At 41.6% G+C, this 103,233-nt stretch carries 118 protein-coding genes and 2 pseudogenes; 106 read left to right on the forward strand and 14 right to left on the reverse strand.

All coding sequences use genetic code 11. From position 1 onward, the window contains the following. The 5 genes from A3I3_RS0103180 to sdaAB all read right to left on the reverse strand — a co-directional run. On the reverse strand, positions 1–216 hold a 216-nt coding region (locus A3I3_RS0103180; protein WP_018371293.1), incomplete at its 3' end, for a helix-turn-helix domain-containing protein. A gap of 95 nt (positions 217–311) precedes the next feature. Continuing rightward, positions 312–944: an HAD hydrolase-like protein gene (locus tag A3I3_RS0103185; RefSeq protein ID WP_018371294.1), complete on the reverse strand. Its 633-nt coding sequence runs from the start codon at positions 942–944 to the stop codon at positions 312–314. Next, positions 941–1,516 carry a histidine phosphatase family protein gene (locus A3I3_RS0103190; protein WP_018371295.1) on the reverse strand — a complete coding sequence of 192 codons (576 nt, stop codon included), beginning with the start codon at positions 1,514–1,516 and terminating at the stop codon, positions 941–943. The genes A3I3_RS0103185 and A3I3_RS0103190 overlap by 4 nt, the downstream gene beginning before the upstream one ends. 1 nt (position 1,517) lies before the next feature. Next, a complete protein-coding gene (gene sdaAA / locus A3I3_RS0103195; RefSeq protein WP_018371296.1) occupies positions 1,518–2,390 on the reverse strand; it encodes an L-serine ammonia-lyase, iron-sulfur-dependent, subunit alpha in 873 nt (290 codons plus the stop codon). Positions 2,391–2,398: 8 nt separating this feature from the next. Further along, positions 2,399–3,070 (reverse strand): L-serine ammonia-lyase, iron-sulfur-dependent subunit beta, encoded by a 672-nt coding sequence (gene sdaAB / locus A3I3_RS0103200; RefSeq protein ID WP_018371297.1) that lies wholly within the window; start codon positions 3,068–3,070, stop codon positions 2,399–2,401. A 228-nt stretch (positions 3,071–3,298) separates the two neighbouring features. Between sdaAB and apf the strand changes: the two genes are divergently transcribed. The 16 genes and pseudogenes from apf (at position 3,299) to rpsD (ending at position 18,479) form a co-directional block, all read left to right on the forward strand. Next, positions 3,299–3,844, forward strand: coding sequence for an aggregation-promoting factor (apf, locus tag A3I3_RS0103205; RefSeq protein ID WP_018371298.1), 546 nt, complete (start codon positions 3,299–3,301; stop codon positions 3,842–3,844). A 221-nt stretch (positions 3,845–4,065) separates the two neighbouring features. Then, positions 4,066–5,187, forward strand: a complete 1,122-nt coding sequence (gene mnmA, locus A3I3_RS0103210) for a tRNA 2-thiouridine(34) synthase MnmA (RefSeq protein ID WP_018371299.1) — start codon at positions 4,066–4,068, stop codon at positions 5,185–5,187. Between the two features lie 129 nt (positions 5,188–5,316). Next, on the forward strand, positions 5,317–5,775 hold the full coding sequence (locus tag A3I3_RS0103215) for an NUDIX hydrolase (protein ID WP_018371300.1): 459 nt from the start codon (positions 5,317–5,319) through the stop codon (positions 5,773–5,775). A gap of 47 nt (positions 5,776–5,822) precedes the next feature. Next, positions 5,823–7,736, forward strand: a complete 1,914-nt coding sequence (gene mnmG, locus A3I3_RS0103220; protein WP_018371301.1) for a tRNA uridine-5-carboxymethylaminomethyl(34) synthesis enzyme MnmG — start codon at positions 5,823–5,825, stop codon at positions 7,734–7,736. 271 nt (positions 7,737–8,007) lie between these two features. Beyond that, positions 8,008–9,984 (forward strand): DHH family phosphoesterase, encoded by a 1,977-nt coding sequence (locus tag A3I3_RS0103225; RefSeq protein WP_018371302.1) that lies wholly within the window; start codon positions 8,008–8,010, stop codon positions 9,982–9,984. Next, complete coding sequence (gene rplI / locus A3I3_RS0103230; RefSeq protein ID WP_018371303.1) at positions 9,981–10,433, forward strand: 50S ribosomal protein L9; 453 nt, start codon at positions 9,981–9,983, stop codon at positions 10,431–10,433. The genes A3I3_RS0103225 and rplI overlap by 4 nt, the downstream gene beginning before the upstream one ends. Positions 10,434–10,456: 23 nt before the next feature. Next, a complete protein-coding gene (dnaB, locus tag A3I3_RS0103235) occupies positions 10,457–11,809 on the forward strand; it encodes a replicative DNA helicase (protein ID WP_018371304.1) in 1,353 nt (450 codons plus the stop codon). A gap of 3 nt (positions 11,810–11,812) precedes the next feature. Then, positions 11,813–12,112 (forward strand): Veg family protein, encoded by a 300-nt coding sequence (locus A3I3_RS0103240; RefSeq protein ID WP_018371305.1) that lies wholly within the window; start codon positions 11,813–11,815, stop codon positions 12,110–12,112. A 240-nt stretch (positions 12,113–12,352) separates the two neighbouring features. Continuing rightward, positions 12,353–12,643 (forward strand): thiamine-binding protein, encoded by a 291-nt coding sequence (locus A3I3_RS0103245; RefSeq protein WP_018371306.1) that lies wholly within the window; start codon positions 12,353–12,355, stop codon positions 12,641–12,643. Continuing rightward, on the forward strand, positions 12,606–13,364 hold the full coding sequence (locus tag A3I3_RS0103250) for an ABC transporter permease (RefSeq protein ID WP_018371307.1): 759 nt from the start codon (positions 12,606–12,608) through the stop codon (positions 13,362–13,364). The genes A3I3_RS0103245 and A3I3_RS0103250 overlap by 38 nt, the downstream gene beginning before the upstream one ends. A gap of 26 nt (positions 13,365–13,390) precedes the next feature. Further along, positions 13,391–14,395, forward strand: a complete 1,005-nt coding sequence (locus A3I3_RS0103255) for an ABC transporter substrate-binding protein (protein ID WP_018371308.1) — start codon at positions 13,391–13,393, stop codon at positions 14,393–14,395. Next, positions 14,382–15,107, forward strand: coding sequence for an ABC transporter ATP-binding protein (locus tag A3I3_RS0103260; RefSeq protein WP_018371309.1), 726 nt, complete (start codon positions 14,382–14,384; stop codon positions 15,105–15,107). The genes A3I3_RS0103255 and A3I3_RS0103260 overlap by 14 nt, the downstream gene beginning before the upstream one ends. Positions 15,108–15,157: 50 nt before the next feature. Next, positions 15,158–16,030, forward strand: a complete 873-nt coding sequence (locus A3I3_RS0103265) for an Rgg/GadR/MutR family transcriptional regulator (RefSeq protein WP_018371310.1) — start codon at positions 15,158–15,160, stop codon at positions 16,028–16,030. A gap of 283 nt (positions 16,031–16,313) precedes the next feature. After that, positions 16,314–17,552, forward strand: coding sequence for an MFS transporter (locus A3I3_RS0103270; RefSeq protein ID WP_018371311.1), 1,239 nt, complete (start codon positions 16,314–16,316; stop codon positions 17,550–17,552). Between the two features lie 8 nt (positions 17,553–17,560). Next, a pseudogene (locus A3I3_RS10795) lies at positions 17,561–17,689 on the forward strand (ABC transporter ATP-binding protein); the annotation flags it as partial. 178 nt (positions 17,690–17,867) lie between these two features. Next, the gene (rpsD, locus tag A3I3_RS0103275; protein WP_018371312.1) at positions 17,868–18,479 is read left to right on the forward strand and encodes a 30S ribosomal protein S4; all 612 of its coding nucleotides are present in this window, start codon (positions 17,868–17,870) and stop codon (positions 18,477–18,479) included. A gap of 520 nt (positions 18,480–18,999) precedes the next feature. Here the strand turns inward: rpsD and A3I3_RS0103290 are convergent. Then, positions 19,000–19,536: a TetR/AcrR family transcriptional regulator gene (locus tag A3I3_RS0103290; protein ID WP_018371315.1), complete on the reverse strand. Its 537-nt coding sequence runs from the start codon at positions 19,534–19,536 to the stop codon at positions 19,000–19,002. Positions 19,537–19,678: 142 nt separating this feature from the next. On the opposite strand from A3I3_RS0103290, the gene A3I3_RS0103295 reads away from it, so the two are divergent. Beyond that, positions 19,679–22,417, forward strand: a complete 2,739-nt coding sequence (locus A3I3_RS0103295; RefSeq protein ID WP_018371316.1) for a YhgE/Pip domain-containing protein — start codon at positions 19,679–19,681, stop codon at positions 22,415–22,417. A 377-nt stretch (positions 22,418–22,794) separates the two neighbouring features. Here the strand turns inward: A3I3_RS0103295 and A3I3_RS10800 are convergent, their stop codons facing one another. Together A3I3_RS10800 and A3I3_RS0103300 are read right to left on the reverse strand one after the other, a co-directional pair. After that, a complete protein-coding gene (locus A3I3_RS10800; RefSeq protein WP_155978930.1) occupies positions 22,795–22,983 on the reverse strand; it encodes a hypothetical protein in 189 nt (62 codons plus the stop codon). A gap of 44 nt (positions 22,984–23,027) precedes the next feature. Continuing rightward, the gene (locus A3I3_RS0103300) at positions 23,028–23,633 is read right to left on the reverse strand and encodes a helix-turn-helix domain-containing protein (RefSeq protein ID WP_018371317.1); all 606 of its coding nucleotides are present in this window, start codon (positions 23,631–23,633) and stop codon (positions 23,028–23,030) included. Positions 23,634–24,308: 675 nt separating this feature from the next. On the opposite strand from A3I3_RS0103300, the pseudogene A3I3_RS11345 reads away from it, so the two are divergent. The 18 genes and pseudogenes from A3I3_RS11345 to A3I3_RS0103395 all read left to right on the forward strand — a co-directional run. Beyond that, positions 24,309–24,437, forward strand: a pseudogene (locus A3I3_RS11345) (DUF6261 family protein); the annotation flags it as partial. A 227-nt stretch (positions 24,438–24,664) separates the two neighbouring features. Further along, complete coding sequence (locus A3I3_RS0103315; RefSeq protein ID WP_018371320.1) at positions 24,665–25,387, forward strand: polyphosphate polymerase domain-containing protein; 723 nt, start codon at positions 24,665–24,667, stop codon at positions 25,385–25,387. A gap of 91 nt (positions 25,388–25,478) precedes the next feature. Beyond that, positions 25,479–26,156: a DUF4956 domain-containing protein gene (locus A3I3_RS0103320; protein WP_018371321.1), complete on the forward strand. Its 678-nt coding sequence runs from the start codon at positions 25,479–25,481 to the stop codon at positions 26,154–26,156. A 60-nt stretch (positions 26,157–26,216) separates the two neighbouring features. Then, on the forward strand, positions 26,217–27,704 hold the full coding sequence (locus tag A3I3_RS0103325) for a carbohydrate-binding domain-containing protein (RefSeq protein ID WP_018371322.1): 1,488 nt from the start codon (positions 26,217–26,219) through the stop codon (positions 27,702–27,704). A 145-nt stretch (positions 27,705–27,849) separates the two neighbouring features. Then, positions 27,850–29,022, forward strand: coding sequence for a pyridoxal phosphate-dependent aminotransferase (locus A3I3_RS0103330; protein WP_018371323.1), 1,173 nt, complete (start codon positions 27,850–27,852; stop codon positions 29,020–29,022). Further along, the gene (gene recO / locus A3I3_RS0103335; protein ID WP_018371324.1) at positions 29,015–29,806 is read left to right on the forward strand and encodes a DNA repair protein RecO; all 792 of its coding nucleotides are present in this window, start codon (positions 29,015–29,017) and stop codon (positions 29,804–29,806) included. The genes A3I3_RS0103330 and recO overlap by 8 nt, the downstream gene beginning before the upstream one ends. Continuing rightward, on the forward strand, positions 29,787–30,788 hold the full coding sequence (plsX, locus tag A3I3_RS0103340; protein WP_018371325.1) for a phosphate acyltransferase PlsX: 1,002 nt from the start codon (positions 29,787–29,789) through the stop codon (positions 30,786–30,788). The genes recO and plsX overlap by 20 nt, the downstream gene beginning before the upstream one ends. Before the next feature lie 78 nt (positions 30,789–30,866). Next, positions 30,867–31,106: an acyl carrier protein gene (locus tag A3I3_RS0103345; RefSeq protein WP_018371326.1), complete on the forward strand. Its 240-nt coding sequence runs from the start codon at positions 30,867–30,869 to the stop codon at positions 31,104–31,106. Between the two features lie 156 nt (positions 31,107–31,262). After that, positions 31,263–31,970, forward strand: a complete 708-nt coding sequence (gene purC / locus A3I3_RS0103350) for a phosphoribosylaminoimidazolesuccinocarboxamide synthase (protein ID WP_018371327.1) — start codon at positions 31,263–31,265, stop codon at positions 31,968–31,970. 17 nt (positions 31,971–31,987) lie between these two features. Beyond that, on the forward strand, positions 31,988–35,713 hold the full coding sequence (locus A3I3_RS0103355) for a phosphoribosylformylglycinamidine synthase (RefSeq protein WP_018371328.1): 3,726 nt from the start codon (positions 31,988–31,990) through the stop codon (positions 35,711–35,713). Between the two features lie 11 nt (positions 35,714–35,724). Continuing rightward, the gene (purF, locus tag A3I3_RS0103360; protein ID WP_018371329.1) at positions 35,725–37,164 is read left to right on the forward strand and encodes an amidophosphoribosyltransferase; all 1,440 of its coding nucleotides are present in this window, start codon (positions 35,725–35,727) and stop codon (positions 37,162–37,164) included. A gap of 10 nt (positions 37,165–37,174) precedes the next feature. Beyond that, entirely contained in the window at positions 37,175–38,197 is a 1,023-nt protein-coding gene (gene purM, locus A3I3_RS0103365) for a phosphoribosylformylglycinamidine cyclo-ligase (RefSeq protein ID WP_026129841.1), read from the forward strand. Beyond that, positions 38,194–38,760, forward strand: a complete 567-nt coding sequence (purN, locus tag A3I3_RS0103370) for a phosphoribosylglycinamide formyltransferase (protein ID WP_018371331.1) — start codon at positions 38,194–38,196, stop codon at positions 38,758–38,760. The genes purM and purN overlap by 4 nt, the downstream gene beginning before the upstream one ends. A gap of 29 nt (positions 38,761–38,789) precedes the next feature. After that, a complete protein-coding gene (locus A3I3_RS0103375; protein WP_018371332.1) occupies positions 38,790–38,957 on the forward strand; it encodes a hypothetical protein in 168 nt (55 codons plus the stop codon). 15 nt (positions 38,958–38,972) lie between these two features. Further along, complete coding sequence (gene purH / locus A3I3_RS0103380) at positions 38,973–40,520, forward strand: bifunctional phosphoribosylaminoimidazolecarboxamide formyltransferase/IMP cyclohydrolase (protein WP_018371333.1); 1,548 nt, start codon at positions 38,973–38,975, stop codon at positions 40,518–40,520. 568 nt (positions 40,521–41,088) lie between these two features. Further along, positions 41,089–45,015, forward strand: a complete 3,927-nt coding sequence (locus A3I3_RS0103385; protein WP_018371334.1) for a Cna B-type domain-containing protein — start codon at positions 41,089–41,091, stop codon at positions 45,013–45,015. An 11-nt stretch (positions 45,016–45,026) separates the two neighbouring features. Continuing rightward, the gene (locus tag A3I3_RS0103390; protein ID WP_018371335.1) at positions 45,027–46,511 is read left to right on the forward strand and encodes a SpaH/EbpB family LPXTG-anchored major pilin; all 1,485 of its coding nucleotides are present in this window, start codon (positions 45,027–45,029) and stop codon (positions 46,509–46,511) included. 102 nt (positions 46,512–46,613) lie between these two features. Further along, complete coding sequence (locus A3I3_RS0103395; RefSeq protein WP_018371336.1) at positions 46,614–47,549, forward strand: Cna B-type domain-containing protein; 936 nt, start codon at positions 46,614–46,616, stop codon at positions 47,547–47,549. Between the two features lie 4 nt (positions 47,550–47,553). Here A3I3_RS0103395 and A3I3_RS0103400 read toward each other — a convergent pair whose 3' ends face one another. Genes A3I3_RS0103400 through A3I3_RS0103410 form a run of 3 tightly spaced genes read right to left on the reverse strand, consistent with a single transcriptional unit; the run spans position 47,554 to position 50,080 of the window. Continuing rightward, positions 47,554–48,399 carry a class C sortase gene (locus A3I3_RS0103400; RefSeq protein ID WP_018371337.1) on the reverse strand — a complete coding sequence of 282 codons (846 nt, stop codon included), beginning with the start codon at positions 48,397–48,399 and terminating at the stop codon, positions 47,554–47,556. Continuing rightward, entirely contained in the window at positions 48,396–49,250 is an 855-nt protein-coding gene (locus A3I3_RS0103405) for a class C sortase (protein ID WP_018371338.1), read from the reverse strand. The genes A3I3_RS0103400 and A3I3_RS0103405 overlap by 4 nt, the downstream gene beginning before the upstream one ends. An 11-nt stretch (positions 49,251–49,261) precedes the next feature. Continuing rightward, positions 49,262–50,080: a class C sortase gene (locus A3I3_RS0103410; RefSeq protein WP_003029529.1), complete on the reverse strand. Its 819-nt coding sequence runs from the start codon at positions 50,078–50,080 to the stop codon at positions 49,262–49,264. Between the two features lie 187 nt (positions 50,081–50,267). Here A3I3_RS0103410 and A3I3_RS0103415 point away from each other — a divergent pair, with 187 nt between their 5' ends. After that, positions 50,268–50,705, forward strand: a complete 438-nt coding sequence (locus A3I3_RS0103415; RefSeq protein WP_018371339.1) for a CoA-binding protein — start codon at positions 50,268–50,270, stop codon at positions 50,703–50,705. Further along, positions 50,705–51,196 (forward strand): kinase, encoded by a 492-nt coding sequence (locus A3I3_RS0103420; RefSeq protein ID WP_018371340.1) that lies wholly within the window; start codon positions 50,705–50,707, stop codon positions 51,194–51,196. The genes A3I3_RS0103415 and A3I3_RS0103420 overlap by 1 nt, the downstream gene beginning before the upstream one ends. A gap of 182 nt (positions 51,197–51,378) precedes the next feature. Here A3I3_RS0103420 and A3I3_RS0103425 read toward each other — a convergent pair whose 3' ends face one another. Further along, positions 51,379–52,362, reverse strand: coding sequence for a DUF975 family protein (locus tag A3I3_RS0103425; RefSeq protein ID WP_018371341.1), 984 nt, complete (start codon positions 52,360–52,362; stop codon positions 51,379–51,381). A gap of 125 nt (positions 52,363–52,487) precedes the next feature. Here A3I3_RS0103425 and tgt point away from each other — a divergent pair, with 125 nt between their 5' ends. The 59 genes from tgt (at position 52,488) to A3I3_RS0103710 (ending at position 93,806) form a co-directional block, all read left to right on the forward strand. Continuing rightward, a complete protein-coding gene (tgt, locus tag A3I3_RS0103430) occupies positions 52,488–53,630 on the forward strand; it encodes a tRNA guanosine(34) transglycosylase Tgt (protein WP_018371342.1) in 1,143 nt (380 codons plus the stop codon). Positions 53,631–53,657: 27 nt separating this feature from the next. Continuing rightward, positions 53,658–54,299 carry a uridine kinase family protein gene (locus A3I3_RS0103435; protein WP_018371343.1) on the forward strand — a complete coding sequence of 214 codons (642 nt, stop codon included), beginning with the start codon at positions 53,658–53,660 and terminating at the stop codon, positions 54,297–54,299. A gap of 271 nt (positions 54,300–54,570) precedes the next feature. Next, positions 54,571–54,879 carry a 30S ribosomal protein S10 gene (gene rpsJ / locus A3I3_RS0103440; protein ID WP_018371344.1) on the forward strand — a complete coding sequence of 103 codons (309 nt, stop codon included), beginning with the start codon at positions 54,571–54,573 and terminating at the stop codon, positions 54,877–54,879. Positions 54,880–54,947: 68 nt separating this feature from the next. Then, complete coding sequence (gene rplC / locus A3I3_RS0103445) at positions 54,948–55,574, forward strand: 50S ribosomal protein L3 (protein WP_018371345.1); 627 nt, start codon at positions 54,948–54,950, stop codon at positions 55,572–55,574. A 24-nt stretch (positions 55,575–55,598) separates the two neighbouring features. Further along, positions 55,599–56,222 carry a 50S ribosomal protein L4 gene (rplD, locus tag A3I3_RS0103450; protein WP_018371346.1) on the forward strand — a complete coding sequence of 208 codons (624 nt, stop codon included), beginning with the start codon at positions 55,599–55,601 and terminating at the stop codon, positions 56,220–56,222. Next, positions 56,222–56,521: a 50S ribosomal protein L23 gene (locus A3I3_RS0103455; protein WP_018371347.1), complete on the forward strand. Its 300-nt coding sequence runs from the start codon at positions 56,222–56,224 to the stop codon at positions 56,519–56,521. The genes rplD and A3I3_RS0103455 overlap by 1 nt, the downstream gene beginning before the upstream one ends. Positions 56,522–56,538: 17 nt before the next feature. Further along, positions 56,539–57,372 carry a 50S ribosomal protein L2 gene (rplB, locus tag A3I3_RS0103460; RefSeq protein WP_018371348.1) on the forward strand — a complete coding sequence of 278 codons (834 nt, stop codon included), beginning with the start codon at positions 56,539–56,541 and terminating at the stop codon, positions 57,370–57,372. A gap of 87 nt (positions 57,373–57,459) precedes the next feature. After that, positions 57,460–57,738 (forward strand): 30S ribosomal protein S19, encoded by a 279-nt coding sequence (rpsS, locus tag A3I3_RS0103465; protein ID WP_000533765.1) that lies wholly within the window; start codon positions 57,460–57,462, stop codon positions 57,736–57,738. A 14-nt stretch (positions 57,739–57,752) separates the two neighbouring features. After that, positions 57,753–58,097, forward strand: a complete 345-nt coding sequence (gene rplV, locus A3I3_RS0103470; RefSeq protein WP_018371349.1) for a 50S ribosomal protein L22 — start codon at positions 57,753–57,755, stop codon at positions 58,095–58,097. A gap of 12 nt (positions 58,098–58,109) precedes the next feature. After that, complete coding sequence (gene rpsC, locus A3I3_RS0103475; protein WP_018371350.1) at positions 58,110–58,763, forward strand: 30S ribosomal protein S3; 654 nt, start codon at positions 58,110–58,112, stop codon at positions 58,761–58,763. Between the two features lie 3 nt (positions 58,764–58,766). After that, positions 58,767–59,180, forward strand: a complete 414-nt coding sequence (gene rplP, locus A3I3_RS0103480; protein WP_000960948.1) for a 50S ribosomal protein L16 — start codon at positions 58,767–58,769, stop codon at positions 59,178–59,180. Positions 59,181–59,189: 9 nt separating this feature from the next. Next, complete coding sequence (gene rpmC, locus A3I3_RS0103485; RefSeq protein WP_018371351.1) at positions 59,190–59,396, forward strand: 50S ribosomal protein L29; 207 nt, start codon at positions 59,190–59,192, stop codon at positions 59,394–59,396. Between the two features lie 27 nt (positions 59,397–59,423). Next, a complete protein-coding gene (gene rpsQ, locus A3I3_RS0103490) occupies positions 59,424–59,684 on the forward strand; it encodes a 30S ribosomal protein S17 (protein WP_018371352.1) in 261 nt (86 codons plus the stop codon). A gap of 25 nt (positions 59,685–59,709) precedes the next feature. Next, on the forward strand, positions 59,710–60,078 hold the full coding sequence (gene rplN, locus A3I3_RS0103495) for a 50S ribosomal protein L14 (protein WP_018371353.1): 369 nt from the start codon (positions 59,710–59,712) through the stop codon (positions 60,076–60,078). A gap of 96 nt (positions 60,079–60,174) precedes the next feature. After that, positions 60,175–60,480, forward strand: a complete 306-nt coding sequence (gene rplX / locus A3I3_RS0103500) for a 50S ribosomal protein L24 (protein ID WP_018371354.1) — start codon at positions 60,175–60,177, stop codon at positions 60,478–60,480. Between the two features lie 23 nt (positions 60,481–60,503). Continuing rightward, positions 60,504–61,046: a 50S ribosomal protein L5 gene (gene rplE / locus A3I3_RS0103505; protein WP_005591294.1), complete on the forward strand. Its 543-nt coding sequence runs from the start codon at positions 60,504–60,506 to the stop codon at positions 61,044–61,046. Between the two features lie 17 nt (positions 61,047–61,063). Continuing rightward, positions 61,064–61,249, forward strand: a complete 186-nt coding sequence (locus A3I3_RS10440; RefSeq protein WP_001085697.1) for a type Z 30S ribosomal protein S14 — start codon at positions 61,064–61,066, stop codon at positions 61,247–61,249. 305 nt (positions 61,250–61,554) lie between these two features. After that, positions 61,555–61,953 carry a 30S ribosomal protein S8 gene (gene rpsH, locus A3I3_RS0103510; protein WP_018371355.1) on the forward strand — a complete coding sequence of 133 codons (399 nt, stop codon included), beginning with the start codon at positions 61,555–61,557 and terminating at the stop codon, positions 61,951–61,953. A gap of 225 nt (positions 61,954–62,178) precedes the next feature. After that, positions 62,179–62,715: a 50S ribosomal protein L6 gene (gene rplF, locus A3I3_RS0103515; RefSeq protein ID WP_018371356.1), complete on the forward strand. Its 537-nt coding sequence runs from the start codon at positions 62,179–62,181 to the stop codon at positions 62,713–62,715. A gap of 81 nt (positions 62,716–62,796) precedes the next feature. Next, the gene (rplR, locus tag A3I3_RS0103520; protein ID WP_003026531.1) at positions 62,797–63,153 is read left to right on the forward strand and encodes a 50S ribosomal protein L18; all 357 of its coding nucleotides are present in this window, start codon (positions 62,797–62,799) and stop codon (positions 63,151–63,153) included. Positions 63,154–63,171: 18 nt separating this feature from the next. Further along, positions 63,172–63,666, forward strand: a complete 495-nt coding sequence (gene rpsE, locus A3I3_RS0103525; protein ID WP_018371358.1) for a 30S ribosomal protein S5 — start codon at positions 63,172–63,174, stop codon at positions 63,664–63,666. A gap of 14 nt (positions 63,667–63,680) precedes the next feature. Further along, the gene (gene rpmD, locus A3I3_RS0103530) at positions 63,681–63,860 is read left to right on the forward strand and encodes a 50S ribosomal protein L30 (RefSeq protein WP_018371359.1); all 180 of its coding nucleotides are present in this window, start codon (positions 63,681–63,683) and stop codon (positions 63,858–63,860) included. A gap of 142 nt (positions 63,861–64,002) precedes the next feature. After that, positions 64,003–64,443, forward strand: coding sequence for a 50S ribosomal protein L15 (rplO, locus tag A3I3_RS0103535; RefSeq protein ID WP_018371360.1), 441 nt, complete (start codon positions 64,003–64,005; stop codon positions 64,441–64,443). Between the two features lie 13 nt (positions 64,444–64,456). Next, on the forward strand, positions 64,457–65,764 hold the full coding sequence (secY, locus tag A3I3_RS0103540) for a preprotein translocase subunit SecY (RefSeq protein WP_018371361.1): 1,308 nt from the start codon (positions 64,457–64,459) through the stop codon (positions 65,762–65,764). Between the two features lie 110 nt (positions 65,765–65,874). Next, complete coding sequence (locus A3I3_RS0103545; protein ID WP_018371362.1) at positions 65,875–66,516, forward strand: adenylate kinase; 642 nt, start codon at positions 65,875–65,877, stop codon at positions 66,514–66,516. 115 nt (positions 66,517–66,631) lie between these two features. After that, on the forward strand, positions 66,632–66,850 hold the full coding sequence (infA, locus tag A3I3_RS0103550; RefSeq protein WP_001029883.1) for a translation initiation factor IF-1: 219 nt from the start codon (positions 66,632–66,634) through the stop codon (positions 66,848–66,850). A 24-nt stretch (positions 66,851–66,874) separates the two neighbouring features. Further along, complete coding sequence (gene rpmJ, locus A3I3_RS10445; protein ID WP_001808836.1) at positions 66,875–66,991, forward strand: 50S ribosomal protein L36; 117 nt, start codon at positions 66,875–66,877, stop codon at positions 66,989–66,991. An 18-nt stretch (positions 66,992–67,009) separates the two neighbouring features. Then, positions 67,010–67,375 carry a 30S ribosomal protein S13 gene (gene rpsM / locus A3I3_RS0103555; protein ID WP_002262317.1) on the forward strand — a complete coding sequence of 122 codons (366 nt, stop codon included), beginning with the start codon at positions 67,010–67,012 and terminating at the stop codon, positions 67,373–67,375. Between the two features lie 18 nt (positions 67,376–67,393). Continuing rightward, positions 67,394–67,777, forward strand: a complete 384-nt coding sequence (gene rpsK / locus A3I3_RS0103560; protein WP_001118385.1) for a 30S ribosomal protein S11 — start codon at positions 67,394–67,396, stop codon at positions 67,775–67,777. A 45-nt stretch (positions 67,778–67,822) separates the two neighbouring features. Further along, the gene (locus A3I3_RS0103565; RefSeq protein WP_018371363.1) at positions 67,823–68,761 is read left to right on the forward strand and encodes a DNA-directed RNA polymerase subunit alpha; all 939 of its coding nucleotides are present in this window, start codon (positions 67,823–67,825) and stop codon (positions 68,759–68,761) included. A 17-nt stretch (positions 68,762–68,778) separates the two neighbouring features. Beyond that, positions 68,779–69,165, forward strand: coding sequence for a 50S ribosomal protein L17 (rplQ, locus tag A3I3_RS0103570; protein ID WP_018371364.1), 387 nt, complete (start codon positions 68,779–68,781; stop codon positions 69,163–69,165). 293 nt (positions 69,166–69,458) lie between these two features. Beyond that, a complete protein-coding gene (locus tag A3I3_RS0103575) occupies positions 69,459–69,893 on the forward strand; it encodes a CopY/TcrY family copper transport repressor (RefSeq protein ID WP_018371365.1) in 435 nt (144 codons plus the stop codon). 12 nt (positions 69,894–69,905) lie between these two features. Next, positions 69,906–72,149 carry a heavy metal translocating P-type ATPase gene (locus A3I3_RS0103580; RefSeq protein WP_018371366.1) on the forward strand — a complete coding sequence of 748 codons (2,244 nt, stop codon included), beginning with the start codon at positions 69,906–69,908 and terminating at the stop codon, positions 72,147–72,149. A 12-nt stretch (positions 72,150–72,161) separates the two neighbouring features. Next, positions 72,162–72,371, forward strand: coding sequence for a heavy-metal-associated domain-containing protein (locus tag A3I3_RS0103585; protein ID WP_018371367.1), 210 nt, complete (start codon positions 72,162–72,164; stop codon positions 72,369–72,371). 179 nt (positions 72,372–72,550) lie between these two features. Beyond that, entirely contained in the window at positions 72,551–72,913 is a 363-nt protein-coding gene (locus tag A3I3_RS0103590) for a DUF1033 family protein (protein WP_018371368.1), read from the forward strand. Positions 72,914–73,077: 164 nt separating this feature from the next. Further along, the gene (gene comGA / locus A3I3_RS0103595; protein WP_018371369.1) at positions 73,078–74,019 is read left to right on the forward strand and encodes a competence type IV pilus ATPase ComGA; all 942 of its coding nucleotides are present in this window, start codon (positions 73,078–73,080) and stop codon (positions 74,017–74,019) included. Further along, on the forward strand, positions 73,967–74,983 hold the full coding sequence (comGB, locus tag A3I3_RS0103600) for a competence type IV pilus assembly protein ComGB (protein WP_026129840.1): 1,017 nt from the start codon (positions 73,967–73,969) through the stop codon (positions 74,981–74,983). The genes comGA and comGB overlap by 53 nt, the downstream gene beginning before the upstream one ends. Then, positions 74,980–75,309, forward strand: a complete 330-nt coding sequence (comGC, locus tag A3I3_RS0103605; RefSeq protein WP_018371371.1) for a competence type IV pilus major pilin ComGC — start codon at positions 74,980–74,982, stop codon at positions 75,307–75,309. The genes comGB and comGC overlap by 4 nt, the downstream gene beginning before the upstream one ends. After that, positions 75,269–75,694: a competence type IV pilus minor pilin ComGD gene (comGD, locus tag A3I3_RS0103610; protein WP_240366765.1), complete on the forward strand. Its 426-nt coding sequence runs from the start codon at positions 75,269–75,271 to the stop codon at positions 75,692–75,694. The genes comGC and comGD overlap by 41 nt, the downstream gene beginning before the upstream one ends. Beyond that, positions 75,666–75,959 carry a competence type IV pilus minor pilin ComGE gene (gene comGE, locus A3I3_RS0103615; RefSeq protein ID WP_018371373.1) on the forward strand — a complete coding sequence of 98 codons (294 nt, stop codon included), beginning with the start codon at positions 75,666–75,668 and terminating at the stop codon, positions 75,957–75,959. The genes comGD and comGE overlap by 29 nt, the downstream gene beginning before the upstream one ends. Further along, positions 75,943–76,380: a competence type IV pilus minor pilin ComGF gene (gene comGF / locus A3I3_RS0103620; protein ID WP_018371374.1), complete on the forward strand. Its 438-nt coding sequence runs from the start codon at positions 75,943–75,945 to the stop codon at positions 76,378–76,380. Before comGE ends, comGF begins: the two co-directional genes overlap by 17 nt. Next, positions 76,361–76,717, forward strand: a complete 357-nt coding sequence (comGG, locus tag A3I3_RS0103625; RefSeq protein ID WP_019231902.1) for a competence type IV pilus minor pilin ComGG — start codon at positions 76,361–76,363, stop codon at positions 76,715–76,717. The genes comGF and comGG overlap by 20 nt, the downstream gene beginning before the upstream one ends. Before the next feature lie 19 nt (positions 76,718–76,736). Next, positions 76,737–77,681, forward strand: a complete 945-nt coding sequence (locus tag A3I3_RS0103630) for a class I SAM-dependent methyltransferase (protein ID WP_018371376.1) — start codon at positions 76,737–76,739, stop codon at positions 77,679–77,681. 61 nt (positions 77,682–77,742) lie between these two features. After that, positions 77,743–78,933, forward strand: coding sequence for an acetate kinase (locus A3I3_RS0103635; protein ID WP_018371377.1), 1,191 nt, complete (start codon positions 77,743–77,745; stop codon positions 78,931–78,933). 67 nt (positions 78,934–79,000) lie between these two features. Continuing rightward, complete coding sequence (locus A3I3_RS0103640) at positions 79,001–79,657, forward strand: CPBP family intramembrane glutamic endopeptidase (RefSeq protein ID WP_018371378.1); 657 nt, start codon at positions 79,001–79,003, stop codon at positions 79,655–79,657. Between the two features lie 112 nt (positions 79,658–79,769). Next, on the forward strand, positions 79,770–80,729 hold the full coding sequence (folP, locus tag A3I3_RS0103645) for a dihydropteroate synthase (RefSeq protein ID WP_018371379.1): 960 nt from the start codon (positions 79,770–79,772) through the stop codon (positions 80,727–80,729). 1 nt (position 80,730) lies between these two features. Next, a complete protein-coding gene (locus A3I3_RS0103650; protein ID WP_018371380.1) occupies positions 80,731–82,053 on the forward strand; it encodes a bifunctional folylpolyglutamate synthase/dihydrofolate synthase in 1,323 nt (440 codons plus the stop codon). A gap of 2 nt (positions 82,054–82,055) precedes the next feature. After that, entirely contained in the window at positions 82,056–82,610 is a 555-nt protein-coding gene (folE, locus tag A3I3_RS0103655) for a GTP cyclohydrolase I FolE (RefSeq protein ID WP_018371381.1), read from the forward strand. A gap of 21 nt (positions 82,611–82,631) precedes the next feature. Then, positions 82,632–83,453 (forward strand): 2-amino-4-hydroxy-6-hydroxymethyldihydropteridine diphosphokinase, encoded by an 822-nt coding sequence (gene folK, locus A3I3_RS0103660; RefSeq protein WP_018371382.1) that lies wholly within the window; start codon positions 82,632–82,634, stop codon positions 83,451–83,453. A 102-nt stretch (positions 83,454–83,555) separates the two neighbouring features. Then, a complete protein-coding gene (locus A3I3_RS0103665) occupies positions 83,556–86,144 on the forward strand; it encodes a PRD domain-containing protein (protein ID WP_018371383.1) in 2,589 nt (862 codons plus the stop codon). Positions 86,145–86,381: 237 nt separating this feature from the next. Further along, the gene (locus A3I3_RS0103670; protein WP_018371384.1) at positions 86,382–86,699 is read left to right on the forward strand and encodes a PTS sugar transporter subunit IIB; all 318 of its coding nucleotides are present in this window, start codon (positions 86,382–86,384) and stop codon (positions 86,697–86,699) included. A gap of 20 nt (positions 86,700–86,719) precedes the next feature. Then, complete coding sequence (locus tag A3I3_RS0103675; protein WP_018371385.1) at positions 86,720–87,061, forward strand: PTS sugar transporter subunit IIA; 342 nt, start codon at positions 86,720–86,722, stop codon at positions 87,059–87,061. After that, positions 87,048–88,439 (forward strand): glycoside hydrolase family 1 protein, encoded by a 1,392-nt coding sequence (locus A3I3_RS0103680; RefSeq protein WP_018371386.1) that lies wholly within the window; start codon positions 87,048–87,050, stop codon positions 88,437–88,439. The genes A3I3_RS0103675 and A3I3_RS0103680 overlap by 14 nt, the downstream gene beginning before the upstream one ends. Beyond that, entirely contained in the window at positions 88,436–89,737 is a 1,302-nt protein-coding gene (locus A3I3_RS0103685; RefSeq protein WP_018371387.1) for a PTS sugar transporter subunit IIC, read from the forward strand. Before A3I3_RS0103680 ends, A3I3_RS0103685 begins: the two co-directional genes overlap by 4 nt. Before the next feature lie 145 nt (positions 89,738–89,882). Next, positions 89,883–90,596: an ABC transporter ATP-binding protein gene (locus A3I3_RS0103690; protein ID WP_018371388.1), complete on the forward strand. Its 714-nt coding sequence runs from the start codon at positions 89,883–89,885 to the stop codon at positions 90,594–90,596. Then, positions 90,593–91,381: an ABC transporter permease gene (locus A3I3_RS0103695; protein ID WP_018371389.1), complete on the forward strand. Its 789-nt coding sequence runs from the start codon at positions 90,593–90,595 to the stop codon at positions 91,379–91,381. The genes A3I3_RS0103690 and A3I3_RS0103695 overlap by 4 nt, the downstream gene beginning before the upstream one ends. Next, positions 91,378–92,100 carry a lantibiotic ABC transporter permease gene (locus A3I3_RS0103700; RefSeq protein WP_026129838.1) on the forward strand — a complete coding sequence of 241 codons (723 nt, stop codon included), beginning with the start codon at positions 91,378–91,380 and terminating at the stop codon, positions 92,098–92,100. Before A3I3_RS0103695 ends, A3I3_RS0103700 begins: the two co-directional genes overlap by 4 nt. 15 nt (positions 92,101–92,115) lie before the next feature. After that, positions 92,116–92,814 (forward strand): response regulator transcription factor, encoded by a 699-nt coding sequence (locus A3I3_RS0103705; protein ID WP_018371391.1) that lies wholly within the window; start codon positions 92,116–92,118, stop codon positions 92,812–92,814. Further along, entirely contained in the window at positions 92,781–93,806 is a 1,026-nt protein-coding gene (locus A3I3_RS0103710) for a sensor histidine kinase (RefSeq protein ID WP_018371392.1), read from the forward strand. The genes A3I3_RS0103705 and A3I3_RS0103710 overlap by 34 nt, the downstream gene beginning before the upstream one ends. A 24-nt stretch (positions 93,807–93,830) precedes the next feature. On the opposite strand, the gene pepA is transcribed toward A3I3_RS0103710, so the two are convergent. Continuing rightward, entirely contained in the window at positions 93,831–94,898 is a 1,068-nt protein-coding gene (gene pepA / locus A3I3_RS0103715) for a glutamyl aminopeptidase (RefSeq protein ID WP_018371393.1), read from the reverse strand. Between the two features lie 113 nt (positions 94,899–95,011). Here pepA and A3I3_RS0103720 point away from each other — a divergent pair, with 113 nt between their 5' ends. The 10 genes from A3I3_RS0103720 (at position 95,012) to A3I3_RS0103765 (ending at position 102,970) form a co-directional block, all read left to right on the forward strand. Continuing rightward, positions 95,012–95,302, forward strand: a complete 291-nt coding sequence (locus A3I3_RS0103720) for a DUF4651 domain-containing protein (RefSeq protein ID WP_018371394.1) — start codon at positions 95,012–95,014, stop codon at positions 95,300–95,302. After that, entirely contained in the window at positions 95,299–95,616 is a 318-nt protein-coding gene (locus A3I3_RS0103725; RefSeq protein WP_018371395.1) for a thioredoxin family protein, read from the forward strand. The genes A3I3_RS0103720 and A3I3_RS0103725 overlap by 4 nt, the downstream gene beginning before the upstream one ends. 8 nt (positions 95,617–95,624) lie before the next feature. Next, a complete protein-coding gene (ytpR, locus tag A3I3_RS0103730; RefSeq protein ID WP_018371396.1) occupies positions 95,625–96,251 on the forward strand; it encodes a YtpR family tRNA-binding protein in 627 nt (208 codons plus the stop codon). Between the two features lie 107 nt (positions 96,252–96,358). After that, on the forward strand, positions 96,359–97,096 hold the full coding sequence (locus A3I3_RS0103735) for a MerR family transcriptional regulator (protein WP_018371397.1): 738 nt from the start codon (positions 96,359–96,361) through the stop codon (positions 97,094–97,096). A 60-nt stretch (positions 97,097–97,156) separates the two neighbouring features. Continuing rightward, positions 97,157–97,552 carry a single-stranded DNA-binding protein gene (locus A3I3_RS0103740; protein ID WP_018371398.1) on the forward strand — a complete coding sequence of 132 codons (396 nt, stop codon included), beginning with the start codon at positions 97,157–97,159 and terminating at the stop codon, positions 97,550–97,552. A 359-nt stretch (positions 97,553–97,911) separates the two neighbouring features. Then, on the forward strand, positions 97,912–98,706 hold the full coding sequence (locus tag A3I3_RS0103745; protein WP_018371399.1) for a Cof-type HAD-IIB family hydrolase: 795 nt from the start codon (positions 97,912–97,914) through the stop codon (positions 98,704–98,706). Then, complete coding sequence (locus A3I3_RS0103750; RefSeq protein WP_018371400.1) at positions 98,706–99,668, forward strand: substrate-binding domain-containing protein; 963 nt, start codon at positions 98,706–98,708, stop codon at positions 99,666–99,668. The genes A3I3_RS0103745 and A3I3_RS0103750 overlap by 1 nt, the downstream gene beginning before the upstream one ends. Continuing rightward, on the forward strand, positions 99,668–100,972 hold the full coding sequence (locus A3I3_RS0103755) for a sensor histidine kinase (protein ID WP_018371401.1): 1,305 nt from the start codon (positions 99,668–99,670) through the stop codon (positions 100,970–100,972). Before A3I3_RS0103750 ends, A3I3_RS0103755 begins: the two co-directional genes overlap by 1 nt. Positions 100,973–101,000: 28 nt before the next feature. Then, positions 101,001–101,684, forward strand: a complete 684-nt coding sequence (locus A3I3_RS0103760) for a response regulator transcription factor (protein ID WP_018371402.1) — start codon at positions 101,001–101,003, stop codon at positions 101,682–101,684. Continuing rightward, complete coding sequence (locus A3I3_RS0103765; RefSeq protein WP_018371403.1) at positions 101,681–102,970, forward strand: ABC transporter substrate-binding protein; 1,290 nt, start codon at positions 101,681–101,683, stop codon at positions 102,968–102,970. The genes A3I3_RS0103760 and A3I3_RS0103765 overlap by 4 nt, the downstream gene beginning before the upstream one ends. Positions 102,971–103,021: 51 nt before the next feature. Here the strand turns inward: A3I3_RS0103765 and A3I3_RS0103770 are convergent. Continuing rightward, a partial coding sequence (locus A3I3_RS0103770) for a transposase (protein WP_018371404.1) occupies positions 103,022–103,233 on the reverse strand: 212 nt, incomplete at its 5' end.

Genomic DNA, 103,233 nt, shown 5'->3' on the forward strand with positions numbered 1-103,233 from the left:
ACGACCTGAGCTCTTGGAACCTCGTAAGTCTCGCTTGAGTAAGGTTGGATTTTCTCTATATTTCCTCGTCCAATTCCGAACTTGACTATCTGATTTTAAGCCATATTTTTTCACGATAGAGGACATCCCTCCACTTTGTCCGCTGAGGTAGTCTTCCACTACCTGTAACTTAAACTCAGGTGAATACCTTGTAAAGCGACTCCCTTTTTTAGCCATAACAAAAGAACCTCCTTATAGAACAGTAGCATACATGTTTTATACTGTCCATTATAAGCGGTTCTTTTCACCTTGGGGTCGTTTTTTTCTTGTCCTTAAAAATGTTGGAGAAGGGAGAATACTTCCTGTGGCGTTCTGGCAAGGAAGTCTGCCCCATTTTCAATCAAATCTGCTTTCTTACCAAAGCCCCAGAGAGCTCCCAGTGTTTTGATACCGACTGTTTTTCCACCAATCATATCAAACTTGGTGTCACCGATGATGACAACTTGGCTCAAGTCGGCCTGGCTTTCTTTAATGGCTCGCTTGATGACATCAGCCTTGTGGTAAGAATGAGGCAGTGAGCCCAAAATACCTGCAAAATAATCGTTAATCTGTAGATTTTCAGCCATTTGCAGAGCAGTTGGCTCGTTTTTGCTGGTGGTGATATACAGGCTATAACCTGCTTGTTTCAGACTTTCTAGAAGTTCTGGGATACCCTTGTATAGCTCAACTTCGTAAATCCCCTCTTCCTTGTAGTATTGCCTGTAATAATCAATAGCGCTTGAGACATCCTCTGGCTTGACAACCGTTGCAAAGCTAACTTCAAGCGGCGGCCCAATAAAACTATCAATGACGCTCTCGTCAGGTATCTCTTGTCCCAGGCTTTGAAAAGTATGGGCGAAGGACGCTTTAATTCCCTTTGAGCTATCAACGAGCGTACCGTCTAAATCGAAAAAAATGTATTTCATAAGGGAACTCCTATTTCTGTGTAAGAAGTGATTGACAAGTTTGTCAAGTTATCAAATTCCATTTTAACTATCCAAGGAAAGACCTGTTTGATTTCTTGAAAATTCTCATAACCAAAACTAGTTTGATAGTAGTTGACAATGGTTGACAGAGCTGTTCCATGTGAGGCAATCAGTATCGTTTGTTCATTTTTCAGTAGTAAGTGCTCTAGAGCTTCGATATTTCTTTTTTGAACTTGAGCCAGCGATTCCCCATTTTCTAGTTTGTAGGAAAAATCTGCCCATTGCTTTTCTGAAAAAGTTTCAAAATCCTCAATCCAACCATTGTCAATTTTACGTTCACAAAAGTTGTCAACTAAAACAATCTCTTTCTGACGAACTTGAGCTAGTGGTTGAATGGTATCTACAGCACGTTTATAAGGACTCGAGTAAAAACCGTCAATCGAAATATTTGAAAAGAAGTTTACAAGTTTCTGAGCATCTTGTAAACCTCTGCTTGACAGCTCGCGCTGAATAGCATCATGGTTGTTATAGTTTGGCTCTGCATGACGAACAAAATAAACAGTCGTTCCCATTTTATTCTCCAAAAATTTCTGCTTGTAAACGACGACCAGTAGGAGTTGTGGCAAGACCTCCTTCAGCCGTTTCACGAAAGGCTGCTGGTAGGCTAGATCCGACTTGGTACATGGCGTCAATGACCTCGTCAACGGGGATTTTAGACTCTATACCGGCGAGTGCCATATCTGCCGCGATAAAGGCGTAACTAGCCCCCATAGCATTGCGTTTGACACAAGGTACCTCAACCAAACCTGCGACAGGGTCACAAATCAGTCCCAGCATATTTTTGATAACAAAGCAGATTGCCTGACTAGCCTGATAAGGGCTTCCGCCAGCCGCCAAAACTAGAGCAGCTGCACTCATGGCTGAGGCAGAACCGACTTCAGCTTGACAACCACCTTCAGCTCCAGAGATAGAGGCATTGTTGGCGATGACTAAGCCGAAAGCTCCAGCAGCTAATAAGAAGTTTAATTGTTCACTTTCTGACAGCCCAAGTTTTTCAATGGCTGAGGTGAGAACAGCAGGCAGGCAGCCAGCACTTCCAGCCGTTGGTGTGGCACAAACTAAGCCCATTTTCGCATTGTGCTCGTTGACAGCAATAGCGTTTCTAGCAGCAGTCAAGACAGTGTAATCGGACAAGGCTTTGCCTGTCTGGATATAGCGGTGTAGTTTAGCAGCATCGCCGCCCGTCAAGCCGCTGCGAGATTTGCTCTCGTCCAAACCCAGTTCAACAGAGGCTTTCATAACTTCCAAATTTCGCTTCATTAGCCGCAAAACTTCGTCTCGCTCACGACCAGTTAGTTCGTGTTCGGTAGCAATCATGAGCTCCGCTACGTTTCCTTGAAAATCTAGGCTAGCTTGTTCCACCAATTCTTTAATCGAATAAAACATATTTCCTCCTATTTGAAGAAATTCACATTGTGAAGATGAGGGATTTTTCGGATTTTTTCAATTGCTTCTTCACAATTTCTGGAATCCACTTCAATAATCATAATCGCTTTTTCTCCAGCTTTTTCCCGTGTTACATTCATCTGAGCGATGTTGATATCGTAGTGAGATAGCTCGTCTGTTACTCGGGCAATCATACCAGGTACATCTTGGTGGACGATGATAATAGTTGGAGTGTTCATGCTTAGTGAAACTGCAAAGCCATTCAATTCTGTGACTTGGATATTTCCTCCACCGATAGAAATTCCTGTCACGCTAATGGTTTTATGGTCATTTTTGATAGTTATCTTAGTCGTGTTTGGGTGAGGAGCATTGCTCTCCTTTTGAATGGTCCAGACAATCTTGATTCCCCTTTTGTGAGCAATTTCTAGGCTATTAGGAATGTCTGGGTCATCCGTATCCATGCCGAGTATTCCTGCCACTAGAGCCAAGTCTGTTCCATGCCCACGATAAGTTTTCGCAAAGGAGTTGAAAAGCTGAAATTCTACTTCTGTCGGTTCATCATCAAAAATAGAAGAAACGATTTTACCAATACGAACGGCTCCTGCCGTATGGCTGCTAGAAGGACCGATCATCACAGGTCCGATAATATCAAAAACGGATTGGAATCTTAAAGATTTCATAGCTACTCCTTGTATATAGTCTTTCTTTATTATAACAGAGTTAGGAGACATGATGTAGTTTTTTTGATCTCAATTGTTAATTTTTCTTATAATACTCTTAAAACAAATATAAATATGCTGTCTTTTATTCTCTTTTCAATCTGACTGTAATATTCTTAATTAAATTCATAATTATTTGCAACAAAAGGAAGGTAAGATAGACACATCACAAAAAAGGAGAAAATAACAATGAATGTGAAACAAATAAAAAAATCAAGAAAAATAACTTTAGCAGGTTTAGCTGTGGTAGCAGCTTTCTTAGCACCAAAACTAGTTAGTGCTGACAGCTATACGGTTCAATCAGGCGATACCCTGTCTGAAATTGCGAAAACCCATGGAACTACTGTAGAGAAGATTGCTGAGATTAATAAGATTGATAATATTCATTTTATTTCAGTTGGTCAAATTTTGGAACTGGATCAGGCTAAAGAAAATAACACACAAACATCATCGGCAGAAACGACTTCAGCTTCAGCCGCAACAGAAGTGAATACAACATCAGGTCTCAGTACAGCAGATGCTGAAGCAAAAGAATGGATTGCTCAGAAGGAGTCGAGTGGTAGTTACACCGCACAAAATGGTCAATATTATGGCCGTTATCAACTGACAATTTCTTATTTGAATGGTGATTTATCGCCAGAAAATCAAGAAAAAGTCGCAGATGCTTATGTAGCGGGTCGCTATGGTTCATGGTCGGCTGCTAAAAACTTCTGGTTGGCTAACGGCTGGTACTAAAAATAGAAAGTTTCCGATAAGACAAAAGAACCTTGGCTTAGCCAAGGTTTTTATAGTTTACAGAAGTGTAAATAAGATTGACAATCTCTAATTTTAATCATTGTTATTTGTCCTATTTTCTCAATCGTGCTATAATAGAGCTTGCTTCAGCCGACCTTCAAATCGTTGAAAGCAAAAAACACGACCTTCAATCGTGAATAACGAAAAGATGGGAGAACACTATGAGTGAACACTCTAAAACACGTGTCGTTGTTGGTATGAGTGGTGGTGTCGATTCATCAGTGACTGCTCTGCTATTGAAAGAGCAAGGTTATGATGTAATCGGCATTTTCATGAAAAACTGGGACGATACAGACGAATTCGGCGTTTGTACAGCGACCGAAGATTATAAAGATGTGGCAGCTGTTGCTGACCAGATTGGCATTCCTTACTATTCTGTCAATTTTGAAAAGGAGTACTGGGACAGGGTTTTCGAGTACTTCCTAGCTGAATACCGAGCAGGCCGTACTCCAAATCCAGATGTCATGTGTAATAAGGAAATTAAATTTAAGGCTTTTCTGGATTATGCTATGACTTTAGGAGCCGAGTACGTAGCGACTGGTCATTATGCGCAAGTGGAGCGTGATGAAAATGGTATTGTCCATATGCTTCGTGGCCTTGATAATAACAAAGACCAGACTTATTTCCTCAGTCAGTTGTCGCAAGAACAGTTGCAAAAAGTGATGTTTCCGTTGGGGCATTTAGAAAAGTCTCAAGTGCGAGAAATTGCTGAAAAAGCAGGACTAGCAACCGCTAAGAAAAAGGATTCAACCGGTATTTGCTTTATCGGTGAGAAAAACTTCAAAGAATTTTTGAGCAATTATCTGCCAGCCCAACCAGGTCGTATGATGACTATGGAGGGGCGTGATATGGGACAGCACGCTGGACTGATGTATTACACCATTGGTCAACGTGGGGGGCTTGGTATTGGCGGACAGCATGGTGGCGACAATGAGCCTTGGTTCGTTGTTGGGAAAGACCTTAGCAAAAATATTTTGTATGTTGGCCAAGGTTTCTATCATGACAATCTCATGTCAACTAGCCTTGACGCTAGTCAGGTTCATTTTACAAATCAAGTTCCAGAAGAATTCACTTTGGAATGTACAGCTAAGTTCCGCTATCGTCAGCCTGATGCTAAAGTGACAGTTACTGTAAAGGGTGACAAGGCGACTGTCAACTTCTCAGAACCACAAAGGGCTATTACTCCAGGACAAGCGGTAGTCTTTTATAAGGGCTCAGAATGTCTTGGTGGTGGTCTGATTGACAATGCCTATAAGAATGGCAAGGTTTTGCAGTACATTTAGATTGACAAATTTTTTGATTTTGCTACAATAACATTAGCGAAACTTGTGATGGTCAAAGCTCATGAGAGTTGCAGGTTTTTTTGTCCTGCACTCTTGAGGTTTGACTTTTTTTGTGGAATAGAGGAAAAAGTGGTACAAGATTTCCGAACTAGAGTAGATAACCAAGTCTTTGGAGTCAGAGCGACAGCCTTGATTGTGAAAGATAATCAGATTTTGCTGACCAAAGATGATAAAAATAAATATTATACCATTGGTGGAGCAATCCAAGTTGGCGAAAAGACAGAAGACGCTGTCAAACGTGAAGTGAGAGAAGAGCTAGGAATTGAAGTGGAAATTAAGCAGCTTGCTTTTATTGTTGAAAATCAGTTCTGTCAAGATAGTGTCAATTTCCATAATATTGAGTTTCACTACTTGGTAAGTCCAATAACGGAGCCTCCTTTGAAAATGAAAGGAGATGAGAAAGAGCAAATTTGTGAGTGGCTTGAGCTTGATAGATTGACAGACTATGATGTTGTTCCAGATTGTTTAAAGCAAAAATTACCAATTTTTTCAGGAGAATTGCTACATATCATCCCCAAAAATGATTGACAAAGTTGTGAACAAAATTGACAAAATGATAGAAGAAAGGAAGAAAAATGACACATCAGTTTACAGAAGAATATGATATTATCGTTATTGGAGCAGGACATGCTGGGGTTGAGGCCTCACTTGCAGCTAGTCGTATGGGCTGTAAAGTTCTACTAGCAACCATTAACATAGAAATGCTGGCTTTTATGCCTTGTAATCCGTCAATCGGTGGCTCGGCAAAGGGAATTGTCGTCCGTGAAGTGGATGCTTTGGGCGGCGAAATGGCTAAAAATATTGACAAAACTTATATCCAAATGAAAATGCTCAATACTGGTAAAGGTCCTGCTGTCCGTGCCCTTCGAGCTCAGGCTGACAAGGAACTTTATTCTAGAGCCATGCGTAAAACGGTCGAAAATCAAGAAAACCTGACCCTGCGTCAAACTATGATTGACGAAATTTTGGTAGAAGAGGGCAAGGTAGTTGGAGTGAGGACAGCTACTCAGCAGAAATATGCGGCAAAGGCTGTCATTGTAACGACAGGGACAGCTCTGCGTGGGGAGATTATCATTGGTGACTTGAAATATTCATCAGGGCCTAACCATAGTTTAGCTTCTATTCCTCTGGCGGATAATTTGCGTGATTTGGGCTTGGAAATCGGTCGTTTCAAGACGGGAACGCCACCACGGGTCAGGGCCTCGTCTATCAATTATGAGGTGACGGAAATTCAGCCGGGCGATGAGAAAGCCAATCATTTTTCTTATACCTCGCGTGATGAAGACTATGTCAAAGACCAAGTGCCTTGTTGGTTGACCTACACAAACGAAACCAGCCATGAAATTATTCAAAACAATCTGCACCGTGCGCCCATGTTTTCAGGAGTGGTCAAGGGAGTAGGCCCGCGCTATTGCCCCTCTATTGAGGATAAAATCGTTCGTTTTTCGGATAAGGAGCGGCACCAGCTTTTCCTAGAGCCTGAAGGGCGTGACACCGAGGAAGTTTATATTCAGGGCTTGTCAACCAGCTTGCCTGAAGACGTACAAAAAGACTTGGTTCATTCCATTAAAGGCTTGGAAAATGCTGAAATGATGCGGACGGGTTATGCTATTGAGTACGATATGATTTTGCCACATCAGCTGCGGGCAACGCTTGAAACCAAGAAAATATCTGGTCTCTTTACAGCCGGGCAGACCAACGGTACGTCTGGCTATGAAGAGGCTGCAGGTCAAGGGATTATCGCAGGCATCAATGCGGCTTTGAAATTGCAAGGGAAAGCAGAGCTGATTTTGAAGCGGAGTGACGGCTATATCGGGGTGATGATTGATGACTTGGTGACCAAGGGGACGATTGAACCGTATCGTTTGCTGACTAGCCGAGCGGAGTATCGCTTGATTCTTCGTCATGACAATGCGGATATGCGCTTGACAGAAATGGGTCGCGCCATTGGCTTGGTGGATGATGAGCGTTGGCAACGTTTTGAAATCAAGAAAAATCAATACCTAACAGAAATGAAGCGCTTGGAGTCTATCAAGTTAAAGCCTGTAGCAGAGACCAATGCTAGGGTGGTAGAACTTGGTTTCAAACCTTTGACGGATGCTGTGACTGCTAAAGAATTCATGCGTCGGCCAGAAGTGACCTATGCAGATGTAGTGAAATTTATTGGCCCAGCGGCAGAAGAATTGGACGAAAAAATCATTGAACTGATTGAAACGGAAATCAAGTACGAGGGCTATATTTCTAAGGCTATGGATCAAGTTGAAAAGATGAAGCGAATGGAAGAAAAGCGCATTCCAGCTAGCATTGACTGGGATGATATTGACTCGATTGCGACTGAGGCACGGCAGAAGTTCAAAAAAATCAATCCTGAAACGATTGGACAAGCTAGTCGTATCTCAGGTGTCAATCCAGCAGACATCTCTATTTTAATGGTCTACTTAGAAGGGAAATCGCGCAGCATTTCAAAAAATCAAGCAAAAAATAGATAGTAAAAGAGCCAATTAGGCCCTTTTATTATTTTTAGATATGAAGTTACACAACTCATTTGAAATGAATGGAAAAAATAGAATATTGACACTTTTGTAAAGCTGTGTTTACAAAAAAAGAAACACTTGTAAACGTGCTGTAAATAATTATTCTTTTAGTTTAAGAAGATTTTTAACTAAAAGCATCATTTTCTATTTTGTTATTATACTAAAAGGCAGTTGCTACTCGCTTTTTTTGCCACTTTATGGTAAAATGGCGTCCAAGAGGTTTATGATGAAAAAAATTCGTTTAGCTCCGATTCACTTTATAATTTTGGGTTTGATCTCTTTTGGAATATTAGCCCTTGTGGAAAGATTATCTGACGATGGGATGGCTGTTCTTTGGGCTGCTCTTCTTATTTTGACAGGTTTAATAGTGCTCTTCATTTATCAACAACAGCTCTACCAGATCAATGAAGTCGAGCATATTCAATATATCAATGATCAAGCTGAAGACAGTTTAACCTCACTTCTTGACAAAATGCCGGTAGGTGTTTTCAAGGTAAGTGAAAAAACTGGCGAGGTTGAATGGTTTAACCCTTATGCAGAATTAATTTTGACGACGGATGATGGGGATTTTGATCAGGATATTATCAAAAAACTCCTTCAATCATCATTCGAGGAAACGGGTCACTATGTAACGATTGGTCAGCAACGCTATGCGGTATATTTGGATCAGGCGTCTCATGTTGTCTATTTTTTCAATGTTTCAAATGAGTATGAAGCAACTGTTGGTTTGGCGACGACTCGACCTGTTATTGGGGTTGTTTCGGTTGATAATTATGATGACTTGGAAGATGCAGTATCGGACTCTGATATTAGTCAGATTAACAGTTTTATAGCAAATTTTATTTCTGAATTTGCGGAACGCTATCAGATTTTTTACCGTCGTGTTGGAGTAGATCGTTTTTATCTTTTTACAGACTACACTGTTTTGCAACAGCTTATGGACGATAAGTTTGCTATTATTGACCAATTTCGTTCAGAAGCGAAAGAACGCGAACTGCCATTGACACTTAGTATGGGCTTTTCTTATGGTGATGGAAAGCACGATGAAATTGGTCGTGTGGCTCTTTTGAATCTCAACATGGCAGAGGTACGTGGAGGAGATCAGGCTGTTGTCAAGGAAAATGATGAAAGCAAAAACGCTGTTTATTTCGGTGGGGGTACTGCTTCCGCTGTTAAACGGACTAGAACGCGAACGCGAGCGATGATGACAGCCATATCGGATAAAATTAGAAGTGTGGATCAGGTTTTTATTGTCGGTCATAAAAATCTAGACATGGACGCCTTGGGATCGGCTGTGGGGATGCAGGTTTTCGCTGGGAATGTTATTGATCGAACTTATGCCGTTTATGATCCTGAGCAGATGGCTCCAGATATTGAGCGAGCAGTTAACAAACTAATCGCAGATGGGGTGACAAGTCTTCTGCCGGTTCAAGAGGCAATGGCTATGGTAACCAAGCGTTCACTCCTCATAATGGTAGATCATTCTAAAACACACTTAACCCTATCAAGAGAGTTTTATTCCCTTTTTAGTCAGACAATTGTGATTGATCATCATAGGCGGGATGAAGATTTTCCAGATAATGCTCTTATCACCTATATTGAGAGTGGGGCAAGTTCAGCTTGTGAATTAGTGACGGAATTAATCCAATTTCAAAAGGCGAAAGCAAATCGCCTAAGCAAGATTCAGGCTAGTGTCCTCATGGCTGGAATGATGTTAGATACTAAAAACTTTACTTCACGTGTGACCAGTCGGACTTTTGATGTGGCTAGCTATTTACGCACACGCGGTAGTGATAGTGTTCTGATACAAGATATTGCTGCAACGGACTTTAATGAGTATAAAGCTGTTAATGAACTTATTCTCAAGGGTGAGAAGATTATGCCAGATATTTTGGTGGCTAAGGCAGATGAGGATAAAGTTTACTCAACGGTGACTATCAGTAAAGCAGCTGATAGTATGTTAGCTATGTCGGGGATTGAGGCGAGCTTTGTGATTAGTCGAACAAGTGAGGGAAATGTGTCTGTGTCCGCTCGTAGTCGTAGCAAGGTGAATGTTCAGCGGATTATGGAGGAAATGGGCGGCGGTGGTCACTTTAATTTGGCAGCTGCGCAGATTGAAGGTAGAACCATCGACGATATTGCTCGGGAATTAACAGAATTAATTGTCAGTGAAGTAACAAAAGATAAGGAGACCCCAGAATGAAGGTTATTTTTCTAGTGGATGTTAAAGGTAAAGGGAAAAAGGGTGAGATTAAGGAGGTACCAACTGGTTACGCTCAAAATTTCTTGATTAAGAAAAATCTTGCTAAAGAAGCGACAGCTCAAGCGATTGCCGAGTTGCGCGGTAAACAAAAATCGCAAGAAAAAGCTCATGCAGAAATGGTTGCAGAGGCACAAGCAATTAAGGCCAAATTGGAAGAAGAAGCGACGGTTGTCGAATTTACCGAAAAAGTGGGACCAGACGGTCGGACTTTCGGCTCAATTACCAGCAAGAAAATTGCTGAGGAATTACAGAAGCAATTTGGAATTAAAATTGATAAGCGAAATATTCAAGTAGATCATCCAATTCGGGCGATTGGTTTGATTGATGTTCCAGTTAAAATTTATCAAGATGTAACAGGAGTCATCAATCTTAGCGTTAAGGAAGGATAGTTTATCAGGATTAAGGAGAGGCTATGGCAGAGATAGAAGAATTGCGGCTGCAGCCGCAAGATATTTTGGCGGAGCAGTCTGTGCTAGGCGCTATCTTTTTGGATGAGAGTAAGTTGGTCTTTGTGCGAGAGTATATCGAACCAACAGACTTCTTTAAATATGCTAACCGCTTGATTTTTAAGGCCATGATTGACTTGGCGGATCGTGGAGATGCCATTGATGCAACGACGGTCAGAAATATTTTAGACAGCCAAGATGATTTGCAAAATATCGGCGGTTTGACTTACTTAGTTGAAGTAGTTAATGCAGTACCGACCAGCGCCAATGCAGAATACTATGCTAAAATTGTTGCAGAAAAGGCGACCTTGCGTCGCCTGATTTCGCGTTTGACAGAGTCTGTCAATCAGGCTTATGAAGCAGCAAATTCGGCGGATGAAATCATTGCGAGTGCCGAAAAAGCATTGATTGATGTTAGCGAGAATGCCAACCGCAGTGGTTTCAGAAATATAAAGGATATTCTTAATCTAAATTTTGAGAGCCTTGAAGTGCGTTCGCAACAGTCATCTAGCATTACAGGAATTGCGACGGGTTATCCAGAATTGGATCGTATGACGACTGGTTTGCATGAAGAAGAACTGATTATTTTGGCAGCTCGTCCCGCTGTGGGGAAGACAGCCTTTGCCCTCAACATTGCTCAGAATATCGGAACTAAGTTAAATAAATCAGTGGCGATTTTTTCTTTAGAGATGGGGGCTGAAAGTCTGGTCGATCGGATGCTGGCATCTGAAGGTTTGATTGAGTCGCACTCCATTCGGACGGGACAATTAACCGAGGAAGAATGGCAGAAGTATACTATTGCTCAGGGAAATTTGGCTGGCGCAGGGATTTATATTGATGATACACCGGGGATTCGGATTACCGAGATTCGTTCGCGGGCGCGTAAGCTGGCTCAAGAAACAGGGGATCTGGGTTTGATTTTGATTGACTATTTGCAGTTGATTACAGGAACTGGGCGGGAAAATCGTCAGCAGGAAGTTTCTGAAATTTCGCGTCAATTAAAGATTTTAGCTAAGGAATTAAAAGTTCCTGTGCTTGCTCTCAGTCAGCTCTCGCGTGGTGTGGAGCAACGTCAGGATAAGCGCCCCGTGCTGTCAGATATTCGTGAGTCGGGCTCAATTGAGCAGGATGCGGACATCGTTGCCTTTCTCTATCGTGATGATTATTACGAGCGGAACGGTGGAGACGAAAATGCTATTCCCAACAACAAGGTTGAAGTCATCATTGAGAAAAACCGGAGTGGGGCGCGTGGGACAGTCGAGTTAATTTTCCAGAAAGAGTATAATAAATTTTCAAGTATTTCCAAAAGGGAGGGCTAAAGTATGAGTGATGCATTCACAGATGTTGCAAAAATGAAAAAAATCAAAGAGGATATTAAAAATCATGAGGGTGGACTTGTGTCCATGACTCTAGAGAATGGCCGTAAGCGCCAAAAGGATAAAATTGGCCGTTTAACAGAGGTTTATCCATCCCTTTTTATCGTGGAATATACTCAAGATGGGTCCATCCCTGTTGAAGGCTCAACGACCTACGTGGAATCTTATACGTATTCAGATATTTTGACGGAAAAGAATCTGATCCGCTATCTGACTGATGAAGAAGCAGCTGAATTGAAAGGATAGCTATCCTAAGCAAAACGGTTGACATTTAGTCATGTTTGCGCTATCATGAATATACAATATATGGGAGTCTGTGTACAGTCTGAGAGGAAGTGTAAGCTTCGACCGCACCTGATCTGGGTAATGCCAGCGTAGGGAAATAAAAGATTTGATGCTAAAACTTAGTATCATCTATTTTGATGAGGTAATCATGCGACGCGATTTTCATAGGAAAGTCGCGTTTTTGTTATAGGAGAAAATGAAATGAAGGCGAGCATTGCTTTACAAATTTTACCTTTGACGGCAGGCGAAAGTCGCTTGGCTGTGATTGACAAGGTCATTGATTTTTTAAATCAACAACAAGTGAAAACGGTTGTCACACCCTTTGAAACTGTTCTAGAAGGAGAGTGGGAAGAGCTGATCCATATTCTCCAACAAGCTATAGAACTGGCAGGAGAAGAAGCGGACAATATCTTTGCCAATGTGAAAATAAATTATGGAGAGATTTTATCAATTGATGAAAAACTTGAAAAATATCGCACGACAGCAGATTAGCCTGCTAGGAATGCTAGCTCTGCTCTTACTGTGGCAGTTACTGGGCTTTCTGCATTTGCTGCCCAAGTTTATTTTACCGACGCCTTTGGAAATCTTGGCTGCTTTTGGGCGCGATAGTTCGCTCCTCGCCTTTCATACTTGGGCAACCTTGAAAGTCGCCCTCTTGGGGCTCTTTTTAGGCGTGTTAATCGCTTGTCTGCTAGCTGTGCTCATGGATAGCCTATCTTGGCTCAATGATTTGATTTATCCGCTCATGGTGGTGGTGCAGACCATTCCGACTATTGCCTTGGCGCCAATTTTAGTCCTGTGGCTGGGTTATGGTATCTTGCCTAAGATTGTCCTTATTATCCTGACAACAACCTTTCCAATCATTGTCAGCATTCTCGACGGTTTTAGGCATTGCGATAAGGACACGCTTCTGCTCTTTCAGCTCATGCGAGCCAATCGCAGGCAAATTCTCTGGCATTTTAAAATTCCAGCCTGTCTGCCTTATTTTTACGCGGGCTTGCGGGTCAGCGTTTCCTACGCTTTTGTCACAACCGTTGTGTCGGAGTGGCTGGGCGGTTTTGAAGGGCTCGGTGTCTATATGATTCAGTCTAAAAAGCTTTTTCAGTACGACACCATGTTTGCCATTATTATTCTGATTTCGCTGATTAGCCTCCTGGGCATGAAATTAGTCGATGTCAGTGAAAGATACGTCATTAAATGGAAAAGAGCCTAGTCTCTTCCACAAAAAAGGAGAACATCATGAAAAAATGTCGATTTTTATGGACAAGTTTTAGTGTAGCCTTGCTTGTTTTGCTAGCTGCTTGTGGGCAAAAGGGTGGGCAGTCTGCTGCTGGGCAGAAAATTGATTTTATCCTCGATTGGTCACCCAACACCAATCATACGGGGCTTTATGTGGCCAAAGAAAAGGGTTATTTTAAGGAAGCGGGACTGGATGTGGACATCAAGTTGCCGCCCGAGGACAGTACGTCTGACCTGATTATCAACGGCAAGGCGCCTTTTGGGATTTATTTTCAAGACTCCATGGCGAAAAAGTTGGAAAAGGGGGCAGAGATTACAGCAGTAGCTGCTCTGGTTGAGCACAATACCTCAGGCATTATTTCCAAAAAATCTGCCAATATCAAGAGTCCCAAAGATTTGGCTGGCAAAAAATACGGCACTTGGAATGACCCGATTGAGCTGGGCATGATAAAGACTTTGGTTGAGTCGCAAGGCGCTGCTTTTGACCAAGTGGAAAAAGTTCCTAACAATGACTCCAATTCAACGACGCCGATTGCAAATGGCCTTTTTGATGCGGCTTGGATTTACTACGGCTGGGACGGGCTCATGGCTAAGTCGCAGGGAATGGAGACCTATTTCTTCTACATGCGCGACTATGTGCCAGAATTTGACTACTATTCGCCAGTGATTATCGCCAACAACGACTATCTGAAAAACCATAAAGAGGAAGCCAAAAAGCTGGTTCAGGCGATTAAAAAAGGCTATCAGTATGCCATGGAACATCCAGAAGAAGCGGCTGATATGCTCATTAAAAATGCACCAGAGCTCAAAAGCAAGCGTGATTTTGTCCTTGAGTCGCAGCAATATCTCTCCAAGCAATACGCTGAAAAGAAAGAAAGCTGGGGGCAATTTGATGCAAGCCGCTGGAATGCTTTCTACAAGTGGGCAAAAGACAATGATTTGGTCAAAAAAGACCTGACAGACAAAGGATTTACCAACGAATTTGTGAAAGATGACAAAAATTGAGATTAGAAATGTAAACTATGCTTACGATAGCGAAAAAATTTTACAGGATATAAGCCTGCAAGTGGCTTCGGGCGAAATTGTCTCTATTTTGGGGCCGAGCGGCGTGGGCAAAACGACCCTCTTTAACTTGATTGCAGGGATTTTGCAGCCGCAGGCAGGCTCAATCATCCTTGACGACCAAGAAAATCCCAAGGGGCGGGTCAGCTACATGCTGCAAAAGGACTTGCTCCTGGAGCACAAGACCGTTCTTGGCAATGTTGTCCTGCCCTTGCTCATTCAAAAAGTGCCCAAAAAAGAAGCGTTCGAGCGGGCAGATGAGATTTTGTCTACCTTTCAGCTGGACGGTGTGCGGGACAAGTATCCGCATGAACTGTCAGGCGGCATGCGGCAGCGCGTGGCTTTGCTGCGTACCTATCTCTTTGGGTACAAGCTCTTCTTGCTGGACGAGGCTTTTTCTGCCTTGGACGAATTGACCAAAATGGAGCTGCACCGCTGGTATCTGGATATTCACGAGCGGCTGGGCCTGACGACTCTCATTATCACCCACAGCATTGAGGAAGCGTTGACTCTGAGTGACCGGATTTATCTCTTGAAAAATCGTCCCGGACAAATCGTGGCAGAGCTAGACTTGGCTTGGACGGACACCGAAGACAAAGAAATCCAAAAGCTAGCCTACAAGCAGGAGATTTTAAGGATTTTGGGGTTGGAGTAAAAACTACTCCAACTTTTTGTTATAATGAGATTAAAAGAGAGGAGTAAGGTATGCAAGATTTATTTCACATGGGACAGATTTTTAAGGAATTGCGGATAGGAAGAAATATATCGTTAAAAGAAGCTACAGGAGATCAATTTTCATATTCTATGCTCAGCCGATTTGAAAATGGAGAATCTGATTTATCTGCTCAGAAACTACTGGTTGCACTTGAAAATATACGTACAGACTTGTCGGAATTTGTTTATCTAGTAAGAGGTTTTAAACCAACAGCTTATACTCGTTTAAAGAGAGAAATTTGGCATTATCAGGAAAAAAAAGATCAAGAAAGTCTAACTAAATTATATGAACAAGAAATTACGAATTATCAAGCCAATCCTAAACAACCTTATCATTTGTTGAATGCTATCCTTATCAAAGGTCATATGGTTATGTTTGATGAGAGTATTGAAGCTACGTCGGAGGAATTATCTTTCTTATATGACTATCTTTTTTCTGTTGAGATATGGGGACTTTATGAGTTGAGTTTTTTTGCGGATGTTTCGCCTCTTTTGAACTTAGATCTTTATTTTCGCTATACGAGGGAAATGTTACAAAGAGTCGATTTTTTTGTAAGCCTAGAGGAGCATCGAACCTACATTCAATCAATTTTACTAAATGGTTTTCTTAAGTCGATTGATGAAAAGAATAGTATGCGCGCTTCGTATTTCCAGAAGAAAATAGAGGAGTATTCTTTTACAGAAAATAGTATGTATCTCAGGACTGTACATTTATTTGCAACAGGACAGTTTGAGCACGTCAAGGGAAATCAAGCACAAGGAGTTTCTAAAATGAAAGATGCAATTCGAATCTTTCGACTATTGAACTGTACAGAAAGTGCTGATTACTATGAAGAGGGGCTGAAAGCCATATTGAAAATTTGAATAAATGCAAACACATATTATTTTTAGGAATAAATAATTTATACAAAACTAGTGTAGGGGTTAGCCTTAGACTAGTTTTTTTTGTATAAAAAAGTTCTTTGAATATTTTCAAAGAATCAGCAAGATGGTAAAAATCAGCTATACTAGTTTTATCAAATGAATGGTAAAAGCATAACAAAAGAGTTAATGATAAGTTGTGCAATCCTGTCTGATAAGGATGAAAAGTTGCAAAAAGAGCTCTTATGTGTTGTAGGACATTATAAAGAAATTATAGGTGAAAAGAATGCGTCTTTTAAAAACAAATCCACTCTACCGAGTGATAACCATCTCACGTATGCTGAGTAGTTTAGGTTCTTATATTTATAATCTTGTATTCGTGATTTATGCTGCCAGTATGCCTCATAAAAATATAGCAATTTTTATTGCTAATCTTATTATGGTATTGCCAACCATGTTTACTTTTTTTGTAGGTATTCAGGCTGATCGAACAGAAAAAAAGGCTCGAAACCTTCTTGTTATAGGTTTTATACAGGCTGTTCTTTTTCTCTTAGTCGCGATTATTATTGCCAATCAAACTTTTTTGATTTTTTCTACAGTGTGTATTATAAATCTAGTAACGGATATATTGAGTGATTATTCAGCTGGTTTGAGAATGCCTATTATTCAAAATAATGTGGCAAAAGATGACCTTTATGTAGCTTATTCGTTTACTCAATTTACATCTTATATTTGTAATATCGCAGGTCAAACTTTTGGAGTTTGGTTATTGACAACATCTGGAAATAATTTTGCTTTGGTGGCCTTGGTAAATGCTCTATCTTTTCTAGTTTCTTCCATTGTCCTCTTGCGTCATCGTCAGGTGTTAACACATGAACCAGTTCAGAAAAAGGAAAAGGAATCCTTGTTTGTTCTCTTACATGTAAATTTTAGACAAATGGAAAGGATTTTTAAAGAGGCAGAAGGCACCTCTTTAATTAGGCTCTTATCAGCAATTCTTTTAATGAATGCAGTTGGTGGGGCAATTACAGGGATTTATAATTTTTACTTTTTGGAACACACTTTATTAGGATTGAGCTATGGTCAATCTTTACTAGCGATAGAGATTATCATGCTTGTTGGAGCTATTTTAGGAAGTTTAGTGACTAATGATTATTTTAGTAAGCAATCTTTTTCTTTCTTGCTTTCTTGTAATAGTATTTTATTTACACTTGTTGGTTTAGTAAATCTTTCAGGAATTGCCGATTGGTTGGGGCTAATTCTTCTGTTTTTGGCAGCTTATTTGATGGGGAAATCTATGCCTAAGTTAGATGCTCTTCTTATGGCTAATCTTCCAGCAGATACATTGGCACAGAGCAACAGCTTATTGACAATGCTTTTTACTCTAACTTTGCCACTAGGAACGGCGGCATTCTCTCTCCTTGCTACTGTCAATATGAAATTATGTTGGTTAATATTTAGTTTCATAGCAGCTATAGCAATGATTATTGCCATAGTTCGTCCCACAAAGCAACCTCGGACTTGAATAATTGAGTTTATCTCTTGAAAAATCGTCCCGGGCAAATCGTGACAGAGCTAAACTTAACTTGGACAGATACCGAAGACAAAGAAATCCAGAAACTAGCCTATAAGCAGGAGATTTTAAGGATTTTGGGGTTGTAAGCTCAAGCTAAATGTGTTATAATAGCTTTCGTGCGAAATAATAGCAGGGCAAAATAAAGCTCGTCAACAGGTGTCTTGAAAGACAAGTAACCTTGGCTGTTTAGGCGAAGGGCATCTGCACGAATTAGGTTTGCTCAAGATTATTTCCCTCAAAAATAATCTATCAGGAGGACATAACATGTCACGTTATACAGGACCGTCTTGGAAACAAGCACGTCGTCTCGGCCTTTCATTGACAGGTACAGGTAAAGAGCTTGCTCGCCGTAACTATGTACCAGGTCAACACGGACCAAACAACCGCAGCAAATTGTCAGAATACGGTTTGCAATTAGCTGAAAAGCAAAAACTTCGCTTCACCTACGGTGTTGGTGAAAAACAATTCCGTAACTTGTTCGTACAAGCTGCAAAAATCAAAGAAGGAACCCTTGGTTTCAACTTTATGACTCTTCTTGAACGCCGTTTGGACAATGTTGTTTACCGTCTTGGACTTGCAACTACTCGTCGTCAAGCGCGCCAATTCGTAAACCACGGTCACATCCTTGTGGACGGCAAACGCGTGGATATTCCTAGCTACCGCGTATCTGTCGGTCAAGTCATCTCTGTTCGCGAAAAATCAGCTAAAGTGCCAGCTATCCTTGAAGCAGTTGAAGCAACTCTTGGACGTCCAGCTTTCGTATCATTTGATGCTGAAAAATTGGAAGGATCACTCACTCGCTTGCCAGAACGCGATGAAATCAATCCAGAAATCAACGAAGCACTTATCGTTGAATACTACAACAAACAACTTTAATTTCGATTACAAAAAGATTGGGTTTCCCAGTCTTTTTTTGTTTTGAAAATGAGCTGGGTTAATCTTATTCTTTTTGAAATATTGTCACAGAACGTCGTCTGTTTGTTATCTTTCCTTAATAGTGGCTTGTTATGATAGAGTTACTCAAGGAAAGGAAGAACAAATATGAGACAGTTTAAGATTTCAAATCACAAGATAGTAGAAGTGAGCCCACAGGCAGATTTGACAATTAAAAACTTTCGCTTTAAAAAGAAATCAAGGTTATTGGAAAAAATATCACAACTTCTGCTGACAGGAAGAATTACATAAGAAAACAGGCTGTCTTTGTGCAGCCTGTTTTTTAGAATTATTATTTGCGATACTGTTTGATCAAATGAATAATAAGGAAAAGAAGAATAAGAAGACCAATGAGAAAAATGAGAGATAAAAAGAAAGATATAATCATAGCCCGCCTCCTATTTGTCATGACATCCTACTTACATTATAGTATTAAAATTTGTTTATACATGGAATAGGAGGTCTAATTTAACATTTTGACCAAAAATTGAGCCATCTCTTCAGGGCTTTCTACTGTACCACGCGCGAGCCACATTTGGCAGACACCGAAAAAGGCATTGGTGAAATAGATCGTACTATACTCTTGCTCGGTGCGGGTGAGTTCTTCATGATGGTTATTATAACGCCCTTGTAAATCCTGAGATAACATAAGTTGGAGTTTATGACGTAAAAAAGTTTGAATTTCTCTCGTTCCATTTTCTGACAAAAGACTAGCAAGAAGCGGTTCTTGTTTGAGCAGACCAAAGACATGGACGATCGCTTCATACCGGTCTTGACCATAAGTATCAAAAATATGCTCTAACTCAGTAAATAGTTTTTCTTGATAACGCTCAATCATATCATATTTATCCTTGTAATGAGTATAAAAGCTGCTCCGACTAATCCCAGCTGCTCTTGCCAACTTAACTGTGCTAATCTGGTCAAAAGAGTTTTCTTGTAGCAGTTGAACCATGGCTTGTTCAATGATCTTTTTTGTTTTGAGGCGTTTGTTACTTTCCATTTGAAAGTCTCCTTTTCATAAATGATTATACAAAATTATACACTGTGTCTAAAAATTAATTTTAAGACTTGCAGAAATTTTCTGAAAGGGTATAATCAATTATATCAAAAATTTAGACAATGTGTTTAAAAAAGGAGCAAAAATGTTTAAAGAATGGAAGGCAATTTTTAAAAAACCACTTTTTATTGTTGTAATGGTGGGGATCTCCCTCATTCCAGCGCTTTATAATGTGATCTTTTTGAGTTCGATGTGGGATCCATATGGGAAAGTGTCTGACTTGCCTGTCGCCGTTGTCAACAAAGATAAGGCAGCTAGCTTTAATGGTAAAGAGTTGACGATTGGTCAAAATATGGTCAAGTCGCTTAAGAAAAACGAAGCTCTTGATTATCATTTTGTTAGTGAAAAAACTGCTAAGGCGGGTTTAAAAGCGGGTGATTACTATATGGTGATTACCTTGCCGAGTGACTTGTCGCAAAAAGCAGCTAGCATTTTGACCAGCCAGCCTGAGCAAATGACGATTGACTATCAAACCTCGAGCGGGCATAGTTTTATCGCTAGTAAGATGAGTGATAGCGCTATGGAAAAGCTAAAGTCAACTGTTGCAAAAAATATAACTAACACTTATACAAGTAGTCTTTTTGAAAGTATGGGAACCTTGAAAGAGGGTATCAATCAAGCAGCAGGGGGAAGTACACAAATAGCTGAAGGAGCAACTCAGTTGCAGGCTGGAAGCCAGACGATTACCACAAATCTGACTACTTTAGCAAACTCTAGTCTGACTTTTCAAAATGGGGCAGATAAACTGACTACAGGGTTGACAACTTATACCGATGGGGTCAAGACTCTATCTAATGGCCTGGGAACTCTCTCAACAGGTTTGGAACAATATACTGACGGAGTTAGTCAACTTAGCCTAGGCTTAAATCAGTTGATTCCCGGCATTAAGCAATATACAGGAGGGGTCAGTCAGCTGAATGCTGGTCTAACTGCTCTAGATGCTGCTGCGGGACAATATCAGGCAGGGTTATCCCAATATACAACTGGAGTTGGTCAACTTAGTACAGGTTTGGGAACAGTATCAACAGGCTTAAACCAGTACACGACAGGGGTAAATAATTTATCCGTGGGAGCGGCTGAGCTCAACAACCAGTCTCAACCTTTGGTAGATGGGGCAAACCAGTTGGCAGCTGGGCTTAAAAAATTGAGCGATACGGTCAACTCTAACTCTCTCACAGAAGAAGATAAGGTTCAGTTAACCAGCCTTTCGACTAGCCTGTCCAACCTGCAAAGCAGTCTAGCAAATTTACCAGACCAAGTGGGAGGGCAAAGTAATATTGCTGCTGAAATAGATAATATGATAACAACGGCGCAGAATATTGTTACAAGTGCTCAAGCGGATCAAACAACGGTATTGACAAATATTCAGGCAACAAGCGCCTATCAGAAATTATCCGCTGATGAGCAGGCAGAACTAACAACAGCTGTGAATCATTCGCCTAGTCAAGTGGTTAGTCAAGCGCAGGCAATGATCAGTACTTTAACCAGTATGAAAACTAGTCTAGCCACAAATACGATGACAGATCTGACAGGTCTAAAATCTTTAGTTGGTACGGCAAATACGGATACAGCTAAGCTAACGGCAATAATCAATGCTTCATCACAAATCCAGACTGTACTTAATACTCAACTGGTTCCTGCAAGTAGCAAGCTCGCTAATGGTGTGACTAGCTATACAGCAGGTGTAGGTCAAATTACCGGTAGTGCCAATATTTTGGCAAGCAAAAATGATCAGCTGAATCAGGGTTTTGGCAATCTAGTAACGGGTGCTGGAGCCTTAGCAGCTAACAGTGCGAGCATCGCAGCAGCTACCAACCAATTAACCACAGGCATTACAACAGTGACCGATGGTTCGGCTACTCTAGCAGGTAAAAATGATCAATTGAATGCAGGAATTGGCAAAGTAGCCATGGGTGCAAATACCCTTGTGAGCAAAAATGACCAACTAACATCTGGGACAAATCAAGTAGCCGCAGGTGCGAACAAACTAGATACTAACTCAGCTCAACTACTTTCAGGGAGTCAACAGTTGTCTGATGGGGCGACTAAAATTGCGGACGGTTCAGAAAAATTAGCAGATGGTAGCTCTACCTTGACGGATGGACTGGGAAGTCTGGTGACAGGTGCTGCTCAGCTCGGTCTTGGTTTGAGTAGCGCAGGAGACAAGCTCGGTACGGTTACTACTAAGGATAGCAATGCGGATCTGCTCGCGAATCCTCTGACCTTGAAGAAAACAGACAAAGATAATGTCGGCAAAAACGGAGTAGCTATGGCTCCATACATGCTATCGGTTGCTCTCTTTGTCGCAGCCTTATCAACCAATATGATTTTTGCAAAATTGCCGTCTGGTAAGACGCCAAGCAGTCGTAGAGAATGGCTCAGAAGTCGTCTGGAAGTCAATGGTGTTATTGCTGTGATAGCAGGTGTTTTGGTCTATGGAGCAGTTCATTTGATCGGACTCACAGCTAATCATGAAATCAAAACTTTGCTTCTACTGGTTCTTACTAGCGTAACCTTTATGGCACTGGTAACAGCTCTAACAACCTGGAACAACAAAGTAGGGGCTTTCTTCTCCTTGATTTTACTTCTTCTTCAACTGGCATCAAGCGCCGGAACTTATCCGCTTCAGTTGACCGAAAAAATTTATCAATGGATCAACCCAATCTTGCCTATGAGCTATAGTGTATCTGGATTGCGACAAACGATTTCTATGGGCGGTGCCATTAGTGGGCAAATCACCTTCTTAACTCTTGCTTTGCTTGTTTTCGTCTTAGCTGGTTATATGGCATATAACCCTCAAAAAGCTTTAGCAGAGAATGAATAAGAAAAGGGAGTGGGACAGCTCCAATAGTCTGGGAGACTATTGGAGGTTGTGGATAAAGCAAGCGAAGCTTGCCACAAAAAAATGAAAAGGAATAGTTCGTCAGCTTTCTTGTTTCTAAGCTGACGTTTAAACAGTCCACTGGACTGTGTAAGGTTGCGAATAAAACAAGCAAGGCTTGTGTCAAAATCCGGAGTCTGTAAAGACGAACGAAGCTTCAAGGCATTCAATGAATGACTTGAAAAAAGGAAGAGACCTGAAGCAGGAAGCTCACGAAGATTGAGTGAGCGTTTAGCGTAAGGAACTCTGACGCGGCTACCGCGTCTTGCAGATAATCCGAATTAATTTTAGAGGCTAAGAACTATTGTCCCAGCCTCTTTTTAGGTATAATCTTGTATTTCTCTTTGCAGTTGATTAACAAGAGCTGTCTCATTGGTTAATTCTAATAGTTGCACTCCTTTATTAATTAAGGCTCTATCTTTCGTGCAAATTCCAATCCGAACTTGGGAAAAACCTAATTGATCATAACGTTTTTGTTCAAGAGCAAGATCGAATGCTTGTTGGCTCAATTCTAAGCATTTATCTTTATGGGCATTATAAAGGTAAATTGTTGCTAATTAGAGAGAATAGAGAAATGAACTTTTTGTAAATCTATATAGTCACGATAACGAGCTAAACTATCTAAAATTTTTCCAGTCGTCTCCTGAATAGTTTCAAAATCAAAAGAATAAAGGATGGCTCCTAGCATACGTAAGTCACTTTCATACCAAGTATCTCGTCTTTTCAAATCTTGCCAGATAATATCAGCTAGTTGATAGGCTTTTTCAGAAGGACCATTGGTGCGAATTTCTATGAAAACTCTAACTAAATTTAAAACATTTTGGATTGGCAGATCTTCCATTTCTTGTAGATATTCTTCGCAAAGTTGAGCAATTTCTTTTAGCTCATCTGTATCTACTGCAGAGGAGTATTTGGATATTCTGACGAGGATATTTTTTCTTTTGCTTGGCTTGTAATAGTTGCAGATGTAGTCAAATTCTCCGAAGGTCATATCAATCTGTCGTAAAAGGTGTTCCATAAGTTCGTAACTAGGAACATCTTTATTTTTTTCGATATTAGATAAATGTCCTCTGGAACAAAAATTACCAGCTGCTTGGCTTTGTGAAATTCCTTTAGATTTACGAATCTTTTGATAGACTTGACCGAAATCCCATCTCATACATTATCTCCTGAAACAAAAATGCGTGTATTTTATACATATTTAGCGAAAGAGTTACCTTGATGTTATTATATAGAAAAAAGGAGGCAAAGTCTATGAAAAAAGGGAAATGGTTCAATATTTTGTCACTCTTATTAGTGATAGTAACCCTTTTAGGCGAGGGTTGGCCGTGGTGGCCATGGTGATATAAAAGGCAAGGAAAGATAGGTGAGTCCAACGGACAGTTGAGATTAGATATGTTGGCATTGTTGTTTATTTTCTTTTGTGTAGGGAGTAATAATACAGGGAAAATCAATAACTTTAAGGCATATCACCATAAGTAAGTATTTCGATTAGTTATTAACGAGTGGTTGTTTCATTCTTACACTTTTTAGTCTTATGCAAGAAACTTCAAGTATTTTCGTTCTCATTATAAATTTACAAAAGGCTAATGTTCCAAAATATATTTATTAGTGCTATAATTACATTGGTAAAACGCTTACTTAAATATTTTTAATTTTTTTGGAGGTGTACGATGAAAAAAAAGAATGTAATGTTTTGGGGATTTCTTATATTGCTGGCATTTAATGTGTTTTTACTTTATTCAGGGATTGTAGTTAAGAATGTATTTTTAATATTATCAAGTATAACATTAATAATGGTTTCTCTTGTAAGCTTGAGAAATATATTAAGGAGATTTTAAGTCAAATCAAGACAGATGAGCTTTATCAGAAACTTCTTTCAGTTCTGAACAACAGCCGCAAGTACTATGCGGAAATTCTCACTCGCCGCAAAGGAAAAGAAATGAAAGAAATAACGGAATAATCATTAAATCAACAAGGGATTAGCTAGCTTTTCCCTTATTTTTTATCAAAAAAGTAGAGGAAGCATAGAAGCTTGTTTTTTTTAGTAATAAATCTGAAAAATATCTCAGGAAATCTGGGATATTTTGTTTTCTTTTTGTTTTCTTTCAGTTTTCTTTAGTTTTGGTTTAAGCTTTCTTCCGTAAACTAGGGGACACTTAACTATCAATGAAAGAATGAGGGCCTATTATGGCAAAGAAGACTTTTAAAGACAAATTTCAGCGGTTTGAAACCAAATATGTCATTTCCAAGGAAACGCTGGTGCTTTTGTTGGCAGAATTTGAGGGGAACATGTTAGAGGATGAGCATGCCTACTCGACTATCGGCAATCTCTACTATGATACACCAACCTATCAGATGATTCGTGAATCTTTGGAGAAACCGTATTTTAAAGAAAAATTGCGTGTGCGAACCTATGACGCAGATCCGATAGAGAACAGTCAGGTATTTTTAGAAATCAAGAAGAAAGTACGCAAGATTGTCTACAAACGGCGGATAGCAACTGACTTGTTGAGAGCAGAGAGTTATCTAGCAGGGCGTGAAGTTTGCCTTGATGATTCGCAAATCAAAGAAGAAATTGACTGGTTGTGTGAGCGTTATGGTGGTGTGCAACCTATGATGTATATTTACTACAATCGCTATTCTATGAAAGGAAAAGAAGATGAAAATGTTCGGATCACGATTGATCACGATGTGACCTACCGAAATTATGATTTGAGTCTTTTGGACGGAAGGCATGGTCAAGCACTTTTGCCGGATAATCATGTCATCATGGAAATCAAGGTGCCGGGAGCTTATCCACTTTGGCTGAGCGAGATTTTAGATCGTCATCGGGTTTTTCCTAAATCTTTTTCCAAGTACGGCGTCGCTTATAAGAAAATAAGTCATCAAATGCCAGTCGGAGCGCGCTAAGGAACTTTTAAGTGAGAAGTTGAGAACCAAAGATTTGAGCTAAAATTTTCAATTTTTCAACCCATATTATTTATAAAATAAGGAGTTATGTATGTCCAATCTTTTTTACGATGTTTTTACTGATACCTCAGTGGATCCGATCATGATGTTGCTATCCATTGGTGTTGCTTTGCTTTTGGGGCTGGTCATTGCTAAGGTTTATCAGTACAAAACAGTTTATAGTCAGTCTTTTGTTTTGACTTTAGCACTTTTGCCAGTTTTAATTGCGATAGTCATTTTCCTTGTCAATGGTAGTCTGGGTGCTGGTGTTGCTGTGATGGGTGCTTTTAGCTTGATTCGTTTTCGTTCAGCACCTGGTGGCGCCAAGGAACTTCTGGCGGTCTTTCTGACCATGACAGTCGGGATTGCCATTGGGATGGGCTACATCATCTTTGCGGTGATCTTTACGGCTATCATGTCAGTGGCTATGTTGCTTTTAGAAGTGAGCAATTTTGGTCGGATGAAGCACAAGATGCGTCAACTGACCGTGGTTATTCCAGAAAGTCTGGGCTACGATAGTATTTTTGACGATATTTTTGAAAAAGCAGCGAACCATGTCGAGTTGGTTAATGTGAAAACATCTGATATGGGAAGTCTCTTTAAGCTCAAATACATTATTCAGTTAAATGGAGGCATGTCTGAAAAGCAACTGATTGATGCTCTGCGCACTCGCAATGGGAATCTAGAAATTGCTATTAGTCGCCATATTACTAAGGAAAACGAGCTATGATTGAATCACCATTTAACCGAGGAAAGTTTACATTTTCATTTTATTAGAAAGAGGCCTTTTATGAAGAAAAAAGACAAAATAAGATTAATGGTACCTTTGGCACTCCTGGCACTGTCGCTTGGAGCTTGTAGCTTAACTAAGAGCAGTACTAGCACAAGTAAAAGTAGTAGCCAAACTAGCCAGACAAGCACTAAGACCGATACGACTAAGTATTTCACAGACCGTGACCAAGATGCGTCATACGATGAGGCGTCAGCTACAAAGATCACTTTATCTGGTTCCAGCGCCAAATCTTCTGGCTCTGGAGCAACAGTTGATGGCTCGACAGTAACCATAACAGCGGCAGGGACTTACGTGATTTCAGGAACGAGTAAAAATGTGCAAATCGTTGTCAAGGCGGGTGATCAAGACAAGGTGCAGATTGTCCTTAATGGTGTGACCATGACAGGAACGGACGCGGCCATTGTAGTGGAAAATGCTGATAAAACTTTCTTGACCCTAGCAGAAGGTAGCAAGAACAGTATCTCTGACTCGGCTAGTCACAAGAACACCGACTACGACGCAGCAATTTATTCCAAGGACGACCTGACGCTCAACGGTTCTGGTAGCTTGACGGTCGAGGGTAATTACGGCAATGCTATTGAGTCCAATGATGATCTACGGATCACGGGTGGTACCTATACTATTAAAGGATATAAGAATGGTCTTTCTGCCAATGATGCACTGAATATCAAAGATGCTACTCTCAATATTACGGCGACAGAAGACGCTCTGCACGCAGATAATGACGATGATACCAGCCTTGGCAATCTTTATATTCAGTCTGGTACGATTACGATCAATGCTGGTGATGACGGCATGCACGCCTCAAATATTGCTCTTATCGACGGCGGAACCATTAAGGTTGAAAAGAGCGAAGAAGCGCTGGAAGGAAAGACGGTTACCATTAATGGTGGGGATTTGGATTTGACATCAAATGATGATGGGATCAATGCTTCTGACGGTAGCAGCAGTGAGGGTGGCAATGCACCCGGTCAAGCAAGCTACGGCGTGAGCCTGACGATTACAGGAGGGAAAATCAAAGTCAATGCCAATGGTGACGGACTGGATTCTAATGGCGATCTGACCATTTCAGGCGGAGAAGTCTATGTAGATGGCCCAACCGATGGAGGCAATGGTGCTCTTGACTATGACGGTAATGGGACGATTACAGGTGGGACAGTGATGATTGTCGGAAGCAACGGCATGGCAATGGGCTTCGGCTCAAACTCTAGCCAAGCTTCAATTTTGACCAACGTATCTGGAAGTGCAGGCTCCAAGGTGACGATTACGGATTCGTCTGGTAAAGAAATCCTCAGCTATACCGCAGCCAAGTCTTTCCAATCAGTTCTAGCTAGCTCGGCGGATATGAAGGATGGCGAGACCTACACTATTACGGTAAATGGACAATCAACCACAGCAACTGCCAGTCTCTCAACTCAAAGTGGCAATGGTATGGGTGGCGGACCTGGCGGCAACCCAGGCGGGAACGGCGGTCCGAGAGGCTAATAGTAACAGTACAGAAACTACAGATTCGTAAAAGATTCTGTAGTTTTTCTTAACAGACGACCTTTTCTAATTGCAAAATGCTTGCTTTTTCTTTTTTTATGTTAAATTTTTTGGTAAAATGGTACAAAAGCTAAGGAGGTGCTTAGTGGATTTAACCAAACGTTTTAATAAAAATTTAGACAAGATTCAGATTTCGCTTATTCGGCAGTTTGATCAAGCGATTTCAGAAATACCAAATGTGTTGCGTTTGACTCTGGGCGAGCCTGATTTTACAACACCTGAGCATGTAAAAGAGGCGGCCAAACGAGCTATTGATGCGAATAAAAGTTACTACACAGGCATGAGTGGGCTTTTAGAGTTGCGACAGGCAGCCAGCAATTTTGTCCGTGAAAAGTACAACCTCCACTATAATCCTGAAAATGAAGTTTTAGTGACGATTGGGGCGACAGAGGCCTTGTCAGCGACTTTGACGGCAATCTTAGAAAAAGGCGATACAGTGCTCTTGCCAGCGCCAGCCTATCCGGGCTACGAGCCGATCGTCAATCTAATGGGGGCTGAAATTATTGAGATCGATACGACAGCCAATGCCTTTGTTTTGACGCCAGAGATGTTAGAAGAGGCGATTTTGGAGCAAGGCGACAAGCTAAAGGCAGTTATTCTTAACTATCCAGCCAACCCAACTGGCGTAACCTACACGCGCGAGCAGATGAAGGCTCTGGCAGAGGTGCTGAAAAGGTACGACATTTTTGTCATCTGCGATGAGGTTTACTCTGAACTGACTTATACAGGACAAGCCCATACATCGCTAGCTGAGTTTTTACCTGAGCAGACAATTGTGGTTAACGGACTTTCCAAGTCTCATGCCATGACTGGTTGGCGCTTGGGCCTGATCTTTGCACCGGCTGTTTTGACGGCACAGCTGATCAAGAGTCACCAGTATTTGGTTACAGCGGCGAATACCATGACCCAATATGCGGCGATTGAGGCATTAACTGTTGGGAAAGATGATGCAGAACCGATGAAAAAAGAGTACATCAAGCGGCGAGACTATATCATTGAGCATATGACAGCCTTAGGCTTTGACATCATCAAACCTGACGGCGCTTTCTATATTTTTGCGAAAATTCCAGACACGCACGAGCAAGATAGTTTTGCATTTTTGAGAGCTCTGGCTAAGGAAAAAGCAGTAGCCTTTATCCCTGGTGCGGCCTTTGGACAATACGGCGAAGGCTATGTGAGGGTCTCTTATGCGGCAAGCATGGAGACGATTGAGGAGGCCATGAAGCGTTTGGCAGCATTCATGGAGGAGCATGCTTAGACCGTTTGAAACCAAAGGTTTGGTGCTCTACAACCGCAACTTTCGTGAAGAGGATAAGCTAGTCAAGATCTTTACAGAGCAGGCAGGCAAACGGATGTTTTTTGTCAAGCATGCAGCAAATTCTAGGCTGGCTTCGGTTATTCAACCATTGATAGTGGCAGATTTGCTTGTTAAGATCAACGATGAAGGCTTGAGTTATATTGAGGATTACCATAGTGTGGCGACCTTTCCCAAAATTAATCAAGATCTTTTTAAACTCGCTCATGCAACCTACATCGCAGCTTTAGCTGACGCGAGTATTCATGATAACCAGATAGATCCTGCGCTTTTTGCTTTTTTATCAAAGACTTTGGATCTGATGGAAAAAGGGCTCGATGAAGCTATTTTGACAAATATTTTTGAAATTCAGATTTTGTCTCGCTTTGGTGTTTCGCTCAATTTTCATGATTGTGTTTTTTGCCACCGAGTTGGTCAACCTTTTGACTTTTCATTTCGCTATAATGGAGTGATTTGTCCAGAACATTATGGGAAAGATTCACATCGCTGCCACCTTGATCCAAATGTTCCTTACTTGCTAAATCAGTTTCAGGCGGTACGATTTGAAGATTTGGAGACCATTTCTCTTCATGACGAGATGAAAGCAAAGCTCCGCCAATTTATCGACCAACTTTACGAAGAATATGTAGGGATTCATCTTAAACCCAAAAAGTTTTTAGACTCACTCCAAGATTGGGGACAAATTTTAAAGAAAAATGAGGAACAAAATGAAACGAATAGCCATTGATGCTATGGGTGGGGACAATGCTCCCCAAGCAGTCATTCAGGGTGTGAACCAAGCTCTGAAAGATTTTGACGATATAGAAATCCAGCTTTATGGAGATGAAGCGAAGATCAACCCGCTTTTAGAAATGAATAATCGTGTGAGCATTATCCATACCGAGGAGAAAATCACCTATGATGATGAGCCTGCGAAAGCTATTCGTCGTAAAAAGGATGCTAGTATGGTGCTGGCAGCAAAGGCCGTCAAGGATGGTCAGGCAGATGCTCTCTTTTCGGCTGGGAACACCGGAGCTTTGCTCGCCGCAGGATTCTTCATCGTGGGGCGAATCAAAAATATTGATCGTCCAGGTTTGATGTCAACCTTGCCAACCATTGACGGCAAAGGCTTTGATATGATGGACTTGGGCGCTAATGCAGAAAATACGGCACATCATCTCTATCAGTATGCGATTATGGGTTCTTTCTACGCCCAGCATGTCCGTGGGGTGGCTAAACCTCGCATTGGTCTGCTTAATAATGGTACCGAGGAAAGTAAAGGCGATCCATTGCGGAAAGAAGCCTTTGAACTACTTGCGGCGGATTCTAATCTCAATTTTATCGGTAATGTCGAAGCGCGTGATCTCATGTCTGGTGTGGCAGATGTGGTTGTTACGGACGGATTTACTGGAAATGCAGTGCTGAAAACAATGGAGGGAACGGCTATTGGAATCATGAGCCAGCTCAAACAAACGGTGCTAGCTGGTGGTTTCAAGGCCAAGCTAGGAGCCTTGCTTTTGAAGAAGGATCTTAAAAAGCTAAAGAGCTCGCTTGATTATTCCGATGCGGGTGGGGCTGTTCTCTTAGGTCTCAAAGCGCCCGTTGTCAAAGCGCATGGTTCAAGTGATGCCAAGGCGATTTACAGCACTATCCGCCAAATTCGTTCCATGCTCGATAGTGACTTAGTTGAAAAGTCTGTTCAAGAATTTGAAAGACTAAAAAACGACTAACATTTATATTTCTGTTTATACATTCTCACAAACAAGTCTTGGACAAAGCTTGTCATTGCACATTAAAGGAGAAAAAAGATGACTAAAGAAGAAATTTATAACCGTGTTGAAGTTCTCATCAAGGAACGTCAGAGTGACCTAGTAGTTACTCCTACTTTGCGCATCAAAGAAGATTTAAACGCTGACTCTGTGGACTTAATGGAGTTTATCATTGCCTTAGAAGACGAATTTCAGATTGATATTCCAGACCCTGAAGCGGACACTCTTGTTACTTTGCAAGATGTGGTGGACTATGTGGCAGGAAAATTAGAAGGATAAAATAGGAAAAGAGAACCTGAGCTAAGCTCGGGTTTTATTGTTCGGATTTTTGTCATAACTTTCTAGAAGAACAAGGAGTAACATTCGATTATTTCTTGATTTAAAAATACTTGTATGCTAGAATAATTGTATAATAAGCGGAAAGGCGAACGATTAATGAAAAAAGAACGTATTTATTCAGGAAAAGCCAAGGATATTTTCAGCACAGAAGATGAAAATACGATTGTTTCGGTATATAAGGACCAGGCGACAGCCTTTAATGGTGTGAAAAAGGAGAGAATTGTGGGCAAGGGTGTCCTCAACAATCAGATTTCCTCCTTTATTTTTGAAAAGTTGAATGCGGCTGGTGTGGCAACTCATTTTATCGAAAAATTGTCTGACACAGAGCAGTTGAATAAAAAGGTAAAGATTATTCCGCTGGAAGTCGTGCTGCGCAACTACACGGCGGGTTCTTTTTCCGAGCGTTTTGGGCTGGAAGAAGGGCTTAAAATGGAGACGCCAATCGTGGAATTTTACTATAAAAATGACGACTTGGATGACCCTTTTATCAACGACGAGCATGTGCGCTTCTTGAACATTGCGGATGAGGAGCAGATTGCCTTTCTAAAAGAGGAAACACGGCGCATCAATCTTCTTTTGACCGACTGGTTCCAGCAAATCGGGCTGACCTTGATTGATTTTAAGCTGGAATTTGGCTTTGACAAGGACGGCAAGATTATTCTGGCGGATGAATTTTCGCCTGATAATTGTCGCTTGTGGGATGCGGACGGCAATCACATGGATAAAGATGTTTTTCGTCGTGGTCTGGGTGATTTGACAGATGTGTACGAGTTGGTTTGGGAAAAGTTACAGGCGCTGAAGTAGATAGAGGAAAAAGTAAAATGGATAAACGGATTTTCGTTGAAAAAAAGGCGGATTTTCAGGTCAAGGTAGAGAGTTTGCTTGCAGAATTGCAGCATCATTTGCAGTTGGCTAGCTTGAAAGAATTGCGACTGGTGCAGGTTTATGATGTTTTTCATCTGGAAGAGGAGCTTTTGGCGCAGGCTGAAAAGCATATTTTTGCGGAGCAAGTGACGGACACGCTTCTGTCTGCTCAAGAAGTAGCAGCGGCTTTGACAGAGTATCAGTTCTTTGCGATTGAGGCTTTGCCGGGGCAATTTGACCAGCGCTCAGCCAGCAGTCAGGAAGCTCTCTTTTTGCTGGGGGCAGGCTCAGACGTAGTGGTCAAGACCGCTCAGCTCTACTTGGTCAATCAAGATGTGACCGAGTCTGATCTTGCTGCCATGAAAAAATACCTGCTCAATCCAGTGGATTCACGGTTTAAGGATATTGAAAAGCCCCTGGGCTTGGAGCGATTTTCTCAGTCTGACAAGACCATTCCAGTCTTGGACTTTTTTGCCAGCTATACCGAGTCTGATTTTGCTGACTATAAGCAGGAGCAGGGGTTGGCTATGGAAGTGGCAGACTTGCTCTTCATTCAGGATTATTTCAAGTCTTTGGGGCGCTTTCCGACTGAAACTGAGCTGAAAGTGCTGGATACCTACTGGTCCGACCACTGTCGGCACACGACTTTTGAGACAGAGTTGCGGGGAATTGACTTTTCTGCATCGAAATTTAAGGAACAGTTGCAGGCGACCTATGATAAATATCTTGCCATGCGGGACGAATTGGGGCGCAGCGCAAAGCCGCAAACGCTCATGGATATGGCGACGATTTTTGGGCGTTATGAGCGTGCCAAGGGACGCTTGGACGACCTAGAAGTGTCCGATGAAATCAACGCTTGCTCGGTTGAAATTGAAGTTGATGTCAACGGCGTCAAAGAGCCTTGGCTGCTCATGTTTAAAAACGAAACCCATAATCATCCGACCGAAATCGAGCCTTTTGGTGGGGCTGCGACCTGTATCGGTGGCGCCATTCGTGACCCCTTGTCAGGGCGTTCTTACGTTTATCAAGCCATGCGGATTTCGGGTGCGGGCGATATTACGCAGGCACTTTCTGACACACGGGCAGGGAAATTGCCGCAGCAGGTCATTTCGAGAACAGCCGCCCACGGTTATTCTTCCTATGGAAATCAAATCGGGCTAGCGACAACTTATGTCAAAGAGTATTTCCACCCAGGCTTTGTGGCCAAGCGTATGGAGCTGGGGGCAGTTGTCGGGGCAGCGCCTAAGGAAAATGTTGTTCGCGAAAAGCCTGAGGCAGGAGACGTCATTATCCTGCTCGGTGGAAAAACGGGGCGCGACGGTGTTGGCGGCGCGACGGGCTCATCCAAGGTGCAGACAGTCGAATCTGTAGAAACGGCTGGCGCTGAGGTGCAAAAAGGGAATGCTATCGAGGAGCGGAAAATTCAGCGTCTCTTTAGAGACAAGGCAGTGACCCGTCTTATCAAGAAGTCCAATGACTTTGGAGCTGGCGGGGTCTGTGTTGCTATCGGTGAGCTGGCAGACGGTTTAGAGATTGATTTGGACAAGGTTCCGCTCAAGTATCAGGGGCTCAATGGTACTGAAATTGCCATTTCTGAGTCGCAAGAGCGCATGGCGGTCGTTGTGCGTCCAGCAGATGTGGAAGCCTTTATCGCAGCAGCAGCCAAGGAAAACCTGCTGGCAGTGGTTGTAGCGACGGTGACAGAAAAAGCAAACCTAGTTATGCGTTGGAATGGTGAGACGATTGTGGATATTGAGCGTGCCTTCCTTGATACCAATGGCGTGCGCGTGGTTGTGGATGCGACGGTTATTGACGATGAGGAAAGTTCACTAAAAGAGCTGAGCACCTCTGAAGCGACCCTTGAAGCAGACCTTAAGGGCTTACTTTCTCAGCTCAATCACACTAGCCAAAAAGGCTTGCAGACTATTTTTGATAGCTCGGTGGGGCGCTCTACCGTTAATCAACCAATCGGTGGACGTTATCAAATCACACCAGCCGAAAGTTCGGTGCAAAAATTGCCTGTTGAGCATGGCGTGACCGAGACCGTTTCGGTTATGGCGCAGGGTTATCAGCCTGACGTGGCGGCTTGGTCGCCTTACCACGGTGCGGCTTACGCTGTCATCGAAGCCACTAGCCGCTTGGTTGCGACGGGCTCTAACTGGCAGCAAGCGCGCTTTTCTTACCAAGAATATTTCGAGCGCATGGATAAAAAAGCAGAGCGCTTCGGCAAGCCCGTGGCAGCACTCTTGGGCTCGATTGAGGCGCAAATTCAGCTGGGGCTGCCGTCTATCGGCGGGAAAGACTCCATGAGCGGGACTTTTGAAGAATTAACCGTGCCACCGACCTTGGTTGCTTTTGGCGTGACGACTTCGACGGTTGACCGTATCTTGTCACCAGAGTTTAAGGCGGCTGGAGAAAATATCTACTATCTGGCAGGACAAGCCCTGTCAGCAGACATTGACTACGACTTGATAAAATCCAACTTTGAAACCTTTAGTCGCTTGCAGCAGGAGCACAGCATTACGGCGAGCGCTGCTGTCAAATATGGTGGCTTGGCTGAAAGCCTCGCTCTCATGAGCTTTGGAAATCATATCGGTGCCCGGGTGCAGGTGGATAATGTATCCACACTTTTACAAGCGCAGCTAGGTGGTTTTGTCTTTACCAGTCCAGAAGAAATTGCTGGCGCGGTTAAGCTGGGACAAACGACAGAGCAGTTTGATTTGCTGATCAACGATGTCCGTCTCAGCGGACAGGACTTGCTGGCAAGTTTTGAAGGAGCCTTGAGCGATATTTATCCGACAGAATTTAAGCAAGAAAGTGTGATTGAGGAAGTACCTCAGGTGGCAACTGAAGTGGCGCAAAGAGCGCCTGAACAAGTAGACCAGCCTTTGGTCTACATCCCAGTCTTTCCGGGAACCAACTCCGAGTACGACTCAGCTAAGGCTTTTGAGGAAGCAGGCGCCAAGGTCAACTTAGTACCCTTTGTGACTTTGGACGCGGCAGCGATTGAGGCTTCAGTAGCAGAAATGGTTACCCAAATCAGCCAAGCGCAGATTATTTTCTTTGCGGGTGGCTTCTCAGCGGCAGATGAGCCAGACGGCTCAGCCAAGTTCATCGTCAATATCTTGCTCAATGAGCGGGTGAAAACGGCGATTGACAGCTTCATTGCGCGGGGTGGACTCATCATCGGTATCTGTAATGGTTTCCAAGCCTTAGTCAAATCAGGGCTCCTGCCTTATGGTAATTTTGAAGAAGCAGGCGCGACCAGTCCAACGCTCTTTTACAATGATGCCAACCAGCACGTTGCTAAAATGGTTGAAACCCGCATTGCCAACAACAATTCGCCTTGGTTGTCGGCTGTGGAGGTCGGAGACATTCATACCATTCCAGTTTCGCACGGCGAAGGGAAATTTGTTGTGACGCCAGAGGAATTTGCAGAACTCCGTGACAATGGTCAAATTTTCAGCCAATATGTGGATTTTACTGGGCAAGCAAGCATGGACAGCCGCTACAATCCCAACGGCTCGCTCTACGCTATCGAGGGTATTAGCAGTAAAAACGGTCAGATTATCGGGAAAATGGGGCATTCTGAGCGTTACGAAGACGGTTTATTTAAGAACATTCCAGGGGTCAAAGACCAAGGGCTATTCCGCAGCGCGGTCGAGTATTTCACTGGAAAATAAGAGGAAAAAAATTGACATATGAAGTAAAATCTCTCAATGAAGAGTGCGGTTTGTTTGGGATTTGGGGTCATCCGCAAGCTGCTCAAGTGACTTATTTCGGGCTCCACAGTCTGCAACACCGCGGGCAAGAAGGGGCAGGTATTCTCTCCAACGACCAAGGAAAGCTCAAGCGCTACCGCGATTTGGGCTTGGTAGCAGAGGTTTTTAAAAATCCCAGCGACTTGGAAAGTTTGACGGGGCAAGCAGCGATTGGGCATGTTCGCTATGCGACTGCTGGCGGTGCTTCAATCAATAATGTCCAGCCCTTTCTCTTTGACTTTTACGACATGCAGCTGGGCTTGGCGCACAATGGCAATCTGACCAATACCCAAACCCTCAAGCGAGAATTGGAAGAGCAGGGAGCGATTTTTTCCAGCTCCTCGGATACGGAAATTCTCATGCATCTGATTCGCCGCAGCAAAAAAGCGACTTTTCTGGATAAGCTAAAGGAGGCTCTGAGCACGGTCAAGGGCGGCTTTGCCTATCTGGTCATGACGGAGGACAAGCTCTATGCGGCGCTTGACCCCAATGGTTTTCGTCCCTTGTCTATCGGGCGGATGAAAAATGGTGCTTGGGTTGTGTCCAGCGAAACCTGTGCCTTTGAAGTAGTTGGTGCCGAGTGGGTCAGAGATGTGCAGCCGGGCGAGGTCATTATCATTGACGATGCGGGCATCACCTACGACCACTACACGACGGACACCCAGCTATCTATTTGCTCCATGGAGTATGTCTACTTTGCGCGGCCTGACAGCGTCATCAATGGGGTCAATGTCCATGCGGCGCGCAAGCGCATGGGGCGCAGGCTCGCTCAAGAATTTCAGCACGAGGCAGATATCGTTGTCGGCGTGCCCAATTCCTCTCTGTCAGCGGCGTCAGGCTTTTCTGAGGAATCGGGTCTGCCCAACGAAATGGGACTTATCAAAAATCAATACATCCAGCGGACCTTTATCCAGCCGACCCAAGAATTACGGGAGCAAGGCGTGCGGATGAAGCTGTCGGCTGTGTCCAGTATTGTCAAGGGCAAGCGCGTGGTCATGGTGGATGATTCGATTGTTCGCGGAACGACCAGTCGGCGGATTGTCCAGCTGTTGCGCGATGCGGGAGCGGCAGAAGTTCATGTGGCTATCGGTAGCCCAGAGCTTAAATATCCATGTTTTTATGGGATTGACATTCAAAATCGGCGCGAGTTGATTTCAGCCAATCACAGCGTGGAGGAAGTCTGCGAGATTATCGGGGCAGACAGCCTGACCTATCTTTCGCTGGAAGGCTTGATTGAGTCGGTAGGCATTGACACGGATGCCCCTAACGGCGGGCTCTGCGTTGCCTACTTTGACGGCTGCTATCCAACGCCTCTTTACGATTACGAAGAGCGCTATCTGGAAAGTTTGAAAGAAAAGACCAGCTTTTATTAAAAAGGAGAAAATCATGTCAAAAAATGCTTATGCCCAATCGGGAGTAGATGTCGAAGCGGGCTATGAAGTGGTGGAGCGCATCAAAAAGCACGTAAAAAAAACTGAGCGGCTCGGTGTCATGGGGGCTCTCGGTGGCTTTGGTGGAATGTTTGATTTGACCGAGCTTGATGTCAAAGAACCCGTTCTCATCAGCGGAACGGACGGCGTTGGCACCAAGCTCATGCTGGCTATCCAGTATGACAAGCACGATACGATTGGACAGGACTGCGTGGCCATGTGTGTCAATGATATTGTAGCGGCAGGCGCGGAGCCTCTCTATTTTCTGGACTATATCGCGACAGGCAAAAACGAGCCAGAAAAGCTGGAGCAGGTTGTCAAGGGTGTCGCAGACGGTTGCTTAGAAGCAGGTGCTGGGCTTATCGGTGGCGAAACGGCAGAAATGCCTGGTATGTACGGCGAAGACGATTATGACTTGGCTGGCTTTGCGGTCGGCGTCGCTGAAAAATCACAAATTATCGACGGCAGCAAGGTAGCGGCTGGTGATGTTCTCTTGGGGCTCGCCTCTAGTGGGATTCACTCCAATGGTTATTCCTTGGTGCGGCGCGTGTTTGAGGATTACACAGGCGACGAGATTTTGCCAGAGCTAGGCGGCAAGGCGCTCAAGGACGTATTGTTAGAGCCGACACGCATTTATGTGCAAGCTCTCCTGCCTCTTATCAAGCAAAATCTGCTCCACGGCATTGCCCACATCACAGGCGGTGGCTTTGTGGAAAATGTCCCTCGCATGTTTGCGGACAATTTAGCAGCGGAAATCGAAGAAGACAAAATCCCGGTTTTACCGATTTTTCAAGCCTTGGAAAAATATGGCAACATCCCTCATGACCAAATGTTTGAAATTTTCAATATGGGATTGGGCATGATTTTGGCAGTGGCTCCTGAAAATGTTGAAGCCGTCAAAGCCCTGCTGGACGAAGAAGTCTATGAAATCGGGCGGATCATTCTCAAAGAAGAGCAAAGCGTGGTGTTCAAATGAAAAAAATAGCTGTTTTTGCTTCAGGCAACGGCTCTAATTTTCAAGTTTTGGCGGAGCAATTCCCCATCGAATTTGTCTTTTCTGACCACCGAGACGCCTATGTGCTTACACGGGCAGAAAAGCTAGGCGTGAAGAACTACGCCTTTGAGCTCAAGGAATTTGCAGATAAGGCGGCTTACGAGGCGGCACTTGTCCAGCTTTTGGAGCAGCACCAGATTGACTTGGTTGTGCTGGCGGGCTACATGAAAATCGTGGCAAGCACGCTTCTCGCCAAATACGAAGGGCGCATGATTAACATTCACCCGGCCTATCTGCCCGAATTTCCTGGTGCGCACGGTATTGAGGACGCTTGGGCGGCGGGTGTCAAAGAGTCTGGCGTAACCGTTCACTGGGTGGACTCGGGCATCGATAGCGGACAGATTATCCGTCAGAAGCGCGTGCCACGCCTTGAGAGTGACACGATTGAGACCTTTGAAGCACGCATTCATCAAACCGAGTATGCGCTTTATCCAGAGGTGTTAGAAAGTTTAGGAGTGGCAAGGAAGCCGAATGGCTCTATTTAAAGAGAGTATTGTAAATAAGGAGAGCAATCATGATAAAAAAGGTTTTGCTTTCGATTGTCATTTTTGTTATTGGCGCTTTTATTTTTAATGCGCTTCTCGGAAGTTTGGAAAATCCTTGGCGCTTGATTTTAGCCTATCTTTTTGGCATGATAGCATGCGCTGTTGTTGATTGGCTCATTTTTTACAAAAGGAAATAGAAAGTAGGTATATTCATGACAAAACGTGCACTAATCAGTGTATCAGACAAAACAGGCATCCTTGACTTTGCCCAAGAACTGAAGCAACTCGGCTGGGAAATTATCTCAACGGGCGGTACCAAAAAAGCTCTGGATGAGGCAGGGCTTGCGACCATCGCCATTGATGACGTGACTGGCTTTCCAGAGATGATGGACGGTCGGGTCAAAACTCTGCATCCCAAGATTCACGGAGGGCTTCTAGCGCGGCGCGATTTGGATAGCCACTTGGACGCTGCCAAGACCCATGCCATTGAGTTGATTGACCTGGTCGTAGTTAATCTTTATCCTTTCAAGGAAACCATTTTGAAGCCTGATGTGACTTATGCAGAGGCGGTCGAAAACATTGATATTGGTGGGCCGTCTATGCTGCGCTCAGCTGCTAAAAATCACGCTAGCGTAACAGTCTTGGTTGACCCAGCGGATTATGCGCCAGTTTTGGCTGAGTTGACTGAAAATGGAGCAACGACGCTTGACACGCGCAAACGCTTGGCTGCCAAGGTTTTTCGCCACACGGCAGCTTACGATGCCTTGATTGCGGATTATTTCACGGAGCAAGTCGGAGAAAGCAAGCCTGAGAAGCTGACCTTGACTTATGAGCTCAAGCAGCCGATGCGCTATGGGGAAAATCCGCAGCAGGATGCCGATTTTTACCAAACGGCGCTGCCTTTGGACTACTCTCTGGCTGCTAGCAAGCAGCTCAATGGGAAAGAATTATCCTTCAACAATATCCGTGATGCCGATGCGGCCATTCGGATTATCCGTGATTTCAAGGAGCAGCCGACCGTTGTGGCGCTCAAGCATATGAACCCTTGCGGCATCGGGCAGGCAGACAGTATTGAGAAAGCTTGGGACTACGCTTATCAGTCTGACCCTGTTTCCATTTTCGGCGGCATTGTCGTGCTCAATCGTCAAGTGGACGCTGCTACCGCTGAAAAAATGCATAAGATTTTCCTAGAAATTATCATCGCACCGAGCTACACGGCTGAGGCGCTGGAAATTTTGACCAATAAAAAGAAAAATCTGCGGATTTTGCAGCTAGACTTTGCGGCTCAAGACCAGTCGACCAAGGAAAAAGAAGTAACGGGTGTGCTGGGCGGTCTCTTGGTGCAAAACCAAGATGTCATCGCAGAAAAACCAGCCGATTGGCAGGTTGTGACCAAGCGTCAACCGACCGAAACGGAGCGCCAAGCGCTGGAGTTTGCTTGGAAGTCCGTCAAATATGTCAAATCAAACGGCATTATCATCACAAACGACCGCATGACTTTGGGGGTCGGTCCGGGGCAGACCAATCGCGTGGCTTCAGTCAAGATTGCCATTGAGCAGGCTCAAGACCGCCTAGACGGCGCAGCTCTTGCCAGCGATGCTTTCTTCCCCTTTGCTGATAATATTGAAGAAATTGCTGCCGCAGGTATCAAAGCCATTATCCAGCCCGGTGGCTCTGTCCGCGACCAAGAATCCATTGAGGCCGCCGATAAACACGGTCTGACCATGATTTTCACTGGTATGCGGCATTTTAGACACTAAAATAAATGTAAAGAAACTCCAAGTGTAAATAGGTTCTTGGGGTTTCTTATATGTAGGAAATTGATGTAAAATGTTTCAAATAATATAAAATAAACAAAGTTTAAACAAAAATTAAAGGAAGAAAACGTTATCAAAAAATAGCTGAGAATGCAGGATTTATCAGTATTTTTTTATTTCAATATAGAAATAATTTGAAAATTAAATTTTTTTGACTTGTCTTAATTAAATAAATGTGCTATAATGCAGTTAGGATTGTATTTATCAAGGTTTTGCACTTGTATAAGTATGTAACACAGCCAATGATTGAAAGTGTCCAGTGTGTAGGAAAGCGTTAACTTGTTTTAGCTAACAAACAGCATGAGGGGCTCTCGTTTGTTGGGCTTTTCTTTTGGACTTCGTTAAATCAGGGTCCTAGAGGGAATAGCATGACTTCCATACAGAAATAAATTTCATAAAGAGCTGTTTTATGAAATGTTTTAATATATATATATATATATATATATATATATATATATATATATATTAAATTTCGTCCGGAATGTGAAATAAACTTAGAAAAGGAGAGGCAATGAAGAAAAAAGGCAGTATATTTTTAGTTCTGATTCTGCTTATGAACACAATTTTACAAGGAGTGAGTGGTGCTTCTCTTGCCTTCGCACAAGAACAGACCAGCCCGTCTTCTGCTCTAGTAAGTAATCCTGCTGAAACTGCCAAAAAAGAAGACTCGGAAAGTTCTAGTAGTGAAACTCAGAAAAGCACTGTCAACGAGAGTCAGGAAACCCCTAGTAGTTCTAGTCAAGAAAGTAGCAGCTCAACGAGCCAAACGACTTCAGCTGCGGCTAAATCAGAAGATGATGACGCTGCATTACCACCGGGACCTCCTCCTACGCCAACGGCAACAGTTCCAACTGTCACGATAAAGCCAAATACAAAGACGGCTTATCGTACAGATGAACAGATTACCACTTATGTGGATATTGATGGAACTAGTTTAACCTCAGACATAGAAGAACCTTATCTAGATATTGAAATGCCAACCACTCTATATCAGGGCGGTAAGGTGCTGAACACAGATGCTTATCTAGATAACTTTACAGTTCCGACCGAAGGTATCACTCTAATCAAAAGTGCAGAAAAAGTAGTGGAAAATGGGAAGACGATTTATCGTATTCGTTTCAATTCCATTACATCAACAACCAAGATTAGCATACCTTATGTTTTTAGCTTTACAAACGGGTTAGTTCCAAAAGACTATAAGCTACGACCAAAGGTTACTCTTAAGGATAAGAATGGTGGAGTTCTATACACAGGAAATGATCAGGAGTATACTCCAACTTATCCAAATATGAACCTAACAAAGGTAGTTGCTACTAGTAGCGAAGATGGTCAGCTTCTCTACGGAGGGACAGCTAAGACAGGAGATTCGACTAGGATTTCTGAAACCGGTGCAGAGCCTATACCGTTCAGTTTCACCTATCAAGTGCAGGCGAATTCAGGTCAGCAGCGGATGATGAAAAAAGTCGTCATCAAGGATACGCTACCGACTTATACGAATAGTCAGGGTCAAAAGGTTACTGCTAAATTTGACCAAGCCCTTAATCCTGGCTGGACTTACGATAGTAGCACTGGCACAGTGACCTATACAAAGGAATTCTTAGAAAGTGAATTTGATACGGACTTCCGTCACAATATTGACGTCAGTAAGGCTATGTTGTACCTATCTTTTCCAGATGCTAAGTACAAAGACGGCAACAACAAACCTAATTTTACAAATAAGGCGGATATCACAGCAACTCCTTTCAATCCATCGCCAAATGAAGAATATAAAAATAGTGACGATATAACTTTTAATCTCATTGCAGATGATTTCAGTGGGACGGGGCTTCTTTCCAAGAGGACAGAACACCAGACGGTGCAACACGATGTAGCTGGACTTTACGCACAGCGACTAGACTATACAGTCAAGGTAGAAAACAAGCTATCAAAACCGATGCAAGAGATCACTCTGGTTGAAGATGCCAGCAAGTTTGACTCAAGACTGTATTTCACTAGTGTTGATTCTTTCTTTGAAAGACAAGGCTCAAATAGTAAACCTATCAATGATAAGATGGAAATACGTGCCTATAAGAGCGATGGAACTTATGACACTTTTGCTCCGGGGGATCAAATTAATAAGGATGCACAAGACGAACTAAATGCTGCGGCTGAAAAGATCCGAAATGGTGAGTTAACGGAAGCAGCAGTACCGGCGGTTACTCCAAAATATACTAAAATAACCATCCACTTTATTAAGGGCTATGAATTACCAGTTGGAAAGTACATTGATGGTTTCGTCTATATGGCTTTTAAAGACCCTTATCATGTTCCTTATTCTGCTGCAAAGGATATAAAAAATGTGGTCGGTCTTGAAGCGAAAGTGAAAAACTCTCAAAATCAAGATGTTCCAATTAATATATCCGATGAATGGAACAAACAGTTTGTACCATTTGTAGAAAAGATTCGTCTATCAAAGAATACAGATGGACAAACTTCAGGTATTGAGGGAGAATCAGTCTTCTTCCTATTGGGATTGAATTTTGAACAGCTTTCTAAAGCACGCTACCTAAAGAATCCAACGCTTGTTGATCTTCTTCCTAAGGGGGTTAGTATTGCACCAGGTGTAGACAAAACAAAAGCGGAAGATATGCTCGAAGCAATTGGGCTAGCAAATCTGGCCATGATTGATAAATTTTCAGTCATTGAAAACTACAATGGTAGTGGTCGGACAGCGATCAAAATCAAATTAAAATCAGGTCTGGTAAAAGACTTAAATAACGGGACAGGTTATGCTTTCAAACTAAAGGGATTAAAAATCAATAGTGACATTATCCCAAGTAAGGCAGAGACCTCGACCTTCAATAACACGAATGAACTTTATTTCTACCAAGACAATGGTCAACCGTTCCCGGATGCCATTCATTCCGATTCAAATCAGATTGTGGATGACGAAAGAGACATCAATATGAATGGTGACACTACGGACAAGGTCGTAAAGGCAACTTCAGAGGTTATAGGGAATGTAACAGAAAGTCTGCAGAGTGTTAAGATGATCCGTAGCACAGAACCATTGGTTGAAGGTGGAGCTTTGTACTATGGCAGGTCTTTCACCAAGGGTGAGATTGAAACAGATTACAGTGGTATAATTAATAATTCGGGTCACTTCCAATATGACCTGCAAGTGCGAAATTACTACGATCGTGATCTGACAAGAGTAGAAATCTACGATGTTCTTCCTCATGTTGGAGACAGCGGTCGGACGACTGCGGGTGGTGCCGAATCTGCCTTTTCAAACACCTTGACAGGCCCAATCACTGTGAAAGTTGGTGATAAAGATAAGACGGCAGATTTTGATATTTACTATCGAACAGATAAATATCCAACCATGAATGCTGCTACAGAGGTAAATAGTTCAAATTGGACAAAGAATCCAGGCGACTACGAAAAAGTAACAGCGATCAAGATTGTTTCTAAAACGGGAACGGTCATTCATAAGTACACCATTTTGCATGCAATTCTAAATATGAAAGCTCCGGCTTATGACAAGAATAACAATGTTGGTGGCAAGACGGCTGTTAATACTTTCCAAGTAAAATATAATACCGAACCAAAATTTGGTGAATCTAATGTAGTTACCAATAAAGTCAACAAGCGGATTACCATTCCGGTTGAGAAGAAGTGGCGTGACTCTGAAACAACACATTCTAAAATAACGGCACAGCTCTACGCGACTTGGAAGGAAGACGGTGTTGCAAAAGAAGAGCTTAAAGAGGAAAAAGAGCTCTCTGGAAACAATAACTGGAAAGACACCTTTAGCCCGATACCAGATGAGGAATCTGCTACGAAACTATTACAAAAAGAAGCAGCAGAGAAGAAAATCACCGACTTTAAATACGTGGTCAGGGAAAAGGAGATTCCGCCTGAATATGATGTCGATTACAGTGGTGACGCTCGGAATGGCTTTGTCATCACCAACACGAGGTATCCGTCAATCAAGACCCAGAAGCTCTGGTATGACAAGGACGGCAATCAGATTACAAATGACCAGCTACCTAAGAAACTAGAGGTTAAGTTGTACCGGACAACGGACGGACAAACTCAAAACGGAGAGCTTGTTGAGACAATTCAGTTGGAACGAACTGCAGCGGCTCCATATCTCTGGGAATCTACAAAACGCTACCCACCTAAGGATAAGACCACCGGTAAGTACTATACCTACTACATTGAAGAGGTTGTTCCAAAGTATTACTTAGAGATCAGTAATGCGTCTGAAAAGAAAGTAACCTTTACGGATGCAAATGTCGGAGAAACAGCAACCTTGACGGTGAAGAACAAGGTGAACCCGACTTATCCAAATACGGGTGGCTCAGGTATCCTACCATATATTTTGATGGGAACTTTAACATTAACATTGGCAGCAATTTTACATTATATGCAAAAAAATAGAAAGGCTTTTTAGGAGGCAAAACAATGAAAAACGTAAAACGATATTTCCTCTCGTTCTTAGCAGCTCTTAGTATCGTGCTTTTAGCACTTGGAGCAGTTAAAACCTTTGCGGAAGACAACACACCGGGTGAAAACGACACTTATGATGTTGTTTTGACTAAAGTCAAATTGACAGACTTAAGTAAATGGAATGCTCCAACAGGAACAACTACTGGTCTTGATGGCAGCTCTTACACAGGTCAAAAACTAGACCGCGCTAAATATTTCGGTACAACTGAAACATTGGCAAATGTTTGGTTTGATGTCTACAAAGACACTCCAACAGGTACTCCTGTAGCTGGAAAAGCAACAGGAGCAGATGGTACAGTTACATTTACCGGTCTCAAAGCTGGTAAATACTATATCGTTGAAAACAAAGCAAAATCAACACTTACTTCAGATGAACAATTGGCTAACTCAGCTGCTGTTCCTGTGGAAATCAATCTTCCAGTCTTCAAAGCTGAAGGTGGATGGTACACAACTGGTACTGACGCTGTTCACGTTTATCCAAAGAATACCGTTGACAAACCAAGTATTAACAAAGTAGTTAGCGAAGACGCTAAACACGATACTGCTCTTGTTGGTGAAACAAAGACCTTCAAGGTCACTTCTACAATGCCAGAAGGTATTAAAGACTATAAAGTTTTAAAATTCACCGATACATTCACAGCAGGTTTGACTTACACAGGCAACCTTGTTGTTAAAAAAGGTGACACTGTTGTAGCTCCTTCTAACTATTCAACTGATGGTACGTCTGTAGCTGGTACAAAAGCCGCAACAATCAATGTTGCCTTCAAAGAAGATTACATCAAAACACTATCTCCAAAAGATGTTATCACTATTACTTATAACGCAGTCATCAATGAAGACGCGGTTATGGGTGCAGCCAACCCCAATGATGTTAAGTTGACTTATGGTACTAACCCAGATTCAACAAAAGAAGTTAAACCTAATGAAAAACCAGAACTCCACACTGGTGGTGCTAAGTTTGAAAAAGTTGACAAAGCGACATCAGCTAAACTTGCAGGGGCTAAGTTTGTTGTTACAAATGCAGAAGGCAAATATTTGAAAGTGACTGATGCAACCGCAACAACTATTGCGAAAAACGAGTGGATTGAAGCTACAGATGCTAAGGCTGCTGTTACTGCAGGTGCGAAAGTCTTCACGTCAGCTTCTAATGGTACTTTTGAAGTTAAGGGGCTTCCTTATGGTGTAAAAGGAGATGACAACACCACTGGTGAAACTAAGTACAAATTGGTCGAAGTTGAAGCACCAAATGGTTATGCTTTGTTGCAACAACCAGTTGAGTTCACTATCTCATCAACAACTTACACTGGTAAAATTAACCAAGTAAACAACAACAAGGTAACAATTCCACAAACAGGTGGTATCGGTTCAGCTCTCGTGATTGCAGCTGGTGTCTTGGTTGTTGGTTTAGGTTTCATTGCGAAACGTCGTTCAGCTAAGTAATAAAATGAAGAAGTAAGGACAATCCTTACCTCTTCACTAGGGTATTTAAAACAGTTAAATATCCTAGTGAAGAGTGCAAGTGCTATGTTTTAGGAGGATACTATGACAAGAAAAAGAACATTGAGCAGTCTGCTATCCATACTCACGACCATTGTTATTTTGGTAACTTTACGACCATTTACAACCGTTTCATCTCAGGAAAATCAAGCCTCATCAGATGCAACCTACGATATTGTTTTAACCTTGGTTAAGTTAAAAGATTTGAATGGTTGGCCTAAAGGTGGAGGAAAAGATAGTTATTCTGGGCAGCCTTTAGATATTGAGAATTATTTTGGCAGTGAAGCCTCAACCATTGATGGCGTTGCCTTTGACATCCATAAGGATAAGGCAGACGGAGAGCTTGTTCAAACAAAGATAACTGAAAATGGCGGTCGGCTCACCTTTAGTGGTTTGAAAGCTGGAAAATACTATATCGTCGTTAATAAAGAAAAATCAAAGTTAGTAGGAAATCAGACGTTGGGTGATGCGACACCAGTTCCATTAGAAGTGGAATTGCCTGTGACCAAACCCGACGGTAGCTATTTCACGGTAGGAAATGACGCCGTCCATGTCTATCCCAAACAGGTTTTAAAACAGAGAGAGGACAAGACCAGCTTTAAAGTTCAGAAAGAATGGAAAGGTAAAAAGTTAAATAGTATCACTGTTCATCTCAAACAAAATGGGCAAGTCATTGATGAAATTGAGTTGAATGACAGCAATAACTGGGAACATACCTTTATGAACTTGGAAAAAGCAGATGCGGCAGGGAAAGACTACACCTACACAGCTGAAGAAGATGTTCCTAATGGCTATACAGCGACTTATAAAAACATGACAGATAAAATTGGCACTGTGATTACCAATACTCTGGTACCACCGACATCACCAAGGACACCGATTATCAAAACGGGGACCTTAGCCATTTATTGGTTTTTAGGAATTGCCATCGTTTTAATCGGACTAGGATATAAGCTTTATAAAAGCGAGAAAAAACACTGATTCATCAGTGTTTTTTTATGATATTCCATAGTCGCTTGGTGAAAAAGAGAAAAATCGCTGTTCCGACAATCACAATTAAATAGGGGGCTAGCCTTTGTAATTTGAAACCAAGTTTAATATGTTGGTTGCTAACAAAGGGAATCAAGGGATTAGTAGATACATTTTGCTTTTTTTCACTATCTGAAATAACTCTTTTTGCATTGACAAGGAGCCGTTTGTCATAGCTTGGTTCGTTCATACAGGTCATGAGCGTAACCATGTCTTCGTTTTCGATTGGTTTAAGTTTTTCGCCTTCGTATTCATCGATGACCTCGCCATCGGTCACTTCGTATTCTAGATTTTTTCCAAGAATATCGAAATAAATTTTATCTCCTTTTTTGAGAGAGGGGAGAAGGTAGAAAGATATGCCATTATAATTAATTCTATGTCCTGCGATAATCGGTCGCTGTCCTTTTATACCCAAGGGAGCAGATGTTCCGACGAGAGTCGCTACGCCCTTTAGGAGCTTATCATAGTCAGCGTCAAGATAGAGGTCGAATTGTTGTCCCAAAGCAGGAATGGTCATGCGTCCGGCGACTTGATTGGTATCTAGCAGATCTGAGTAGGGCGTTTTTTGCTTGGTATCAATATCTTTTTTTGTTAGGAAAATATCTTGGATAGCTCCGGTGACGGTGGTTTGTTCCACAGCTGTTCGTAGTTTTTGGAATGTTTCCTCGCTGGTCTGCTGATAGGTGCGCTGAGCATTGGATTGCCAAATGTCCTCTTTAATCATAGATAAAAAAGGAAAGAGGAAGAGTGCAATTCCAATTAACAGGAGGCTCAGCCCAAGTAATTGTTTTTTCTTTTTCATGAAAGTGATGTTTCTTTTCCTTTCTTTCTTAACATTTTAAAGAGTAGATAGCCTAAAAGTAGGAGGATGAGTCCGGCAGCAAGAAAGATAAACCATTTGTATTGGGCAAAAAAGTCAATCTTTGTTTTTTTCTCCTTTTCAGCTTCGTGGAAAGGTATGCGTTTGCCTTGAACGAGTAGGCGATGAGAATTGATCATATAAGGTGTGCAAGTCAAAAGAGTGGCACGATCTTCGCCTTCTTTAACCAGTATTGGTTTGAAATCAGTGGGCTCAACAGTTAAAATCTTATCTACCTGATAAGCCAAGGTTTCCTTGATATTGGTGATGTAAAAGACATCTCCGACCTTTACCTTATCCAAGTCGGTGAAAAGTCTAGCTGTGGGAAGTCCTCTGTGGGCGGTGATGACCGTATGGGTGCTAACTCCACCGACGGGTAGGCTGGTTCCTTCTAAGTGGCCTGCTCCGTTTTGCAAGACGTTTTCAGATGACCCTGCCCGAATGGGAATTTTTTGATTGATAGAAGGGATAGTGACATAGCCAATTTTTTCTTGCAGTTGCAACATGCGAGCATACTCGGCTACGCCTTCCTCTTTTTTCCTGCTTGAGAAAGGATCTCCTATTTTTTCTGGGGACAAGGTGCTGTTATAGGCTTTAGCGAGTTCAATACGATTTTCAACATCTTGATCAACTAGTTTGCTCTTCTCGTTGTCAAATTGCTTTGTTTCTTGCATAGTCACATATTGATAATAAATCTGACTGACAAAGGGATAACAGATCATCAAGCACCCCAGAATGGTAAGTATCTTATAGGTTAGTCGCAGCCATTTTTGGTTTTTCTTTTTTCTTGTCATGATAGATCTTTCTATGCTTTTTTCGATTTCCACTTATTCCAAGCCAAAATAATGAAAATGAGAAATAGAATTGCGAAAACGACTAGATAAAGCGGTGGAATAGAAATATGACTAATCGGACTTTTCACTTTTTCTTCACTTGGTTTGTAAGGGATACGGTGACCCCGCACAAGTAAACGGTGTGAATTAATCATATAAGGAGTACAGGTCAGCAGAGTCACATAGTCTTTGTCAGGTACAATATTTAGAGAGTCAAACTGGGTCGGCTCAATCACCGTTATGGAATCAACCTCGTAGGCAAGTGTTTCAGCGATATTTTGAATGAAAAACTTATCGCCCACCTTCATTTTATCCAAGTCAGTGAAAAGGCGGTTGTTGGGCAAGCCCGTGTGGGCAGTTAGAACAGTGTGGGTGTTCTGCCCGCCAATCGGCAAACTGGTCCCTTCTAAGTGCCCCACTCCTTTTTGTAAAACTTCTTCACTTGAACCGGCATAGATTGGTAAGTCAACATCAATTTTGGGAATGGAAATTCTACCTATTTTTTCATGAACAGTCAGCATTCGAGCATATTCCGCCTGTCCCTTAGCGTTTTCTTCTTTGGTATAGGGATCTGTTATTGCCAAATTTTGCAAAGAACGATTGTAGGCAGTAGCTAGCTTTATCCGTTCCGTCACATCTTCAGAAGTTAATTTTTGTGCAGACGAGTCAAAGTCCTTAACCTCTTGTTTGGTCTGGTAATTGTAATAAATTTGGCTAATAACAGGGTAGCTGATGATGAGGATACCGGCTATAATCGTTAAGTTTGTCAATAAATTAAAAAATTTTTTCATTATGTCCCTTTGATGTTAGTAATATTTCTGTTATTAATAAAATGGTTATATTTTTATCTATCTAACCATTATATCATAATTGGCAGCTATATTTGCTGATTCGTTCCTAAAAAAATCCTAGCCCCAATTTCTGCCTCCTTTTTCAAAAAATGCTATACTGGTCATAAGGAAATAAGTGAGGTATTTTATGTACGAATTTCAAAATCCTAGTGATTACATGATTCAGACCTATTTGGAGACGAGTAAAGTGATTGCAGTTGTCGGACTTTCTGACCGTGAGGAAACGACTAGCAATCGTATTTCAAAGATTATGCAGGAGCTGGGTTATCAGATCATTCCGGTTAATCCTAAGTTAGCGGGTCAAAAGATTTTGGGGGAGGCGGCTTATGCGCGTTTGCAGGATATTCCTATTTCCGTGGATATTGTCAATGTCTTTCGGCGAAGCGAATTTTTGCCGGATGTGGCGCGTGATTTTATTGAGACGGATGCCAAGATTTTTTGGGCGCAGCTGGGACTTCAAAGTCAAGAGGCAGAAGAACTCTTACGGACGGCAGGTCGTGATCATATTGTCATGAACCGTTGTATCAAGCGTGAGTACAATCGTCTGGTGAAGGAGATTGACTAATGGCGCAACTAGTCATCATTCGGGGCAATTCAGGCTCTGGAAAAACCAGTCTAGCTAAAAAATTACAAAATCATTTTGGTCGTAGGACGCTTGTGATTTCACAAGACCTTGTCCGGCGTGAGATGCTCAAGGAAAAGGTGGAACCAGATAATTTATCTATTTCTCTAACAGAAACGATTGCTCGTTACGGTCACGAGCATGATTTGCTGGAGATTGCTGAAGGTTTTTATGAAACGGATGTTTATGGTGACATGCTGGAGCGCTTGCGGCAGCTTTTTGACAACAAGGTTTTAACTTACTACTACGACTTGTCTTTTGAGGAAACAGTTCGTCGACATGCGACACGTTCAAAAGTAGCTGAATTTAACCCTGCTGACATGAAGCGTTGGTGGCTTGATAAAGACGTTCTCGGTTGGAAAGAGGAAATCCTGTTTACAGATGATGTGACTTTGGAACAAGCTTTTGAGCAGATATGTCAGCGGATAGAATGATAAAAGGGAGTGGGACAGAACTCATTCCTTAAAAGGAATAGTTCGTTGTCCCACCCCCGCGATGCCTATTAGGCTTGTATGGAGCTGGTAAAGGCGAGCATAGAAGCCAAGAGGCTACCGCGTCTTGTACATATTCCGAACAGATTTTCGAGGTTGAGGACTTTTGTCCCAGCCCCTTTGTTTTACTGCTCAATTGAACTACTGATTACTGTATTATTGCTGTTAGACTCAAATGCAAGATCCGTTCCTTTTGTTGAACGTAATTCTTCATAAAAAACAGTTGCGGCAAGCGTTTGATAAGGGATAACGTAAATTCCTACTAAACCTAAGGTCAGCCCTGTCAGGATATACCAGCCGATAAAACTGAAATCCAATTTGAACCGTTTCCACTTATATCCTTTCATTAGTTGTTTACTTTCGCGAATAACTTCAAGCGACCCTGCATAACGTCCCTCGGCAATCTGATCGTAAAGCACCCACTCTGTTTGAGAATAAGCATAATATTTAGGCAGGTAGATAGATAGTCCAATAATGGCGAACGGGATACTAACAATGATTGCAATGATTGCTACGGCAAGCAACCCGTTGTTGAAAAGGTAATCGCTGTTAAATGTATTAGAGAGTTGATCAAAAGATTGGCTGACTATGCTGCCCCAGTGTTCGATTCCGCCATTGATTGCTACAATAAACCACATTAATACATAGATGAATACTCCAAGGGAAAAAGCTGTGATAGACAGTGTCCACATTAAGCTCCACAGGAAAAGTAGGAGCGATTTGACAAGCACTGTTACAAAGACCTTCCCGATTAAATCACTTTGAAAGCCACGAAGAGAATCTTTAAAGCTGACAATTTCTGTTTGCTTGCGGACAAGCTCAATCGTTCGGAAAATAATAGATGCCAGTGCAATCGCCAGAACAAAACTGAGAACAATAGAAAAACTAGTGGTTCTAAAAAACAGAGCATACAGTTGTCCTGGATTCATCATACTTGCAGAATCCCCTGCGCCTTGTTTCTGACTGTGGATGACTAAAATGATTATGTTTGTCAGAGATACTGTGATTGGAATCAGAAAGAGGGCATAAATTCCGGGTGTCTCGCTCAATAGTTGTCGTGCCTTAGCACGGAAATAATTGCTTTTTGGAAATGGTATCAAAGGTTTCATAAAATCTCCTCACTATAAAATCTTTTTTCTAGTATAGCATAATTTACTGACAGCGGGTGTATTTTTTGGTAAAATAGGCTGTTAACATAAACTAGGACTGTCTTTCCTAGTCTCGGAGGTAAAACATGTCAGATTCGCCGATTCAATATCGCCTAATCAAAAAAGAAAAGCACACAGGGGCTCGCTTGGGTGAAATTATTACGCTGCACGGCACCTTTCCTACGCCCATGTTCATGCCGGTCGGTACCCAAGCCACGGTTAAAACCCAGTCGCCTGAGGAATTAAAGGAAATGGGTTCAGGGATTATTTTGTCCAACACCTATCATCTATGGCTGCGTCCGGGAGATGAGTTGATTGCGCGGGCGGGTGGTCTGCACAAGTTTATGAATTGGGATCAAGCTATTTTGACAGATAGCGGTGGTTTTCAGGTTTATTCTTTGGCGGACAGTCGCAATATCACCGAAGAAGGGGTGACCTTTAAAAATCACCTCAATGGCTCCAAAATGTTTTTGTCACCAGAAAAAGCGATTTCCATTCAAAATAATCTGGGCTCAGACATTATGATGTCTTTTGATGAGTGTCCACAGTTTTATCAGCCTTATGACTACGTCAAAAAGTCTATCGAGCGCACCAGCCGTTGGGCAGAGCGAGGGCTCAAAGCTCATCGTCGTCCGCATGATCAAGGTCTCTTTGGCATTGTGCAGGGAGCTGGTTTTGAGGATTTGCGTCGCCAATCTGCGCAGGACTTGGTCAGTATGAACTTCCCCGGCTACTCCATCGGCGGTCTAGCTGTCGGGGAGTCTCACGAGGAGATGAATGCGGTGCTGGACTTTACGACGCCCATGTTGCCCGAAAATAAACCGCGCTATCTGATGGGTGTAGGGGCACCAGACAGCCTGATTAACGGTGTCATTCGAGGAATTGATATGTTTGACTGTGTGCTGCCGACGCGTATCGCCAGAAACGGTACCTGCATGACCAGCGAGGGGCGCCTTGTCATCAAAAATGCTCAATATGCAGAGGATTTCACCGCCCTTGACCACGACTGCGACTGCTATACTTGTCAACATTACAGCCGCGCCTACATTCGCCATTTGCTCAAGGCAGACGAGACTTTTGGTCTGCGTTTGACCAGCTATCACAATCTTTATTTCCTTGTCAATCTAATGAAGAAAGTGCGTCAGGCCATTCTTAATGACAATCTCTTGGAATTCCGCGAGGACTTCGTCGAGCGCTACGGCTATAATTCTTCTAAGAGGAATTTTTAAAATGTTGTTTGCTGGAAAGGAGCCAAGATGTCAGGTATGGAGCGATTGTTAGACCAACTAAGCATTTATCTGTCAGACGAGCAGCCGCATACGATTGGTATTTACGGTCACGGTGCTTCTGGTAAATCGGTCTTTGCAACAAAACTTTTGTCGAGGCTTGGTGAAAGTCAAGTAAATATTTTGGAGACAGACCCTTATGTTATAGCAGAGGATTATCGAAAATTGCTTTGCTTGAGCGCTTTTCCTGAACAAAAGGTGACAGCCTGTTTGCCGTCGGTCCATGAACTCAATAGTCTCAAACGTGATATCCTTTCGTTGAAGTCGGGATTAGATATTATGACGATTGAAACGACTTGGCTGCCTGCGCAGCGTCTTTCGGCGACTAAGCCAATTTTAATCGTGGAAGGGATGTCCGTTGCATTCTTGCCTAAATCCCTCTTTGATTTGTCTATTTGCTTTTACACGGATGCTGAAACCGAGTTGAGCCGCCGATTAAAATGCGACAGCACGGTTCGCGGGCGTGAAATAAAATGGATTAAGAAAGCGCATGAGGCGCGGCGAAGACAGTACGAAGAGTATTATCAATCTTATCAAAATGAAGCCGACATTATTGTCAATCAATCGGGCAATGATTTTAAAATCGAAAAATGTACGGATATACTGAAATAAATAGCCCCATTGTCCCTCGTTGACAATGGTTTTTACTTTTCACAGTGTTATCTGCCTTGCTGAAAAAGTGATTTTTCAAAAAACTTGAAAAAATCTTCTCAGATCCCTTGCAATGTTGCCGCGCGTGTGGTATCATACTATGGTGCTGTGAAAAACAGTCTTTAGCTTTGATGCAAGAGGTTGCGACACGCTCGGTTGTATTGCCACGCAAGGCTGTCGGTTTTCTTGTGGAGCTAGCCTATTATCTTAAATAGACGAAAAGGAGAAAAAGATGGCAAACAAAAAAATCCGTATCCGTTTGAAAGCATACGAACACCGTACACTTGATACAGCGGCTGCAAAAATCGTAGAAACTGCTACTCGTACAGGTGCAGAAGTTGCGGGTCCAATCCCACTTCCAACTGAACGTAGCCTCTACACAATCATTCGTGCGACTCACAAATATAAAGACTCTCGCGAACAATTTGAGATGCGTACTCACAAACGTCTGATTGACATCGTGAACCCAACTCAAAAAACAGTTGATGCTTTGATGAAACTTGACTTGCCAAGCGGCGTGAACGTTGAAATCAAACTTTAATTTCTTGAGCATAAAAAACGCTCGTTAAAAACTTTTTGAATAAAAAATAGAAAAGGAAACATTTTCTCATGACAAAAGGAATCTTAGGGAAAAAAGTGGGAATGACTCAAATCTTCACTGAAACTGGCGAACTAATTCCTGTAACTGTTGTTGAAGCGGCTCCAAACGTTGTTCTTCAAGTGAAAACAGTTGAAACAGACGGTTACAACGCAGTTCAAGTTGGTTTTGACGACCTTCGCGAAGTATTGAGCAACAAACCTGCACAAGGTCACGTAGCAAAAGCTAACACGGCTCCTAAGCGCTTCATTCGTGAATTCAAAAACATTGAAGGCTTAGAAGTAGGAGCAGAAATCACTGTCGATACATTTGAAGCTGGAGATGTGGTTGATGTAACAGGAACATCTAAAGGTAAAGGTTTTCAAGGTGTTATCAAACGCCATGGTCAATCACGTGGTCCAATGGCTCACGGTTCTCGTTATCACCGTCGTCCTGGTTCAATGGGACCAGTTGCGCCTAACCGTGTTTTCAAAAACAAACACTTGGCTGGACGTATGGGTGGCAACCGTGTGACGATTCAAAACCTTGAAATTGCACAAGTTGTTCCAGAGAAAAACGTTATCCTCATCAAAGGAAACGTACCTGGTGCTAAGAAATCTCTTATCACTATCAAATCAGCAGTTAAAGCTGGTAAATAATAAAGAAAGGGGAAAACAGTCACAATGGCAAACGTAAAATTATTTGACCAAACTGGTAAAGAAGCTGGTGAAGTAACACTGAACGATGCTGTATTTGGTATTGAGCCAAATGAAGCGGTTGTATTTGACGTCATCGTCAGCCAACGTGCGAGCCTTCGTCAAGGAACACACGCTGTTAAAAACCGTTCAGCAGTATCAGGTGGTGGACGCAAACCATGGCGTCAAAAAGGAACTGGACGTGCTCGTCAAGGTTCTATCCGCTCTCCACAATGGCGCGGTGGTGGTGTCGTATTCGGCCCAACTCCTCGTTCATATGGCTACAAACTTCCACAAAAAGTTCGTAGATTGGCATTGAAATCAGTTTACTCTGAAAAAGTTGCTGACAACAAATTCGTAGCTGTAGAAAGCCTTTCATTTACAGCTCCAAAAACTGCTGAGTTCGCAAAAGTGCTTGCAGCACTTAGCATTGATTCAAAAGTACTTGTAATTCTTGAAGAAGGAAATGAATTTGCTGCACTTTCAGCTCGTAACCTTCCAAACGTGAAAGTTGCAACAGCAGCAACTGCAAGTGTTCTTGATATCGCACATAGCGACAAACTTCTTGTTACTAAAGAAGCTATCTCTACAATCGAGGAGGTTCTTGCATAATGAATTTGTATGACGTAATCAAAAAACCTATCATCACAGAAGGGTCAATGGCTCTTTTTGAAGAAGGGAAATACGTATTTGAAGTGGACACTCGCGCTCACAAACTTTTGATTAAGCAAGCGGTTGAAGCTGCTTTTGAAGGGGTTAAGGTTGCTAATGTCAACACAATCAACGTAAAACCAAAAGCAAAGCGCGTTGGTCGCTACACTGGTTTTACCAACAAAACGAAAAAAGCTATCATCACTCTAACATCTGATTCTAAAGCAATCGAGTTGTTCGGAGCTGCTGAAGCAGAATAATCTAAGGAGGAAATAACGTGGGAATTAAAGTTTATAAACCAACTACAAATGGTCGACGTAATATGACTTCTTTGGATTTTGCTGAAATTACAACTAGCACTCCAGAAAAGAGCTTGCTCGTTTCTCTCAAGAGCAAAGCTGGTCGTAACAACAACGGTCGTATCACTGTTCGTCACCAAGGTGGCGGTCACAAACGTCACTACCGTTTGATTGACTTCAAGCGGAACAAAGACGCTGTTGAGGCAGTTGTTCAAACAATCGAGTATGATCCAAACCGTTCAGCAAACATCGCTCTTGTACACTACACGGACGGTGTCAAGGCATACATCATTGCTCCTAAAGGTCTTGAAGTAGGTCAACGCATCGTTTCAGGTCCAGAAGCAGATATCAAAGTCGGAAACGCTCTTCCACTTGCTAACATCCCAGTTGGTACCCTTATCCACAACATCGAGTTGAAACCAGGTCGCGGTGGAGAATTGGTTCGTGCTGCTGGTGCTTCTGCTCAAGTTTTGGGACAAGAAGGTAAATACACACTTGTTCGTTTGCAATCAGGCGAAGTTCGCATGATTCTTGGAACTTGTCGTGCGACAGTTGGTGTTGTCGGAAACGAGCAACACGGACTTGTAAACCTTGGTAAAGCAGGACGTAGCCGTTGGAAAGGTATCCGCCCAACTGTTCGTGGTTCTGTAATGAACCCGAATGATCACCCACACGGTGGTGGTGAAGGTAAAGCACCAGTTGGTCGTAAAGCACCGTCAACTCCATGGGGCAAACCTGCACTTGGTCTTAAAACTCGTAACAAAAAAGCGAAATCTGACAAACTTATCGTTCGTCGTCGCAACGAGAAATAATTTAAACAAACACATCCGCCAGCTCGGTAGCGCTGCGTAAGCAGCGCAAGCCGCTGTGGTACATATTTTAAAGGAGAAATATACAAAATGGGACGTAGTCTTAAAAAAGGACCTTTCGTCGATGAGCATTTGATGAAAAAAGTTGAAGCTCAAGCAAATGACGAAAAGAAAAAAGTAATCAAAACTTGGTCACGTCGTTCAACGATTTTCCCAAGTTTCATTGGATATACAATCGCAGTTTATGATGGACGTAAACACGTACCAGTTTACATCCAAGAAGACATGGTAGGTCACAAGCTTGGTGAATTTGCACCAACTCGTACTTACAAAGGTCACGCAGCTGACGATAAGAAAACACGTAGATAAGAGAGGAGAAGAACATGGCAGAAATTACTTCAGCTAAAGCAATGGCTCGTACAGTGCGCGTTTCACCTCGTAAATCTCGTCTAGTTTTGGACAATATCCGTGGTAAAAACGTCGCTGACGCAATCGCAATTTTGAAATTCACGCCAAACAAAGCTGCTGGCATTATCGAGAAAGTGTTAAACTCTGCAATCGCTAATGCTGAAAACAACTTTGGTTTGGAAAAAGCTAACTTGGTAGTATCTGAAGCTTATGCAAACGAAGGACCAACAATGAAACGTTTCCGTCCACGTGCCAAAGGTTCAGCTTCACCAATCAACAAACGCACATCCCACATCACAGTGGTTGTCGCAGAAAAATAAGGAGGTAAAATCGTGGGTCAAAAAGTACATCCAATAGGTATGCGTGTCGGTATCATCCGTGACTGGGATGCCAAATGGTATGCTGAAAAAGAATACGCGGATTACCTTCATGAAGATCTTGCAATCCGTAAATTCATTCAAAAAGAATTAGCTGACGCAGCGATTTCAACAATCGAAATCGAACGTGCAGTAAACAAAGTAAATGTTAGTCTTCACACTGCAAAACCAGGTATGGTTATCGGTAAAGGTGGAGCAAATGTTGATGCACTTCGTGCACAATTAAACAAATTGACTGGAAAACAAGTCCACATCAACATCATCGAGATTAAATCTCCAGATTTGGACGCTCACCTTGTCGGTGAAGGCATTGCTCGTCAATTAGAGCAACGTGTGGCTTTCCGTCGCGCTCAGAAACAAGCTATCCAACGTACAATGCGTGCAGGAGCTAAAGGAATTAAAACTCAAGTATCCGGTCGTTTGAACGGTGCCGACATCGCTCGTAGCGAAGGATACTCTGAAGGAACTGTTCCACTTCACACACTTCGTGCGGACATCGATTACGCTTGGGAAGAAGCAGATACTACTTACGGTAAACTTGGTGTTAAAGTTTGGATTTACCGTGGAGAAGTTCTTCCAGCTCGTAAAAACACTAAAGGAGGTAAATAACCAATGTTAGTACCTAAACGTGTTAAACACCGTCGCGAATTTCGTGGAAAAATGCGTGGTGAAGCTAAAGGTGGTAAGGAAGTAGCATTTGGAGAATACGGTCTTCAAGCAACTACTAGCCACTGGATTACCAACCGCCAAATCGAAGCTGCTCGTATCGCTATGACTCGTTACATGAAACGTGGTGGTAAGGTTTGGATTAAAATCTTCCCACACAAATCATACACTGCTAAAGCTATCGGTGTACGTATGGGATCTGGTAAAGGGGCACCTGAAGGTTGGGTAGCACCGGTTAAACGTGGTAAAGTGATGTTTGAAGTTGCTGGCGTTTCTGAAGAAATCGCTCGCGAAGCCCTTCGTCTTGCTAGCCACAAGTTGCCAGTGAAATGCAAATTCGTGAAACGTGAAGCAGAATAAGGAGAGGACATGAAACTTAAAGAAATCCAAGCATTTGTTAAAGAACTTCGTGGTCTTTCTCAAGAAGAACTTGCGAAGCGCGAAAATGAATTGAAAAAAGAATTGTTTGACCTTCGTTTCCAAGCAGCTGCTGGTCAATTAGAGCAAACAGCTCGTTTGAACGAAGTGAAAAAACAAATTGCACGTATCAAAACCGTGCAATCTGAAACGAAATAGTAGATTGGGAAAGGAGAATTTCTAAAAATGGAACGTAATCAACGTAAAACCCTTGTTGGACGCGTCGTTTCTGACAAGATGGACAAAACAATCACAGTTGTAGTTGAAACAAAACGTAACCACCCAGTCTATGGTAAACGTATTAACTACTCTAAGAAGTACAAAGCTCATGATGAGAACAATACTGCCAAAGAAGGCGATATCGTTCGTATCATGGAAACTCGTCCGCTTTCAGCTACAAAACGCTTCCGCCTTGTAGAAGTTGTTGAAGAAGCGGTTATCATCTAATCAAACCGGAAAGGAGAAAACTTAAATGATTCAAACAGAAACTCGTTTGAAAGTTGCTGACAACAGTGGTGCTCGCGAAATCTTGACAATCAAAGTTCTTGGTGGTTCAAAACGTAAGTTCGCTAACATCGGTGATATTATTGTTGCATCTGTAAAACAAGCTACTCCTGGTGGTGCGGTTAAAAAAGGTGACGTTGTAAAAGCGGTTATCGTTCGTACTAAATCAGGTGCTCGTCGTAAAGATGGTTCATACATCAAGTTTGACGAAAATGCTGCGGTGATTATCCGTGAAGATAAAACTCCTCGCGGAACTCGTATCTTCGGCCCAGTTGCACGCGAACTGCGTGAAGGCGGCTTTATGAAGATCGTTTCACTTGCACCAGAAGTACTTTAATTTATAGTTCTAAGTAGATTTTAGAAAACTAACAAACAAGTCCCCTGAATTATTTTCAGGGTGCCCTCAGGGCGTAAGAAATAAAAGGAGAAACCAATGTTTGTAAAAAAAGGCGACACAGTTCGTGTGATTGCTGGTAAAGACAAAGGCGTTGAAGCTAAAGTTCTTACAGCACTTCCAAAAGTAAACAAAGTTGTTGTTGAAGGTGTAAACATCGTTAAGAAACACCAAAAACCAAATAACGAAAACCCTCAAGGTGCCATTGTTGAGCAAGAAGCACCAATCCATGTATCAAACGTACAAGTACTTGATAAAAATGGTGTTGCAGGACGCGTTGGCTACAAGTTTGTAGACGGCAAGAAAGTTCGTTATAATAAAAAATCAGGCGAAGTGCTTGACTAATCACGAAGGAAAGGAGAAGTATAATGGCTAATCGTTTAAAAGAAAAATATCTTAATGAAGTAGTTCCTGCTTTGACAGAAAAATTTAACTACTCATCAGTTATGGCTGTGCCAAAAGTAGATAAGATCGTTTTGAACATGGGTGTTGGTGACGCTGTTTCAAACGCTAAAAACCTTGAAAAAGCTGCTGAAGAATTGGCTCTTATCTCAGGTCAAAAACCACTTATCACTAAAGCTAAAAAATCAATCGCCGGCTTCCGTCTTCGTGAAGGTGTAGCGATCGGTGCTAAAGTAACCCTTCGTGGCGAACGTATGTATGAGTTCTTGGATAAATTGGTTACTGTATCACTTCCACGTGTGCGTGATTTCCATGGTGTTCCAACAAAATCATTTGATGGACGCGGAAACTACACACTTGGTGTGAAAGAACAATTGATCTTCCCAGAAATCAACTTTGATGACGTTGATAAGACTCGCGGTCTTGATATCGTTATCGTAACAACTGCTAACACTGACGAAGAGTCACGTGCATTGCTTACAGGCCTTGGAATGCCTTTTGCAAAATAATCTAGGAGGTAAATAAATTGGCTAAAAAATCAATGATTGCTAAGAACAAACGCCCAGCGAAGTTCTCTACGCAAGCTTATACTCGTTGTGAAAAATGTGGCCGTCCACATTCAGTTTACCGCAAGTTTAAACTTTGCCGTGTTTGCTTCCGTGAATTAGCATACAAAGGACAAATCCCAGGCGTTACCAAAGCATCTTGGTAAGAATGATGTGAAGGCGTTAAAAACGCTCAGCAAAAATAGGAAATTTAGTGACGGCGCTTGCGCCTAGATAAATTTATCTTTTTTGCCCAGCGTTTAGCCTGAACTCAAAGTTATCATGTTCACGATACAAAATCATCTAAGATGATTTGAACACGGACTAAAAGCTGTGTAAAAAAGAGTCAATCGTCTAGGCTCAGTCGAGCCGTCACCGATTTTCCTATTTTTACTTTGCTTTTCACGTCCTTTGTATCATAATTAACTAGCAAGTGAAAACTTCAAACTACTAGTAAGAGGAGAAAATAAAAATGGTTATGACTGACCCAATTGCAGACTTTTTGACACGTATTCGTAACGCTAACCAAGCCAACCACGAAGTGCTTGAAGCTCCTGCATCAAACATCAAAAAAGGAATTGCTGAAATTCTGAAACGCGAAGGTTTTGTGAAAAACGTTGAATACATCGAAGATGACAAGCAAGGTATCGTTCGTGTATTCTTGAAGTACGGACAAAACGGTGAAAAAGTCATCACTGGTTTGAAACGTGTTTCAACACCAGGTCTTCGTATCTACAAAAAACGCGATGAACTTCCAAAAGTCTTGAACGGACTTGGAATTGCTATCATTTCAACATCTGAAGGTTTGCTGACTGACAAGGAAGCACGCCAAAAGAATGTTGGTGGGGAAGTTATCGCATACGTATGGTAATTTTATGATACTAAGCCCGTAATGAACCAAGCAAAATTAGGAAGTTAGAGCAGTTTGCTTACAAACAAGCTAACTTATCTATTTTGCACAGTTCATAGGGCGAGTTCAAATCAATGATGTGAAGGCGTTTAGCCTGAACTCAAATTCATGATAAACAGTTTAACTGTTATCACACCCCGTGAAAACTGGCTTTACAGCCTGACAATTTAACAGGAGAAAATAAACATGTCACGTATTGGTAATAAAGTAATCGTCTTGCCTGCTGGCGTTGAAATCAGCAACAAAGACAATGTGGTTACTGTAAAAGGACCTAAAGGAGAACTCACTCGCACGTTCTCTAAAGATATTGATATTCGTGTGGAAGGAACAGAAGTAACTCTTCACCGTCCAAACGATACAAAAGAAATGAAAACAATCCACGGAACAACTCGTGCTCTTTTGAACAACATGGTTCATGGTGTATCAGAAGGATTCAAGAAAGAACTTGAAATGCGTGGGGTTGGATACCGTGCTCAACTTCAAGGTAAAAAATTGGTACTTTCAGTTGGTAAATCTCATCCAGATGAAGTGGAAGCTCCTGAAGGTATTACTTTTGAACTTCCAAATCCAACGACTATTGTTGTGAACGGAATCTCAAAAGAAGTAGTTGGACAAACTGCTGCTTATATCCGTAGCTTGCGTGCTCCTGAACCATATAAAGGGAAAGGTATCCGCTACGTTGGTGAATTCGTTCGCCGTAAAGAAGGTAAAACTGGTAAATAATGTTATAAGGTTGTTTTTCAACCAAGATATTTATTTCCAACTTTGTGCTTAGGCATACAATAAAATTAAGAGGTGAAAATTGTGATTTCGAAACCAGATAAAAATAAAGTCCGCCAAAAACGCCATCGTCGCGTTCGCGGAAAACTCTCTGGAACTGCTGATCGCCCACGTTTGAACGTATTCCGTTCTAATACAGGCATCTACGCTCAAGTAATTGATGACGTAGCGGGTGTAACGCTCGCAAGCGCTTCAACTCTTGACAAAGAAGTTTCAAAAGGAACTAAAACTGAACAAGCCGTTGTTGTCGGCAAACTTGTTGCTGAACGTGCAGTTGCTAAAGGTATTACTGAAGTGGTGTTTGACCGCGGTGGATATCTATATCACGGACGTGTAAAAGCTTTGGCTGATGCAGCTCGTGAAAACGGATTGAAATTCTAATAGGGAGGACACTAAAAAATGGCATTTAAAGACAATGCAGTTGAACTTGAAGAACGCGTAGTTGCGATTAACCGTGTTACAAAAGTTGTTAAAGGTGGACGTCGTCTTCGTTTTGCAGCTCTTGTAGTTGTTGGTGACCGTAATGGTCGTGTTGGCTTTGGTACTGGTAAAGCCCAAGAAGTACCAGAAGCAATTCGCAAAGCAGTTGAAGATGCGAAGAAAAACTTGATTGATGTACCAATGGTCGGTACAACAATTCCTCACGAAGTAACATCAGAATTTGGTGGAGCTCGTGTCTTGTTGAAACCAGCCGTAGAAGGTGCTGGAGTTGCTGCTGGTGGTGCTGTTCGTGCCGTCATCGAATTGGCTGGTGTGGCAGATATTACATCTAAATCGCTTGGCTCAAATACTCCAATTAACATTGTTCGCGCAACTGTTGCAGGTTTGAAACAGCTTAAACGTGCTGAAGAAGTTGCTGCCCTTCGTGGTATTTCAGTTTCTGACTTGGCTTAAGAAAGGAGATCATCATGGCTCAAATTAAAATTACTTTGACTAAGTCTCCAATCGGACGCATTCCGTCACAACGCAAAACTGTTGTAGCACTTGGACTTGGCAAATTAAATAGCTCAGTTGTTAAGGAAGATAACGCTGCCGTTCGTGGAATGGTCAATGCAGTATCTCACTTGGTAACTGTTGAAGAAGTTTAAAAGATTTGTTAAACTAAAAATAATAGTAGGGGATGAGAAAATTCTCAGCCCCTAAAACTAAATATATGGTTAAGCGAGTTGTACTAGGGACACCTTTTCCCTAGTAACAGCGCTAGCATTCATTAAAAGGAGAAAATAAAAAATGAAACTTCATGAATTACAACCTGCTCAAGGTTCTCGTAAAGTTCGTAACCGTGTTGGTCGTGGTACTTCATCTGGTAACGGTAAAACATCTGGACGTGGTCAAAAAGGACAAAAAGCTCGTAGCGGTGGCGGTGTTCGCCTTGGCTTTGAAGGTGGACAAACTCCACTCTTCCGTCGTATGCCAAAACGTGGATTTACAAATATCAACGCAAAAGAATACGCAATCGTTAATCTTGACCAACTCAATGTCTTTGAAGACGGCACAGAAGTAACTCCAGTTGTACTTATCGAAGCAGGTATTGTAAAAGCTGAAAAATCAGGTGTGAAAATCCTTGGTAACGGAGAATTGACTAAGAAGTTGACTGTTAAGGCGGCTAAATTCTCTAAATCAGCTGAAGAAGCTATCACTGCTAAAGGTGGTTCAGTGGAAGTCATCTAAGTGAGGTGGCTATATGTTTTTTAAACTATTAAAAGATGCACTAAAAGTTAAGCAAGTACGCTCTAAGATCCTTTTTACGATTTTCATTATTTTAGTCTTTCGTGTAGGAACACATATCACTGTGCCAGGGATCAATGCAAAGAGCTTGGAAAGTTTGAGTAATCTTTCTTTCCTAAATATGCTTAGTCTGGTATCAGGAAATGCATTAAAAAATTTCTCAGTTTTTGCACTGGGAGTGAGCCCTTACATCACGGCTTCTATCGTTGTACAGCTGCTTCAGATGGATATTTTACCGAAGTTTGTTGAATGGGGCAAGCAAGGTGAAGTGGGACGGCGCAAACTTAATCAAGCAACGCGCTATATTGCTCTTGTTTTAGCTTTTGTACAATCTATCGGGATTACTGCAGGTTTTCACACATTATCAAGTGCCAAGTTAGTGGCAACACCAAATTGGCAGACCTATGTTCTGATTGGTATTCTACTGACGACAGGCTCTATGATTGTAACCTGGTTGGGTGAGCAGATCACAGACAAAGGATACGGTAATGGTGTATCTATGATCATCTTTGCTGGGATTGTTTCAGCGATTCCAAGTACGATTGGTGGTATTTACACAGATTACTTTGTCAATGTTCCAAAAGAACGCTTGACCTCATCCTTAATCTTTGTTGGAATTTTAATCATTGCAGTATTGATTATTGTTTACTTTACAACTTTTGTTGAGCAGGCACAATACAAGATTCCAATTCAATACACTAAGGTTGCACAAGGAGCACCGTCTTCTTCTTACCTACCACTGAAAGTTAACCCAGCGGGGGTTATCCCAGTCATCTTTGCAAGTTCAATTACGGCTGCACCTGCGGCTATCTTGCAGTTTTTGAGTGCAACAAATAACAATGCTTCTTGGGTTCGTACCTTGCAAAGTCTCTTTGCAACAACAACTCCGAGCGGGATTGCTATGTATGCTTTGCTTATTATTCTCTTTACATTCTTCTATACCTTTGTTCAGATTAACCCTGAAAAAACAGCGGAAAATCTGCAAAAGAGTAGCGCTTATATTCCAGGTGTACGTCCGGGTAAAGGAACAGAAGAATATATGGGACATCTCTTACGTCGCCTGGCTACAGTTGGTTCTCTTTTCTTGGGACTTATTTCTATTTTGCCAATTTTGGCGCGAGATCTCTTTGGACTTTCTGAAGCAGTTGCCTTTGGGGGAACAAGTCTCCTGATCATCATTTCGACAGGTATTGAAGGAATGAAACAGCTGGAAGGGTACTTATTAAAGAGAAAGTATGTTGGCTTTATGCATGTTGATGAATAAACAAGTTGAGCGGGTAGGACAAGTTTGTCTTACTCCCTCTCTTTGTTTTTAGATAAGTTTGTTAAAAAAATTAGCGGATTTATCTAAAAATAAATTAAGGAGAATTCATCATGAATCTTTTGATTATGGGCTTGCCGGGTGCTGGCAAAGGAACTCAGGCTGCAAAAATTGTAGAGGCTTTTCAGATTGCTCACATCTCAACGGGAGACATGTTTCGTGCAGCCATGGCAAATGAAACGGAAATGGGCTTGCTTGCAAAATCTTACATTTCTAAAGGAGAACTAGTTCCAGATGAAGTGACAAATGGTATTGTCAAAGAGCGTCTGGCACAAGATGATATTAAGGGAACAGGTTTCCTTCTGGATGGTTATCCGCGCACGATTGAGCAGGCTCACGCTTTAGATGCAACTCTCGCTGAACTCGGTTTGAAACTTGAGGGTGTTATCAATATTAAAGTGGATCCGTCTTCTCTTCTTGAGCGTCTCAGTGGACGAATCATTCACAAGAAAACTGGCGAAACTTTCCATAAGGTTTTCAATCCACCAGCAGGTGACTATAACGAAGATGATTACTACCAACGTGAAGACGACAAGCCAGAGACGGTGAAACGCCGTTTAGATGTCAATATCGCGCAAGGTGAACCGATTATTGAACATTATCGTGCTCAAGGTTTGGTTCACGATATAGAAGGCAATCAAGCGATTGATGCGGTCTTTGCAGATATTGAAAAAGTCTTGACAAATTTGAAATAAAAGGCTTGCAGTGCTTGCAATATTTGACAAGTAGTGGTAGAATAAGTTAGTCTGACTTATAATTGTTACCTCTGTGCTCAGAGGAACTAATCGAAATTTAGGGAGGTGCTTTTGCGTGGCAAAAGACGATGTGATTGAAGTTGAAGGTAAAGTAGTTGATACTATGCCAAACGCTATGTTTACGGTTGAACTTGAAAATGGACATCAGATTTTAGCAACAGTTTCTGGTAAAATTCGTAAAAATTATATTCGTATTTTAGCGGGAGACCGTGTTACTGTCGAGATGAGTCCATACGATTTGACTCGTGGACGGATCACTTACCGCTTTAAATAGTCGAAAAACTTGGAGGGATAAGAAATGAAAGTAAGACCATCGGTCAAACCAATTTGCGAATACTGCAAAGTTATTCGTCGTAATGGTCGTGTTATGGTAATTTGCCCAGCAAATCCAAAACACAAACAACGTCAAGGTTAATAATAGAAAGGAGAAAACATGGCTCGTATTGCTGGAGTTGACATTCCAAATGACAAACGTGTAGTCGTATCACTTACTTATGTATACGGTATCGGACTTCCAACTTCTAAGAAAATCCTTGCTGCTGCAGGTGTTTCTGAAGATATCCGTGTCAAAGATTTGACATCTGATCAAGAAGATGCTATCCGTCGTGAAGTTGACGCAATCAAAGTTGAAGGTGACCTTCGCCGTGAAGTAAACTTGAACATTAAACGTTTGATGGAAATCGGTTCATACCGTGGTATCCGTCACCGTCGTGGACTTCCTGTTCGTGGACAAAACACTAAAAACAATGCTCGCACTCGTAAAGGTAAAGCTGTAGCGATTGCAGGTAAGAAAAAATAATATAAGGAGGTAAAAATTTTGGCTAAACCAACACGTAAACGTCGTGTGAAAAAAAATATCGAATCTGGTATTGCTCATATTCACGCAACATTTAATAACACTATTGTTATGATTACTGATGTGCATGGTAATGCGATTGCTTGGTCATCTGCTGGTGCTCTTGGATTTAAAGGTTCTCGTAAATCTACACCATTTGCAGCCCAAATGGCTTCAGAAGCAGCTGCTAAATCTGCACAAGAACACGGTCTGAAATCAGTTGAAGTTACTGTTAAGGGTCCAGGTTCTGGTCGTGAGTCTGCTATCCGCGCTCTTGCTGCCGCTGGTCTTGAAGTAACTGCAATTCGTGATGTGACTCCTGTACCACACAATGGTGCTCGTCCTCCAAAACGTCGCCGTGTATAATTATCAACACATTACACAGCTTTTCGTTTAAGAGGGAGTAGCAAAATGATTGAGTTTGAAAAACCAAATATAACAAAAATTGATGAAAATACAGATTATGGCATGTTTGTAGTCGAACCACTAGAACGTGGTTATGGTACAACACTTGGCAACTCTCTTCGTCGTGTCCTTCTCGCTTCACTTCCAGGTGCTGCAGTAACTTCTATCAATATTGAAGGTGTTTTGCACGAGTTTGATACAGTTCCAGGTGTCCGTGAAGATGTGATGCAAATCATTCTGAACGTTAAAGGCATTGCTGTAAAATCTTACGTCCAAGACGAAAAGATGATTGAGCTTGATGTTGAAGGTCCTGCAGAAATTACTGCTGGAGATATCTTGACAGATAGTGATATCGAAATTGTAAACCCTGATCATTATCTTTTTACGATTGGTGAAGGTGCTAGCCTTAGAGCCAAGATGACTGTTCACACAGGTCGTGGTTATGTACCAGCTGATGAAAATAAGAAAGATGATGCACCAGTGGGAACACTAGCAGTAGACTCTATCTACACGCCGGTGAAAAAAGTTAATTACCAAGTTGAACCAGCTCGTGTTGGTAGCAACGATGGTTTTGACAAATTAACTCTTGAAATCATGACAAATGGAACGATTATTCCTGAAGATGCGCTCGGTCTTTCTGCGCGAATTTTAACTGAACACCTTGATCTCTTTACAAATCTCACTGAAATTGCTAAGACAGCAGATGTGATGAAAGAGGCTGATACAAGTTCAGATGATCGCGTAATGGAACGAACGATTGAGGAATTAGATCTATCTGTTCGCTCTTACAACTGTTTGAAACGTGCGGGAATTAATACCGTCTACGATTTGACAGAGAAGTCTGAGCCTGAAATGATGAAAGTACGCAATCTAGGTCGCAAGAGTTTGGAAGAAGTTAAGATTAAATTGGCTGATCTTGGACTTGGATTGAAAAACGATAAATAAAGGAGGAATGAAACTACATGGCTTACCGTAAACTAGGACGTACTAGCTCACAACGTAAAGCAATGCTTCGCGATTTGACAACTGATTTGATTATCAATGAATCAATTGTAACAACTGAAGCTCGTGCCAAAGAAATCCGCAAAACAGTTGAAAAAATGATCACTTTAGGTAAACGTGGTGACTTGCATGCTCGTCGTCAAGCAGCAGCTTTTGTACGTAATGAAATTGCATCAGAAAGCTACGATGAAGCAAATGATAAATATACAGCAACTACTGCTCTTCAAAAATTGTTCTCTGACTTGGCACCTCGCTATGCAGAACGCAATGGTGGATACACTCGTATTCTGAAGACTGAACCACGTCGTGGTGATGCTGCCCCAATGGCAATCATCGAATTAGTATAAGATCATCATTTTTGTTGAGTGTTATGATGATGGAGTATCCAGTACTCTTAGTCTAGCTCTGGTCTACCGCTAGGTCTACCTAAGCCCTAGCGGTAACACTCATCATCAGATATGAGTAGACACTTGTTTACGAAATTGCTTTTAGAAAAAACAATTTCGCAAGCAGGTGTTTTTTTATTTTATTAAAATTTTAATTTATGAAAGTAAGAAATATCTCTTGACATTTTTTGATTACAGTTGTAAACTATAATAAGAAATATGATTACAAATGTAATCGAGCGAGGGGCTTTTATATGGAAAATATCTCTATGACGACCAGCGAGCGGCAAGTCATGCGGGTCATTTGGGCTTATCCTCATAGTAGAAGCCAAGAAATTATTATGCGACTTGAGAATGATTTCTCTTGGAAGCCTGCGACCATCAAGACCTTGCTGAATCGGCTTAAGCGAAAAAGTCTTATCTCTATGGAAAAGATTGATGGGAAATTTTACTATAATAGTTTAATTTCGGAAGAAGAACAACTAGCGGTAGAGCGCCAGCGACTTTTATCGGGGATTTGTAATACTAAGCAGGGACAACTGCTGGCAAATCTCGTTGAAGAAAGTCGGTTATCTCAAAAAGATATTAGTCGGTTGATAGGAATTTTAGAAGAGCGCCGTGCGACAGCTCCTGAGGAGGTTTCTTGCTCTTGCGTTAAGGGGCAATGCCGCTGTGCACATCATGATTAGAAAGAGGAAGAAATGGATAAAAGAAGCTATAAAATTTCCGGAATGACTTGTGCTACTTGTGCTTTGACAGTAGAAATGGCGGTCAAGGAAGTTCCAAATACAAGTGATGTGGCCGTGAATTTAGCAACGGAAAGACTAACCTTCCAGCCGACAGGACTTGTTTCTGATCAGGCGATTTTGAAGGCTGTTTCTGATGCGGGTTACGAGGCTACATTAATAGATGAGGAGAATAATCAGGAGCGTCAGGCTGCTTTTTCAGAAAAGGAGCACAGGCGTCGGAAACTGGGAAAATCAGTAAAATGGGCAGTTATCTTTACCGTACCCCTTCTTTATGTTGCTATGGGGTCGATGATCGGTTTACCCTTACCTAATTTTCTAAATCCTAGGAGCAATCCCATACTAATTGTGTGGCTGGAGTTGTTTCTCACTCTTCCAGTGATGTACTTGGGGCGTGGTTTCTATACGCGAGGTTTTCGTAATTTGTTTAAAGGACATCCGAATATGGATAGTTTGATTGCTATGGGGACGAGCGCTGCTTTTCTCTATAGTGCCTATGCCTTTCTTCACGTTCTTGAAGGTCACGTTCATTTTGTACATCAGCTATATTTTGAGTCTGTAGCAACGATTATCACTTTGGTTTTGCTTGGGAAATATTTAGAGGCAGGCGCCAAAGGTCGGACTTCGCAGGCTATCAAAGAATTGATGCAGTTGGTTCCAAGCAAGGCGACTGTGATTCGGAATGGGCAAGTGATGGAAATTCCCACTGAGGATATTGTAGTTGGGGATATCGTTCGTGTGAAACCGGGTGATCGGATTCCGGTAGATGGTCAGGTCATCGCAGGTCAGACAACAGTAGACGAAGCCATGATGACAGGGGAGAGCATGCCTGTAGTCAAAGGAGTCGGTTCCAATGTGACTAGTGCTACCATCAATCAAACTGGAACAGTGGACTATCGTGCAGAGCGTGTGGGAGCGGATACTACATTAGCCCAAATTATTCATTTAGTTGAAGAGGCTCAGGGATCTAAAGCTCCGATTGCAGCTCTAGCAGACCAAATTGCTCAGTATTTTGTACCGACAGTTTTGGCTTTGGCTACTTTTGCAGCTTTGGCTTGGTATTTTATTGGTGGGCAGTCAGTTCCTTTTTCACTTTCCATTTTTATAGCGGTTTTGGTTATTGCTTGTCCCTGTGCTCTGGGCTTGGCTACACCAACGGCTATGATGGTCGGCATGGGAAAGGGTGCTGAAAATGGCATTCTGATTAAATCAGGGACAGCTTTAGAGGTTGCTCATCAAGTGAACACAGTCGTTCTAGATAAGACGGGAACAATCACTGAAGGCAGACCTCAACTAGTAGATATGGCTTTGTTTGATCGAGGAATGAATCGCCAAAAAATCTTACAATTAGTTGCGAGTGTCGAGCAAGCTAGTAATCATCCCTTGGCTAAAGCCCTTGTAGAAGCGGCACAAGCAGAGCAGTTAGAGTTAGAAGAGATTCAACATTTTGAGAATCTCTCAGGTCAAGGTTTGAAGGCACAAGTGGCTCAATATCAGCTTCTTATCGGTAACGAATCTCTACTCAACAATAAAAATGTGCCACTTGACCAAGCACAGAAAACTCTGGAGCTATTTGCTAAAAACGGGCAGACACCAATTCTTGTCGCCATTGATGGGAAACTTGCTGCGGTTATAGCAGTTGCTGATCAAATCAAAAATACGAGCAAGGCTGCAATTACGGCACTTCAAGCACGAAATATCAAAGTTGTTATGTTGACGGGTGATCGGCTTGAGACTGCCGAGAATATTGCCAAGCAGATTGGAGTGGATGAAGTTGTTGCTCAAGTTTTGCCACAGGATAAAGCGCAAGTGATTAAAGATTTTCAAGCTCAAGGACGTAAAGTAGCTATGGTTGGTGATGGCATTAATGATGCGCCAGCCTTAGCTCAATCCGACGTCGGAATTGCAATCGGTTCCGGGACGGATGTTGCCCTAGAGGCGGCTGATATTGTCCTTATGCACAGTGATCTTATGGATGTCAATCGTGCTCTGACCCTCAGTCAGGCAACGCTTCACAATATTAAGGAAAATCTCTTTTGGGCATTTGCCTATAATGTTTTTGGAATTCCTATCGCTATGGGAGTACTTACTTTTTGGGGTGGTCCCCTTCTTAATCCTATGATCGCAGGCTTAGCCATGAGTCTTAGCTCGGTTTCTGTCGTGACCAATGCCCTGCGACTTCGTTATACAAAATTATAAAGGAGAATTCAAATGAAACAAACCATTAAACTAGAAAATCTATCTTGTCAAAACTGTGTCAAACATGTGACTAAGCATTTTGAACAGTTAGCAGGTGTAAGTGAGGTAACTATTGACTTGGCAAGTCAAACTGCCCTGGTCGAAACAAGCCAGGCCCACTCTCTAAGTGACTACCAAACGGCACTTGCAAAAACAGTTTACAAGGCTTTGTCAGTGGACTAGTCGGATAAATTTGAACCTAATCAACCTCAAAAATGAAATAGGACATTTGTAAATGGCTCATCCTAATCCTTATCAATCAAATTTTTAAGTAAAAAATGATAAAACCGAGGTTTTTAAGCAAATTCTTTTCATAAATACTGAAAATCCTGTATAATACTTGATACAAAGGTAAGAAGTATATGTATAAAGTGATTGAAATGTATGGAGATACAGAACCGTGGTGGTTTTTTGAGGATTGGGAAAAGGACGTTGTTGCGACGCGAACATTTGAGAATTACTATGAAGCGCTCAAATATTATAAAACGATCTGGGTAAAATGGCAGAGTAAACTACCATTTTATCAAAGTCGTAGTGACTTGATGACGATCTTTTGGAATCCGAGTGACAAGCGATGGTGCGATGAGTGTAATGAATATTTGCAGCAATATTATTCGATTGCTTTACTAGAGGATGATCACCAAGTGGCTAAAAGTAAATTTCGTCCGGGTTATCAGAAACAAAATGCTAAGCAGCAAGTAAAGATATGCAAGTTGAAACGATGAAAGTCTACGTCAAGTAGGCTTTTTATTTTTGAAAACACCATCTAGCATATATAAATTATTGGAATTAAAAAATTGCTCTTTTTTATAATTTTTCCTTTATTTTACGAATAAGTAAGTGAAGTAAAAATCTGATTATTCTGTTGGAATAAGATAGAGAGGAGATTATGGTTCAAAAAATAGCTGAGGATCTGATAGCCAGAGCCCGCGCTCAACTAGCACAGGATATTTATTTTGTGCCTAAGAAAGACTGCTACGAGCTTTTTTTCCGAGTGGGAGATGAGCGAGTTTTTATTCGCAAGTATGACTTGGAGCAGATGGTTACGGTTATCGGGCATTTCAAATTTAAGGCGGGTATGAATGTAGGTGAGAAACGTCGCAGTCAGCTGGGGTCTTGTGATTATTTGGTAGATGGGCAGGTTACGTCACTTCGTCTGTCGACTGTGGGGGATTATCGTGGACTGGAGAGTTTGGTTATTCGACTTCTTCATGATGAAAGTCGAGAACTGCATTTCTGGTTTGATGAAATAGAGAACCTATCAAGTAAATGCAATAGGCGCGGCTTGTATCTTTTTTCGGGTCCTGTTGGAAGTGGCAAGACTACACTTATGCATGAGCTTGCTAAAAGACGCTTTGTAGGGCAACAAATCATGTCTATTGAAGATCCTGTTGAGCTTAAACAAGACAATATATTACAGCTTCAACTTAATGAAGCGATTGGCATGACCTATGATAACTTAATTAAGCTATCGCTTCGGCATCGTCCAGATTTGCTGATCATTGGAGAAATTCGCGATGCAGAAACTGCACGAGCAGTTATCAGAGCTAGCTTAACGGGTGTAACTGTTTTTTCAACGATTCACGCGAAGAGCGTCCCGGGAGTTTATGAGCGTCTGTTGGAGCTCGGTGTCAGGCAAGAAGAATTGAAAAATAGCTTGCAAGGAATATGTTATCAACGATTAATTGCGGGGGGAGGACTGGTAGATTTTGTCGAACGAAATTTTGAAATGCACCAAGCCACACGCTGGAATGCGCAAGTGGATTGCTTGGTTGCAGATGGACATCTCACTAAGGAAGGCGGACAAGCCGAAAAAATTGGCGACAGCTAAGCAAGAACAGGTCGTCGCTCTTTTCAATAATCTTTTTGCAAGTGGCTTTCATTTAGGAGAGATGATTTCCTTTTTGGAACGCAGTCGTCTCTTACCTAGCTCTGCTATTCAGATTATGCGGCAGGGACTTGAATTAGGGCAACCATTTTCTAGTATAATGGAAAATTTAGGTTTTTCTACCGCAGTTGTAACCCAACTCTCTTTGGCAGAGTTACATGGTAATGTAGGTTTGAGCTTGATCAAAATTGAAGATTATTTAAGCAATATTTCTAAGGTTCGCAAAAAATTAATTGAAGTGGCAACTTATCCTGTGATGCTCTTAGGCTTCCTCGTTCTTATCATGCTGGGCTTGAAGAATTATCTCCTGCCTCAACTTCAAAGTCAAAATTTAGCCACTCAGGTTATTAGTAACCTACCCAAGATATTTTTTAGTTTTGTATTGCTCGTTTTGGCGTTTATTGGAATTGGACTTTACTATTGGAAGAGATCATCGCATATGCTGATTTTCAGCATTTTGGCAAAAATATCCTTTATAAAAAAGTTTATCCAAAATTATTTAACAGCCTACTATGCACGAGAATGGGGAACGATGATTGGTCAGGGCTTAGAACTTAGTCAAATTTTTACTCTTATGAAAGAGCAACCTTCTTGCCTCTTTCGAGAGTTAGGAGCAGATTTGGAAAGGCGACTGATGCTAGGGCAATCATTTGCTCAATCTGTTCAATCTTATTCTTTTTTCCACAAAGAGTTATCTTTGATTATTGAATACGGTGAGGTTAAGTCAAAGTTAGGAAGCGAGCTAGAAATCTATGCTGAAAAGACTTGGGAGAATTTTTTTGCTCGTGTTAACAAAGCGATGAATATCATTCAGCCCCTCGTTTTTGTCTTTGTGGCGCTGATGATTGTATTACTTTATGCAGCAATGTTGCTGCCTATTTATCAAAATATGGAGGTTCATTTATGAAAAAATTATTTTTAACAATCAAAAAATCTACAGTTAAGGCTTTTACGTTAATAGAAATGTTAGTCGTCCTTCTCATTATCAGTGTACTTATGCTGCTCTTTGTACCAAATTTAACCAAACAAAAAGATGCGGTGACTGAAAAGGGAAATGCTGCTGTGGTTAAAGTTGTGGAAAGTCAAGCGGAGCTGTACGCTCTGGATCATCCAAATGATACAGTTACGGTTGCTAAACTTCAGATGGAAGGGAAAATTACAGACAGCCAAGCTAAGGCTTATAGAGCATACTATGCAAAAAATACTTCTGAAACACCTAATGTTGGCAGTTAAGGCCTTTACATTACTAGAGAGTTTACTGGTTTTAGTAGTAACGAGTACTCTTTTATTGCTTTTGTCGGGGACGATCACTTCAAGTTTTCAAACGGTGGAGGAACATTTGTTCTTTTTGGACTTTGAGCATGTCTATTCTGAAAGTCAAAAGCAGAGTTTAGCTGCTTATCAGCCTTTGGAATTATCAATTAATGAGAAAGAAATCTCAAATGGTGTGAGTAAAATTCGCTTACCCAAGGGAATTTCGACAAGTCCACAGACCTTGACTTTTGATAAGGGAGGAGGCAACTCTTCTTTAGGCAAGATTATCTTTCGGACTAGGACGAAAACAGTAGCCTATCAACTTTATATGGGAAATGGAAAATTTAAAAAAACAGAAAATTAAGGCTTATATTCTTCTCGAGGCCTTGGTGGCACTGGCAATTTTTGCCTTTATTGCAACGATTGTGCTGGAAAATATCCGGATAATGAGACAAAATCAGGCAATAACTATGAAACGTGAGGAAGTGCTGCGCGTGGCACATATGGCTTTGCAAACTCAAAAAGACACGCTTACTCTTAACGGAATTACTGTGCGAGTTGAAAAAAGCAACAATCAACTTATTGTTTATCAAGGGGAAAAAGAGGTGCTTTATGTGGAAAGACGTTAATGTGCGGGCTTTCAGCTTATTAGAGGCTTTGGTCGCTTTACTGGTTATTTCAGGGGGGCTTCTCTTGTTTCAGTCAATGAGTCAACTTTTGGCTGCTGATCTTCGGTATCAAACTCAACAGGAACAACGAGATTGGCTCCTGTTTGTAGATCAATTAGATAATGAACTATCACGCAGTCAATTTCAAAAGGTGGAGAATAACAAGATCTATGTTCACCAAGATGGGAAAGACATAGCTTTTGGGAAATCGAACAAAGATGATTTTCGTAAGAGCAATAGTGCAGGCCAGGGTTATCAGCCGATAATTTTTAGAATTAAACAGGCAACGATTCGTAAGGACAAGGACATGATTACGCTGAGTTTGGTTTTTGAGAAAGGGCTGGAAAGAAAGGTGGTCTATCGTGTGGAGGAAAACAGTTAAGGCAGGAGTGCTTCTTTACGCTCTTTTAATGATGGCAGTGTTTAGCTTGCTCTTGCAGTTTTATCTGAACCGTCAAGCAGCAACAGCTAAAATCTTACAGCAAAACCAAGAGCGACAAGAGGCGTTTGCGATGGCTCTGTTAGCTAAAGAGGGAAAAAATCAGCCGGTACAAACTTTTGATAAGGGAAAAGTCATTTCTAGTCAAAAGAAAGGGCAGCAAATCTTTCAAGTTCGGACTGAAAGTGGAACAACTTATGTTTACAACTTTACCTTAAATCAAGAACTAAAATCAGATTCATCTATGAAATCAACTCAAACAGATAGCCAAAAGGAGTAGATTTTGGTATCATAGGGATATGAATTTTGAAAAAATTGAACAAGCTTACGCCTTGTTATTAGAAAATATCCAAAATCTCCAGAATATATTGGGGACAAGCTTTTATGATGCTCTGATTGAACAAAATGGGCTTTATCTGAATCCAAATTCTAATGCCAGCTTTGTCGATAAGAATAATCAAAAATTGCGACAATTAGCTCTCAGCAAGGAAGAATGGCGCAGAAGTTTTCAATTTCTTTTAATCAAAGCCAATCAAACCGAGCCTCTGCAAGCCAATCATCAGTTTACACCGGATGCTATCGGTTTTCTCTTGGTCTTTATTTTGGAAGAATTGACAGTCGACCAAGAACTAGATCTTTTAGAATTTGGAAGCGGTACAGGAAATCTAGCTGAGACCATTCTTAACCATAGTAAGAAGAAAATTGATTATCTGGGTCTAGAGTTGGATGATCTTTTGATTGATCTATCAGCTAGCATTGCAGATGTCATGGATAGTCAAGCCCACTTTATTCAAGGGGATGCAGTTCGTCCACAAGTTTTGAAAGAGAGCGACGTTATTATCAGCGATTTACCTGTTGGTTATTATCCAGATGATGTGATTGCTCGTCGTTTTGAAGTGGCAAGTAGGGATGAGCATAGCTACGCTCATCATCTTATGATGGAGCAGTCATTCAAATATCTGAAAAAGGATGGCTATGCGATTTTTCTTGCTCCTAATGATCTCTTAACAAGTCCCCAGAGTGACTTGCTCAAAGCATGGCTGAATCAACGTGCCCAGTTGGTGGCAATGATTGCCTTGCCTGAGAATCTCTTTGCCTCAAGTAAACAGGCTAAATCTATTTTTGTTCTGCAAAAGCAACAGGAACAAGCAATTGAAACTTTTGTCTACCCTCTGTCTAACCTTCAGGATAAAGAGGAAATTCTCAAATTTAGCCAAAGTTTTCAAAATTGGCTTCAAAATTAGTGAAATTCACACAAAATTTTGATATACTGGTTCTATGAAAACGCTTAGAAGAGGTAAATTTATGTCAAAAACAATCGCAATCAACGCTGGAAGTTCTAGTCTGAAATGGCAGCTTTATCAAATGCCAGAGGAAAAAGTAGTGGCTAAAGGCTTGATTGAGCGGATCGGATTGAAAGATTCTATTTCCACGGTTAAATATGGAGATAAGAAACATCAGCTGGTGTTGGATATTTTAGATCATGTGCAAGCTGTAAAGATCTTGTTAAATGACTTGATTGAACTGGGTATCATCTCAGACTTCAACGAGATTACAGGCGTTGGACACCGTGTTGTTGCAGGTGGTGAGAGTTTTAAGGAGTCAACCTTAGTGGATGATGAGGCTTTGGCAGAAATCGAAAAATTATCTGAGTTGGCACCTTTGCACAATCCAGCTAATGCGGCAGGTATCCGCGCTTTTAAAGAGATTTTGCCTGATATTACTTCAGTCGCGGTTTTTGATACTGCTTTCCATACGACCATGCAACCGGCGACTTATCTCTACCCAATTCCTGTTAAGTACTATGAGGATTACAAGGTTCGGAAGTATGGTGCACATGGGACCAGTCATTACTATGTAGCACAAGAAGCGGCTAAGTTGCTTGGAAGACCACTCAGTGAGTTAAAGTTAATTACGGCTCATATCGGAAACGGGGTTTCTATTACCGCTAATTATCATGGTGAGTCAGTCGACACCTCTATGGGCTTCACGCCGCTGGCAGGTCCAATGATGGGAACACGTTCTGGAGATATTGATCCAGCTATTATTCCTTACCTGATCCAACAAGATCCTGAACTCAAAGATGCAGCAGATGTCATCAATATGCTGAATAAGCAATCTGGTTTGCTAGGGGTGTCGGGAATTTCTAGCGATATGCGGGATATTGAAGATGGTCTTCAGGAACAGAATCCAAAAGCAGTGCTAGCTTACAATATGTTTATTGATCGTATTAAGAAATTTATCGGACAGTATTTGGCTGTTTTAAATGGTGCAGATGCGATCGTCTTTACGGCTGGTATGGGCGAAAATGGCTACTTGATGCGAAACGACGTTATTCAAGGCTTGTCTTGGTTCGGTATTGAGCTGGATCTCACAAAGAATGTCTTTGGCGCAACAGGTGATATTTCCACACCAGAGTCCAAAGTGAGAGTGTTAGTCATTCCGACAGATGAAGAGCTGGTTATTGCTCGCGATGTGGAACGTTTGAAAGCTTAATGAGGGCGGTTTACCGCTCTTTTTGTTAAAAAGTTTTTAACAAGTTAGTAGGAAGAATGAGGTCATAATGTTAGAGAGATTAAAATGGTTTGGGGTCGCTGTAGGAGTTTTTGCCCTTATTTTCGCAGGACAGGTAGGTTTGCTATTTCCTAAGTGGTGGGGAAATAATATGCTAGTCATGTCGGTAGCTTTTGTTTACATGCTTTTCATAGTTAGTCTTCTTATTTGGCTGGGGCAAAAATTGAACTTGATTGGCAAATCCTTTGCTCCTATTCGCAAACATTTGCCTAAGATCTTTCTTAGTTATGGTTGCATTTGGCTAACAAATCTATTGGGGGTTCTAGTTTTAAATATGGAAGGGGCGGCAACGACAAGTAATCAAGGAGCAATCAATGATTTGATAAGCCGACTTCCGTTACCTTTGACCTTTGTAATGATTGTTTTGCTAGCTCCGATTGGAGAGGAATTGCTCTGTCGAGGGGTCATTCCGCGGTTGTTGTTTAAAGATTATGAAATTTTTGGTTATATTGCGGGAGCAGCTTTCTTTGCCTTTCTTCATCATCCGACCAATGTGGGGAGCTGGCTTATCTATGGTGGTATGAGTGCTGTTATCACAACTTTGGCTTATAAAACAAAAAGTCTTGAAACTTCAATGGGCTTGCATTTTATGATCAATGGCATTTCTTTTTTATTAATGGTTCTTCTTTCACCTTTGCTGCATTAAAGATTGGTGCAATAGATAAAGTGTGGTAAAATAGGGTAGTGAGACCAATCACTATCTTTAAGATAGATGACGGGACACGAGAGTGTTCCTTTTTTGCTAGATAGGTGCAGATATGACAAATGAAACATTTAGAAGTTTATTACAAAGTGAGAAAACAGGGCTGTGCGCAATTATCAATGTAACGCCCGATTCTTTTTCTGACGGTGGAAAATTTGACACGGTGGAAACCGCTCTGGCGCAAGCACGACGAGTGATAGAGCAAGGGGCGGTCATGCTGGATATTGGTGGCGAATCAACGCGCCCAGGCAGCCACTATGTCGATATTGAGGAGGAGATTGCGCGTGTAGTGCCTGTAATCGAAGCCATTCGGCGCGAGAGTCAGATAGCGATTTCCGTTGATACGTGGAAATCTCAGGTGGCAGAGGCCGCCCTTCAAGCAGGGGCAAATATGGTCAATGACATCACGGGTTTTCTGGGGGATCCCGATATGGCGGCAGTCGTGAAAGACCATGCTGCGGCCGCTGTTCTCATGTTCAACCCTGTCATGGCTCGCCCTCGGCACGCAAGCTCAAAAATCTTTCCGACCTTTGGCTTTGAACCTGTTTTTTCAGAGGTGGATTTGAGCCACTTTGAAAAATTGGATATTGTCTCACTCATGTGGGTATATTTTGAAAAATCCTTGGAGCGGGCGGAAAAGGCTGGTCTTGCAAAGGAGCAAATCATGGTGGATCCGGGCATCGGCTTTGGTTTGACCAGTCGGGAAAACTTTCTGCTTTTACAGGCTTTAGACGGCATTCACGAGGCTGGTTTTCCGATTTTTCTGGGAGTGTCGCGCAAGCGTTTCATTGTCAATCTCTTGGCGGAAAACGGTTTTGAGGTCAATCCTGAAACGGCAGAAGGCTTCCGCAATCGAGATGTTGCCTCGGCTCACCTGACCAGCATCGCGGCTAGTCGCGGTGTTGAAATCCTGCGGGTTCACGATGTGCTGAGCCACAAAATGGCAGCAGAAATCGGTGACGCCATTCGCTTGGCAGAAAAAACAGAAGATTTGAATTTGGGACAATACAAATAGTATGAAAAAAGAAGAAAAGCCAGGTTTGGACTGGCTGCTAGACTATCGAGCTGCCCAACCGAATTTTGGATTGGAGCGCATGGAAAAGATATTGGCTTTAAGAGGCAATCCGCATTTGAAGCTGTCCGTCATTCATCTGGCGGGGACAAACGGCAAGGGGTCAACTATTGCTTATTTGCGCCAGCTCTTGAAGACAAGCGGGCTGCGCGTGGGAACCTTCACCTCGCCCTACTTGGTCAGCTACAATGAGCAGATTGCCATTGACGGGCTTGCCATTTCCAACCAAGACTTAAATGTGCTGCTCCTGACTTATCAAGAGTTATTTGAGCAAGACGGAGACGATCCGAGCTTACAGGGAGCGACCGAGTTTGAGATCATGACGGCCTTGGCTTATGATTATTTTGCGCAGAAGAAAGTCGATGTCGCCTTGATTGAGGTCGGTATGGGCGGGCTTCTGGACAGCACCAATGTCTGCCAGCCAGAGCTTACGGCAATCACGACTATTGGCCTTGACCACACGGCGCTTTTGGGTTCTACTTTGGCGGCAATAGCAGAGCAGAAAGCAGGTATTATCAAGGAAAACGTGCCTGTGGTGACAGGCAAACTTCCAGCAGAGGCCTTGACGGTTGTGGAGAGAATAGCGCAAGAAAAATCAGCGCAGCTTTTGTCCTATGGGCAGGCTTATCAGTCCGCTTGGCAGGCGAGTCTGCCACAAGGAGAGCGCTTTTGTTTTAGTAATGAAACGAGAAAAAAGGAGCTTTTTGAGACGCCGCTGTTGGGCTTGCATCAGGTGGACAATGCTGCTTTAGCCTTGGAATTGTGCGACCAATATTGTCGTTTGAAAAAGCTGTCCTTGCTGACAAAGAGTCAAGTGCAGGAGGCCTTATCAGCCACAACTTGGGCGGGGCGTATGGAGAGAATTTGTCCCAAGCCCTTGATATTTCTAGACGGCGCTCACAATCCACAGGCTATGGAAACTTTGCTTGCGACCTTGAAAGAGCGCTACGGGGATTTTCATAAGCAGGTCTTGTTTACCTGCATTGAGACCAAGGCGGTAGATGAGATGCTGGCTCAATTAAGGCAGCTTAAAGGCAGCCAGCTGACCTTGACCTCTTTTTCGGACGCACGAGCCATTTCCCGCCAAAAAATGCAGCAACTGGCTGAAAAAGAATCCTTGCCCTATAAGGATTGGCAAGCATTTTTAGAAGAATATCTGGGGCAGGAACAGCCCAAGGCAGAAGTGCTGGTGATTACGGGGTCGCTCTATTTCTTGGCGCAGGTCAGACACTTTTTGCTAACAAAATTAGAAGATAAACAGGAGTAGGTATGGACACGAAAAAAATTGAAGCAGCAGTGAAGATGATTATTGAGGCTGTTGGGGAGGATGAAAATCGTGAGGGCTTGCAGGAGACGCCCGAACGGATTGCCAAGATGTATGAGGAGATTTTCTCGGGGCTGGGTCAGACGGCAGAGGAGCACTTGGCTAAGTCCTTTGAAATCGTTGATAATAATCTGGTAGTTGAAAAGGATATTTTCTTTCACTCTATGTGCGAGCATCATTTCCTACCTTTTTATGGCAAGGTGCACATCGCTTATGTGCCCAATGGGCGCGTGGCTGGCTTGTCAAAATTAGCACGGACGGTGGAGGTTTATGCCAAAAAACCACAAATCCAAGAGCGATTGACAGTGGAAATTGCGGACGCCTTGATGACCTATCTTGGAGCGCAAGGAGCCTTAGTCTGGGTAGAGGCCGAGCACATGTGCATGAATATGCGCGGTGTGAGAAAGCCAGGAACGGAGACGGTGACTACGGCTGCGCGAGGAATTTTAGCGACGGATAAAGACTTGAAAAATGAAGCCTACAGAATGATGAACCGCTAGGCCAGAGCAGAAAGGAGAATCATGGACCAGCTAAGGATTAAAAATTTGGAAGTGTATGCCTATCATGGTCTTTTTGGAGCAGAAAAAGAGCTGGGGCAACGCTTTGTCTTTGATGTCATCTTGGACTACGATATGACCAAGGCAGCACGGACGCGGGATTTGACGGCTTCAATTCACTATGGTGAGCTAGCGCAGCACTTGACCCACTGGTGTCAGGCCAGCAAGGAAGATTTGATTGAGACCTTGGCTCATAGTTTGATTGAGCAGATTTTTCAGACCTATCCCTTGGTTCGGCGGGTAAGTCTAGAGGTCAAAAAGCCCTGGGCGCCTATTCCTCTGCCCTTGGACACTTGCTCGGTGAAGCTAGAGCGGACCAAACGCCATGCTTTTATTGGTTTGGGAAGCAATCAAGGCAAGAAAGCTGAGAATTTGGATGCAGCTCTGGAAAAAATCCAAAAGCAAGGCATTGAGCTTTTGCAGACCTCCAGCCGAATTGAGACCGAGCCTTGGGGTGGCGTTGAGCAGGAGAATTTTCTCAATCAGGTAGCTGAAATTGAGACCTGGCTGACACCGCAGGAGCTGCTAGAAACTATGCTTGCTATTGAGGCAGACCTGGGACGGGTTCGCGACATCAAGTGGGGGCCGCGTATCATAGATCTTGATGTCCTCTATATTGAGCAGGAGAAGATTTATAGTCCGGACCTCATCGTGCCCCACCCTTATGTGGCTGAGCGGGCGTTCGTCCTTGAGTCCTTGGCTGAAATCGCTCCCCACTTTATTGATCCTAGAAATGGCAAAAGCATGCGGCAGCTGCTTGCGGGGGTGAAAAGAAACCTAAGTTAAAACTTTAGCCCACCTTTTCAAAGCTACGATCTTTAAAGTTTTAAATCATATCATCATTATTATTTATACCCATAATGAAGGAGATTAGTGAGGAAAAATAATATGCGATACACAAAAGATATCCTTCTTGATTATATAAACGATCATAGTGAAGATTTTAATGAAGGAATCATTACTATTGACTTAGCAAATCGTTTAAACATGCAACGAAGTAATGTTTCAGCACTATTAAATACGCTAACTCGTGAAGGAAAACTCTTAAAAGAAGAGACGAGACCAGTTAAATATTGGCTAGCAAGTGAAAAACAACAGGAGCTTTCAGCATTTAAGTATTTGGTTGGGAATGATAATATTTTAAAAAATATAGTCAGTCTCTCTAAAGCAAGCTTGGTTTATCCAGAACACAGACTCGCTAGTTTAATTGTGGGAAGCAGTGGTACAGGTAAAAGTTATCTGGCACAACTAATGTATCGCTTTGCAACAGAAGAAGGCATCCTTTCTGGAAAGGAAAAATTTAAGAAAATAAACTGCCGCCACTTAATTCTCTCAGATAAAAAAACTGCGGCGACTCAGCTGAGTGACTTGTTAAATCAGGCTAGTAAAGATTTTGTATTTATTGATCATTTAGAAGTATTAGATCTTGAAGCAAGAGATATTGTTTTAAGTAAAATTGATCAACAAAATCGTATCTTTTCCCTTGTTTGTGCTATGGATTATGAAGCAGACAATGGACTTTATGATTTTATAACTTCTAAATTTCCTGTAGTATTAAAGTTACCTAGCTTATCTGAACGCTCTTTATCTGAGCGCTTAGAGTTGATTACTCATTTTTTCAAAAATGAAGCTGCACGTTTGGGAAAAGATATTCACTTAAATGCTGAAATCCTTCGTGATTTATTGCTTTATAACTGTGAGAATAACATTAAGGAGTTAAAGAAAGATATTCGCATTGCTTGTGCTACAGCTTACTTGAGAGATTTTGAGGTAAAAACTAAAAATTTAACCCTTTATCTGCAGGATTTTACAGCGAATGTGCGAAAGGGCTTTATTTTTTATCCAGATTTTAGAGATGAAATTGAGCATCTTATCTCACAAAAATTTAATTATACTTTTACAGCGGAAGGACTATCACAGTCAGAGACAAGTAAGCGATACGATAAATCTATCTATCAAGTAATAGACGATCGAGTTCTCTCTCTTCGAAATGAAGGACGATCAAAAAATGAGGTTCATACGATTGTTTCCGAAGAATTAGACGAGCAGTTTAAGGAAATAGGTAAGAAAAACAACTTGGATAAAAATGCTCTTATTAAGGTTGTTGGAGAAGAGTTTGTCACTGAAACTGAAAAGTTTATACAACAATGTGAAATTTTGCTCAATCAAAAGTACTCTACTGATTTGCTTTCTGCCATAGTGTTGCACCTTTGGGCAGCAGTCGAAAGAAAATTTGAAACTCCCCTTCCCACATTGGCGGCGTCTCAGTCTGTAACAGACTATCCTGAACTGTGGCAATTAGCTTGTTCTTTTATCTCGTATTTGAATCAAACATTCGCTTGGCAATTAAGAGAGGATGAGGCTAACAGCCTGACTTTATTGATTGCACAATTTTACGAAAAAGAAAAAAGTTCAAATACGGTTCAAGTTTTGATCGCTATGCATGGTAATGCTACGGCAACTTCTATCTCAAGAGTCGTAACTTCTTTGATTAGAACAAGTTCTATTTATGCTTATGACTTAAATTTAGACAAGGATCTAAGAGTTGTCTATGAAGAATTAAAATTTCAGATATTAAATATTGAGCAAGGGAAAGGAATTCTTCTTTTATACGATATGGGCTCAATAAAGACAATGGCAGAGACCATTAGTCAGGAAACAGGAATTCAAATTAAAGCAATTGAGATTCCAGTTACACTTGTTGCATTGGAATCTGTTCGCATGATTGATGGATCGGTCTCTCTTAAGGAACTTCACCAAAATGTAACTGCTTTGATTGAGCAAGGTTTTCATTTTAATACACACTTATATAATAGAGCAACTCATCACCAAGTTATCCTAACTCTATGCGTGTCTGGTAAAGGTGCTGCACTTTCTATGAAAGATTATATTGATAAAAACTTGGATACAACAAACTTGGATATCATACCAATGGCTGGGAGTGACAAAATATATTTAAGAAAGAAGATTAAAGAGATTAGTCAACTTCATAAAATTATTGCTATTGTAGGGACTTACAATCCCAAAATAAACGGGTATCGATTTATTTCAGCCAGTCAGCTTTACGGTTCTTCAACTGAACAATTAGCTCAATTATTTTACAAAGACAAAGTAATGTCCGAGGGAAGTATGGATTATTCTGAGATTTATAAATATTTGAAAGAACAACAACCTTCTATAAATATTTCTAGGGTAAAAGAAGTTTTACCAAGGGTTGTGAGAAAAATAAAAAAACTTGAAGAAGGCTTTACACAATCTCAAGAAGTGGGTTTATTTGTACATATGGCTTGTTTGATTAGCCACTTACAACAAGGAAGGTCTTACCCAGAATTACCTAATGTTGATACCATTATTGCAAAACATAAACGCTTGTATCATCAATTACGAGAGATTTGCTTTGAAATTGAGTGCGAATTTGAAATTGAAATTCCTGAAGCAGAATATGCGAGCATGATCCGAACAATTAAAGAAATTTAATTAAAAAAAGAAGTGTTTAATTGTTTTGCTAGTGTATAAATTTTCTAACCGATTTTGTGGCGATAAATTCCCAATCTAGATTTAACCTACTTAATTTTTGAATAAATCATGGACACTGTATAAATTATTTTATCAGTGTTTATTTTTTCTCTTTTTAAAAAACAAATCATATTTGGATTTTTATTTATAATGAATTATACTTTGGATAAATTAGATAAAAATAATGGAGGAAACATTATGACTAGAATTATGTTAGCTTGTAATGCTGGAATGTCTACCAGTATGTTGGTAACAAAAATGCAAAGTAGCGCTCAAACCTCTTATGCTGATCAAGAGCTTGAAATATTTGCAGTTCCTACTGCTTTGGCAGATCAAGAGGTCAATTCTAAAAAGATTGACATTATTCTTTTAGGACCACAAGTGAAATTTCTTTTGTCAGACTTCAAAGAAAAGTATGAACCAAAAGGTATTAAGGTAGATGTTATTAATATGCAAGACTACGGCATGATGCGTGGTGACAAAGTATTGGCTACGGCATTGGAACTTTTGAGTTAAAACATAAAGGAGGTTGCATTATGGATGAAAGCAATCTGGAATCAATTATGGGACTGATCATGCATGGGGGTGATGCGAAAGGGAAAGCCATAGAAGCCATAAAAGCTGCCAAGGGACGAAATTTTGAACTTGCAGAGAAAAAATTACAAGAAGCAAACCAATCTCTTTTACTCGCACACCAGTCTCAAACAGAACAACTTGCAAAAGAAGCGGCAGGTCAAGGGATTTCGGTAAGTCTCCTGATGGTTCATGGACAAGATCACTTAATGAATGCTATTACATTTATTGATTTGGCAAAAGAAGTAGTTGATGTTTACAGAGAGCTAACGAGAGTGGAAGGAGAAGTGAATGGAAAAAATTAGAAAAAAATTTCTCTGGGGAAATTCCGTTTCAAGTATGCAAACAGAAGGCGGTTGGAATGAAGGTGGGAAAGGATTATCTGTTTATGATATTCGTCCTGCGAGTGAAAACACTTCGGATTGGCATTTTGCAAATGATAACTATCACCACTATGAGGAGGACTTTGACTTAATAAAAGATTTGGGAATGAATTGTTATCGAATCCAGACATCTTGGAGTAGAATTGTACCGGACGGTGATGGAGAGTTTAACGAAGAAGGAATAAACTACTACCATGCTGTTATTGATGCATTGTTAGCTCGTGGTATTGAGCCAATGATTTGCCTTTATCATTTTGATATGCCTCTTTCTTTGGCAGAACGTTATAATGGTTTTGTTGCCAAAGAGGTGAAAGATGCTTTTATCAGATATGGGAAAAAGGTTGTTGACGAATTTTCTAATAAAGTAAAATATTGGATCACTTTTAATGAGCAAAATCTTTATCATTCTGCCGAAGCCTTTAATATTTCTGGCTATTTGAAAGGTGAACGTTCTGAAGATGATTTGTATAAAATCATTCATAATGTGATGGTATGCCATGCTGCGATTACAAATTATGTTCATGAAACAAGCAGTGATTGTCAAATAGGGGGAATGCTAGCTTATTCAGAGGTCTATCCAGCAACTTGCAATCCTAGAGATATTCTAGCAGCAAGAAAGATTGATGAGTTTTTAAATTATACACTCTTGGATGCTTATACAGGGAAGGGCTATTCACAAGAAATGATGTCCTATGTTGCATCTAAAGGGATAGAAATGAATGTTTTAGACGGTGAGATGGAAATAATAGGGTCTCAATACAGCGATTTTATTTCCTTTAGTTATTATGCTTCTTCTGCCGTTTCTGCTGAAAAGATCAATTTTGAAACAGATTCTCCTAATTATTTTAACCAAATAGGTCATCAAATAAATCCATTTATTCCTTCAACCGAGTGGGGTTGGCAAATTGATCCGCTGGGATTAAGAGATGTTCTTAATAAGATGTACCAACGTTATCGAGTTCCCTTGTTTATTTTAGAAAATGGAATTGGTGTTCGCGAAAGTTGGGATGGAGAAACACCGATTCAAGATGATTATCGAATTAACTATCACCAAGAGCATTTGAAAGCGATGTACAAGGCCATGGAATGCGATGGAGTGGAGGTTATTGGATATTTGGGCTGGGGTTTAATTGATATTCTTAGCTCACAAGGGGATATGGAAAAACGATATGGACTCGTATATGTTAACAGAGGGAACCATGATTTAAGAGATATGAAACGTATTCCCAAAAAAAGTTATTATTGGTTTAAAGAAGTTATCCGTTCAAACGGAAGCAATATAAGGAGGTCAAATTTATGAGCCAAAATCAGTCATTTTTAGACAAATTTACAGAGATTTCTGCCAGAGTTGGGAATCAAGTTCATCTTAGAAGCCTTCGTGATGCATTTTCAACAATAATGCCCATGTTTATTTTAGCTGGGCTAGCAGTTCTTGTTAATAATGTTATTTTCCCTTGGTTTTTAACAGGGGATACGTTAACAAAATTTCAGGTTTTTGGTAATGTCATTGTCAACGGTACCTTGAATGTTTCTAGTATTTTGATAGCTGCAACGATTGCCTATTGTCTATCTAAAAACAAAAATTTTGAAAATCCGATCTCAACAGTTCCTGTTGCTTTAGCCACGCTCATTGTTATGATGGCGATAAAGATTACAGTAACTCCAATCGATGCCAAAGAAGCTGTAACTGTTTCTGGTGTTCTTTCCTATACAAATTTAGGAACGCAAGGAATGTTTGCGGGGATTATCGTTGGTTTATTGGCTACAGAACTTTATATGTTTCTAGCAAAATTAAAATTCTTACAAATCAATCTGGGAGAAAATATTCCTCCTGCAGTTGGGCGCAGTTTTAGTGTTATGCTACCAACTATGATTACTTTATCCATTTTTGCTATTGTTTCTGCTGTATTGGCTAGTGTATTTAATACAGATTTAATTTCCATTATTTCTGCCATTATTCAAGAACCATTGAGACGAGTTAATACCTCTTTATTGGGCTTTATCCTTATTTATTCAACAGGGAATTTCCTATTTACTCTGGGTATTCACCAAACAGTTATTAATGGGTCATTGCTGGATCCGCTGCTTTTAGTTAATATGAACGAAAATATGGCAGCAGTTAATGCTGGAGAAGTTCCAAAACATATTATAAATAGTAATTTTGTGACTGTATATACTCAAATGGGTGGTACAGGTGGCACTATCGCCTTAATTCTTGCAGTATTATTGTTTATTAAATTTAAACCTTACCGAGAAGTGGCAAAATTAGGTGCAGCTCCTGGGATTTTTGAAATCAATGAACCGATTATTTTTGGATTGCCGATTGTGTTTAACATTCCAATGATGATACCATTTGTGTTATCTCCAGTTATCGGAGCTCTGATTGGTTATTTTGCAACTTTTATTGGTTTTGTTCAACCATTATCCGTTTACATTCCATGGACAACACCGCCTATTATTAGTGGATATTTAGCTAGTGCTGGAGATTTGAAAGTTGTATTTGTTCAAATTATCATTATTATTGCTACCACTGCTTTCTATATTCCATTTTTGAAGATTTCTGAACGTGTTGCGCTAAAACAAATGGAAACAAAGTAAAAGCTGAAATCTAATATGATCAATAAGTAAAGCGAGAAAAGATTTGATTAGTTTTCTGGTCAGATCTTTTCTTTTTTAGTCTGAAAAAAATCTGAACTTCCTATTGTATAGTAAATCTATAAACATTAGAAATGAGGATTTTAGTATGGAACATTTAATAAAGTTAAAAAATGTTTGCAAGAAGCGCGGTGGTAAAAAGATTTTACAAAATATCACTTTCACTGCTAAAGGTGGCCGCATTACTGCCTTTTTGGGTCCAAATGGTGCAGGTAAAAGTTCAACTTTGAGAATTTTATTGGGGCTTGACCGGGCTAATTCTGGGGAAGCCAGCTTTGATGATAAGGAATATCGAACTCTTTCTCAACCTTTATTGCTAGTAGGTGCTTCTTTTGACGGGCTTGCTGGTCTACCTACGCGGAAAGTCTATCATCATCTTCAAATCATTGCAGCCAGCAATGGAATTACAAAATCTCGTATTGATGAGGTGCTAGAACTTACAGGAATTCCTCATAAGTCAAGGGCTCGGTTGGGAGATTTGTCCTTAGGTGAAGGGCAACGTTTAGGCTTAGCGGTAGCTTTGCTCGGCGATCCTCAATTTTTGGTTTTGGATGAGCCAACTAATGGACTAGATCCCAGCGGTATCAAGTGGTTTCGCAAATTTATTCGTCAGCAGGCTGACCAAGGAAAGACAGTTTTGTTATCTTCGCACATCCTCTCGGAAATCGAAATGATAGCAGATGATTTAGTCCTAATCAACCATGGAAAAATTATTGAACAAGGCCAAATGACAGATGTGATGCAAGGTGTAGACACTCTAGAAGAGCTCTTCTTTAATATGACAGAGGAGGCTTTATCATGAGAGGACAGATAAACTTGCTGAAATCTGAGTGGTTAAAATTAAAAACAAGTACCGCCTTGAGAAATACTTGGTTACTTGTTCTAATAGTTGTTCCAATTTTTTCTTACCTCGAAGGTCGCCAATATTTATCCCTTGGTTTAGATGCTAGCCCTGCTACAAATCCACAGTTGCTAGCTCCGATTGCTCCTTTGGATTATTTGGGGTTGTCGGCAACAGGTCTCAGTACAATGGTGCTTACCATATTTGCCGGCTTTATCGGAGGAATGGAATTTCAGGGTCATCAATTACGAACAAGTCTTTTAACATGTAATCATCGTCTGCAATTCTTTTGTGGGAAAGTTATGACAGTTAGTTTAACTTTGTTGAGTTTATCTTTTTTGTCAACTTATTTTAGTTATATAGCCATGCACCTAGCTTTGGGAAAAGAAGGGTTAAATCCTATTTTCCTCAATACAGCCGCTTGGGAGCATATTTTCTTCAGGGTGTTGGCCTTGAGTATGATAGGGATTTTAGCTTTCTTATTAGGATTTTTGGCTCGAACCATGCTGCTTCCTCTTATCTTTTTAGTCCCTCAAATTTATAACCTTGGGGATTATTTGGCACAGCATACTGCTTTTGGCAATTATCTTCCAGTGGCGGCGACTAATTTTCTTCTTGCAGAACCTTATTCCTTTTATCGTGAAAATCATTTAAAAGGATTAACTATTTTATTGATTTGGCTCTTAACCGCAGCTTTATTCGCTTATGTTCGCTTTTCCAGAAATGACTTGGGAGGACACTATTGATGAAGAAATTACTATGCAGCGAATGGATAAAATTTCGTAGTGATTACATGAGTGTAGGTTTGGCAATTATTTTTGTCGTTCTTCTTCCTTTTTTGATGCTAAGTTTAGATGATGTCAAAAATGTTGGGTTAGAAAAGAGAGTAATGAGTGAATTGTTACATGCTCTCTACTTGGCGCAAATAGCTATCATTATTTTTGCGTCATTTCATTTTGGTCAGGAATTTGTTAAATCTTCTTTTCGAACGAATTGTTTAGCGGTACCTAAGCGCAAAAAATGGCTACTAGCTAAATTCATCTTTTTCTTTTTGCTCCTCTTCTTTCTTTATTTTCTTGCTTTACTGCTCTGCCTTTTGCTTATTATCTTTTATTTTAAATTGAATTTGACCATGCCTCTTTTGCTCAATGTTGGCAGGCAAGTCATTCCAGCACTTATAAGCAATTTTGTTTTTGCCTTTTTAGCCGCAGGGCTGACTCTCATTTTTCAGTCTTGGAGGGTGGCTACTGCTATCCTATTTCCCCTGCTATTAGGTCTCAGTCACTTGCTGCTTACTTTTTTTAGAGAAGCGAAATATCTGCCGGATTTAGCAACTCTTTCTTTATTTGATTATAAGGAAGTTGCTGAGAAGATTGAACTGAGTGGTCTGGGTATCCAAGTCCTCTGGCTTTGCTTGATTGTAGGCTCTGCCATTTTCCTAACTTTAAAAAGAGATGTGCGCTGAAAGGAATATGTTATAATGAAAAGCATGAAGACACATACTATTTTAGTCGTTGACGATGATGAAAGTATTTTGAAGTTGGTAAGAAATATTCTAGAGCGTGAGAGTTATCTAGTAACTACGCGAAATAGCGTGAGTGGTCTAGAGCTTGCTGATTTCGTCGGCTATGACCTTATTTTACTAGATGTCATGATGGAGCCAATCAATGGTTTCGAGCTTTGTTCCTATATCAGACCTCATGTAAGCAAGCCAATTATTTTTTTAACAGCTAAGGAATTGGAAGAAGATAAAGTTGAGGGACTTTATTGTGGCGCTGATGATTATATTGTTAAGCCTTTTTCAGCTAAGGAGTTGTCAGCACGCATTAAAGCGCATATTAGGCGTGAAGAGCGATATCAAGAACAACAAATAACCGAAGGGAACTGCTTGTTCTATCCTGAACGATATGAGCTCGTCTGCTACGGAAAAAATTTGAAGTTATCTGAGCGTGAGTTTAAGTTGTTAAAACTATTGGCATCTCATCCTCAGCAAGTTTTTACTGTTGAAGGTCTGTATCAACTACTCTATCCTGAGAGTTCGGAGACTCAGCTCCGTTCTATTTCAGAGTATATCTATCAAGTTCGACAAAAGTTTAAACAAGAAAATCTACGCGTGATTGCAACAGTGAGAGGAGTTGGATATAGATGGCTGTTAGAACCATTCGCTTCAGGGGATTAGTTTGGAAAACGACTTTAAAAATTGTAGGTTGTTATACTTTTATTTTTGGTTTTATTGGTTTTGACATTTCTCAATTTACCACCTCAAACAAAGATTTCTCTTTTTACCGCCTTCTTTTTTGGATAGGAGGATTACTTCTTGTCACCTTTTATCAAATTTATCGCTTGTTGAAAGAGATAGATAGAGAAATCCAGCTGCTATCTAGCAAAAATCTAGCAAAATCAGAGCAAAGTTTACATTTTAAAATTAAAGAATTTTTGCTAACCTATCAAGATTTGTGGGCAACCAGAAAAGAAGTGGAGTCCTTGTTAGCGCGTGAGCAAAAAAGAAATGCTGATTTGGTTCTACAGCTGTCAGCTACTTCCCATGACTTGAAAACACCTCTGACTGTTATCCAAGGCAATGCAGAGCTCCTTGGCATGGAGACTTTGCCCGACCAGCAGGCAGAATATGTGGCAGAAATTCTAAAAGCTAGCCAGAAGATGTCGAGTTATTGTGCTTCTCTGATTGATTATAGCAAGACATTTAAAGTAGAAAAAGAAACTTTTGACGAGGTAAGTTTGCAATCTTTTTATGACCAGCTTAAAGAGGAGGTTTCTCTCTATGACAAAGAGGGCAAAGTAGTGATTAATTGCCAAGTTCATGAAGAATTAAAAATGCAGGCTCATTTGGATTATCTGAAGCGAGCACTCTTAAATATTATCTTAAATGCACTTGACTATGCGTCACAAAAGGTTACGGTTCGCATTATTAAGCGAGAGAAGCAGTTAGTTTTTTCTATTTGGAATGATGGGCTCCCTTTTTCGCAAGAACTTTTAAATAATGCCGACCGGCTGTTTTACCAGAGTGATAAAAGTCGTAATTCGGATAAGTCCCATTATGGCATTGGTCTTGCTTTTTCTAAACAGGTGGCGCTTTTGCATGATGGAAATCTCAAACTTTTCAATCCGTCAACAGATGGTGCGTGTGTAGAGTTAAGTATAAAAAATTAAGAAGCCTTTTGGCTTCTTAATTTTTTAATATTTCTTTATCAAATCCACCGTAGAGCGGTCCAGTTTTTTAACCAGCGCTTGTAGGAAGGCTTGGGCTTGCAGGAAATCGTCCATAGCGTAAAGGGTTTGGTGGGAGTGGATATAGCGAGCGCAGACGCCGATTGTTGTTGAAGGGACACCGCCATTTTTGAGGTGAGCCACACCAGCGTCTGTTCCGCCTTTTGCGCAGTAATATTGATATTTGATACCCGCTTCTTCGGCTGTGGTCAAGAGGAAGTCTTTCATGTTTGGCAGCATGAGATGACCTGGGTCAAAGAAACGCAGCAAGGTTCCCTCACCGATCGCGCCTTGGTCGCCATAGACGTCCCCAGCTGGTGAACAGTCGACTGCAAAGAAAAGTTCGGGGTCAAACTTGGTTGTAGAGGTATGAGCGCCGCGCAGCCCCACTTCTTCTTGAACGGTCGCGCCAGCATAGAGGTCGCTGCCTAGCTCAGTACCTGAGATATGTTGCAAAAGCTCACTAACCATAAGCACGCCGTAGCGATTGTCCCAAGCCTTGGAGATGACATTCTTACCATTAGCCGTCAAAATAGCGGAGCTTTCAGGGACAATCACATCGCCTGGCCGTACGCCGTAGCTTTCGGCTTCAGCCTTGTCGCTAAAGCCGCCGTCAAAGACAATGTCGCTGACAGCAGGAAGACTTGGCGCACCGCCTTTGCCACGAGTCAAATGTGGCGGTACAGAGCCAGAGATGACAGGGATTTCTTGACCTGCGCATGTGAAGAGCTTGAAACGCTGACTGCTGACGCTGAGCGGGTTCCAGCCGCCGATTTCAACGACGCGAAGCGTGCCGTCAGGCTTGATTTGGCTGACCATAAAGCCGACCTCATCCATGTGCGCCGCCACCATGATCCGAGGAGCATTTGCCTCTTTAGAATGTCTGACCCCAAAGAGGCTGCCCAGCCCGTCGGTCACCAGCTCATCTACATGAGGGGTGATTTTTTCTCGCAGATAATCGCGCACAGGCGCTTCATGACCAGAAATCGCTGAAATTTCCGTCACTTCCTTGATTTTTGAAAATAATTCTGTCATAAAAGTACCTTCTTTCTGCCCCTATTTTACCATTTTTTGCAGGAAAATAGAATAGAGAAAATAAATTGTTAATATAGTTTGGCGCTGGCTGGCTTTTGTGTTAAAATATTCTCATGAAAGCTAAAAAGATTATTTTAACGACGACAGTGCTTTTGGGCGCGGGGGCTCTGGCTTATGGAGCCAACAAATTGGTGCAAGAGCAGAGACGATTGGCAGACCGCGAGGAGATTGTTCAAGTGGTTCGCGACTTTTTTGCGGATATGGGCGAGATTGCCACGGTCTATGTGCAGCTCTATGAGTCAAGCGACGAGCGCTTGGTTGGCGGCGTGGTTTTTGAGGATGAGCGGCATTTCACCTTCCTTTATGAAAATGGCGAGCTGTCTTACGAGGAGGCGCGAGGATGATTGCTCCTAAGAATTTTGAGGAACTTGCTTCTTTGCTGGAGAAATCTGGTAGGCAAGTGCTCTTTTTTTCTGCGGAATGGTGCGGCGATTGTCGCTACATCAAGCCCTTCTTGCCAGAGATTGAGGCAGAAAATCCAGAATTTACCTTTATTTTGGTGGATAGAGATGCCTTTATCGATTTGACGAAGAAATGGGATATTTTCGGCATTCCTAGTCTTATCCTGCTGGAAAATGGGCAAGAAATCGGACGCTTTGTCAGCAAAAATCGAAAAAACAAGGCTGAAATTCAAGCCTTTTTAGAAAAAATGAAATGAGGAAAAAGATGATTTTTACATATAATAAAGAGTTTGTGGGCGATGTGCTCATGGTTATCGTGGCAGACAGCGGAGCGGCTAAGTTGGCTGCGGAGCGCAAAGGAAATGTAGCTCGCATTTACCGTCTGGACAATGCAGAAACAGTCGCTTGGAATATTTTTGAGGTATCAAATTGGCTGGAAATTGAAGGGCGCGGTCAAGTGATGCTGACAGATGAACAGGTGGCTAGCCTCAATCAAGCCTTGGCTCAAGCTGGCTTTTCGGAAAAATTGGTCAATGACACCGAGCCAAAATTTGTCGTGGGTGAGATTGTCGAGATGAAGGCTCATCCAGATAGCGACCACCTCAACATTTGCCAAGTGAAGGTGGCGGCAGATAAGGTGCTACAAATCGTCGCTGGCGCACCTAATGCACGCGTGGGGCTCAAAACCATTGTGGCGCTTCCAGGTGCTATGATGCCTAAGGGCAATCTGATTTTTCCGGGCGAGCTACGCGGTGAAAAGAGCTTTGGCATGATGTGCAGTCCGCGCGAATTGCAACTGCCTAACGCTCCTCAAAAACGCGGTATCATCGAACTCTCAGCCGCAGCAACCGTCGGCACCCCCTTTGATGCCGATAAACATTGGGGTAAATAAATTTTATTTTAAGTGATCGAAAAGGTCACTTTTTTAAATAATTTCTCAAAAATGCTTGACCTTCCCCTTAGGGCATAGTGTAAACTGATCTTGTAAGGAGGTTTCAGATGTATACAATCAAACAAGCTGCGCAGCTTGCCGGCGTTTCAATCAAGACTTTACGGCACTATGATAAAATTGGACTTTTGGTCCCTCATAAGGATGAAAATGCCTATCGGTATTATAGTGATGCAGATTTAGAGCGATTGCAACTAGTTCTGTTTTACAAACTTCTAGGCTTTTCATTGGCAGAAATTTCGCACTTATTATCAAGTTCTGATGAAGATCTCTTGCCTCATTTAGAGAAACAGTTGAGTTTATTAGAGCAGGAAAGTGGGCGTTTGGCCACTCTGATTCATACTTTACAAAAAACAATTCAAGCACAAAAAGGAGAAATTTTAATGACAATAGAAGAAAAATTTCAAGGATTTACTTACAAAGATCATAAGGCTTATCAAGACCAAGCGATCGCTACTTACGGCTCAGAAGTGATTGAAGAAGCTCAGGCACGTCAGGCGGGGAAAGAAGATGAAGTGACAGCGGCTTTCAACTTCATCTTTCAGACATTTGCAGAGCAAAAAGAAGCAGGCTTGTCAGTAGAAGCGGTTGAGAATCAAAAGTTAGCACAAGACTTGCACGACTTGATTAACACTTATGGTTTTGATTGCTCACTGGAAGTTTTTGGTGCAATCGGTCATGGTTATGTTGAAAATCCAGAATTTCGCAAGAATCTCGATAAATTCGGTCAAGATGTAACCCAGTACGTATCTGATTCGATCCAAGTTTATGTAACTTCTGCAAAATAATAATCAAAAATTCTATTTTTTCCTCCTTGCCTACGAATAGATAGATAGGAGGTAAATGAAATGTATAATAAAGTAATTGCAATCGGGCGCTTGACAGCGACCCCAGAACTTCAAAAAACGGCAAATGACAAGAGTGTCGCTCGCGCTACATTAGCGGTAAATCGCAAGTATAAGGATGCAAATGGTGAACGTGAAGCAGATTTCTTGTCTCTGGTCATCTGGGGCAAGTTAGCTGAAACGCTAGCCAGTTATGCGACCAAGGGGAGTCTTCTTTCCATTGAGGGGGAGATTCGTACTCGTCGTTATGAAAAAGATGGACAAAATCGCTATGTGACAGAAGTCTTGGTCAACGGCTTCCAGCTTTTGGAAAGCCGTGCCCAGCGTGCTCTACGTGAGAATAACGCAGGTGCCGATCTAGCGGATCTCGTTTTAGAAGAGGAAGAATTACCCTTTTGATTAAGTAAGAGAGGCTGGGACAATAGTTCTCAGCCTCTAAAATTAATTCGGATTATCTGCAAGACACGGTAGCCGCGTCAGAGATCCTTACGCTAAACGCTCACTCAATCTTCGTGAGCTTCCTGCTTCAGGTCTCTTCCTTTTTTCAAGTCATTCATCGAATGCCTTGAAGCTTTGTTCGTCTTTACAGACTCCGCACAACCCTAATAGGCATCGCGGGGGTGGGACAACGAACTATTCCTTTACAGGAAGTAGTTCTGTCCCACTCCCTTTCGTTTTCTTTTTTAATCTATTTTGGAAAATGGTATAATGAATATATATGCTATTTATCGAGAACGAAGCTATGAAGGGAGTTCATCATGATTCCAGAAATGATTTTTAGTGATATTGATGGGACTTTGATTACGGAGGATCTGGTCATTAGTCCACGAACACAGACAGCGATTCGAGCACAGGCAGCTCGAGGAACTCTTTTTATACCAGTTTCGGCTCGGATGCCGGCGGCGATTAAGCCGATTGTAGATGTATTAGGAATTTCTTATCCGATTATTTCCTACAATGGGGCGCTTGTGCAGGATCATTTGGGTAAGACAGTGGCTTCAAAGACCTTGTCTGGAGCGGTAGCAGCTACTATTTGTCAGTATCTAGAACAAAATTGGTCGGACGTAGCCTGGAATGTCTATACTTTTGAAAAATGGTATTCAGAGGATCGTAGAAATTATTGGATTCATCGTGAAGAAGAGGTTGTGAATTTACAGTCAAGTCAGATAAAGGCTGAGCAGGTGAATCAGATAGATCAAGTGCATAAACTTCTCTTGATGGGTGAGCCTGAGATCATGGATCATTTAGAACCTCGGCTCAAAGAGGTGTTTCCAGAACTATCCATCGCTAAATCACTCCCCTATTATATAGAGGTAATGGCTCAAGGGATCGAAAAGGGGCAGGCGGTGCGCGACTTGGTCGCTTATTATCAAAAAGATTTGGCTAAAACTATGGCCTTTGGGGATAATTTTAATGATGTGGCTATGTTAAAAACGGTTAAGGAAGGTTATGTAATGGGCAATGCTCCTTTAGGGGTTAAGGAACAATTTGAGCATCTCACAGCAGATCACAACCATGATGGGATTGCTTTGGTATTAGAGGAGTTGATGTAATGTCTTATCGAAAAACGGTTTTTTGGATGCTCATTGGACTGGTTTTCTTTGCGATTGTGGTCATTTTTATTCGTGGAGCTTATTTGCCGATTTTCCCTCGACAATTACGAGTTGGTGCAACTTATATGACCATGAACAACGATTTTTACAAAAACCTCAATCGTGAACTGGAGAAAAATTTAAGTCAAAGAGGGGACGAATTGATTGTTCGAGACCCAGAGCTTGATGAATACAAACAAAGCCAGCAGATTGATGCTTTTGTCAGAGATAAGGTCAATGTCATTGTTATCAATCCCGTTACTAGTGACAGTAAAATGGTCATCAAGTCACTAAAAGCCGCTAAAAAAGCAGGAATAAAGATCATCGCAGTAGATACCTCCTTTGCTGAAAAGGGAATAGCAGATACAACCATTTTGTCAGATAACTATCGTGCAGGGGTTTTGATTGCCAAAGACATGATGAAGCGGCGGACAAGCGCAAATATTTTACTCCTTGAACATGCGACAGCCTTATCTGCTGTTGACCGGATAAGGGGATTTCGAGAAACGATAGAAGGGGTTCCGGGCTATCATATTGTTTCTAGGCGAGATACGCTGGGACAAACCGAAGAAAGTATGGCGCAGGTTAAGCAAGTTCTTAGTCAAGGAACTACTTTTGATGTTGTTATGTCCTTAAATGACCGTTCGGCTCTAGGAGCTTTGGCAGCCATCAAGGAGGCTTCTCTGCCTAATAAAGTTCTTATTTATGGAGTAGATGGCTCCCCTGACATTAAGGCTCTTCTGGCAACGACAGGTGATATTCAAGCGACCGTAGCTCAGTCTCCTCAAGAAATGGGAGAAAAATCAGCTGAGGTCATTCAAATGATTCGTCAAGGGAAAGGCTACAAAAAGGAGTACCTCACACCGGTTACCTTGCTTGATAAGGGGAACATTGCTAACTATGAAATAGGAGGTTGGCAATAATGAAGGTATCCAACAGTGTACGCTACAGTCGTATTATCTTAATGGTTATTAACCTCTTTGCCTTAGTCTATACGGCAGCACTTTATCTTTTTTCAAGTCAGTATATCGTAGCGCGTGGCTTTAGTCACCGACTTTTGGAACGCCTAGCTACGATTCCGAGTGAACCACAACAATTATTTATTTTATCGCTTTTGCTGTATGGTATTTTACTTTTAGTGATGTATTACCGCAGTAATCATCCAAATCAGTTTTCGATTTTTGATAGCATTTCTTTGTTAGAGATTTTTTTAACTTTTCTCATCTTGAATGTTCTCCATTTCTCTTACAATGGGCTTCTTTTGCTGGTTTTTGCAGATATTTTTTACGGATCACAGGAATTTCACAGTAAGCGTGATAAGCGGTATTGGGTCGCCTTCATCGGTTTAAGCTTTGGAGTGTTGCTCTTGACTGATTATGGAATTTTATCACTCATTTGGGCACTTCCTTCTCTTGAAACTTATGTTAGTTTTTATCCTGAAAATTTACGCGTACCGATTCTTTTTTTCAAAAATTTTTTGACCTCTCTTAATATTATTGTTTTTATCGCTTCGCTACTTTTTTATCTTATGCAGACCATTACGGAACGTCATCGAATTGAAGAAGAATTACTCCTTGCTGCGCGAACCAATACGGAGCTAAATAGTTATCTTGCCTTGTCAGAAAAAATTGCTGAAGATCGGGAGCGTAAGCGGATTGCAAGAGAAATCCATGATACACTAGGACATGCCTTGACAGGCATTTCTGCGGGGATTGATGCTGTGCAGGTTTTGGTGGATATTGATGCCAAACAAGCTAAGGAACAACTGAAAAATATTTCTGGAGTTGTTCGTGAGGGGATTCAAGATGTGCGTGGCTCACTTCAGAAACTTCGACCAGGTGCTTTGGAAAATCAAACTTTTAAAGAAGCACTAAACAAGCTCCTTTCGGAATATGAAAATATTTCTAGCTTAACGATTGACCTTGACTATGGATGGGATGATGTGGACTTGGATATTATGCAGGAAGATGTGATTTTTCGTGTAATTCAGGAGTCACTGACCAATTCGGTTCGTCACGGGCACGCAGATCAAATTTTTCTAGCTTGTCGGATAGAGCAGGATCATCTGTCTATGACGATTCAAGATAATGGAATCGGCTTTGAAAAATTGGATTATGGCTATGGACTTAAGCAGATGCAAGAACGTTTGGCGATTATCGGAGGAAATGTCTGCTTTGAAAACCGAGCGGGATTTTACACAGAAATTCGTTTACCCAAGAACAACTAATGAAGCTATTAAATATGAGGAGTAAACCATGATCAAAGTTTTAATTGCTGATGACCAAGCACTCATTCGGGAATCTTTGCAAATTATCCTTTCCGCTCACCAAGATATTGAGGTAGTAGGGACAGTTGGAGACGGAGAGGAAGTTCTTGATTTTCTTAAAAGCAGCCTACCAGACATCATCATTATGGATATTCGGATGCCGCGGCTTGACGGTGTATTGTGTACAAAAAGTGTCAAAGAAAAGTATCCAAATGTTAAGATTATCATTTTGACGACTTTTGATGACGATGATTTTATTTTCTCTGCACTCAAGTATGGAGCTTCAGGTTATATTTTAAAAGGAGCCTCAACTGAAGAATTGTATCAGGCTATCTTGACCGTTCATAAGGGCGGAGCCATGATTAATCCCAATATTGCCACTAAAGTTTTCAAGCTCTTTTCGCAAATGGCTCAGTCTAATTTTGCGATATCGGTGGAGGAAAATCAGGTAGATGACCTCAGTCAAACTGAGTGGCGGATTATCCAGCAGGTTGGCTTCGGTATTTCTAATAAGGAAATTGCTGCGCGCCTCTTTTTGTCGGAGGGGACAATTCGTAATTATTTGTCAGCTATTTTGTCTAAATTGGACTTGCGCGATCGGACTCAATTAGCAATTTGGGCAGTGCAAACAGGTGTGACAAGGCGAGATTTTAGTGAAGGTGACAAATTGTGAGAGGAAAAGAACTAAAAGCAGGGCTGGCTTGCCTAGTGATTTTACTAGCTCTGTCCGCTTTTTGGCTGTGGCGAAAAGGGCAGCCGAAGATGATTCGTCTAGGTATTTATGCAGGTTCTAGTTGGTCTGTGCCTAACAGTCGTTCTAATCGGGTTTTAGAGCATGCGATCCAGCGTTTTGAAAAAAGTCATCCAAATGTGAAAATTAGTTATGAAACAGGAATTCCGAAAGAAAATTATTCAAATTGGCTGGCGGATCGTGTAGTTAAGGGTGAGCAGCCAGATATTTTTATGGTACCTGAGGAGGATTTTTCTCTCCTTGCTAATAGTCATGCTCTCCTTCCCCTAGATGATCTGCTTGAACATTCTTCCAAGGATTTTTATGGAGCTGCTCTGGCCGCTGGGACTTACCAAGGGCACTCCTATGCCTTACCATTTGAGAGCAATCCTGTGATGATGTGTGTCAATAAGGATCTTTTAGAAAAAAATGGGATTCCCGTGCCTCAAGCTGGCTGGACTCTGGACGATTTTTATCGGCTCAGCCAGCAATTGACTAAGGACACCAATGGCGATGGAGTATTGGATCAATATGGAAGTACAGACTACACCTGGCAAGAGGCTTTAGTTGCATATGGGGGAAGTCTACTCAAGAATGGACACCTCATGCTTGACAGTCCAGAAATGCGTCGCAGTCGTACTTTTGTCAGTCGATTAACGCAGCTGAATCAAAAATATCAAGTCAACTCAAAGGATTTTGATGAAGGAAAGGTTGCTTTCTATCCCATGACCTTGGCTCAATATCGTACTTACAAACCTTATCCCTATCATATTAGCAAGTATTCTAGTTTTTCTTGGACTTGTATTCCTATGCCTAGTGATAAGGCTGGTAGCAATGCAACACAGGTTTCAACTTCGCTTTTTGCAATATCTAGCAGGGCGAATCATTTAGCAGAAGTGAAAGAGTTTTTGAAACTTCTCTGCTTGGACGAAAAAACTCAAGGTGAATTGTTTGAAAAATCTCAAGGGATGTCTGTTTTACCTAGCGTTATGAAAAGCCCAGCAACCAGTAACTTACTAAAAGCAGATGATTTTGGTGCCGACTCTCTAACTGCTGAAAGGCTTGACGCTATGATGACGGGGGCTGTGTCAAGTATTCAAGCGGGTCTTTCATCGCAGGAGTTAGAGCAAATCAATTATCTCATCAATGAAAGTTTGACGTATCCTACCAGTGATACTAGTCTGAGTGAAATCCAAAAGAAAATTGAAGAAGAGCCTGGGACAAAATAATTCTCAGCCACAAAAAAAGCTAGAGCTTCCCAATTGCGGAACTCTAGCTTTTTAATTTTGAGTCGTTCTCTTATTGTATTTTAGGAGGTTATTGGCCATAAGTACCAATCCCATGTCAATTCTCACTTGACGCTTCCCTCTCAGATTACATCTCTTGTAACCCAAACAAGCCTTTATCTGCCCAAAGACAGGTTCCACATCAATCTTGCGTTGAGCGAAAATCTGTCTACCTTGGGGAGATAAAAGCGCCTGACATTCTTTAG

The sequence above is a fragment of the Streptococcus massiliensis DSM 18628 genome, assembly GCF_000380065.1.
GTDB lineage: Bacteria > Bacillota > Bacilli > Lactobacillales > Streptococcaceae > Streptococcus > Streptococcus massiliensis.

Coding starts and splice junctions, on each gene's coding strand:
- A3I3_RS0103260 (WP_018371309.1), top strand. CDS start 14,382: ATGACAAAAATTGAGATTAGAAATGTAAACTATGCTTACGATAGCGAA.
- A3I3_RS0103265 (WP_018371310.1), top strand. CDS start 15,158: ATGCAAGATTTATTTCACATGGGACAGATTTTTAAGGAATTGCGGATA.
- A3I3_RS0103395 (WP_018371336.1), top strand. CDS start 46,614: ATGACAAGAAAAAGAACATTGAGCAGTCTGCTATCCATACTCACGACC.
- comGF (WP_018371374.1), top strand. CDS start 75,943: ATGTGGAAAGACGTTAATGTGCGGGCTTTCAGCTTATTAGAGGCTTTG.
- A3I3_RS0103580 (WP_018371366.1), top strand. CDS start 69,906: ATGGATAAAAGAAGCTATAAAATTTCCGGAATGACTTGTGCTACTTGT.
- A3I3_RS0103590 (WP_018371368.1), top strand. CDS start 72,551: ATGTATAAAGTGATTGAAATGTATGGAGATACAGAACCGTGGTGGTTT.
- rpsD (WP_018371312.1), top strand. CDS start 17,868: ATGTCACGTTATACAGGACCGTCTTGGAAACAAGCACGTCGTCTCGGC.
- A3I3_RS0103385 (WP_018371334.1), top strand. CDS start 41,089: ATGAAGAAAAAAGGCAGTATATTTTTAGTTCTGATTCTGCTTATGAAC.
- secY (WP_018371361.1), top strand. CDS start 64,457: ATGTTTTTTAAACTATTAAAAGATGCACTAAAAGTTAAGCAAGTACGC.
- rplV (WP_018371349.1), top strand. CDS start 57,753: ATGGCAGAAATTACTTCAGCTAAAGCAATGGCTCGTACAGTGCGCGTT.
- A3I3_RS0103695 (WP_018371389.1), top strand. CDS start 90,593: ATGAGAGGACAGATAAACTTGCTGAAATCTGAGTGGTTAAAATTAAAA.
- mnmA (WP_018371299.1), top strand. CDS start 4,066: ATGAGTGAACACTCTAAAACACGTGTCGTTGTTGGTATGAGTGGTGGT.
- A3I3_RS0103325 (WP_018371322.1), top strand. CDS start 26,217: ATGAAGAAAAAAGACAAAATAAGATTAATGGTACCTTTGGCACTCCTG.
- dnaB (WP_018371304.1), top strand. CDS start 10,457: ATGGCAGAGATAGAAGAATTGCGGCTGCAGCCGCAAGATATTTTGGCG.
- recO (WP_018371324.1), top strand. CDS start 29,015: ATGCTTAGACCGTTTGAAACCAAAGGTTTGGTGCTCTACAACCGCAAC.
- A3I3_RS0103545 (WP_018371362.1), top strand. CDS start 65,875: ATGAATCTTTTGATTATGGGCTTGCCGGGTGCTGGCAAAGGAACTCAG.
- comGE (WP_018371373.1), top strand. CDS start 75,666: ATGGAAAATTTAAAAAAACAGAAAATTAAGGCTTATATTCTTCTCGAG.
- rplC (WP_018371345.1), top strand. CDS start 54,948: ATGACAAAAGGAATCTTAGGGAAAAAAGTGGGAATGACTCAAATCTTC.
- A3I3_RS0103320 (WP_018371321.1), top strand. CDS start 25,479: ATGTCCAATCTTTTTTACGATGTTTTTACTGATACCTCAGTGGATCCG.
- A3I3_RS0103670 (WP_018371384.1), top strand. CDS start 86,382: ATGACTAGAATTATGTTAGCTTGTAATGCTGGAATGTCTACCAGTATG.
- A3I3_RS0103575 (WP_018371365.1), top strand. CDS start 69,459: ATGGAAAATATCTCTATGACGACCAGCGAGCGGCAAGTCATGCGGGTC.
- A3I3_RS0103630 (WP_018371376.1), top strand. CDS start 76,737: ATGAATTTTGAAAAAATTGAACAAGCTTACGCCTTGTTATTAGAAAAT.
- rpmD (WP_018371359.1), top strand. CDS start 63,681: ATGGCTCAAATTAAAATTACTTTGACTAAGTCTCCAATCGGACGCATT.
- A3I3_RS0103435 (WP_018371343.1), top strand. CDS start 53,658: ATGTCAGGTATGGAGCGATTGTTAGACCAACTAAGCATTTATCTGTCA.
- A3I3_RS0103270 (WP_018371311.1), top strand. CDS start 16,314: ATGCGTCTTTTAAAAACAAATCCACTCTACCGAGTGATAACCATCTCA.
- A3I3_RS0103410 (WP_003029529.1), bottom strand. CDS start 50,080: ATGAAAAAATTTTTTAATTTATTGACAAACTTAACGATTATAGCCGGT.
- apf (WP_018371298.1), top strand. CDS start 3,299: ATGAATGTGAAACAAATAAAAAAATCAAGAAAAATAACTTTAGCAGGT.
- A3I3_RS0103665 (WP_018371383.1), top strand. CDS start 83,556: ATGCGATACACAAAAGATATCCTTCTTGATTATATAAACGATCATAGT.
- A3I3_RS0103355 (WP_018371328.1), top strand. CDS start 31,988: ATGGATAAACGGATTTTCGTTGAAAAAAAGGCGGATTTTCAGGTCAAG.
- A3I3_RS0103420 (WP_018371340.1), top strand. CDS start 50,705: ATGGCGCAACTAGTCATCATTCGGGGCAATTCAGGCTCTGGAAAAACC.
- comGC (WP_018371371.1), top strand. CDS start 74,980: ATGAAAAAATTATTTTTAACAATCAAAAAATCTACAGTTAAGGCTTTT.
- rpsM (WP_002262317.1), top strand. CDS start 67,010: ATGGCTCGTATTGCTGGAGTTGACATTCCAAATGACAAACGTGTAGTC.
- A3I3_RS0103185 (WP_018371294.1), bottom strand. CDS start 944: ATGAAATACATTTTTTTCGATTTAGACGGTACGCTCGTTGATAGCTCA.
- rplF (WP_018371356.1), top strand. CDS start 62,179: ATGTCACGTATTGGTAATAAAGTAATCGTCTTGCCTGCTGGCGTTGAA.
- folP (WP_018371379.1), top strand. CDS start 79,770: ATGACAAATGAAACATTTAGAAGTTTATTACAAAGTGAGAAAACAGGG.
- folK (WP_018371382.1), top strand. CDS start 82,632: ATGGACCAGCTAAGGATTAAAAATTTGGAAGTGTATGCCTATCATGGT.
- A3I3_RS0103295 (WP_018371316.1), top strand. CDS start 19,679: ATGTTTAAAGAATGGAAGGCAATTTTTAAAAAACCACTTTTTATTGTT.
- sdaAB (WP_018371297.1), bottom strand. CDS start 3,070: ATGAAATCTTTAAGATTCCAATCCGTTTTTGATATTATCGGACCTGTG.
- rpsS (WP_000533765.1), top strand. CDS start 57,460: ATGGGACGTAGTCTTAAAAAAGGACCTTTCGTCGATGAGCATTTGATG.
- A3I3_RS0103245 (WP_018371306.1), top strand. CDS start 12,353: ATGAAGGCGAGCATTGCTTTACAAATTTTACCTTTGACGGCAGGCGAA.
- A3I3_RS0103705 (WP_018371391.1), top strand. CDS start 92,116: ATGAAAAGCATGAAGACACATACTATTTTAGTCGTTGACGATGATGAA.
- A3I3_RS0103650 (WP_018371380.1), top strand. CDS start 80,731: ATGAAAAAAGAAGAAAAGCCAGGTTTGGACTGGCTGCTAGACTATCGA.
- A3I3_RS0103300 (WP_018371317.1), bottom strand. CDS start 23,633: ATGAGATGGGATTTCGGTCAAGTCTATCAAAAGATTCGTAAATCTAAA.
- A3I3_RS0103415 (WP_018371339.1), top strand. CDS start 50,268: ATGTACGAATTTCAAAATCCTAGTGATTACATGATTCAGACCTATTTG.
- rplP (WP_000960948.1), top strand. CDS start 58,767: ATGTTAGTACCTAAACGTGTTAAACACCGTCGCGAATTTCGTGGAAAA.
- A3I3_RS0103690 (WP_018371388.1), top strand. CDS start 89,883: ATGGAACATTTAATAAAGTTAAAAAATGTTTGCAAGAAGCGCGGTGGT.
- rplN (WP_018371353.1), top strand. CDS start 59,710: ATGATTCAAACAGAAACTCGTTTGAAAGTTGCTGACAACAGTGGTGCT.
- A3I3_RS0103635 (WP_018371377.1), top strand. CDS start 77,743: ATGTCAAAAACAATCGCAATCAACGCTGGAAGTTCTAGTCTGAAATGG.
- rplD (WP_018371346.1), top strand. CDS start 55,599: ATGGCAAACGTAAAATTATTTGACCAAACTGGTAAAGAAGCTGGTGAA.
- A3I3_RS0103585 (WP_018371367.1), top strand. CDS start 72,162: ATGAAACAAACCATTAAACTAGAAAATCTATCTTGTCAAAACTGTGTC.
- purH (WP_018371333.1), top strand. CDS start 38,973: ATGACAAAACGTGCACTAATCAGTGTATCAGACAAAACAGGCATCCTT.
- rpsH (WP_018371355.1), top strand. CDS start 61,555: ATGGTTATGACTGACCCAATTGCAGACTTTTTGACACGTATTCGTAAC.
- rpsE (WP_018371358.1), top strand. CDS start 63,172: ATGGCATTTAAAGACAATGCAGTTGAACTTGAAGAACGCGTAGTTGCG.
- tgt (WP_018371342.1), top strand. CDS start 52,488: ATGTCAGATTCGCCGATTCAATATCGCCTAATCAAAAAAGAAAAGCAC.
- A3I3_RS0103740 (WP_018371398.1), top strand. CDS start 97,157: ATGTATAATAAAGTAATTGCAATCGGGCGCTTGACAGCGACCCCAGAA.
- A3I3_RS0103225 (WP_018371302.1), top strand. CDS start 8,008: ATGAAAAAAATTCGTTTAGCTCCGATTCACTTTATAATTTTGGGTTTG.
- A3I3_RS0103675 (WP_018371385.1), top strand. CDS start 86,720: ATGGATGAAAGCAATCTGGAATCAATTATGGGACTGATCATGCATGGG.
- rplI (WP_018371303.1), top strand. CDS start 9,981: ATGAAGGTTATTTTTCTAGTGGATGTTAAAGGTAAAGGGAAAAAGGGT.
- ytpR (WP_018371396.1), top strand. CDS start 95,625: ATGATTTTTACATATAATAAAGAGTTTGTGGGCGATGTGCTCATGGTT.
- comGA (WP_018371369.1), top strand. CDS start 73,078: ATGGTTCAAAAAATAGCTGAGGATCTGATAGCCAGAGCCCGCGCTCAA.
- rplE (WP_005591294.1), top strand. CDS start 60,504: ATGGCTAATCGTTTAAAAGAAAAATATCTTAATGAAGTAGTTCCTGCT.
- A3I3_RS0103750 (WP_018371400.1), top strand. CDS start 98,706: ATGTCTTATCGAAAAACGGTTTTTTGGATGCTCATTGGACTGGTTTTC.
- A3I3_RS0103720 (WP_018371394.1), top strand. CDS start 95,012: ATGAAAGCTAAAAAGATTATTTTAACGACGACAGTGCTTTTGGGCGCG.
- A3I3_RS0103390 (WP_018371335.1), top strand. CDS start 45,027: ATGAAAAACGTAAAACGATATTTCCTCTCGTTCTTAGCAGCTCTTAGT.
- A3I3_RS0103755 (WP_018371401.1), top strand. CDS start 99,668: ATGAAGGTATCCAACAGTGTACGCTACAGTCGTATTATCTTAATGGTT.
- purN (WP_018371331.1), top strand. CDS start 38,194: ATGAAAAAAATAGCTGTTTTTGCTTCAGGCAACGGCTCTAATTTTCAA.
- rpsJ (WP_018371344.1), top strand. CDS start 54,571: ATGGCAAACAAAAAAATCCGTATCCGTTTGAAAGCATACGAACACCGT.
- A3I3_RS0103375 (WP_018371332.1), top strand. CDS start 38,790: ATGATAAAAAAGGTTTTGCTTTCGATTGTCATTTTTGTTATTGGCGCT.
- A3I3_RS0103405 (WP_018371338.1), bottom strand. CDS start 49,250: ATGACAAGAAAAAAGAAAAACCAAAAATGGCTGCGACTAACCTATAAG.
- A3I3_RS0103400 (WP_018371337.1), bottom strand. CDS start 48,399: ATGAAAAAGAAAAAACAATTACTTGGGCTGAGCCTCCTGTTAATTGGA.
- A3I3_RS0103190 (WP_018371295.1), bottom strand. CDS start 1,516: ATGGGAACGACTGTTTATTTTGTTCGTCATGCAGAGCCAAACTATAAC.
- A3I3_RS0103290 (WP_018371315.1), bottom strand. CDS start 19,536: ATGGAAAGTAACAAACGCCTCAAAACAAAAAAGATCATTGAACAAGCC.
- rpsQ (WP_018371352.1), top strand. CDS start 59,424: ATGGAACGTAATCAACGTAAAACCCTTGTTGGACGCGTCGTTTCTGAC.
- A3I3_RS0103640 (WP_018371378.1), top strand. CDS start 79,001: ATGTTAGAGAGATTAAAATGGTTTGGGGTCGCTGTAGGAGTTTTTGCC.
- rpmC (WP_018371351.1), top strand. CDS start 59,190: ATGAAACTTAAAGAAATCCAAGCATTTGTTAAAGAACTTCGTGGTCTT.
- A3I3_RS0103345 (WP_018371326.1), top strand. CDS start 30,867: ATGACTAAAGAAGAAATTTATAACCGTGTTGAAGTTCTCATCAAGGAA.
- rplQ (WP_018371364.1), top strand. CDS start 68,779: ATGGCTTACCGTAAACTAGGACGTACTAGCTCACAACGTAAAGCAATG.
- plsX (WP_018371325.1), top strand. CDS start 29,787: ATGAAACGAATAGCCATTGATGCTATGGGTGGGGACAATGCTCCCCAA.
- folE (WP_018371381.1), top strand. CDS start 82,056: ATGGACACGAAAAAAATTGAAGCAGCAGTGAAGATGATTATTGAGGCT.
- A3I3_RS0103240 (WP_018371305.1), top strand. CDS start 11,813: ATGAGTGATGCATTCACAGATGTTGCAAAAATGAAAAAAATCAAAGAG.
- pepA (WP_018371393.1), bottom strand. CDS start 94,898: ATGACAGAATTATTTTCAAAAATCAAGGAAGTGACGGAAATTTCAGCG.
- A3I3_RS0103425 (WP_018371341.1), bottom strand. CDS start 52,362: ATGAAACCTTTGATACCATTTCCAAAAAGCAATTATTTCCGTGCTAAG.
- A3I3_RS0103725 (WP_018371395.1), top strand. CDS start 95,299: ATGATTGCTCCTAAGAATTTTGAGGAACTTGCTTCTTTGCTGGAGAAA.
- A3I3_RS0103315 (WP_018371320.1), top strand. CDS start 24,665: ATGGCAAAGAAGACTTTTAAAGACAAATTTCAGCGGTTTGAAACCAAA.
- A3I3_RS0103685 (WP_018371387.1), top strand. CDS start 88,436: ATGAGCCAAAATCAGTCATTTTTAGACAAATTTACAGAGATTTCTGCC.
- A3I3_RS0103455 (WP_018371347.1), top strand. CDS start 56,222: ATGAATTTGTATGACGTAATCAAAAAACCTATCATCACAGAAGGGTCA.
- comGB (WP_026129840.1), top strand. CDS start 73,967: ATGGACATCTCACTAAGGAAGGCGGACAAGCCGAAAAAATTGGCGACA.
- mnmG (WP_018371301.1), top strand. CDS start 5,823: ATGACACATCAGTTTACAGAAGAATATGATATTATCGTTATTGGAGCA.
- A3I3_RS0103250 (WP_018371307.1), top strand. CDS start 12,606: ATGAAAAACTTGAAAAATATCGCACGACAGCAGATTAGCCTGCTAGGA.
- rpmJ (WP_001808836.1), top strand. CDS start 66,875: ATGAAAGTAAGACCATCGGTCAAACCAATTTGCGAATACTGCAAAGTT.
- sdaAA (WP_018371296.1), bottom strand. CDS start 2,390: ATGTTTTATTCGATTAAAGAATTGGTGGAACAAGCTAGCCTAGATTTT.
- A3I3_RS0103760 (WP_018371402.1), top strand. CDS start 101,001: ATGATCAAAGTTTTAATTGCTGATGACCAAGCACTCATTCGGGAATCT.
- A3I3_RS0103680 (WP_018371386.1), top strand. CDS start 87,048: ATGGAAAAAATTAGAAAAAAATTTCTCTGGGGAAATTCCGTTTCAAGT.
- rplO (WP_018371360.1), top strand. CDS start 64,003: ATGAAACTTCATGAATTACAACCTGCTCAAGGTTCTCGTAAAGTTCGT.
- purC (WP_018371327.1), top strand. CDS start 31,263: ATGAAAAAAGAACGTATTTATTCAGGAAAAGCCAAGGATATTTTCAGC.
- A3I3_RS0103745 (WP_018371399.1), top strand. CDS start 97,912: ATGATTCCAGAAATGATTTTTAGTGATATTGATGGGACTTTGATTACG.
- A3I3_RS0103255 (WP_018371308.1), top strand. CDS start 13,391: ATGAAAAAATGTCGATTTTTATGGACAAGTTTTAGTGTAGCCTTGCTT.
- A3I3_RS0103565 (WP_018371363.1), top strand. CDS start 67,823: ATGATTGAGTTTGAAAAACCAAATATAACAAAAATTGATGAAAATACA.
- A3I3_RS0103710 (WP_018371392.1), top strand. CDS start 92,781: ATGGCTGTTAGAACCATTCGCTTCAGGGGATTAGTTTGGAAAACGACT.
- comGD (WP_240366765.1), top strand. CDS start 75,269: ATGCAAAAAATACTTCTGAAACACCTAATGTTGGCAGTTAAGGCCTTT.
- rplX (WP_018371354.1), top strand. CDS start 60,175: ATGTTTGTAAAAAAAGGCGACACAGTTCGTGTGATTGCTGGTAAAGAC.
- A3I3_RS0103735 (WP_018371397.1), top strand. CDS start 96,359: ATGTATACAATCAAACAAGCTGCGCAGCTTGCCGGCGTTTCAATCAAG.